General features: G+C 61.6%; 101 protein-coding genes, 1 tRNA gene and 1 pseudogene (2 of these 103 only partly in view). 48 read left to right on the top strand and 55 right to left on the bottom strand.

Going from position 1 to position 113,975, the window contains the following annotated elements:
• Window positions 1–381 carry the 5' end (the start) of an L-dopachrome tautomerase-related protein gene (locus tag CLAM6_RS10050; protein ID WP_153635962.1) on the bottom strand. It extends 738 nt beyond the left edge of the window, so the window shows 381 of its 1,119 coding nt (coding positions 1–381); its start codon is at window positions 379–381; its stop codon lies off the left edge, out of view.
• Window positions 382–581: 200 nt separating this feature from the next.
• On the bottom strand, window positions 582–905 hold the full coding sequence (trxA, locus tag CLAM6_RS10045; RefSeq protein WP_054557199.1) for a thioredoxin: 324 nt from the start codon (window positions 903–905) through the stop codon (window positions 582–584).
• A gap of 474 nt (window positions 906–1,379) precedes the next feature.
• Between trxA and CLAM6_RS10040 the strand changes: the two genes are divergently transcribed.
• The 4 genes from CLAM6_RS10040 (at window position 1,380) to chrA (ending at window position 5,795) form a co-directional block, all read left to right on the top strand.
• Complete coding sequence (locus tag CLAM6_RS10040; RefSeq protein WP_242007640.1) at window positions 1,380–1,784, top strand: metalloregulator ArsR/SmtB family transcription factor; 405 nt, start codon at window positions 1,380–1,382, stop codon at window positions 1,782–1,784.
• A 114-nt stretch (window positions 1,785–1,898) separates the two neighbouring features.
• Window positions 1,899–2,948 (top strand): ArsJ-associated glyceraldehyde-3-phosphate dehydrogenase, encoded by a 1,050-nt coding sequence (locus tag CLAM6_RS10035; RefSeq protein ID WP_153636890.1) that lies wholly within the window; start codon window positions 1,899–1,901, stop codon window positions 2,946–2,948.
• 1 nt (window position 2,949) lies between these two features.
• Complete coding sequence (gene arsJ / locus CLAM6_RS10030) at window positions 2,950–4,269, top strand: organoarsenical effux MFS transporter ArsJ (protein ID WP_153635961.1); 1,320 nt, start codon at window positions 2,950–2,952, stop codon at window positions 4,267–4,269.
• Between the two features lie 263 nt (window positions 4,270–4,532).
• Window positions 4,533–5,795: a chromate efflux transporter gene (gene chrA, locus CLAM6_RS10025; RefSeq protein ID WP_153635960.1), complete on the top strand. Its 1,263-nt coding sequence runs from the start codon at window positions 4,533–4,535 to the stop codon at window positions 5,793–5,795.
• A 118-nt stretch (window positions 5,796–5,913) separates the two neighbouring features.
• Here the strand turns inward: chrA and CLAM6_RS10020 are convergent, their stop codons facing one another.
• The 7 genes from CLAM6_RS10020 to CLAM6_RS09990 all read right to left on the bottom strand — a co-directional run bounded on the left by CLAM6_RS10020 (window position 5,914) and on the right by CLAM6_RS09990 (window position 12,962).
• A complete protein-coding gene (locus CLAM6_RS10020) occupies window positions 5,914–7,119 on the bottom strand; it encodes a GAK system CofD-like protein (RefSeq protein WP_153635959.1) in 1,206 nt (401 codons plus the stop codon).
• 162 nt (window positions 7,120–7,281) lie between these two features.
• Window positions 7,282–7,956, bottom strand: a complete 675-nt coding sequence (locus CLAM6_RS10015; protein ID WP_165873958.1) for an HAD family hydrolase — start codon at window positions 7,954–7,956, stop codon at window positions 7,282–7,284.
• Window positions 7,949–9,136: an ABC transporter ATP-binding protein gene (locus tag CLAM6_RS10010; protein WP_131432210.1), complete on the bottom strand. Its 1,188-nt coding sequence runs from the start codon at window positions 9,134–9,136 to the stop codon at window positions 7,949–7,951. Before CLAM6_RS10010 ends, CLAM6_RS10015 begins: the two co-directional genes overlap by 8 nt.
• Entirely contained in the window at window positions 9,136–10,116 is a 981-nt protein-coding gene (locus tag CLAM6_RS10005; RefSeq protein ID WP_242007639.1) for an ABC transporter permease, read from the bottom strand. The genes CLAM6_RS10010 and CLAM6_RS10005 overlap by 1 nt, the downstream gene beginning before the upstream one ends.
• Window positions 10,100–10,948 (bottom strand): ABC transporter permease, encoded by an 849-nt coding sequence (locus CLAM6_RS10000; RefSeq protein WP_153635958.1) that lies wholly within the window; start codon window positions 10,946–10,948, stop codon window positions 10,100–10,102. The genes CLAM6_RS10005 and CLAM6_RS10000 overlap by 17 nt, the downstream gene beginning before the upstream one ends.
• On the bottom strand, window positions 10,948–11,781 hold the full coding sequence (locus CLAM6_RS09995; RefSeq protein WP_153635957.1) for an alkaline phosphatase family protein: 834 nt from the start codon (window positions 11,779–11,781) through the stop codon (window positions 10,948–10,950). Before CLAM6_RS09995 ends, CLAM6_RS10000 begins: the two co-directional genes overlap by 1 nt.
• 92 nt (window positions 11,782–11,873) lie before the next feature.
• Window positions 11,874–12,962: an ABC transporter substrate-binding protein gene (locus tag CLAM6_RS09990; protein WP_225996643.1), complete on the bottom strand. Its 1,089-nt coding sequence runs from the start codon at window positions 12,960–12,962 to the stop codon at window positions 11,874–11,876.
• Window positions 12,963–13,594: 632 nt separating this feature from the next.
• Between CLAM6_RS09990 and CLAM6_RS09985 the strand changes: the two genes are divergently transcribed.
• Window positions 13,595–14,365: a UTRA domain-containing protein gene (locus CLAM6_RS09985; RefSeq protein WP_153635956.1), complete on the top strand. Its 771-nt coding sequence runs from the start codon at window positions 13,595–13,597 to the stop codon at window positions 14,363–14,365.
• A 164-nt stretch (window positions 14,366–14,529) separates the two neighbouring features.
• Here CLAM6_RS09985 and CLAM6_RS09980 read toward each other — a convergent pair whose 3' ends face one another.
• The 3 genes from CLAM6_RS09980 to CLAM6_RS09970 all read right to left on the bottom strand — a co-directional run bounded on the left by CLAM6_RS09980 (window position 14,530) and on the right by CLAM6_RS09970 (window position 17,106).
• Complete coding sequence (locus tag CLAM6_RS09980; protein ID WP_153635955.1) at window positions 14,530–15,882, bottom strand: MFS transporter; 1,353 nt, start codon at window positions 15,880–15,882, stop codon at window positions 14,530–14,532.
• A gap of 272 nt (window positions 15,883–16,154) precedes the next feature.
• Window positions 16,155–16,712, bottom strand: coding sequence for a LabA-like NYN domain-containing protein (locus CLAM6_RS09975; protein ID WP_153635954.1), 558 nt, complete (start codon window positions 16,710–16,712; stop codon window positions 16,155–16,157).
• A 205-nt stretch (window positions 16,713–16,917) separates the two neighbouring features.
• Window positions 16,918–17,106 (bottom strand): hypothetical protein, encoded by a 189-nt coding sequence (locus CLAM6_RS09970; protein ID WP_084589604.1) that lies wholly within the window; start codon window positions 17,104–17,106, stop codon window positions 16,918–16,920.
• A gap of 330 nt (window positions 17,107–17,436) precedes the next feature.
• On the opposite strand from CLAM6_RS09970, the gene CLAM6_RS09965 reads away from it, so the two are divergent.
• The 3 genes from CLAM6_RS09965 (at window position 17,437) to CLAM6_RS09955 (ending at window position 20,276) form a co-directional block, all read left to right on the top strand.
• Complete coding sequence (locus CLAM6_RS09965) at window positions 17,437–18,522, top strand: NAD(P)-dependent alcohol dehydrogenase (RefSeq protein ID WP_153635953.1); 1,086 nt, start codon at window positions 17,437–17,439, stop codon at window positions 18,520–18,522.
• Between the two features lie 148 nt (window positions 18,523–18,670).
• On the top strand, window positions 18,671–19,534 hold the full coding sequence (locus CLAM6_RS09960) for a PA4780 family RIO1-like protein kinase (RefSeq protein ID WP_153635952.1): 864 nt from the start codon (window positions 18,671–18,673) through the stop codon (window positions 19,532–19,534).
• Window positions 19,535–19,940: 406 nt separating this feature from the next.
• Entirely contained in the window at window positions 19,941–20,276 is a 336-nt protein-coding gene (locus tag CLAM6_RS09955) for a metalloregulator ArsR/SmtB family transcription factor (RefSeq protein ID WP_277876256.1), read from the top strand.
• 89 nt (window positions 20,277–20,365) lie between these two features.
• Here CLAM6_RS09955 and CLAM6_RS09950 read toward each other — a convergent pair whose 3' ends face one another.
• The 4 genes from CLAM6_RS09950 to CLAM6_RS09935 form a co-directional block, all read right to left on the bottom strand.
• Window positions 20,366–20,866 (bottom strand): DUF1456 family protein, encoded by a 501-nt coding sequence (locus CLAM6_RS09950; protein ID WP_153635950.1) that lies wholly within the window; start codon window positions 20,864–20,866, stop codon window positions 20,366–20,368.
• 107 nt (window positions 20,867–20,973) lie between these two features.
• Window positions 20,974–21,738: a YiiX/YebB-like N1pC/P60 family cysteine hydrolase gene (locus CLAM6_RS09945; protein WP_153635949.1), complete on the bottom strand. Its 765-nt coding sequence runs from the start codon at window positions 21,736–21,738 to the stop codon at window positions 20,974–20,976.
• An 87-nt stretch (window positions 21,739–21,825) separates the two neighbouring features.
• Window positions 21,826–22,932, bottom strand: coding sequence for an endonuclease/exonuclease/phosphatase family protein (locus CLAM6_RS09940; RefSeq protein WP_153635948.1), 1,107 nt, complete (start codon window positions 22,930–22,932; stop codon window positions 21,826–21,828).
• Window positions 22,933–23,027: 95 nt separating this feature from the next.
• Window positions 23,028–23,957 (bottom strand): DMT family transporter, encoded by a 930-nt coding sequence (locus tag CLAM6_RS09935; RefSeq protein ID WP_153635947.1) that lies wholly within the window; start codon window positions 23,955–23,957, stop codon window positions 23,028–23,030.
• A 372-nt stretch (window positions 23,958–24,329) separates the two neighbouring features.
• Here CLAM6_RS09935 and CLAM6_RS09930 point away from each other — a divergent pair, with 372 nt between their 5' ends.
• Complete coding sequence (locus CLAM6_RS09930; protein ID WP_225346721.1) at window positions 24,330–25,196, top strand: cation diffusion facilitator family transporter; 867 nt, start codon at window positions 24,330–24,332, stop codon at window positions 25,194–25,196.
• A 230-nt stretch (window positions 25,197–25,426) separates the two neighbouring features.
• Here the strand turns inward: CLAM6_RS09930 and CLAM6_RS09925 are convergent, their stop codons facing one another.
• On the bottom strand, window positions 25,427–26,809 hold the full coding sequence (locus tag CLAM6_RS09925; protein WP_153635945.1) for an NAD-dependent succinate-semialdehyde dehydrogenase: 1,383 nt from the start codon (window positions 26,807–26,809) through the stop codon (window positions 25,427–25,429).
• Between the two features lie 345 nt (window positions 26,810–27,154).
• Here CLAM6_RS09925 and CLAM6_RS09920 point away from each other — a divergent pair, with 345 nt between their 5' ends.
• Genes CLAM6_RS09920 through CLAM6_RS09910 form a run of 3 tightly spaced genes read left to right on the top strand, consistent with a single transcriptional unit; the run spans window position 27,155 to window position 28,283 of the window.
• Window positions 27,155–27,595: an arsenate reductase/protein-tyrosine-phosphatase family protein gene (locus CLAM6_RS09920; protein WP_153635944.1), complete on the top strand. Its 441-nt coding sequence runs from the start codon at window positions 27,155–27,157 to the stop codon at window positions 27,593–27,595.
• A gap of 52 nt (window positions 27,596–27,647) precedes the next feature.
• Complete coding sequence (locus tag CLAM6_RS09915; protein ID WP_153635943.1) at window positions 27,648–27,926, top strand: hypothetical protein; 279 nt, start codon at window positions 27,648–27,650, stop codon at window positions 27,924–27,926.
• Window positions 27,927–28,283, top strand: coding sequence for a hypothetical protein (locus CLAM6_RS09910; protein ID WP_153635942.1), 357 nt, complete (start codon window positions 27,927–27,929; stop codon window positions 28,281–28,283).
• A gap of 231 nt (window positions 28,284–28,514) precedes the next feature.
• Here CLAM6_RS09910 and CLAM6_RS09905 read toward each other — a convergent pair whose 3' ends face one another.
• Window positions 28,515–31,796 (bottom strand): bifunctional diguanylate cyclase/phosphodiesterase, encoded by a 3,282-nt coding sequence (locus tag CLAM6_RS09905; RefSeq protein ID WP_172978681.1) that lies wholly within the window; start codon window positions 31,794–31,796, stop codon window positions 28,515–28,517.
• A gap of 213 nt (window positions 31,797–32,009) precedes the next feature.
• Between CLAM6_RS09905 and CLAM6_RS09900 the strand changes: the two genes are divergently transcribed.
• The 6 genes from CLAM6_RS09900 (at window position 32,010) to CLAM6_RS09875 (ending at window position 37,657) form a co-directional block, all read left to right on the top strand.
• Window positions 32,010–32,531 carry a CidA/LrgA family protein gene (locus tag CLAM6_RS09900; protein WP_153635940.1) on the top strand — a complete coding sequence of 174 codons (522 nt, stop codon included), beginning with the start codon at window positions 32,010–32,012 and terminating at the stop codon, window positions 32,529–32,531.
• The gene (locus CLAM6_RS09895; RefSeq protein ID WP_153635939.1) at window positions 32,528–33,256 is read left to right on the top strand and encodes an LrgB family protein; all 729 of its coding nucleotides are present in this window, start codon (window positions 32,528–32,530) and stop codon (window positions 33,254–33,256) included. Before CLAM6_RS09900 ends, CLAM6_RS09895 begins: the two co-directional genes overlap by 4 nt.
• 312 nt (window positions 33,257–33,568) lie before the next feature.
• The gene (locus CLAM6_RS09890) at window positions 33,569–34,444 is read left to right on the top strand and encodes a hypothetical protein (protein ID WP_153635938.1); all 876 of its coding nucleotides are present in this window, start codon (window positions 33,569–33,571) and stop codon (window positions 34,442–34,444) included.
• A 137-nt stretch (window positions 34,445–34,581) separates the two neighbouring features.
• Window positions 34,582–35,244, top strand: coding sequence for a response regulator (locus CLAM6_RS09885; protein WP_107334631.1), 663 nt, complete (start codon window positions 34,582–34,584; stop codon window positions 35,242–35,244).
• Window positions 35,241–36,659, top strand: a complete 1,419-nt coding sequence (locus CLAM6_RS09880) for a sensor histidine kinase (RefSeq protein WP_153635937.1) — start codon at window positions 35,241–35,243, stop codon at window positions 36,657–36,659. The genes CLAM6_RS09885 and CLAM6_RS09880 overlap by 4 nt, the downstream gene beginning before the upstream one ends.
• Before the next feature lie 224 nt (window positions 36,660–36,883).
• Window positions 36,884–37,657 carry a 3-hydroxybutyrate dehydrogenase gene (locus CLAM6_RS09875; RefSeq protein ID WP_153635936.1) on the top strand — a complete coding sequence of 258 codons (774 nt, stop codon included), beginning with the start codon at window positions 36,884–36,886 and terminating at the stop codon, window positions 37,655–37,657.
• 151 nt (window positions 37,658–37,808) lie between these two features.
• On the opposite strand, the gene CLAM6_RS09870 is transcribed toward CLAM6_RS09875, so the two are convergent.
• The 5 genes from CLAM6_RS09870 to CLAM6_RS09850 all read right to left on the bottom strand — a co-directional run bounded on the left by CLAM6_RS09870 (window position 37,809) and on the right by CLAM6_RS09850 (window position 42,139).
• Window positions 37,809–38,345: a response regulator transcription factor gene (locus CLAM6_RS09870; RefSeq protein WP_043336058.1), complete on the bottom strand. Its 537-nt coding sequence runs from the start codon at window positions 38,343–38,345 to the stop codon at window positions 37,809–37,811.
• Window positions 38,346–38,377: 32 nt separating this feature from the next.
• On the bottom strand, window positions 38,378–39,649 hold the full coding sequence (locus CLAM6_RS09865) for an ATP-binding protein (protein ID WP_153635935.1): 1,272 nt from the start codon (window positions 39,647–39,649) through the stop codon (window positions 38,378–38,380).
• Window positions 39,650–39,804: 155 nt separating this feature from the next.
• The gene (locus CLAM6_RS09860) at window positions 39,805–41,352 is read right to left on the bottom strand and encodes a DASH family cryptochrome (RefSeq protein WP_172978680.1); all 1,548 of its coding nucleotides are present in this window, start codon (window positions 41,350–41,352) and stop codon (window positions 39,805–39,807) included.
• Window positions 41,339–41,506, bottom strand: a complete 168-nt coding sequence (locus CLAM6_RS09855; RefSeq protein ID WP_153635933.1) for a DUF2256 domain-containing protein — start codon at window positions 41,504–41,506, stop codon at window positions 41,339–41,341. The genes CLAM6_RS09860 and CLAM6_RS09855 overlap by 14 nt, the downstream gene beginning before the upstream one ends.
• 114 nt (window positions 41,507–41,620) lie before the next feature.
• Window positions 41,621–42,139, bottom strand: coding sequence for a MarR family winged helix-turn-helix transcriptional regulator (locus tag CLAM6_RS09850; protein ID WP_153635932.1), 519 nt, complete (start codon window positions 42,137–42,139; stop codon window positions 41,621–41,623).
• A 247-nt stretch (window positions 42,140–42,386) separates the two neighbouring features.
• On the opposite strand from CLAM6_RS09850, the gene hmgA reads away from it, so the two are divergent.
• The 3 genes from hmgA to maiA all read left to right on the top strand — a co-directional run bounded on the left by hmgA (window position 42,387) and on the right by maiA (window position 45,640).
• Window positions 42,387–43,715, top strand: coding sequence for a homogentisate 1,2-dioxygenase (gene hmgA / locus CLAM6_RS09845; RefSeq protein ID WP_153635931.1), 1,329 nt, complete (start codon window positions 42,387–42,389; stop codon window positions 43,713–43,715).
• Window positions 43,716–43,824: 109 nt separating this feature from the next.
• Entirely contained in the window at window positions 43,825–44,844 is a 1,020-nt protein-coding gene (locus CLAM6_RS09840; RefSeq protein ID WP_153635930.1) for a fumarylacetoacetate hydrolase family protein, read from the top strand.
• Window positions 44,845–44,989: 145 nt separating this feature from the next.
• Complete coding sequence (gene maiA, locus CLAM6_RS09835) at window positions 44,990–45,640, top strand: maleylacetoacetate isomerase (RefSeq protein WP_153636888.1); 651 nt, start codon at window positions 44,990–44,992, stop codon at window positions 45,638–45,640.
• Between the two features lie 90 nt (window positions 45,641–45,730).
• On the opposite strand, the gene CLAM6_RS09830 is transcribed toward maiA, so the two are convergent.
• On the bottom strand, window positions 45,731–46,480 hold the full coding sequence (locus tag CLAM6_RS09830) for a cation transporter (protein ID WP_153635929.1): 750 nt from the start codon (window positions 46,478–46,480) through the stop codon (window positions 45,731–45,733).
• A 121-nt stretch (window positions 46,481–46,601) separates the two neighbouring features.
• On the opposite strand from CLAM6_RS09830, the gene CLAM6_RS09825 reads away from it, so the two are divergent.
• From CLAM6_RS09825 to CLAM6_RS09805, 5 genes are all read left to right on the top strand, one after another.
• On the top strand, window positions 46,602–47,060 hold the full coding sequence (locus CLAM6_RS09825) for a MerR family transcriptional regulator (RefSeq protein ID WP_225346720.1): 459 nt from the start codon (window positions 46,602–46,604) through the stop codon (window positions 47,058–47,060).
• Between the two features lie 168 nt (window positions 47,061–47,228).
• Complete coding sequence (locus CLAM6_RS09820; protein WP_153635928.1) at window positions 47,229–48,818, top strand: peptide chain release factor 3; 1,590 nt, start codon at window positions 47,229–47,231, stop codon at window positions 48,816–48,818.
• 318 nt (window positions 48,819–49,136) lie between these two features.
• Entirely contained in the window at window positions 49,137–49,619 is a 483-nt protein-coding gene (gene mscL / locus CLAM6_RS09815; protein WP_153635927.1) for a large conductance mechanosensitive channel protein MscL, read from the top strand.
• 139 nt (window positions 49,620–49,758) lie between these two features.
• Entirely contained in the window at window positions 49,759–50,526 is a 768-nt protein-coding gene (locus tag CLAM6_RS09810) for a TatD family hydrolase (protein ID WP_153635926.1), read from the top strand.
• A 152-nt stretch (window positions 50,527–50,678) separates the two neighbouring features.
• Window positions 50,679–53,444 carry an EAL domain-containing protein gene (locus tag CLAM6_RS09805; protein ID WP_172978679.1) on the top strand — a complete coding sequence of 922 codons (2,766 nt, stop codon included), beginning with the start codon at window positions 50,679–50,681 and terminating at the stop codon, window positions 53,442–53,444.
• Between the two features lie 147 nt (window positions 53,445–53,591).
• Here the strand turns inward: CLAM6_RS09805 and ygfZ are convergent, their stop codons facing one another.
• Complete coding sequence (gene ygfZ, locus CLAM6_RS09800) at window positions 53,592–54,713, bottom strand: CAF17-like 4Fe-4S cluster assembly/insertion protein YgfZ (RefSeq protein ID WP_225346719.1); 1,122 nt, start codon at window positions 54,711–54,713, stop codon at window positions 53,592–53,594.
• Window positions 54,714–54,997: 284 nt separating this feature from the next.
• Here ygfZ and CLAM6_RS09795 point away from each other — a divergent pair, with 284 nt between their 5' ends.
• The 8 genes from CLAM6_RS09795 to CLAM6_RS09760 all read left to right on the top strand — a co-directional run bounded on the left by CLAM6_RS09795 (window position 54,998) and on the right by CLAM6_RS09760 (window position 63,779).
• Window positions 54,998–55,189 carry a hypothetical protein gene (locus CLAM6_RS09795; RefSeq protein ID WP_153635924.1) on the top strand — a complete coding sequence of 64 codons (192 nt, stop codon included), beginning with the start codon at window positions 54,998–55,000 and terminating at the stop codon, window positions 55,187–55,189.
• Between the two features lie 87 nt (window positions 55,190–55,276).
• Entirely contained in the window at window positions 55,277–55,711 is a 435-nt protein-coding gene (locus CLAM6_RS09790; protein WP_153635923.1) for an OsmC family protein, read from the top strand.
• 66 nt (window positions 55,712–55,777) lie between these two features.
• On the top strand, window positions 55,778–57,805 hold the full coding sequence (uvrB, locus tag CLAM6_RS09785) for an excinuclease ABC subunit UvrB (protein ID WP_153635922.1): 2,028 nt from the start codon (window positions 55,778–55,780) through the stop codon (window positions 57,803–57,805).
• A gap of 690 nt (window positions 57,806–58,495) precedes the next feature.
• Window positions 58,496–59,596, top strand: coding sequence for a branched-chain amino acid ABC transporter substrate-binding protein (locus CLAM6_RS09780; RefSeq protein ID WP_404813686.1), 1,101 nt, complete (start codon window positions 58,496–58,498; stop codon window positions 59,594–59,596).
• 293 nt (window positions 59,597–59,889) lie between these two features.
• Window positions 59,890–60,810: a high-affinity branched-chain amino acid ABC transporter permease LivH gene (gene livH, locus CLAM6_RS09775; RefSeq protein WP_043336883.1), complete on the top strand. Its 921-nt coding sequence runs from the start codon at window positions 59,890–59,892 to the stop codon at window positions 60,808–60,810.
• Window positions 60,810–62,135, top strand: coding sequence for a high-affinity branched-chain amino acid ABC transporter permease LivM (gene livM, locus CLAM6_RS09770; RefSeq protein WP_153635920.1), 1,326 nt, complete (start codon window positions 60,810–60,812; stop codon window positions 62,133–62,135). The genes livH and livM overlap by 1 nt, the downstream gene beginning before the upstream one ends.
• 112 nt (window positions 62,136–62,247) lie before the next feature.
• Window positions 62,248–63,003 (top strand): high-affinity branched-chain amino acid ABC transporter ATP-binding protein LivG, encoded by a 756-nt coding sequence (livG, locus tag CLAM6_RS09765; protein WP_263643040.1) that lies wholly within the window; start codon window positions 62,248–62,250, stop codon window positions 63,001–63,003.
• 74 nt (window positions 63,004–63,077) lie between these two features.
• Window positions 63,078–63,779: an ABC transporter ATP-binding protein gene (locus tag CLAM6_RS09760; protein WP_043336899.1), complete on the top strand. Its 702-nt coding sequence runs from the start codon at window positions 63,078–63,080 to the stop codon at window positions 63,777–63,779.
• Between the two features lie 156 nt (window positions 63,780–63,935).
• Here CLAM6_RS09760 and CLAM6_RS09755 read toward each other — a convergent pair whose 3' ends face one another.
• Both CLAM6_RS09755 and CLAM6_RS09750 read right to left on the bottom strand, forming a co-directional pair.
• Entirely contained in the window at window positions 63,936–64,175 is a 240-nt protein-coding gene (locus CLAM6_RS09755; protein ID WP_153635919.1) for a hypothetical protein, read from the bottom strand.
• 339 nt (window positions 64,176–64,514) lie between these two features.
• The gene (locus tag CLAM6_RS09750; RefSeq protein ID WP_225346717.1) at window positions 64,515–65,483 is read right to left on the bottom strand and encodes an N-acetylmuramoyl-L-alanine amidase; all 969 of its coding nucleotides are present in this window, start codon (window positions 65,481–65,483) and stop codon (window positions 64,515–64,517) included.
• A gap of 348 nt (window positions 65,484–65,831) precedes the next feature.
• On the opposite strand from CLAM6_RS09750, the gene CLAM6_RS09745 reads away from it, so the two are divergent.
• The 4 genes from CLAM6_RS09745 (at window position 65,832) to CLAM6_RS09730 (ending at window position 71,121) form a co-directional block, all read left to right on the top strand.
• Window positions 65,832–67,337, top strand: a complete 1,506-nt coding sequence (locus CLAM6_RS09745) for a fumarate hydratase (RefSeq protein WP_153635918.1) — start codon at window positions 65,832–65,834, stop codon at window positions 67,335–67,337.
• Window positions 67,338–67,505: 168 nt separating this feature from the next.
• Window positions 67,506–68,933, top strand: a complete 1,428-nt coding sequence (cls, locus tag CLAM6_RS09740) for a cardiolipin synthase (protein ID WP_153635917.1) — start codon at window positions 67,506–67,508, stop codon at window positions 68,931–68,933.
• Between the two features lie 215 nt (window positions 68,934–69,148).
• The gene (mtnK, locus tag CLAM6_RS09735; protein ID WP_153635916.1) at window positions 69,149–70,399 is read left to right on the top strand and encodes an S-methyl-5-thioribose kinase; all 1,251 of its coding nucleotides are present in this window, start codon (window positions 69,149–69,151) and stop codon (window positions 70,397–70,399) included.
• Window positions 70,400–70,581: 182 nt separating this feature from the next.
• Complete coding sequence (locus CLAM6_RS09730; protein ID WP_153635915.1) at window positions 70,582–71,121, top strand: YaeQ family protein; 540 nt, start codon at window positions 70,582–70,584, stop codon at window positions 71,119–71,121.
• Between the two features lie 105 nt (window positions 71,122–71,226).
• Here CLAM6_RS09730 and CLAM6_RS09725 read toward each other — a convergent pair whose 3' ends face one another.
• Both CLAM6_RS09725 and CLAM6_RS09720 read right to left on the bottom strand, forming a co-directional pair.
• Entirely contained in the window at window positions 71,227–72,318 is a 1,092-nt protein-coding gene (locus CLAM6_RS09725) for a GGDEF domain-containing protein (RefSeq protein ID WP_172978678.1), read from the bottom strand.
• 280 nt (window positions 72,319–72,598) lie between these two features.
• Complete coding sequence (locus tag CLAM6_RS09720) at window positions 72,599–72,868, bottom strand: hypothetical protein (RefSeq protein WP_153635913.1); 270 nt, start codon at window positions 72,866–72,868, stop codon at window positions 72,599–72,601.
• A 243-nt stretch (window positions 72,869–73,111) separates the two neighbouring features.
• Here CLAM6_RS09720 and CLAM6_RS09715 point away from each other — a divergent pair.
• Window positions 73,112–73,188 (top strand) — tRNA-Pro (locus CLAM6_RS09715).
• A gap of 419 nt (window positions 73,189–73,607) precedes the next feature.
• Entirely contained in the window at window positions 73,608–74,003 is a 396-nt protein-coding gene (locus CLAM6_RS09710) for a hypothetical protein (protein ID WP_153635912.1), read from the top strand.
• A 292-nt stretch (window positions 74,004–74,295) separates the two neighbouring features.
• Here CLAM6_RS09710 and CLAM6_RS09705 read toward each other — a convergent pair whose 3' ends face one another.
• From CLAM6_RS09705 to arfB, 4 genes are all read right to left on the bottom strand, one after another.
• Entirely contained in the window at window positions 74,296–74,598 is a 303-nt protein-coding gene (locus CLAM6_RS09705; protein ID WP_153635911.1) for a hypothetical protein, read from the bottom strand.
• A 105-nt stretch (window positions 74,599–74,703) separates the two neighbouring features.
• Window positions 74,704–75,006 carry a winged helix-turn-helix domain-containing protein gene (locus tag CLAM6_RS09700; RefSeq protein ID WP_153635910.1) on the bottom strand — a complete coding sequence of 101 codons (303 nt, stop codon included), beginning with the start codon at window positions 75,004–75,006 and terminating at the stop codon, window positions 74,704–74,706.
• 41 nt (window positions 75,007–75,047) lie between these two features.
• The gene (locus CLAM6_RS09695; RefSeq protein WP_153635909.1) at window positions 75,048–75,755 is read right to left on the bottom strand and encodes an SIMPL domain-containing protein; all 708 of its coding nucleotides are present in this window, start codon (window positions 75,753–75,755) and stop codon (window positions 75,048–75,050) included.
• 58 nt (window positions 75,756–75,813) lie between these two features.
• Window positions 75,814–76,227: an alternative ribosome rescue aminoacyl-tRNA hydrolase ArfB gene (gene arfB / locus CLAM6_RS09690; RefSeq protein WP_153635908.1), complete on the bottom strand. Its 414-nt coding sequence runs from the start codon at window positions 76,225–76,227 to the stop codon at window positions 75,814–75,816.
• 401 nt (window positions 76,228–76,628) lie between these two features.
• On the opposite strand from arfB, the gene CLAM6_RS09685 reads away from it, so the two are divergent.
• Window positions 76,629–77,555 carry a LysR family transcriptional regulator gene (locus CLAM6_RS09685; RefSeq protein WP_153635907.1) on the top strand — a complete coding sequence of 309 codons (927 nt, stop codon included), beginning with the start codon at window positions 76,629–76,631 and terminating at the stop codon, window positions 77,553–77,555.
• Window positions 77,556–77,564: 9 nt separating this feature from the next.
• Here the strand turns inward: CLAM6_RS09685 and CLAM6_RS09680 are convergent, their stop codons facing one another.
• The 12 genes and pseudogenes from CLAM6_RS09680 to CLAM6_RS09625 all read right to left on the bottom strand — a co-directional run.
• On the bottom strand, window positions 77,565–78,050 hold the full coding sequence (locus tag CLAM6_RS09680; protein ID WP_153635906.1) for an NAD-binding protein: 486 nt from the start codon (window positions 78,048–78,050) through the stop codon (window positions 77,565–77,567).
• 84 nt (window positions 78,051–78,134) lie between these two features.
• Window positions 78,135–78,452, bottom strand: coding sequence for an NAD(P)-binding domain-containing protein (locus tag CLAM6_RS09675; RefSeq protein ID WP_153635905.1), 318 nt, complete (start codon window positions 78,450–78,452; stop codon window positions 78,135–78,137).
• An 83-nt stretch (window positions 78,453–78,535) separates the two neighbouring features.
• Complete coding sequence (locus tag CLAM6_RS09670) at window positions 78,536–79,699, bottom strand: M20 aminoacylase family protein (protein ID WP_153635904.1); 1,164 nt, start codon at window positions 79,697–79,699, stop codon at window positions 78,536–78,538.
• A gap of 96 nt (window positions 79,700–79,795) precedes the next feature.
• On the bottom strand, window positions 79,796–81,091 hold the full coding sequence (locus CLAM6_RS09665; RefSeq protein WP_153635903.1) for a DUF3100 domain-containing protein: 1,296 nt from the start codon (window positions 81,089–81,091) through the stop codon (window positions 79,796–79,798).
• 270 nt (window positions 81,092–81,361) lie between these two features.
• Window positions 81,362–82,636, bottom strand: a complete 1,275-nt coding sequence (locus CLAM6_RS09660; protein WP_347237556.1) for an AGE family epimerase/isomerase — start codon at window positions 82,634–82,636, stop codon at window positions 81,362–81,364.
• Entirely contained in the window at window positions 82,636–83,979 is a 1,344-nt protein-coding gene (locus tag CLAM6_RS09655) for an MGH1-like glycoside hydrolase domain-containing protein (protein ID WP_172978677.1), read from the bottom strand. Before CLAM6_RS09655 ends, CLAM6_RS09660 begins: the two co-directional genes overlap by 1 nt.
• A 205-nt stretch (window positions 83,980–84,184) precedes the next feature.
• Complete coding sequence (locus CLAM6_RS09650; RefSeq protein ID WP_153635901.1) at window positions 84,185–85,219, bottom strand: ABC transporter ATP-binding protein; 1,035 nt, start codon at window positions 85,217–85,219, stop codon at window positions 84,185–84,187.
• A gap of 101 nt (window positions 85,220–85,320) precedes the next feature.
• A complete protein-coding gene (locus CLAM6_RS09645) occupies window positions 85,321–86,238 on the bottom strand; it encodes a carbohydrate ABC transporter permease (protein ID WP_197738653.1) in 918 nt (305 codons plus the stop codon).
• Window positions 86,238–87,086: a carbohydrate ABC transporter permease gene (locus CLAM6_RS09640; RefSeq protein WP_153635900.1), complete on the bottom strand. Its 849-nt coding sequence runs from the start codon at window positions 87,084–87,086 to the stop codon at window positions 86,238–86,240. The genes CLAM6_RS09645 and CLAM6_RS09640 overlap by 1 nt, the downstream gene beginning before the upstream one ends.
• A gap of 176 nt (window positions 87,087–87,262) precedes the next feature.
• A complete protein-coding gene (locus CLAM6_RS09635) occupies window positions 87,263–88,531 on the bottom strand; it encodes an ABC transporter substrate-binding protein (protein ID WP_153635899.1) in 1,269 nt (422 codons plus the stop codon).
• A 122-nt stretch (window positions 88,532–88,653) separates the two neighbouring features.
• Window positions 88,654–89,655 (bottom strand): substrate-binding domain-containing protein, encoded by a 1,002-nt coding sequence (locus CLAM6_RS09630; RefSeq protein ID WP_153635898.1) that lies wholly within the window; start codon window positions 89,653–89,655, stop codon window positions 88,654–88,656.
• A 415-nt stretch (window positions 89,656–90,070) separates the two neighbouring features.
• A pseudogene (locus CLAM6_RS09625) lies at window positions 90,071–91,480 on the bottom strand (sugar porter family MFS transporter); the annotation flags it as partial.
• Between the two features lie 61 nt (window positions 91,481–91,541).
• Here CLAM6_RS09625 and CLAM6_RS09620 point away from each other — a divergent pair.
• The 4 genes from CLAM6_RS09620 to CLAM6_RS09605 all read left to right on the top strand — a co-directional run bounded on the left by CLAM6_RS09620 (window position 91,542) and on the right by CLAM6_RS09605 (window position 95,940).
• Entirely contained in the window at window positions 91,542–91,745 is a 204-nt protein-coding gene (locus CLAM6_RS09620; RefSeq protein WP_153635896.1) for a hypothetical protein, read from the top strand.
• Window positions 91,746–91,786: 41 nt separating this feature from the next.
• The gene (locus tag CLAM6_RS09615; protein WP_153635895.1) at window positions 91,787–92,677 is read left to right on the top strand and encodes an MBL fold metallo-hydrolase; all 891 of its coding nucleotides are present in this window, start codon (window positions 91,787–91,789) and stop codon (window positions 92,675–92,677) included.
• A gap of 100 nt (window positions 92,678–92,777) precedes the next feature.
• On the top strand, window positions 92,778–94,133 hold the full coding sequence (locus tag CLAM6_RS09610) for an NAD(P)/FAD-dependent oxidoreductase (RefSeq protein ID WP_153635894.1): 1,356 nt from the start codon (window positions 92,778–92,780) through the stop codon (window positions 94,131–94,133).
• Window positions 94,126–95,940 carry a SulP family inorganic anion transporter gene (locus CLAM6_RS09605; RefSeq protein ID WP_153635893.1) on the top strand — a complete coding sequence of 605 codons (1,815 nt, stop codon included), beginning with the start codon at window positions 94,126–94,128 and terminating at the stop codon, window positions 95,938–95,940. The genes CLAM6_RS09610 and CLAM6_RS09605 overlap by 8 nt, the downstream gene beginning before the upstream one ends.
• Before the next feature lie 154 nt (window positions 95,941–96,094).
• Here the strand turns inward: CLAM6_RS09605 and CLAM6_RS09600 are convergent, their stop codons facing one another.
• The 4 genes from CLAM6_RS09600 to speB all read right to left on the bottom strand — a co-directional run bounded on the left by CLAM6_RS09600 (window position 96,095) and on the right by speB (window position 101,994).
• Window positions 96,095–97,552, bottom strand: coding sequence for an aldehyde dehydrogenase family protein (locus CLAM6_RS09600; RefSeq protein ID WP_441303525.1), 1,458 nt, complete (start codon window positions 97,550–97,552; stop codon window positions 96,095–96,097).
• 88 nt (window positions 97,553–97,640) lie between these two features.
• Window positions 97,641–99,293 carry a 5-guanidino-2-oxopentanoate decarboxylase gene (locus tag CLAM6_RS09595; RefSeq protein WP_153635892.1) on the bottom strand — a complete coding sequence of 551 codons (1,653 nt, stop codon included), beginning with the start codon at window positions 99,291–99,293 and terminating at the stop codon, window positions 97,641–97,643.
• Between the two features lie 123 nt (window positions 99,294–99,416).
• Entirely contained in the window at window positions 99,417–100,733 is a 1,317-nt protein-coding gene (locus tag CLAM6_RS09590) for a YjiH family protein (RefSeq protein WP_153635891.1), read from the bottom strand.
• A 310-nt stretch (window positions 100,734–101,043) separates the two neighbouring features.
• Complete coding sequence (gene speB, locus CLAM6_RS09585) at window positions 101,044–101,994, bottom strand: agmatinase (RefSeq protein ID WP_153635890.1); 951 nt, start codon at window positions 101,992–101,994, stop codon at window positions 101,044–101,046.
• Window positions 101,995–102,405: 411 nt separating this feature from the next.
• Here speB and CLAM6_RS09580 point away from each other — a divergent pair, with 411 nt between their 5' ends.
• Together CLAM6_RS09580 and CLAM6_RS09575 are read left to right on the top strand one after the other, a co-directional pair.
• On the top strand, window positions 102,406–104,058 hold the full coding sequence (locus CLAM6_RS09580; RefSeq protein WP_242007812.1) for a sigma-54 interaction domain-containing protein: 1,653 nt from the start codon (window positions 102,406–102,408) through the stop codon (window positions 104,056–104,058).
• A 137-nt stretch (window positions 104,059–104,195) separates the two neighbouring features.
• Window positions 104,196–106,532 carry a sigma factor-like helix-turn-helix DNA-binding protein gene (locus CLAM6_RS09575; protein WP_153635889.1) on the top strand — a complete coding sequence of 779 codons (2,337 nt, stop codon included), beginning with the start codon at window positions 104,196–104,198 and terminating at the stop codon, window positions 106,530–106,532.
• A 151-nt stretch (window positions 106,533–106,683) separates the two neighbouring features.
• On the opposite strand, the gene CLAM6_RS09570 is transcribed toward CLAM6_RS09575, so the two are convergent.
• The gene (locus tag CLAM6_RS09570; protein ID WP_153635888.1) at window positions 106,684–107,775 is read right to left on the bottom strand and encodes a hypothetical protein; all 1,092 of its coding nucleotides are present in this window, start codon (window positions 107,773–107,775) and stop codon (window positions 106,684–106,686) included.
• A gap of 157 nt (window positions 107,776–107,932) precedes the next feature.
• Between CLAM6_RS09570 and CLAM6_RS09565 the strand changes: the two genes are divergently transcribed.
• Entirely contained in the window at window positions 107,933–108,436 is a 504-nt protein-coding gene (locus CLAM6_RS09565; protein ID WP_153635887.1) for an OsmC family protein, read from the top strand.
• 159 nt (window positions 108,437–108,595) lie between these two features.
• Here the strand turns inward: CLAM6_RS09565 and CLAM6_RS09560 are convergent, their stop codons facing one another.
• From CLAM6_RS09560 to CLAM6_RS09540, 5 genes are all read right to left on the bottom strand, one after another.
• Window positions 108,596–109,264 (bottom strand): RraA family protein, encoded by a 669-nt coding sequence (locus CLAM6_RS09560; RefSeq protein ID WP_153635886.1) that lies wholly within the window; start codon window positions 109,262–109,264, stop codon window positions 108,596–108,598.
• A gap of 22 nt (window positions 109,265–109,286) precedes the next feature.
• Complete coding sequence (locus CLAM6_RS09555) at window positions 109,287–110,591, bottom strand: TRAP transporter large permease (protein ID WP_153635885.1); 1,305 nt, start codon at window positions 110,589–110,591, stop codon at window positions 109,287–109,289.
• A 3-nt stretch (window positions 110,592–110,594) separates the two neighbouring features.
• Window positions 110,595–111,119, bottom strand: a complete 525-nt coding sequence (locus tag CLAM6_RS09550) for a TRAP transporter small permease (RefSeq protein WP_153635884.1) — start codon at window positions 111,117–111,119, stop codon at window positions 110,595–110,597.
• Between the two features lie 10 nt (window positions 111,120–111,129).
• A complete protein-coding gene (gene dctP, locus CLAM6_RS09545; RefSeq protein ID WP_172978676.1) occupies window positions 111,130–112,119 on the bottom strand; it encodes a TRAP transporter substrate-binding protein DctP in 990 nt (329 codons plus the stop codon).
• A 562-nt stretch (window positions 112,120–112,681) separates the two neighbouring features.
• A protein-coding gene (locus CLAM6_RS09540) for a sodium:solute symporter family protein (RefSeq protein WP_153635882.1) crosses the window boundary here: on the bottom strand, window positions 112,682–113,975 show its 3' portion. Its footprint extends 134 nt past the window's final position; the window shows 1,294 of its 1,428 coding nt (coding positions 135–1,428); its start codon lies off the right edge, out of view; its stop codon occupies window positions 112,682–112,684.

The following is a 113,975-nucleotide window of genomic DNA, read 5'->3' as shown; positions in this document are numbered from 1 at the left end:
CCAAAGACCGCCCTGGCCATCCTGATAGATGCCCAGCGGGGAATCGATGGTGGCATCGCTGTAGCGGCCGGCATGCGTCTGCAAGGCGGGGGAGGGCCAGGCGCGATAGCTGTTCTGGCCGGTGATCTCGACCAGCTGCACGTCGTGATCCCCATCCATCGGGTGGATGGTGGCGAAGACCTGTCCATTGGGCGTCACCGCCACATTACCGGGGCGAATCTGCATGACGGCGACAGAGCGCATTTCACCGTAGGCAGGCCCGGCCTTGAGCGCTGAGGTGGTGGCCGGCAGGGTCGTATGGCCGTTGGCGCAGCCCGTCAGCAGGCCGGTAAGCAGGGCGACCATGCCCAGATTTCGGGTCGAACGGACGGGGTCAGGCATCAATGTTTCCTTGTCGTGGTAATGCTGGTGTTACTGTCGCGGTCAGCGATATCTTGAAGGCAGGAATTTCTCTATGACGATAATTGCCTGAAAAATCATGGGCATAGAGTAACCTAAAGCACCGTGCAGACCAAAAAAACGCCCTCATGGAGGGCGTTTTTATTGCAGCGTCAGGGCCTTGCGGCCAGCGGCCGATTCGATCAGGCGTGACGCGAGATCATGGCGTCGAAGTTTTCCTTCGGCTGGACGCCGGTCAGGGCTTCGAGCTTCTCGCCGGACTTGAACAGCGCGATGGTCGGCAGGCCACGGACGCCATTCTGGGCGGCGAGGTCCGGTGCATCATCGACATTGATGGCAACAACCTTGAGGGCATCGCCCTGTTCTTCGGCGATGGATTCGACGATCGGGTCGAGCATCTTGCACGGGCCGCACCACGGTGCCCAGAACTTGACCAGCACCGGCTGCTCGCTCTCGATGACTTCCTGGGTGTAGTTGCTATCGACGACTTGTGCGAAATCCGCCATTTGTCTCTCCTGTGCATCACGAGGGATGCGTGATTCAAAAGGGCACTTGGTGTGCTTGATGGGCACACACTAACGCCGCTCGACTTTTGTTCGCAAGCGCATTCGCTTTTGAGGCCAGGCAACATATGCGTGCCGTTTGCGCAACAGTGGCGATGGTGTGACCGGCTACCCGCTGGTACATCGAGCCAAGCGACACTCTGATCGCGCTTTATTTGTCCTCCATTCCCCCCTCCACTCGATCTCCATCGCTGCCATCGATTCAGGCGCCGGCTGTCATCCAACTGTCATGCATGTGTCACTTGATATATGGAAAAACACATATATGATATTTCGTATGTCTCCGCGCTTCAGCCGGCTGGCAGGCAACCTGCCTCGCCATGCGTCAGGTGCCGGTGAGAGGGGGGCGGGAGAGGGAATCGGGTGGGGGAATCGAGAGGGGAGCAAGGTGGCTCAGGCATACGCGAGGACATCGCCATGAAACAGTCAACCAATGACGTTATTGATGGAGTGGGAGACATGGCGGCCTGCCTGACACCGTTGCAGGTCTTCAAGTGCCTTGCCGAGGACACTCGCCTGACCGTCGTGCAGCTGTTGGCCCAGATGGAAGAGTTGTGTGTCTGTGAGCTTATCTGGCTGCTGGAGCAGCGTGCCATGCCCATCTCCCAACCCAAGGTCTCGCGGCATCTCGCCCAGCTGAGAGATGCTGGCCTGCTGACCAGCCAGCGGCGTGGCCAGTGGGTGCACTACCGCCTGGCACCTGATCTGCCGGCCTGGTGCCATCAGATTCTCGAGACTCTCTGTCAGGCCAACGCCCGCGAGGTGTCGCGCTGGGTGGCGTGGCTGGAGACGATGCCCAACCGCCCTGTGCGCTGCTGCTGAGCGCACAGGCCGTAGAACGTTAGCCGAATCTTTTCGAACACTCTCAAGGAAATGCCCATGTGTCCTGCTCATAGCGCTCCGTCCTATTCCTCGTCCATCAGCGTGCCGGAGGGCATGCCGGCCCTGCGCGTCGGTATCAACGGCTTCGGGCGCATCGGTCGTCTCGCCTTGCGCGCGCTGTGGAAGCTGCGCGAGGATATCGCGCTGGACGTGGTGCGCATCAATGACCCGGGTGGCGATGCCGCGACCTTCGCCCATCTACTGGAATTCGATTCCGTGCATGGCCAGTGGTCGCCGGGCGCCGGTATCACCAGCGACGCGGATTCCATCACCCTCGATGGTCAGCGCACGGCATTCTCAAGCCAGCGTGAGATCGGTGACACCGACTGGTCGGGCTGCGATGTGGTGATCGAGGCCTCCGGCAAGAAGAAGAGCACCGAGGTGCTGAACGCCTATCTCGAGCAGGGCGTCGCGCGGGTCGTGGTCTCCGCGCCGGTCAAGGAAGAGGGCGTGCTCAACATCGTCATGGGCGTCAACGACCACCTCTACAACGCCGAACAGCATCGCATCGTGACGGCGGCCAGCTGCACCACCAACTGCCTGGCACCGGTGATCAAGGTGATTCAGGAGCAGTTCGGCATTCGTCATGGCTCCATGACCACCGTGCACGACATCACCAATACCCAGACGATTCTGGATGCGCCGCACAAGGACCTGCGCCGCGCGCGCGCCTGCGGCATGAGCCTGATTCCGACGACCACCGGCTCCGCCAAGGCGATCAGCGCCATCTTCCCGGAGCTGGAAGGCCGCTTGAACGGCCACGCCATTCGTGTGCCGCTGGCCAATGCCTCCCTGACCGACATGGTGTTCGAGCTCAACCGCGAAGTGACGATGGAAGAGGTCAATCAGGCGCTGCAGAGCGCGGCGGAAGGTGAACTGGCCGGCGTGCTGGGCTACGAGACACGCCCGCTGGTGTCGATCGATTTCCGTACCGATTCCCGCTCCAGCATCATCGATGCGCCCTCGACCATGGTCGTCGCGGGTACCCAGCTTAAGCTGTACGCCTGGTATGACAACGAGTGGGGCTATGCCAACCGCACCGCAGAGCTGGCGCTGAAAGTGGGCCTGGGTGATCTGGCCGACGCCAGCACACGGGAGCGCTGAAATGCTTGCCCGCCTGCGAGAGCTGCCCCATGAGGTGCGCCAGTACCTGCTGGTGACGGGGAATTACTGGGCCTTCACGCTGACGGATGGCGCACTGCGCATGCTGGTGGTGCTGCATTTCCATTCGCTGGGCTATTCGGCGCTGGATATCGCGCTGCTGTTCCTGTTCTACGAAGCCTTCGGTGTCGTCACCAACCTCGTCGGCGGCTGGCTGGGGGCGCGGCTCGGCCTCAATCGCACCATGAATGCCGGGCTTGCGATGCAGCTGGTGGCGCTCGGCATGCTGTTGGTGCCGGAGTCCATGCTGACGGTGGTCTGGGTGATGATCGCCCAGGCGCTGTCGGGCATCGCCAAGGACCTCAACAAGATGAGCGCCAAGAGCGCCATCAAGGTGCTGGTGCCGAAGGGGCAGCAGGCGGCGCAGTCGCAGAGCGCACTGTATCGCTGGGTCGCGCTGCTGACCGGCTCCAAGAATGCCCTCAAGGGTCTGGGCTTCTTCCTCGGTGGCGCGGCGCTCAGTCTCATCGGCTTCCAGGGCACGGTATTGGCCATGTGGCTCATGCTGGCCGTGGTGCTGGTGCTGTCACTGCGCAAGCTCTCGGCATCGCTGGGGCAGAGCAAGGCCAGCCGCAAGCCGGCGTTTCGTGAGATGTTCTCGACCTCGCGGGCGGTCAATGTGCTGTCGGCGGCGCGCATGTGCCTGTTCGCGGCACGTGATGTCTGGTTCGTGGTCGCCTTACCGGTCTATCTGGCCGAGGTACATGGCTGGAACTTCTGGACGGTCGGTATCCTGATGGCCGCGTGGGTGATCGGTTATGGCGGGGTGCAGACCCAGGCCCCGCACATTACCGGGCCGATCGCGCGTCGCTTGAGCGGTGATGCGGGCGTGCGCTGGATGACCGTGCTGCTGGCCGGCGTGCTGGCGTTGTTGCCCGCGCTGATGGCGAGCATGTTGCTGGACGCGCAGCAGGGTGGCGACAGCAGTGCGGCCATCCTGTTGGGGCTGGCACCCCTTGAGTGGTTGATCATCGGTCTGCTGGTGTTCGGCGTCATCTTCGCCGTCAATTCCAGCTGGCACAGCTACCTGATCGTGCGCTTCGCGCGCAGTGAAGGCGTGTCGATGGATGTCGGCTTCTATTACATGGCCAACGCCATGGGGCGCCTGCTGGGCACGTTGCTGTCCGGTTGGCTCTATCAGGCCTATGGTCTGGAAGCCTGCCTGTGGTGGTCGGCGGCACTGGTGGCGGCGAGCGCGGTGATGGCCATCGCGTTGCCCTCGGACACGCAGCATGCTTCCACTCAGGAGACGTCGGCCAACTAAAGCCTTCACCGGGCACCTGACGCCTAAGCCCTTATGCAGGAAGCCCTCATGCAGGAAGCCCGTCCCAACCATGGGGCGGGCTTCCTGTCATCTGGCGGCGATAGTCTGGTGGGTGATGCAAGGGGTGCGGGGATCAGCTCATTGCGCATTCACCTGATGTCACCGTAGCGTCAGCAAGTGAAAATTCTTTCGTATAGCTCTTGCTAAGCCCCTCGCTGGATTTCTGATCGTTATCCTTTCCTTTCCGCTCCAAGAGAAACGTCATGTCACATCCGGATGAAACTGCAAGTCGTGAGCGCGACCACGTGACGCCTGATGCTCCGCTTGCGAGCGACAAGGCGCGGCGCAGTGAAGTGCTGCGCACCTTCCTCACGCTGGGGCTGACCAGCTTCGGCGGCCCGATTGCCCACCTGGGATACTTCCACGATGAGCTGGTACGCAGGCGAGGCTGGTTGAGTGACAAGCCCTACGCCGAGCTGGTCGCGCTCTGTCAGTTTCTGCCGGGGCCGGCCAGCAGCCAGGTCGGTTTCGCGCTGGGCATGGTGCGTGGCGGTGGCGTGATGGGCGGGATACTGGCGTGGATCGGCTTCACCTTGCCGTCTGCGCTGGCGTTGCTGGTATTGGCACTGGTGGCGGGCAGCCTCGAAGGGCCGCTAGCCTCCGGGGTGATCCACGGCTTGAAGCTGGTGGCGGTGGCCGTCGTCGCCCAGGCGATCTGGGGCATGGCGCGCAAGCTGTGCCCGGACTTGCGGCGTACCTGTCTGGCGCTGTTGGCGATGCTGGGCCTGGCGCTGGCACAGAGCGCCTGGGCGCAGGTCGGGGTGATCGCGATGGGCGCAGTGCTCGGCAGCCTGCTGTGTCGTGATGACAAGGCGGCATCCGGGCGCCAGCAAGCCCAGGCCGCGGGGCTGTCATTGCCGGTCTCGACGCGCCTAGCGCGCTACTGCCTGATCGCGTTCTTCGTGTTGTTGATCGGCCTGCCGTTGGTGGCCTCCGGCAGTCTGGTCGATATCTTCTATCGTACCGGGGCGCTGGTATTCGGGGGCGGGCACGTGGTGCTGCCGCTGCTGGAGGCCTCCACCGTGGAGATGGGCCAGATCGCGGCCGATACCTTCCTCACCGGCTATGGCGCCGCTCAGGCGGTGCCGGGGCCGCTGTTCACCTTTGCCGCCTGGCTGGGGGCCGGCATGGCGCAGGTGGGCGGAGGCTCGGCACTGCTCGGTGCCGTCATTGCGCTGTTGAGCATCTTCCTGCCGGGGATTCTGCTGCTGATCGGTGTGGCGCCTTTGTGGGGGCGTCTGCGCGCCCGCGCCGGGGCGCGCGCTGCGCTCGCCGGTGCCAATGCGGCCGTGGTGGGCGTGCTGGGCATGGCGCTCTATGACCCGATATGGACCACCAGCGTGCTGAGCCGAACGGACCTGGTGATCGCGCTGGCCGCCTTCATCGCTCTGACGCGTTTCTCGCTGGCCCCCTGGAAGCTGGTGCTGGGGATGGTGATCCTCGGCGCGGTGCGTGGCGTGATCTAAGCCCCGACGTCGTATCTGAAAAAGAACGCCCCCGTCTGCTGTTGGCAGGCGGGGGCGTGCTTTTTCTGCCGAGCAACTCATGCAGTGCAACTTCAGGCCGAGTAGCTCGCGGTTGGTGTCACACCAGTGACAGCAGCGCGGTGACCAGCAGCTCGTTGTCGTAGTAGGGCGCGCTCTGCTCGCTGATCAGACGGGTGTCGATCACGGTGATGCCCATGCGCTCGAGCGCCTCGATGCATGGGCCGCCGGGATAGTCACCGCGCTGGCTGTCGAGGAGCACGATGTTGAGCAGGTTCTCGGTGGGGCAGTCTTCCATGCGGCCGGTGAGGTCGGCACACAGGGTGTCGAGCAACACGCTGACCAGCTCATCCATGCGCTTGCCGGTCTGCTCCGGGTCCGGGCAGCAGTTGGGGATGTAGACCTTGGGGCAGGGGTTGGCCAGCACCGCGCGCCCGACGCCCTTGGGCAGCAGATTGGCGAGCACGCTGGAGTAGAAGCTGCCGGGAGGGAAGCAGATCAGCTCGGCCGACTCGATCAACTGGCGATTGTTGGCGTGCAGCTCCGGCACCACGGGCACATGGTGGTCGCCCTCCGTCGCGGCCAGACGCATGCGCGCGATGGGCGAATCGAGGGGGGCGACTTCCTTGCCGGTGATGCGGTGCTGGCCGATGATCTCGCGACCATCTTGCAGCGTCACCGCTAGATGGCAATCGGCATTGACCACGGCGCGCACCGTGCCGCGTACATGTACCAGCTTGGAGAACAGGAAGATGATCTGATCCAGCTGCTGGTGATGGTTCAGATAGCCACCGGCAATGATCAGATTGCCGATGCTGGCGCCGCGCAGATCGAAGCCTTCCGGCATGGCGTCGATGAGAAAGCCCAGCTGATGGCAGATCAGGGTGCGCATCGGTTCCGCGACCGCCATGGTCAACGGATGACGTCCGGCCGCCAGCTCGCGCAGCGTGGCATGTAACATCTCCGGGCGCGCTTCACGTGGCAGGCGGTGGGTAAACAGGCGATAGATGTCGGGATGGCCCAGGACGCTGTCATCGGCCAGCGCCATCAGGCGTGAACGCAGATCGCCGATGGCGGGCATCGAGAAGGCGTCGCGCAGTTTGGCCGAGCTGCCACCGGAGTCGAACGGCGTCACCAGATGGATGCTGTGGTGGGTATAGCGGGTCAGGGTGCGTGAGGCCCCGGTCAGCGCGGTACCGCCACTGAAGAACAGCACGCGTGGGCCGACTTCGGGGGCTTTCAGATAGCGCCTGACGCGCATGGGATCGGGTACACGTGCGGTCCGACTGACCCTGACCTTGGCCATTGCATGGCTTCCTTTATGCTTGCATTTTTGGCATAGAGTGCCTTTTTTTACGCCCAGCGTCGCCTATTATGCACTTTCTCTCAATTCCAGCGCAGGGACTCTCGACTCTAGTCCAGTCTCTCGATCCCAGCCCAGCGTTTCTTGTTGCCAACCTGGTTTCCTTCATTGCCAACGTAGTGTCTGCCAGGCGCGCTGTTGCGCCAGGCTGGCGAGGGTCGGGTCCGGGTGGACGGCGAAGGGGTGATCGACGAACTCCAGCAAGGCCAGATCATTGCGTGAATCCGAATAGCCCCAGCTGGGCACCCCGGCGCTGTGGCCTGCATGTTGCTGTTGCCATGCCTTGAGTGCCGCGAGCTTGCCCTCGCGGAAGGTGCGAATGCCACGGGCCCGCCCGTTGTAGCAGCCTTGCTCGGTCTCAAGGGCCGTGGCCAGGGCCGCGTCCAGCGCCAGACGTTCGGCGAGGGGGGCGACCAGGTGCGCCGTCGAGGCCGAGATGATCACGACCTGATGATTCTGCGCGCGGTGCCAGTGAATTCGCTCCAGCCCCTCACGATACAGGCGCGGCATCAGCTCGGCATCGAGAAAGCGTGCCACCTCGGCATCGACCTCACTGACGGCGCGCCCTGCCAGCGGGGCCAGCAGGTGGGTCAGGTGGGTCTCCATGTCGAGCTCACCGGCCGCGTAGTCCAGCATCTGTTGTGCCCAGATCGCGCGATATTCCTCGCCATCGGCGATCCAGCCCTTTGCGATCAACCAGTCGGTCCAAAGCCCCGTGGCATCGCCCTCGAGCAAGGTGTCGTCGAGATCGAAGATGGCAAGTCCTGTGATGTCATCCATGGGGCACCTGCGACATGGCGGCGGTCTCGTTACCGCCCAGCGCCTGAACCTCATCCAGATCGGCGTGCAGCATCACGCGCAGATGGCGCGGCAATAACTGCCGAGCGCTGCGATTGAGGACATCGACATTCAGGCGCAGTCCCTGACAGTCCACCTCGTAACGCACGATATTGCCGAGCAGCTGGTGGCGACGAATCACGCCCGGGCAGCCGGGGCCGGCATTGTCCGGCAAGGGCTGGGTCGGGAAGTTGGCATATTCATCCTGCTGTCCCTGGGGGCTGGTGTCCGGTTGCAGATACAGCGCTTCCGGACGCAGTGCCACGCGCGGGCTGTCGCTTTCATAGCCGAGCAGCGGGCGCGCCAGCTCGCGACCGATCAGATTGTAATGCCCCATGAAGCCTGCCGCCGTGGCATCCACCGGCCGCGTATACAGCGACTCGGCATTGCCCTGTTGCAGGATGCGCCCCTGATGCATCAGGAAGATGCGGTCCGACAGCAGCAGTGCCTCTTCCTGATCGTGGGTTACGAACAGGGTGGTCAGGCCGAGGCTCTTCTGGATGTCACGGATCTGATCACGCAGATGGCGGCGGATACGTGCATCGAGTGCCGACAGCGGCTCATCCAGCAGCAGGATCTGCGGCTCGACCACCAGCGCGCGTGCCAGCGCCACACGCTGACGCTGACCGCCAGACAACTGGTGCGGGAAACGCTGCGCCTGATCGGTCAGCTCCACCAGTCTGAGCACCTCGCTGACACGCCGCTCGCGCTCTTCCGGGCGCACCTTCTTCATGCGCAGCCCGAAGGCCACGTTCTCCGCCACGCGCATGTTGGGGAACAGCGCATAGTGCTGGAAGACCATGCCGATGCCGCGACGCTGCGGCGGCAGCGACGTGATGTCGTGACCATCGACGATGATCTGGCCGGCATCGACATCATTGAGGCCGGCGATGGCGCGCAGCAGGGTCGACTTGCCGCAGCCGGAGGGGCCGAGCAAGGTGATGAATTCCCCGCGCGCGATCTCGGCCTCTATCTCGGCGAACACCTGGGTCTTGCCGAAGCTCTTGGCCAGGCCATTGAGCTTAAGGTAGTGCTGGTCGGCGGCGCGTTCGCGCAGGGCGCTGGTCAGAAGGCCGCCGGCGCTCTGGCTATCGAAAGTGGTGGCGGTGTCGATGGCAAGCATCAGCGGTCCCCTCGGGGTGCGGAGTCTGACGACTGGTGGTGAGTGTGGCGCGGCTCAGGGTCGGCGCTCGGCAGTGGGCCGGGCAAGCCGTCGGTCATGGTGGTGGCCAGCGCCTCGTCGGGGTCATCCGCGGGCATCTCCTGCTCGGCGGGCTGACGATTGCCGAGCCAGGTCAGGATCAGGGTGAACACGAACAGGGTGATGACCAGGGCGCTGGTGAAGTGGCCGCTGGCGCCGCGGATATTGTTCAGATAGACCTGCAGGGTCTCGAAGCGCGTGCCGACCAGCATGTTGGCAAACACGAATTCGCCGGCCAGGAACGAGAAGGCCAGGAAGACGGCAATCTGGATGCCGACGCGGATATTGGGCAGTACGACCAGGAAGAACGCCTTGAGCGGACTTGCCCCCAGCAGTTGAGCGGCCTCCATCAGGGACGCCACGTCCAGCGCACGCAGGCTGTTGGCCAGAGCGCGGTACATGAAGGGCAGCACGATGGTGAAGTAGGTGGGGATCAGGATCCACGGCGTGCCGACGATGGCCAGCGGGCCGCCCGCGTAGAGCTGCAGCAGGCCGACCGATGACACGATGGGTGGCACGGCGAAGGGCAGCAGGATCAGCCCATTCATCACGCTGTCCAGGCGCGGATAGCGTGTGTGGGCGAGAAATACCACCGGTACGATCAGCAGCAACGACAGTGCCAGCGCGCCGACGGCGACCAGCAGCGAGCGCCCGAACGCCGCCAGAAAACGCGGCGTGGTCCAGAGTTCCAGAAACCATTTCACGGTCAGGGCGTCGGGAGTCAGGCTGGCGCCCCAGCGTGTCGCCAGGGCGTAGAACAGCGTCGCGATCAGTGGCAGTGCCAGCAGTGCGAAGACACTGGTGACGATGAAGGTATAGACATTCACGCGGCGCAGGCGCGCCATCAGGCTGGGCAGCAAGGGCTTGCCGTGGCGATAGGGCAGTTCAGCGGGAAGTGACATGGTAGCTCCTGCGCATGAGCCATTGCTGAATCAGCGTGACGATGACGAGAATGACGACCAGCACCAGGGCCAGTGCACTGGCCAGTTCTGGCTGCAGGAACAGGTCTCCGGAGACCAGATTGGCGATGCGGATGGTCATCAGGTTGTAGCTGGTATTCACCAGCGCATAGACGGTGGCGTAGGCGCCCATGGCATTGGCGAACAGCACGGTGAGCGTACCTGCCAGTGACGGCCACAGCACCGGCAGACCGATGTGCTGCCAGTAGGCGAGGCGATTGGCGCCCAGCAGGCTGGCGGCTTCTCGCCATTCCGTCTTCAGGGTGCTGAAGGCGGGGTACAGCAACAGGATGCCCAGCGGAATCTGGAACCAGGTGTAGATGACGATCAGGCCGGTGCGCGAGTAGAGATTGAAGTCCTCGAGCAGGCCGAAGCGCTCCAGCATCAGGGTCAGCATGCCGTTGGCGCCCATCAGGATGATGAAGGCGAAGGCCAGCGGGACACCGGCGAAGTTGCTGGTCATGTTGGTGAAGGCGATCATCATGCGCGTCAGGCGCGGGCCGCAGCGGTGCATGCTGTGACAGGTCACGGCGGCGATCGCCAGTCCCAGCACGCTGGACATGAAGGAGATCTCGAGGCTGCGCCAGATGGCCTGGCGGAAGAAGGCCGAGGAGGCGATCTCGTGAAAGTTGGCCAGCCCCCAGCCAGTAGTGGTCTTGAAGGCGCTGATCATCACCCACACCAGCGGCGCGATCTGGAAGGCGCCGAAGATCAGCGCAAACGGCAGCAGCCACATGACGGGGCTGGTCAGGCGACGCTTCAATGCGGCAGACATCACTTGAGGCCTCGCGTGGCAGCATGGCTCGCCAGCAGCGACGGATTGCTCGCCTTGCTGTGCTCAAGCCCCAGCAGTGTGGCCAGGGTGCCGCAGAGTTCGCGTTGCTTGAGGTCCGTCGCGGCGCCGTTGGCGAAGGCGTTGCCGAAGGTCCACAGCGGCACGCGACGCTCCTCTTCCAGCAGGCCGGAGTGTGAGCGGTCGGCATTCATGCCGTGATCGGCGGTGACCATCACCTGATAGCCGGCTTCCAGCCATGCCGGCAGGTAGTCGGCCAGGGCGACGTCGGCATGCCGTGCGGCATTGCGATACTGCGGTGTATCGCCGCCATGACGATGGCCGGCATCGTCGATGTTCATGCTATGCACCAGCAGGAAATCCGGGTCGTGACGCAGGCGCAGCATTTCGGCGTCACTGAACAGATGGTCATCCGGATAAAGATCCTGCCAGTAGAAGATGCCCGCCTGGATGGCGGATTCCGGATTGTCGAGCCAGCGATGGCGGGCCGGCACGAAGGGGGCCGCGACATAGAGTTCGCTGACCCAATGATAGGCGGCGGCAGCCGTGCGCTTGCCCTGCTGGCTGGCAAGGTCGAACAGGCTGATGCCGCGTGAGCGGCGCACGATGCCGTTGTTGACGATACCTGAGTCGACAGGCAGGTCGCCGGTCAGCAGGCATTCATAGAGCGGGCGCGACATGGCCGGCAGCTCGCAGTCCAGTGATTGATACTGGCCACGGCCGGCCTCGACCAGGGCACTCAGATAGCCCATGGCATGATGACCCACGGCGTGGTTGAGGCCGTCGAGCACGACAAGAATGACACGCTGAGACATGGTGACTCCGTGAAGCTCAAGACGGCACCGCAAAGGCGATGCCGTCTGTCAGGATGGTGCGCGCTCTGCTCGCGTGAAGCAGAGGTCGGGGATCACTGCTGGTGGATCAGTACCTGGGACTGCCACTGACGTGGCAACTGCTTGGCACTGGCTTCCCAGCCTGCGAAGTCCTGGACCGGACGTGCATTGGCGTACTGCTCGTTGGGCAGCAGCTTGGCGGCGATATCCTCAGGCAGGGTGAGGTGCTCGGCGCGGATAGGACGGGCATAGCCCTTGGCCAGGTTCAGCTGACCGGCGTCGGAGAGGATGTACTCACGGGCCAGCTTGGCGGCATTCGGGTGCGCGGCATGCTTGTTGATGATGGTGGCGTAGCCGGAGGTGACAGAGGCATCAGACGGGATGACGACCTCGAAGGTGTCGCGGTTGATCTGATCGCGATAGTTCAGGGCATTGAAGTCCCACAGCAGGGCGACTTCGACTTCGCCTTTCTCCAGGTTGGCGATGCTCGGCTCTGCCAGTGACAGACGGCCCTGGCGCGCCAGTTCCGCGAAGACTTCCAGGCCCGGTGTCAGGTCGGATTCCTTGCCGCCATTGGCGAAGGCGGCGGCGAGAATGGCGTTGTTGGCCTGGGAGGCCTTGCCCACGGCGCCGACGGACACCTTGTAATCACCCTCGGCGAGATCGGCGAAGGAGGTCGGGCGCTCATCTTCGCTGACCAGTGTCTTGTTGATCATGAAGGAAATGGTGCCGGTGTAGCCCAGTACCCAGTGGCCATCCTTGTCTTTGGCCCACTCCGGGATCTGCTCCCAGGTCGTGGTCTTGTAGGCCTGGGTCACGCCTTGCTGCACCGCGATCGGACCGAAGGCGAAGCCCACGTCACCGATATCGGCGGTGGCGTTCTCACCCTCGGCCTTGAACTTGGCGACTTCCTCGGCGGAGCTCATGTCGGTATCGCTATGCGCGATGGAATACTTCGACTCGAGGTCTGCCCAGGTGTCCTTCCAGTTGGCCCAGCTGTCCGGCATGCCGACGCTATCGACACGGCCTTCGGACTGAGCGGCCTCGAGAAGGTCAGCCGGCATGTCGGCGGCACTGACGGAGGCACTGCCCAACAGGGCGGCCATGCAGGTGGAAACCAGCAGACCGGTGGAACGGGATGAGGTAGTGGCAATCGACTTCAAGGAGATTTCCCCAGTAGGTGATGAACAATCGCTGCGCTGAAGGTAAGGCGTGACGGGCATCAGGCACCCTGTCGACACGCTGAGAGCACGTCCGGGTGCTCAGGCCAGTTCTCGGATCATTGATCAGACCAGTGCTCTGCCAAGTGCTCAGGCAAGTGCTGAGACAGCCGAGACTGTGTGGTCTAGTTCAGTTCGAAAGTCGCGATCGACTCTAGCGCTCGCCTGTGACAGTTGCGTGTCGTCAACATGTCGTTGTCATGGCATGGGATGGCGGCTCTGTCTCTGTCTCCTTCATACCTTCTTCGTGCCTTGCCGCGGGCCCCGGTCCTCGCTATCTTCCAGAGCCATAAGTGTGCAAAGCATGGGCGTGCAAGGCATGAGCCAGCGTGTGATGACTGGCCTGTCGTGGCAGCCAGACCTGCGCTGTCACCGAGTTGTCACGCTAATGCCACTATTCTCCTCATGCATGTCTCGACAAGCGTGTCTTGAAAAGTCGCGCTGAGCTTTGCGGGGCATCTGAACTAGGCCACAGAAATCGCTTCTCTCTGACCCTTTCCATCCTGGACGCCCTGGATGTCATGCAAGTGACTCGCCAGAATTTGCTGTCTTTCGTTATCTTTCAGGAACTTCGCATGCTTTCATCTTCTCTCGAGCCCCAGAGTGACGCCGCTTCATCGGCAACTTCTGACACGGATGTCCCCGTGGCAGGGCTCAAGGGCAAGCTGCTGAACCATCTTGAGGCAGCGCCGCTACGCGCTTCACAGCGCCTGCCCTCCGAGCGCGAGATGATCGAACGTTTTGCCACGACGCGGGTCACCCTGCGCGACACCTTGCTGCAGCTGGAGGCGGAGGGGCGTATCTATCGCGAGAATCGGCGGGGCTGGTTCGTCTCGCCGCCACGACTGCGCTATGACTTGCTGGCGTGCCTGCCATTTCGCGACATGGTCGAGTCACAGCAGCGGGTGGCCAGCACCGAGGTACTGGCGGCAGGGGAAGTCGCCGCCAACGCGGTGATCGCGCGGCGGCTGGGGATTGCGGAGGGCTCAGTGGTCTATCGCATCACTCGCGTGCGACGTATCGATGGGCGGCGCGTGCTGCATGTCTGCCATCACCTGCGACGTGACTGCTTCCCGGGCATCCTCGATTTCGACCTCGGAGCCCACTCCCTGACCGACCTCTACCGGCACGAATACGCCATTCGTGTCAGTCGCGTCAGCTTCGAGCTGGCCTCCACGGTGTTTGACGCTGAGGCCGCCGCCGCGCTTAACGCCGCGCAGGGCAGTCCTGCGCAGCGCATCACTCGCATCAACTTCGATCAGAATGGCCGCGCGGTGGACTGCGATGATGAACACTGGCGCCACGACGCCATCGAATTGACGCTGAGTGCCGCACCACAGAGTTAGTTGGCAAGTTCGCGGTAAAGCCTGAATGCCTGGCAAGCTGTTGGTGGCCCAGACGAAAACACCCGCACACCTCTCTGTCAGTGGAGGCCGTGCGGGTGTTTTTTGTCATTGCTGAGGAGGCATGTCTGTCAGGCCGATTTCATCATTGGTCACGAGACCTCAGTTCATGCGGCCGGTATGACGCTTGACGCTCTCCTGCGCGGAGTCTCCGGGATATCGGTGAGCGAGATGCCACGGGTTTCCGGCAGTCGCAGGCCACCGAGCAGGGCCACGACGGCGATCGCGATCAGGTACCAGGCCGGTGCCAGGTTGTTGCCGCTCAAGTCGATTAACCAGGTGGCGACCAGCGGGGCGGTGCCGCCGAAGATGGTGTAGGCGACATTGTAGCTGAGTGCCGAGGCGGTATAGCGCACGCGGGTCGGGAACTGCTCCGAGAGCAGTGCGGCCGTGACGACACCGCAGAGCACGGCACCGACCGCCATCAATGAAGCGCCCAGCATGGACGCCCACAAGGTGCCACTTGCGGCAAGCGAATAGGCGGGAAATACCGCGATGGCCAGACTGCCACACGCCGTGATGATGGTATTGCGTCGCCCGACAAGGTCCGAATACCGTCCGGCCAATGGGCACAGCAATGCGGCGACGATGAGGCCGCCCAGGCTTGCCAGCAATGCCGTCTGGCGCGTGGCGCCGCCCGCCACCTGCATATAGGTCGCGAAATAGGTGCTGAACATGTAGAACGACAGCGCCGTGGCAGAGATGAAGGCCATCAGACTTACGATGGTGCTGCCGTGGGTGGTCAGTGTTTCCTTGAGCGGGGCGCTGGTGGCGTTGTGTTCCTGCTGAATCAGGCGGAACGCCGGTGAGTCATCCAGCTTGAGGCGCATGTAAAGCCCGATCAGCCCCAGTGGTGCAGCGATCAGGAAGGGGACACGCCAGCCCCATGCCTGCATGGTGGCTTCCGATACCAGGCTGTTGAGGCCTAGACCGAGTGCTGCTGCTGTGGCGAAGGCGCTGAAGGTCGAGACGGGAATGAAGCTTCCGTACCAGCCCCGCTTGTCGTCAGGGGCGTGTTCCATCACGAAGGCGCAGGCACCGGCGTATTCGCCGCCTGCCGAGAAACCCTGAGCGCAGCGAGCCAGCGTCAACAGTAGCGGAGCCAGCATGCCGATGCTCTGATAGGTCGGCAACAGACCGATCAAGGCGGTGGCGCTGGCCATCATGATGATGGTGATGGCCAGGACATTCTTGCGCCCGATGCGATCCCCCAGGGTGCCGAAGAAGATGCCGCCGAGGGGGCGCAAGGCAAAGGACACCGCAAAGACGGCAAAGGTCTGGATCAGTGCCAGAGTCGGGTCGCCCTGCGGGAAGAAGTGCTGCGAGATGATCACGGCCATGAAGCCGTAGATGGCGAAGTCGAACCATTCGATGAAATTGCCGATGGCAGAGGCTGCCAGCACGCGTCTCAGCGTGGCTGGCGAGATGCTGTCGGTCCCGCCTGTCTTGTTGTTGTTCATGTCTTGCTCCGCATGAGAGGAATCGGGAAGAGGTGTGGCTTTAGCAGCGCACAGCTCCCTGCGTCATCCTGCGGCACGCGGTACAGGGCGATCACGCTCAATGCGACATCAGTAATGTCCGATGCGACATGACCGATGGGATATGGCCGACGCCGTCAATATGTTGTGGCACCTTGGCATTCAGCATGTCTGGTGCAGGAATCCCGTCTCAGGCCGTTGCTGACATGACAGAGAACAAGCTGATCAAAAGGGAGATGAACGCCTGGCAAACTTCAGCGCATCAGCAGGCTTTCATCGACTTCGCGGAAGTGATGGGCGCTTTTCATCAGGGCGAGGGCGGTGAGGGCTTCGACGCCATAGACGCGGGTGGTGATGGCGTGGCGGGTGGCGACATGGTCCAGCAGCAGGGCGAAGTCGCCATCGCCGGAGGCGAGGATGATCTCATCGACCTCGGGGGCGGCTTCCATCACGTCGATGGTGATGCCGACATCCCAGTCGCCCTTGGCCGAGCCGTCGCCGCGCTGGATGAAGGGCTTGAGTTTGACCTCAAAGCCTATCTCGCGCAGGCGCTGCTGGAATTGCTGCTGCTTGGGGTCGCCACGGTCGATCGCGTAGGCGTAGGCATGCTGAATCGAGCCGAGGCGCTCGAGCTCTGCCCACAGGCGACGATAATCGAACTGCCGACCGAAGGTGTCGTGGGTGGTGTAGTAGATGTTCTGCACATCAATGAAGACGGCCAGGCGTGTGCGTGCCCCATCCGCGTCGCGAGAGCCATGCACGCTGTGCTGGCGGGAGTCGAGAGAGCTGTCGCGTGAAGAGGATGCTGGCATGGGCGTCGCCGTGGCGGGAGGAGCAAGGGCAGGCAAGAGGTGATTTTCCTCTTCCCAGAAAGAAGCCGGCCGCTACCTGATGATGCAGGGCAGCGGCTGGAGGTCTAGCGATGAACAACGCTCTCACCGGTCAGTGACTCGATGGCAGACGCCAATTGAGTGAGGCGAGCAGCGCGTTCGGGCACCAAGGCTTGATGGGCAAGCCTCAGCTCTTGGCAGCAGGGTTTGACGGCTTGGTCGGCTTGACGCCAATGACCTGGCCGCTGACACCGGATTCAATCACATCCACCTTGCCACCACGGTCCAGGAAGGCCTGCATCTGAGCTTCAAGCGAGGCTGAGGTTTCGACAGCAGCCGGTGCTTTTTTCTTTGCAGCAGTACGAGTATTTGCCATGCGGGACTCCGTTCCAAGACGTGAGGGGTGAAGATGCATGATAACACAGTGGCAACTTTGCTGCTTGATGGCGTCAATTTGGAATCAGAAGCAAGATGTTTTGCGTCGCTTTCCCTTGTGTCTGCAAGCCTCGCGCAGCTTGGTGAGGCGCTGTTGCGATCTGACCAACACAGTGATGCAGAGCAGCCAAGCCATTGAAAAGTCGGGCTGTCGACAAGAAGTCAGTGGGCATGATCGCGATTGCCGCATGGCATGCGAATCCTTCTACGGGCGCTGAATCATCTTTGATGGTCAGGCTGCCCGTCGCTCAGCCAATCAAGGAGAGACTCCATGACAAGCCCTTCCAATGGTGATTTTAACGGCCAGACACGCGCTTATGCCGTGGCGTCAGAAACGGCAGACCTGGCGCCTTGGAACTTCGAGCGTCGCCAGCCGCGCCCGGATGACGTAGCCATCGAGATTCTCTACTGCGGAGTCTGTCACTCGGATCTGCACGTCGGGCGAAATGACTGGGGCTTTTCTCAGTATCCGCTGGTGCCCGGGCACGAGATCGTGGGCCGGGTGACCCAAGTGGGCGATGACGTTAGTCAGTACAAAGTGGGCGACATGGTCGGCGTCGGTTGCATGGTGGATTCCTGTCGTGAGTGCAGTGCCTGTCAGAAGGGGCTTGAGCAGTACTGCCTCGACGGTATGACCATGACCTATGGCAGTCCGGACCGTCACGATGGCAGTCTCACCCAAGGCGGCTATTCTGATAAGATCGTTGTCAGCGAGCGCTTCGTGGTCTCCATCCCGGACAAACTCGACCCGGCTGTGGCCGCGCCGCTGCTGTGCGCGGGTGTCACGACCTATTCGCCGCTGCGTCACTATGGCGTGAAGTCCGGCGACAAGGTCGGGGTGATCGGCATGGGCGGCCTGGGCCACATGGGCATCAAGTTCGCCAAGGCGATGGGTTGTGAAGTGACGCTCTTCACCCGCAGCGAGAGCAAGGTCGAGGAAGCGCGCGAGAATGGTGTCGATCATGTGATCGTCTCGACGGATGACGAGCAGATGGCAGCTGCCACCGAAACCTTCGACTTCCTGCTCGACACGGTGCCGGTGCCGCATGATCTCAACCCTTACCTTAATACCCTGAAGTACGACGGCACGCATATCCTCGTCGGCCTGGTGCAGGAAGTGGATCCCGCGCTGCAGGGCGGCAACCTGGTCATGAAGCGCCGTGTACTGGCGGGCTCGTTGATCGGTGGCATGCCGGAGACCCAGGAAGTGCTCGACTACTGCGCCGAGCACGACATTGGCTGCGATATCGAGATGATCGACATCGACACCATCAATGATGCCTGGAAGCGCATGCAGGAAGGCAAGGTCAAGTATCGTTTCGTGATTGACATGCAGAGCCTCAAGAACGCCCAATAAGCGCTGGCGCTGCTGCCGCCGAGGCAGTCTGTCAGTGAATGCTGAAACCCCCGCCAATGACGCATTGGCGGGGGTTTTGTCGTAAGGTATGTCACAAAATTGCTGCAGGGTGATTCCCGATGTATCGCAAAACGCGTATAAGAACGCGATGAAAACGCCAAAGAGAATCCAGTCGCTCATAGATGACGGTCTGGTCGATGAAGTACTCCGCCCCTTGATGAGTGGCAAGGAAGCCTCGGTTTATGTCGTGCGCTGCGGAGAAGAGATTCGCTGTGCCAAGGTCTACAAGGATGCTGCCCAGCGCAGCTTCAAGCAGGCTGTGCTGTATCAGGAAGGCCGCAAGGTGCGTAACAGTCGCCGTCAAAGGGCGATGGAGAAGGGCTCCGGCTTCGGACGCAACCAGCAGGAGGCTGCCTGGCAGAATGCCGAGGTTGATGCGCTGTATCGTCTGGCCGATGCCGGTGTGCGCGTGCCGCAGCCGTTCGGCTGCTTCGATGGCGTGCTGCTGATGGAGCTGGTCACCGATGACGACGGCAATGTGGCACCGCGCCTGAATGATGTCTCAATGTCCGCCGAGCAAGCGCGGGAAGACCATGCGCTGATGATGCAGTACATCGTGCGCATGCTGCATGCCGGCTTGGTGCATGGTGATCTGTCCGAGTTCAATGTGCTGGTCGATGACTATGGCCCGGTGATCATTGATCTGCCCCAGGCGGTCGATGCTGCGGCCAATAATAATGCCAGGAGTATGTTGGCGCGTGATGTCGCCAATATCACCGCCTACTACGCGATGTTCGCGCCTGAACTGGCACAGACACGCTACGCCGACGAGATCTGGGCATTGTTCGAGGCCGGCGACATGGACCCGGATGTCGAGCTGACAGGCCTTCATGAGGACGACGCCGAAGCGCCGGACGTGGATGCGCTGCTCGAGAACATCATGGCGGCCATGGAAGAAGAGCAGGAGCGCAAGGCGCGCCAGAAGAGCGCCGAAGAGGGCGATGATGACTAGCGAGAGTTGCTAGCCGCTAGCTGCTGACCGGATCTCGGGTTGTTGCAGGCAGCTCTTGGAAAGAGCTCTCGAGTGGCGAGCAAATGGTGCCTCGCAACAGCATGTGCTGCTGGACCCTCTTGCACGCGCGGGAGGGGGGCGATGATTCAGGCTTGGCAAGCGATTCGATCGCTACCGGTCGCAACCCTTCGATACCGCCATCGCGAGGTGTCAAAAGGCGACGCAGCAATGCCGCCAGTGGGATGACCAGACCGATGAGCTGGCTTGCAGGGATATCGAAGGCCCGTGCAATGAGGCTACTGCCGTGTCCTGTGGGCGCGCCTTGAACGAAATTCGCACTCGCTTGCAGCTGTGGTTGGCGGCACGCTCACATCATTTAATCAGGTGGAATTCTGCATTGTCTCTTCTGACCCCCACACGTCTTTTCAAATGCCTCAGCGACGATACACGCCTTGTGCTGATGTTGCTTGTCCATGCAGAAGGCGAGCTTTGCGTATGCGAGATGACCTACGTGTTGCAGGAGTCGCAGCCCAAGGTGTCACGCCATCTGGCCCAGTTGCGCAATTGCGGTCTGCTGCTGGATCGCCGTCAGGGGCAATGGGTCTATTATCGTCTGATGCCTGACCTTCCGTCTTGGGTATTGCCGGTGCTGGTCGCGGCTGCGGAAGGGAGCAAGCACCGCATGGCGCCGTTGCTGGCGCGCCTGGCCACCATGGATGGGCGTCCCAACCGCGAATGCTGAGCTGCCGCTGGTGCCTCCATTGCCGTCATACAACAACGCCGCCCCGGAATCCGGGGCGGCGTTGTTGTTGAGAGCATATCAATGCCTGATCAGGCCGGATCGACGGCGTGCTGCTCGGTCTCGGGGTCATGGCGACGATGGTGCAGTTCGATGCCCTTGAGCAGATTGCGCAGGATCTGGTCCTTGCACTCGCGGTAGTGGCGATGGTCGGGCTTGCGGAAGAAGGCAGACAGCTCGGACTTGGTGATCAGCTCGAAACCGGCCAGTGCCAGCAGCTCTAGCATGTCGTCATCCTTGAGCTCGAAGGCAATCTTGAGCTTGCGCAGAATCACGTTGTTGTCGAGACGCTTTTCAGGCGCCGGCTGGGCGCCTTCGCGCTTGCCACGACGCACGTTGATCAGGCCATTGAGGAACCTGGCCAGGTCGATGTCCTTGATGCGCTGCTGAGCCTCATCATCATCGCGCTTGAGCCAATCGCTGATCTGGGCGCGTGAGACCTCGTGGTCCGCGGCAGCGAAGGTGTTGATCATGTCGGTGTCGGAGAGATTCAGCGCGTAGCGCAGGCGACGGATGATGTCGTTATTGGTCACGGGCGTGGTTCCGGTCGTGAAGAGTGTCAGAGGGCAGCAGGCGGCACAGGAGAGCTGATGCACAGGTGCCGGCCAGCAAGGCCGCGGATGGCGCGCAGCATACCAGATCAGGCGGGCGGTTCGCTCCACTGCAGGCGATGGGGATCGAATCCGGCGCATAGGGTCGGCTTGATGATGTCGAAGTAGGGCGAGATATCGAAGTCGCAGGGCGCAAACAGGCTGTGATGGCGGATATGCAGTAACTCCTCATAGCAGTGCAGGCATGCCGGGTCGCTGGAGGGCAGGACGTCACTGTCTGGCAGGATGGGGTAGCGCACGGCCTGGAAGGCCTCGGCGATCAGCGATGAGCAGATCGCGCGGGTCGGGTCGCCGCTGCCCAGTGCCAGCATGCGGCGCCGATAGCGGCTTGGCACCGGCGGCGTACGAATCAGATAGCGAGCCAGATCGACGATGTTGCGCAGGTCATATTGATGGCCCAGGCGCGCCTCGGCGTGGGCGATCAATGCGCTGATCTCCTCCTCCGTGAGTCCGACTGGGCGGCAGATACGCGTGTGCTGATGCCAGTAATGGTTGAGGGGTACGCGGCGCACCCCAGCGGTAACGTCCGCTTCCAGCAGGCAGTCGCCCCTGACCGGGTGACCTCTGCTGTCCAGTGGCGTGCGCACGCAGAGCGCAGCGTGAGACCAGGTCGACTGGGTGAGGTAGCGAATGGCGGTGCTGATACGCGAGGAGCCCTCGACCAGCAGGACATCGCCGCGCCGCAGGGTGGCAGCCAGCTTTTCCGGTGATGACGTGGAGCGATGCGCCGGCAGCTTGCCCGGCGCCGTAAGATGACGCGCCAGCCGCGTGCCCAGCCAGTCCAGTCCTCGCATGCCTGCCTCCCGTATGGCTCAACCCTCATCAGCCAGTCTGAGACCTTTTGGAGAATTCAGCCAAATGCCACCTCAGGCATGTCGTGCTCAGTGCCCCGGCTTCGGCACGTCCTGCTGGCTGACATTCTCATCGTTGGCGGTCTCGCTGGCCTCGGCCTGGTCGTCGGCGTCCGGCTCCGGGGCATCGAGCGTCTCGCCGGTGTCCTGGGCAGGTGTCAGTGCCAGTTCGGTGAGCAGCGGGAAGTGATCGGAGCCGAAGGCTTCCATGCGCGCCACGCGCACCACACTGAAGTGCTCGCTATGGAAGAGGTGATCCAGCGGCCAGCGCAGCAGGGGAATGTTGGCGTGGAAGGTATTGAACATGCCACGGCCGACGCGGGGGTCCAGTAGGCCGGACAGCTTGCGGAACAGGCGCGTGGTGCGAGACCAGGCCACGTCGTTGAGGTCACCGGTCACGATCACCGGCTGCTGGCTGTCGGCGACGCTGCGCGCCACGATGATCAGTTCGGCATCCCGCTCGGATGACTCGTCATTCTCGGTCGGGCTGGGCGGCGCCGGATGCAGGAAGTGCACTCGCACGCGGTCACCGCTGGCCAGTTCCAGTTGCGCATGCATCGACGGCACATCCTCTTCGACCAGGAAGTCGATGCTGGCGTCATGCAGTGGCAGGCGCGAATAGACATGCATGCCGTAGAGGTTGTCCAGCGGGCATTTGAGGGTATGCGTATAGCCGTATTGCTCGCTATCCGCCTCGAGCACGTCGAGTCGCTGCTGCCACCAGTCATCGGATTCCAGCGTCACCAGCACGTCGGGCTGTTCGCGTTCGATGATGGCCAGCAGCTTGTCACTGTCGTGGTTGCTGGTCAGGACGTTGGCGGTGAGCAGACGGACCTGGCGCTGCCGGTCATGCTGTCTGGTGCGCGCGGACTCGCAGGGAAAGAGGCGGGTATAGGGCACGATCCAGTGTGCCTGATAGACAAGACCGGCCACGGCGATCACGGCCAGTGACACCCTGAGCCCGAAGGCAAGCTCGGACACCGCGAGGTCGGCGATCAACAACATCGCCCACAATGCGGCCAGCTGCAGACGGGGGAAATCCATGATGCGTACCGACCAATGGCGAATACGCGTCAGTGGCAGCAGGGTGAAGGCTGCCATCAGCAGCGTCAGTACGCCGAGTAGCGTGGGGATCATGGTGGCTCCGGTGGCAGAGAATGGGGCGGGAAGTCGAACGCTCAAGCGTCAGACATGGTGGCGACATGCTTGACACTCAAGTCAGGACGCTTTTCTCACGAGGCAGCCCGCCGCTGACGGCACAGGCGTGAGATCCATTGCCAGCGATTGATCAACAGGGCGGTGAAGATGAGGCCGCAGCCGGTCATCTGGATCAGGGTCATGCGCTCACCGAACCAGGCGGCCGACATCAGGGCGGCCCAGACCGCTTCCAGCATCAGGATGACCGAGGCGTGGCTGGGCGTGGTCAGGCCCTGTGCGTAGATCTGCAGGAAGAAACGCAGCGTGCTGGCGATCAGGGTACTGGCCAGGAACCAGCTCAGGATGTCGAGACTGATGCCGGCGGGCCAGCTCTCGCTGAGCGCCGAGAGTATCAGGCAGGTGACGCCGGTGGTCATCAGCTGGATGGCCGTCAGCGGCAGAGCCGGGATATTGCGCACCAGGCGTGAATTGAAGTTGAACACCAGTGCGAACAGGCAGGCGGCGCCGAAGATGAGCCACTGGGCGGGCTCGATGGTGAAGCCATCGGTCGCGCCGGGCTGGCCCATGCCGAGCAGGGCGAAACCGAGCAGGGCGGTGGGCAGTGCGATCCAGGTGCTCATCGGCGGCCTGTCCTTGAACAACAGTCGCGCGAGTACCGGCACCATCAGGATGCCGAAGCTGTTGATGAAGGCGATCACGCCCAGTTGATCAGATAGTGCGACCCCTAGCGACCAGCAGGCCATGGCACCCCCGAACAGGACACCGACGCCGCTTGCGCGCAGCTTGCGCGCGGTGGACAGTTGGCCCAGTGAGCGCGCATCGAAGATGGCCAGAATGAGCCCCGCAAGCAGGAAGCGACTGCCGATGAACAGCAGAGGGGGCATGCCGGCCATCGCCTCCTTGGAGAAGATCCAGCCTGCGGCGGCGATGATGGTGACCAGCAGGAGCAGCAGATCGGCCTTGAAAGGCGAGCGGGAGGGGGTCGTCTCGGAGGAGAGGCTCATGGGGAGGGCGGGAATCCTTTATTCGTTGCTTCGCAAGTGATAACTATCCTATCAAGCTGGTGAAGTGGCTGCTGGCCTTTATCGGAACGCGAAAATCCGCCAATGCGTCTTGAAAGCCGCGCGACTTTCGACGTTACGCTGCGCATCATGCAGACACGTTTCTTTTTTCATTAGATGGCCGGAGGTTGAATGGCATCGACACCACAAGATGAGGTTCGCGATCCCTCGCATGAGTCTTCCGGGCAGCACGCACACGATCATTCTCATGGCTCCGACCCTTCAGGCAGGCACTCACATGAGCATTCACACGGGCATTCGCACAGCCACTCACATGATCATTCACACGGGCACCAGCATGATCATGCGCCTGAGGTGACCGCCGACAGCGAGCGACGCGTCAAGCTGGCCATGTATCTGACGGGCGGCTTCATGCTGGCGGAGGTGGTCGGCGGGCTGGTCGCGGGCTCACTGGCCCTCTTGGCGGATGCCGGGCACATGCTCAGTGATACCGTGTCGCTGGCATTGGCCTGGGGCGCGTTTCGCCTCGGGCATCGGGCGGCGACCCGCAAGCTGACCTTCGGCTATGCACGCTTTCAGGTGCTGGCCGCGTTCGTCAATGGCCTGACCCTGCTGGTGATCGGGGCGGCGATCGTGGTGGCCGCCATCAAGCGGCTCTGGCTGCCCTCCGAAGTACTGGCGGGGCCGATGCTGGCGATCGCCGTGCTCGGACTTGTCGTCAATATCGCGGCATTTCGTATCCTGCATCAAGGCGATCAGGACAACCTCAATCTACGCGGCGCGGTACTGCACGTGATGGGGGACCTGCTCGGCTCGGTGGCGGCCATCGTCGCCTCGCTGATCATCATGACCACCGGCTGGAATCAGGCTGACCCGCTGTTGTCAGTGCTCGCGGCGGTGCTGATATTGCGCGGTGCCTGGTCGTTGGTGAAGCGTTCGGCGCACACCTTGCTGGAAGGCACGCCGGAGCAGCTCGATCACGCCGATATCCAGGCAGGCGTTCTGGCGCTTGAGGGCGTGGAGAGCGTACATGACCTGCATCTCTGGGGGCTGACGCCTCAGTCGCCGATTGCCAGCCTGCATGTCGTCGTGGCCGCCACCAGCGTACCCGGCGATGTGCTGGAGCGCGTCCAGGCCTATCTGCGCGACGGCCATGACATCTCGCATGTCACAGTTCAGCTGGAAGGCGAGGCATGCCTGCAGGGCTGCGTGACGCGCTGATGTGATGTGTGCGATCAGCGCGCTGGTTGAGGGAGGGGGATCTCGCAAGGCAAAGCATGCGAATCCCTGACGCAAAACGCCCCGCTGAGAAGCGGGGCGTTGTTCGTTGCCGCGAATGGTCTGGAGTGAATCATCCGCTGCAGTCTCTTCAGTTGTTCAGTCTCTTCATCTGTTCAGCGTCGCTGGCGTCACGTTACGCCTTGACGTGCAACGTCCCAGTGCTCAACGGCTCAGTGCTCAGCGACATAGACGGTGCGGATATTCATGAAGGCACCGAAGCCATATTCGCTCTGCTCACGACCATAGCCACTGCCTTTGACGCCACCGAAGGGCAGCTGGGCGAAGGGCGTGGTCGGGCGATTGACGAAGCTCATGCCGGCCTGCAGCTGACGAGAGACGCGTTCACCCCGTTCGTCGTCTTTGGCCACCACGGTGCTGCCCAGGCCATAGGGGCAGTCGTTGGCAAGCTCGATGGCATGCGCTTCGTTGTCCGCAACCACCACTGAAGCGACCGGACCGAACAGTTCTTCATTGAAGGCCGGATTGCCTTGGGTGACATTGGTCAGCACGGTCGGCGGATACCAAGCACCGTCGCGATCCGGAATCTCACCACCGCACTCAAGCTTGGCGCCTGCCTTGATGGCGCGCTGGACCTGGTCATGCAGGTCATCGCGCAGGTCCTTGCGAGACATCGGGCCGATATCGACCCCTTCGCTCATCGGGTCGTCCATGCGCATGTCCTTGACCTTCTCGATTAGACGCTTGGAGAAGTCCTCGGCGAGGGACTTGTCGACGATCAGGCGCTTGGACGCGGCGCAGCTCTGGCCTGTGTTGTCGAAACGCCCGGCGATGGCGAGATCCACCGCACGCTCGATGTCGGCATCATCCAGCACGATCAGCGGATCGATACCGCCCAGCTCCAGCACGCTTGGCTTGAGCGCCGCGCCTGTCTGCTCGGCGACCTTGCGACCTGCCTCTTCACTGCCGGTCAGGGTGACGCCCTGCACGACAGGGTCATTGATGATGTCTTCGATCATCTCCGAACCCACCGGCAACCAGGTGAAGATACCCTCTTCAAAGTCGGCCTTGTGGAACAGCTGGGTGATCAGATCGGCGCAGCCCGGGACATTGGAGGCGTGCTTCATCAGGCAGACATTGCCGCCCGCCAGGGCCGGAGCCGCGAAACGGATTACCTGATAGAGCGGATAGTTCCACGGCATCACGCCGAGGACGGCGCCGATGGGGTCCTTGACGATCTTGGCACGCACGGCACCATCGACATCACGCTGCTCGGTTTCCATCAGCTTGGGCAGATTGTCGGCATAGAAGCGCGCGATGCTGGAGGAAATCTGCGTCTCGCTGATGCCCTGATCATAGGGCTTGCCCATCTCATGGGCGATCTGCGTGGCGATTTCCTTCTGATGCTCATCGATCAGGTCCGCCAGAACGGTGAGGCGCTGCGCACGATCCTGCACGGTGGTCTGGCTGAAGCTCGAGTACGCCTTACGCGTCTGCTCCAGTTTCTGCTGAACCTCTTCCTTGCTCAGCGTGGCGTATTCCTTGAGAACCTTGTCATTGGCCGGGTTGGATGCGGTCAGTGTCTTGTTGCTCATCTTGCCTCCCTAGTGGGTGCTGGTTCAGCAAGTGACTGAATGGGGATCGCGAGGGATCGAGATCGGCCCTTGAGGCAGTCACTCCATTGGCTACACATCAGGACTTGGCGATATTGCCTGAGGTCTTCAAGGGGCAGGGGCTATTGCGTCGGGTCACCTCAGTGTTGCCATATGAGCACGCTGCTGGCCCTTGAAACGCCACAGGTTGCGTCAATCGCGCCTCGCAAGCCTGCCGCGCTGGCTGCCAGCATGCGACAATGAACATTTGGTGCCGGGCGCGGGAAAGCGTCTCCAGTGCCGGGCCATCGACATGAGTGCAAGCGTCACAAGGAAGAGGAAGTCAGCGTGTTCAACAATATTCTGGTGGTGTGTACCGGCAATATCTGTCGCAGTCCGGTCGGCGAGTCACTGTTGAAACAGGCGTTGCCTGGCAAGATAGTGCACTCGGCGGGCGTGGGCGCATTGGTCGATCACCCGGTCGAGCCCACGGCAGCACGCTTCGCCGTCGAGTCGGGGCTCAAGGTAGGTGAGCATCGTGCGCGCCAGGTGTCGGTCGAGATGCTGACGGCTGCAGACCTGATTCTGGTCATGAGCGATGGCCATCGTCGCGCCATCAACCAGATGGCGCCGCAGGTCAGTGGCAAGACGATGCTGTTCGGTCGCTGGCTGGCTGGCGGCCAGGGAGAAGAGATCCCTGATCCCTATCGTAAGAGCGAAGAGGCCTTCCGCCATGCGCACCAGAAGCTGGTGGAAGCGGCTGCGCTATGGGTCAAGAAACTGATGTAATCAATATTCTGTTTTTAAAAATATTTTATGGATTTTCCCCGCCGAGCATCGCGTGGAGCAGCTGGGCTGGTGTCGCTCCGCCAGTGGTCTGGATCGCAGGCTGCTGCAGGATAGCCCAGTGGTGCAGGCCGATCTTGACGTGCAGCGCCAACGGGTCAGCGCGCTGCAAGCCGAGCAGGCGACCGGTCAGCCGGAGGCGGCATTCGCCGGCAAGGTGAACTCACTCAATCCTGCCTTGAGAGAAGGGGGCTGGGTCGGTGAGGGGGAGTGGGTGATGACGTTGTGCAATCCCTGGCAGCTAACCCTGACGACCTGGGTGGAAGAGGAATAGGTGCTGCGTGTCGATGAAGGTGCCACTGCCTGGTTCTATCCGCTGGCGCCGGTAGGCAAGCCGCTGGAAATGCGCGTGGTCAGCGTCGAACCTCAGGCAGTGGCAGTGCTTGAGCAGCCGGAAATGGCCGCGCCCTACGGAGGGGAGTTGAAGGTTCGCGAGGGCGAGGAAGGGCAGCTGGAACTGATGCGCAGCCTCTATCGGGTCACGCTTGAGCCAGTGGACTTCTCACAGGCGCTGACACTCTCGATGCCTGACCGGCGCGGCATGGTCAACGTCGAGACTGAGCCGCGCAGCCTGTTGAGCCGAACCTGGCGTGAAGTGGTGGGGGTCTGGCGTCGCGAAATCGGTTTCTGATACCGCTATCTTTTCTACATACTGCATTATGGAATTGAGCGCAGAAGCCCAGCCTTCGAGTGGCGTTTGCCGCTCAGAAGCTGGGCTTCTCTGGTCTGGCTCTGGAGAGCGGACTTGTGGAGGCAGGGCTTTTGAGGACAGGGCTTATGGAGAGCGCTGTTAGAAAGAGGGCTTTGTGTGGTATTGAGGAGATACCGCGCTCTACTCTATGGCGCGCTCCACCTTGAATCGTCAAGACCCTGATTTAGCCGCTTTAGGAGCAATAGGCTGCGCCACTCGAGCGTCATTGACCCGTGAGATCGGGCTGGAGTCCGTGCCGCCGGTATGTCCTTTGCCGTGGCCGTCATCGGTATTGGAGTAGATGGCGATTGTCTCGAGTGGCTCTGGCATGCCCAGCGCATAGCCCTGCACATAGTCGGCACCGATGGTGGCGACGGAGGCGAGCACTTGCGCACTCCCCACGAATTCCGCCACGGTCTTCATGCCCATCTCACGCGCGACCTCGGCAATGGCGCGGGCGATGGAGTAGGAGACGCGGTTGGTGTCCATGTCGCGAATGAAGGCGCCATCGATCTTCAGGAAGTCGACGGGCAGGTTTTTCAGGTAGCCGAAGGACGACACGCCACTCCCGAAGTCATCCAGCGCGAAGGAGCAGCCGAGTGCGCCGAGTGCCTCGAAGAAGGCGCGAGCGTCGCCCAGCCGCGTGATGGCGACGGACTCGGTGATCTCGAAACACAGCTTGTCACCCGGGATGCCGCTGTCGCGGACCATGGTGACCAGCAGGTCACGGAAGCTCGGGCTGCTGATGGAGTGCCCAGAGAGATTGAGAGACACCATGGTCAGTCGCTGGGCATGCGCAGGGTGCGCTGCCAGCCAGCTCAGATATTGGCGAATGACATGTTCATCGATGGCGGCTGACAGGCCATAACGCTCCGCCGCAGGCAGGAAGGCGCCCGGCGCAATGATGGTGCCGTCCCGGCCTTTCAAGCGCACCAGCACTTCGTAGTGTAGTTCGCAGTTCAGCTCGCAGTGCGGGTCGTTGCCAAGCTCTGAGTTGTCAGCTTGTGCAGTGGCGAGAGTGCTGACAATCGGCTGTTGGTAAAGCACCAGGCGCTGTTCTTCGATGGCCGCGGTGATTTCTGTCAGCCAGTGCATTTCCTGCATGCGCCGAGCTACCTCGTCACCAGATTCACTGTGGCGATGAATGCGGTTACGCCCGGCATCTTTGGCTTCATAACAGGCAGCATCGGCGGCACTCAGCAGTTGGTGCGGGTCGTTGTGATTGCTGTCGATGCTCACCAGGCCAATGCTGGTACTGATGGTGAACAGCTTGTCTTCCCACATGAATCGGAAGTTGGTGACGGACTGACGCATCTCTTCGAGCAGTGCCTCGGCGGTGTCCAGCGACATGTTGGGCATCAGCAAACCGAATTCATCCCCTCCCAAGCGCGCGAGACGGTCCGGCTTGCGCAAGCCGGCGGCAATCACGTCGACCAGCTGGATCAATAGCGCATCGCCGGCCGAGTGGCCACAGGTGTCATTGACCACCTTGAACTGGTCCAGATCGATGTAGGCGAGACAATGCAGTGCGCGAGTGGCGCGTGCATCATCGCAGAGTGTCGTCAGTTCACGTTTGAAGGCGCCGCGATTGAGCAATCCCGTCAGGCTGTCGTGGTTGGCCTCGTGGGCCATGCGCTGCGACATGGTGTGATTGAGCGTATTGTCGATCAGCGCCAGCAGCGTATAGCCCTCCTGGTCTGGCGTCGCCTCAACCGCAGAAACACTGATCTCGGCATGCACCGAGTTGCCGGAGGCGTGGATGAAGCGGCATTGCTGGGTAAAGAAGTCCTTGCGCTGCTCGATCAGAGCCTGATGTTGCTGCAGGAAGCTTTCCAGGTCCTCCGGCTCGATCAGTTCGCGAATGACACTCTGGGACAAGGTGGCGGCGGTGTAGCCCAGGATGCTCTCGAGTCGTTGGTTGACGCGCAACAGCTGGCCACTGGTGCTCAGGTGCGCCATGCCGACAGCAGAGTGCTCGAAGGTGGCGCGGTAGCGTCGTTCGTTGGCCCGCAGGCGCTTCTGAGAGGCTTGTTGCTCGAATTCGGTCATGAGCTGTGAGACGTGATCCGCCACGGAGGCAAGAAACGCCCGCTCATCATCTGCCCATTCGCGCGGGGCATTGCTTTCTGTACAGCAGATGACGGCCACCACCTGACCTGCCACACGGATCGGGCTGTCGATGATGGCCTTAACGCTGCAGCGGAAGGTCCCATCAAACAGCAACTCCTGATTGGCCTTGGTCACATCGGACAACGCGAGAGCACGCCCGGCATCCAGGGCTTCGAAATAGACCCGGTTCTGGGTGCGGGTAAGGCGAGTGGGGACTGTGCTATGCGTCGCATCGTGCGGCGGGGGGATCCACGCATCATGGACATGGGCAAGCGACAGGCAGTCGCGGTCTTCATTCATGTACCAGAAGCTGACCTTGCGTATCTGCAGGCCCTTGGCGATTTGCTCACATAGCCACGGCAGCAGGCCATCCAGTTGCGTGCTGTCATCGTGGCGGGTGTTGCCGAGCTCGATCAAGGCCGCCTGTTGGCGTTCATAGCGGCGCAGCTTGTCAGCCTGGGCCTCCTTGGCCAGATGCTGCTGATGGATGTCCAGTAATGAGCCAATGAAGCGGTAGGGCTCGCCGTCTCTGACCTCGAATTGAGCGCGTAGCTCAAACCAGCGATGGTCTCCCTGCTGAGTGCGAATCAGCAGCTCGCAATTGAAAGGCGTTCCGCTCAGTCGCTTGGCGTTGACCAAGGCCTTGAAGTCGTCACGCATGTCGGGTGCGACTCTCTCATGCAATGCTTCGAGCCCGGTGTCGAGTGTTCCGGCTTCATACCCCAATTGGTTTTCCAGGCGGGTAGAGATGGTCAGTCTCTCGTTGCCTGTTTTCCATTCGATGATGCCATCGGAGATGCTGCGCAATATCCAGCTGGCGCGCGACTGACTGTCTGCGAACTCTGCATTGAGGTAGCTTTGATTGACTTGGCGTTTCAGCGCCTCGGTCGCCAGGGTCGCGAGCTTGTCCAACCGGATGAGGACTTCCGGGCTGGGCAACTGTTGACGCGGTGCAGTGTCCGCCAGGCTCATGCAGCCGATTATCTCGCCATTGTCTGCCTTGAGGGGCAAGCCGATGTAATAACGAATGCCGTCGGCAAGGACCGAACTGCAACCGGCGAATTCGGGTTGTCGACGGGCGTCACACGTGATGAGAGGACTGGCTTGCAGTACCGCCACGCCACACAGCGCATTGCTAATAAGGACGGACTCATGCGCGTTGTCATTCAGACTCAACCAGCGCTTGAGCTGCTCGCCGTCACGCAGGTTGATCATCCCCATAGGAGCGCCAGCAAGGTCCGCAGCCAGCTCAAGAATCATCAGGGCCTGATGATCCTCTTCATGCCGCAATGTCTTGATCCAATTGGGAATAACGGAAGTATCAAGCCCGAGAGAGTCTGGCATCGTGTCGCAGCCTTCCCTGTCTGTAACGGTGTAGGAGGGGTCGAAATCGCAGACTACCACAGTAGAGCGTTGCCAAACCGTTGTTGGCGTCTTGAACATTGAGGGCAGTAAGGACGCCAGGGCAGAGAGGGGAGGTCGTCAAGGATGGCTGTGACATAATTGTCAGTATGGCAGCCTGACGGGCTGACACGGTCAAGAGGAGTATGAAAGGAAATGGCGTTGATCAAGGGGTTCTGCATCCTTCTGCTTTGCCAGTTTCTCGGCGAGGTGACGGGGCGTGCGTTGTTGTTGCCGGTGCCAGGGCCAGTACTGGGAATGCTTTTCCTGCTGCTGGGGTTGATGTTGCGAGGGCGGCTGCGCAAACGGTTGTTGCCTGCCCCGGACAGAGAAGGGGAAGGAGTGCTGCGCGTTGACGAGAGTGCGGATCGAGACTTCGGTCAACGTCAGCTGGCCCGTGCGCTACTGCGGGAACGCGTGCCGGCCAGTCTCAGGCTTGCCAGCAATGGCCTGCTCTCGCATCTGTCGCTGCTGTTCGTGCCTGCGGGCGTTGGCGTCATGGTCCATTTCGAGCTCATCGCACGCGATCTCACCGCCATCGCCATCACGCTGGTCGCGTCGATCGCGGTCACCCAGTTCGTCACGGCCTGGCTGTTGCAGCGTCTGATCGATCGAGGCTCTGCTACGCCGAGCGGCCCAGGGGGCAAGTCACCCAACGGTGATGAGGTGTCCTCATGAATCTGGCCCCGCTTGACGCCCTGTGGGTGTACCTGAGCGCTTCTCCGTTATTGCATCTGCTGCTGACGCTGGTGGCCTTTCTGCTGGCGACGGCGATCAATCGTCTGGCACGGGGCGCATCGCTGGCGCACCCGGTACTGGTCTCCATCGCGCTGATCATCGGGTTTCTGTGGCTGACAGACACCGACTATCCCACCTACTTTGAAGGGGCCCAGTTCATCCACTTCCTGCTCGGGCCGGCCACCGTCGCGTTGGCGGTACCGTTGTTTGACCATCTCGATCGGGTCAAGCAGATGCTGTGGCCACTGCTGACGGCCTGTTGCGTCGGCATCGTCACTGCCGTGACCACTACTCTGGGGCTGTCACTGTCGCTGGGAGCACACACCCAGGTGGCCTTGAGCCTGGCGCCCAAATCCGTCACATCACCGATCGCGATGGGGATCGCCGAAAAATTGGGCGGTATCCCCTCGCTGACGGCAGGGCTGGTGCTGCTGACCGGCACCCTCGGCTGTGTGGTAGGCCCCGTTGTCATGCGACTGGCAGGGGCGCGAGACGATACCGTCAAGGGCTTCACCATGGGCTTGTCGGCGCATGGCATCGGTACTGCGTTCTGCTTCTCGTCGGTGAGCACTCTGGCGGGTGCCTTCGCTGGCATGTCGATGGGGCTGACCGGTCTGCTGACCGCCTTCATCGTGCCGCCTATCGTCAGGCTGTTCGGCTTCTGAGCATCAGGGGTATTGGTGGAGAGTCGAGCTGGAGGCGAGCAAGAAGCAGGAAGGCCAGCGTTATCGTGGCATCGTCTTGTGAGAGCTTAAGTTTGCGTTAAGCGCAGCCATTCATGCTGGTGATCACTCCATGGTTAAGCTCAGCGCTTGCGTGTTGGCCATGGGAATCGTCAGCACGTCTTGTGGAAATGTCACCTCGTTGCCACATGTCTGTCAGTGAGCTGATCGATCATGCTCCTATGCAGGTCCACAAGGCGTGTCATCCACTCGCGCCTCTGTGTCTGGCAATGCCTCGACCCAAGGAAAGCCCTCATGTTCATTTCTCTTGCACGCACAGTTCTTGAACGCACTGGTCTTGCCCACACCGCTGCAAAGCTCAAGCCCGCTAGCCTAGCCGGGCATCGTGTCCTGGTCGAGGCGCCGATGGCCTCCAGTTGTCGAGAACTCTGTTGGCAGCTGGCGGCGGCAGGGGCTGCATTGATTCTGGTCGAGCGAGAGGGGGATGACCTTGCCTTGCTGTGCAGGTTGTTGCCCACCCCGAGTGGCCAGCAACACCGCCGCCTGTCACTGACGCACGCAGATGTGAGGGGTGACGCGCTATGCACGCAACTGCACAACATCCCGGCTTCGGAGCGCCCCGATACCTTGCTAAGCCTGCCGGGCGATGGCCGCTGGCATCTGGAGAGTGGCCGCGCCTGGCATGTGCTCGAGCGTGGGGGGTGGCCGGCCGAGGTGCGCGCCAAGGTACTGGAGTGTCTTGAGCTTCATGGCTCGGCGGATAGCCGACGCCCGCTGCTGGAGTTGATCGTGCAGGCAGACGGCGACTTTTTCGTTCCGCTGCCGACAGCGAAGCACTCACGTATCCGCTTGCATACCCCGGCGCTGATCACTGGTGAAGAGGACCCTCTTTTGATGCGCCTGGCGCGTCATCAGGGCAATCATCCTGTCAGTGTGGCGCGTCAGGCGCGCGCGCTGATCTTCCGACTGCGTCTGGCGCGAGCCGGGCACCCGCTCGCGTATGGCTGGTTGATGGCGGGTGAGGCGTTGCGGCGTGTCATCGGAGGACCGCGCCGCATGCTGGAGCGTGGCGCGCTCGGGCTGCGTGAGCAGAGGATGCTGCTGACGGCGCGTCTGGCCAGGTGGCGCCATGCTCGACACCCGGGGCGTCGTGCACGCAGCGGTGTGTGATGGCTGGCTGATCCATCGACACAGGCGATGTGCTATCCCGAGGTTTGCTTCCAACGTCCGTCACCTTTCGGTGGCGGACGTCTTGTCTCATGTCCTGATATGACATGGCAGAATCAGAACGATTTCAAGGAGTCCAGATGCGAGTTCTGCTCGTCGAAGATGATCCGTTGTTGGGGGAGGGGGTCAACCATACCCTGCGCCGCGAAGGCATGAGCACTGAATGGTTGAAGGAGGGCGCCAACGTTGCCGCCACGCTCAAGCATTCGCCCTTTGATGTGCTGGTGCTGGACCTTGGCCTGCCGGATCTCGACGGTCTGCAGGTCTTGAGTCACCTGCGCCGTCAGGGCCAGACGTTACCGGTATTGATCCTGACGGCACGTGATGACATCAGCGACCGGGTACGTGGTCTGGACGGCGGCGCGGACGACTATCTGGTCAAGCCGTTCGACATTGCCGAGCTGGTGGCGCGTCTGCGTGCGTTGGTCAGGCGCCATGCCGGGCAGGCCAGCGGTTGCCTGCAGCTGGGGCCGTTGCGCATTGATCAAGCTGGCCGCACTGTCACGCTCTCCGGTAGTGAGGTCGCGCTGGGACGGCGCGAGTTTGATCTGCTGGAGTTCCTGCTGCTGCACCCCAGCCGTGTCTTCAGCCGAGATCAGCTCGTCGAGCAGCTCTATGGCTGGGATGGCGATGTCGAGAGCAATGTCATCGAGGTACATGTGCACCATCTGCGCCGCAAGTTCGGCACCGGGGTGGTCAAGACCGTGCGCGGCGTGGGCTATCGGCTGGGGGAACTCACGTGAAATCCATCCGCAGTTTCCTGCGGCGCAACCTGATTGGTGGCGTCGTGATCGTGCTGGGGACGGCCGCTGCCTGGAGCTACTTCGACTCCCGCGAGCAGATTGATGAGCTGTTCGACGCTGAGCTGGCCCAGAATGCACGCATGCTGGGGCGGCTCTATCAGTCTCAATTGGCGTCGTTGACACCGGCCGCGCGTCAGGAAAAGTTGCAGCAGATGACATCGGGCCAGTTCAGCCTGCGTCCACCCTCCTTGAGCTTTGCCGATGGTCACGAGAAATCCCCGCTGGGGCATGTCTATGAAGACAAACTGATCTTCCAGATGTGGGATGCGCTGGGCCAGCCGTTGCTTGGCCTCTCTTCACCCTCTGTGGCGCTGGATTACCTGCCGGTGCCTGGCTATGGCATGCAGCATGACAATCATCATGACTGGTTCACCTTCACGCTGTATTTCCCCGAGAGTGGCATCTGGGTCACGGCGGCCCAGCGTGAAGATGTGCGCGATGAACTGACCGGCCAGATTGCGTTGCACAACGTGCTGGCGCTGGTGGTCGGGTTGCTCGTGATCGCCTTGCTGATCGGTGTGGCGGTCTCGCGGGGTTTTCGTCCCGTATTGCGCATCAGTCATCAGATCACGGCCCGTCAACCCGGGTACCTCGAGCCGCTGGATGCCAGCGAGGCACCTGACGAGATACGCGGCATGGTGGATGCCCTCAATGGGCTGCTGGTGCGCCTGGCGGACACCCTTGACAAGGAGCGGCGCTTCACGGCCAATGCGGCCCATGAATTGCGGACTCCCCTAGCGGGCATCAAGGTGCATGCCCAGAATCTGGAGGCCGATGCCAGGGATGAGGCCTCGCGGCGCTCGGCACGCATGATCGTGGATGGCGTCAATCGCATGACACGGGTAGTGGAGCAGCTGTTGACCCTGTCACGACTGGAAAGCGGGGCAGAGGCACCGCGTCGCTCCGTCGATCTCGCCCAGCTGACCAATGAGCTGGCGCGGGATCTGGGCCCCATGGCACGCCAGCGAGGCATCAAGCTGCATATCGAGGTTGAACCTGGCGCGCAGCTGGTCAGTCATGAGAACGGCCTCTACGTGCTGCTGCGCAATCTGCTCGATAATGCGCTGCGCTATACGCCAGAAGGCGGAGAGGTGCGCCTGGATATCCGCCGCGACGATGCTGGATGGCGCATGGAAGTGGCCGATACGGGCCCCGGAATCCCGCTGCGTGAACGCGAGCGCGTCTTTGAACGCTTCGTGCGTCTGGCCGGCCAGAAGACTCAAGGTTCCGGGCTGGGCCTATCCATCGTGCGCGAGCTCGCCGAACGTCTAGGCGCAGCGCTGGCGCTGAAGGAGAGCCCCTTGGGAACGCCCCAGGCCCCGGGGCTGCTGGTGCAGGTTCGCTTCCTGTCATAGCAGGTTCGCTTCTCGTCGTGAATAGCGCCTGTCGGCCGGGTTGCGTCAGCGGAGGTCAATGATTGCGTCGAATGCATCATGCGGCTGTGATGCTGGCTGGCGCTCGATAATGCCAGCGCGGAGTGCAACTCGGCGATGGTCGGGTGGTAAAGACGGCTAGATTAGCGCTATCTTCATTATATGTTGCAGAGCAGCATGACATTACCCTCTGTCAGGAGATTCGCATGAGTGAACAACAATCTTCCCCTGCCCGTGTTGCACTGGTGACCGGTACCGCCAGCGGTATCGGCGCCGCCATCATGCAAGCGATGTGCGATGCCGGGCATCAGGTGCTGGCGGTCGATTTCAGTGATGAGGGGGCAGAGGTCGCCGACAAGGCAGGGGCTGCCTTCTTCAAGGCCGACCTGACGGATGCTGAGCAGTGTCGCGCGGCGGTAGAAGAAGCCGTGTCCCGTTTCGGGCGCCTCGATATCCTGGTTAACAATGCCGGCATCCAGCATGTCGAGCGTATCAAGGACTTCCCCGAAGCCAAGTGGAATCAGATCATCGCCTTGATGCTGAGTGCGCCATTCACGCTGATCCAGGCGGCCTGGCCGTACATGGAGAAGAATGGGTACGGGCGCATCGTCAATATGGCGTCCATTCACGCCCATGTCGCGTCCCCGGGCAAGGCGGCCTACGTCAGTGCCAAGCATGGTTTGATGGGGCTGACCAGAACTGCTGCGCTAGAGGGTGGGGAAAGTGGCATCACCGCCAATGCCATCTGCCCGGCCTATGTACGCACGCCGCTGGTCGACAAGCAGATCGCCGAACAGGCCAAGCTCAATGACATGCCAGAAGATGAAGTGATCGAGAAGGTCATGCTCAAGGGAGCGGCGATCAAGCAAATGATTGACCCCTCCGAAGTGGCGGATATGGCGGTATGGCTGGCCTCCGACAAGGCAGGTTCAGTGACCGGCTCCAGCTTCAACATGGACTTGGGGTGGACGGCGCAATAACGGCTTATCATTGAGATCCGACGCATTACAGTCACTGCAGTGACTCGAAGCCCTCACCATCGAATCGCGTTTGCGAGCGAGGATGGTGAGGGCTCTTGCTTGGTCGTCTGCAAATTGTCGCCTGGGTGCAGGCCAGGGCAGCGGCGCTATCTCAGCGCTTGACCGGGCGCTTCTGCAGCTTGCGTTGCAGGGTGCGACGGTGCATTCCCAGGGCGCGGGCTGTGGAGGAAATGTTGCCATCGTGCTCGTTGAGCACCTTCTGGATGTGCTCCCAGGTCAGGCGGTTGACCGACGGCGGGTTGTCGGAAATCTCGGCGGCCGGGTCACCGCCTTCGCGGTTGAATGCGTTGAGAATCTCGTCGGCATCGGCGGGCTTGCACAGGTAGTTGACCGCGCCGAGCTTGATGGCTTCCACCGCGGTGGCGATGCTGGAATAACCGGTCAGCACCACGATACGCGTGTCAGGCAGCAGAGCGATCAGCTCGGGCAGCAGCTTGAGGCCAGAGCTCTGCTCCAGCTTCAGGTCGAGCGTGATCAGCTCCGGGCGGTGGCTGCGCGCCACGCTGAGTGCCTGGGCCTCATCGCGGGCCACTTCCACTTCATAGCCGCGACGCGTCATGGCGCGCGCGGTGACCTGGCAGAAGAATTCATCATCGTCGATGATCAGCAGTCGGGTTGCATCGCTCATCAGGGTTCTCGCTTGGGCGGTCTTTGCCGCCATCATGTCAGATGAAGGGGGAGGCGCACTTCCGTCAAGGTGCCGCCATCTTCGTGGTTGTACAGACTGACGCCGCCACCGAACCGATTGATGGTGGCATGCGTGAGGAACAGGCCGATGCCCATGCCCTTGGATTTGGTGGAGATGAAGGTCTCACCCAGTTGATCCGCCACCGCCATGGGCACACCTTCGCCATGATCGCGGATGTCGATCAGCACTTCCTGATCGCGTTGCTCCAGGGTGATCTCGATATCATCCGGGCAGGCGTCGGCGGCATTGTTGAGCAGGTTCATCAGCGCCTGCTCAAGCGTGGTGTCCACCAGCATGGAGGCCTGTTCAGCGCCGGGCGTCACCTCGACGCTATGCTGCACGTCCGGGCGCACTACCAGCCAGCGCTGCACGATTTCTTCCAGCCACTGGGCAGCATTGATGGGTTGAGGCTGCTCCATGCGGCGGCGGTCGGCCGCGGCCACCATCGCCTGCAGGCGTTGCTTGCAGGTGTCGACCTGGCTGCGCAGCAGGGCAAGATCATCCTCTAGCTGAGGGTTGTTCCTGTCCTTGGCATCCTCGCGCATCTCGCTCAACAGCACCGCCATGGTGGAGAGCGGGGTGCCCAGCTCATGCGCGGTGCCGGCGGCCTGGCTGGCCACTGCCAATACCTGCTCGCTACGCAGGGCGGCCTCACGCGTGGTGGACAGCGCCTGCTCCCGGGTGCGCAGCGCATGGGCCATCTTGTAGATGAAGTAGGTCACCAGAGACGCCGACAGGCCGAAGTTCAGCCACATGCCGATGACATGTAGGCTGATGCGTCCGCCCAGCTCATAGGTCGCCAGCTGCGGCACCGGCTCGTAGAACACCATCAGGAAGCTGTAACAGCCCATGCCGACTGCAGCAATCACCCAAGCATAGCGCCACGGGAGCGTTGCGGCCGCCATGGTCACCGGCACCAGATAATAGGGCACGAAGGGGTTGGTGGAGCCACCGGTATGGAAGAACAGCATCGTCAGGCCGGCGATATCCACCAGCAGGTGAATCAGGTTCTCGGTGTCGGTGACAGGGTGAGATTGCCCGAGGCGCCACCAGGTCGCGACATTGACCAGCCCCATCGCGATGATGATCGAGATGACGGGCAGCACGTTGAGCTGAAAGCCGATGATCTCGATCCCGAAGATGATCAGGATGAGAAAGCCGGTCCAGGTGATGCCGCGCGCGATGGTCAGACGAATGAGATTGCGGTGCGGCGTGGACAGTGGTGGCGGTAGCGGCTGATTCATGACAACTCCTGCGAGGAATGCGGCCATGATAGTGAATAAGGCGCATAAAGTGCAGCCCTGACGGACAGTTAGCGTCAAGGCGCCAAGGGATCCCCTGGGTCGCCTCCTCTGCGTCGTGACCGCTTGGTGGCGCTCTCTTCGGGATTCAATGGTTGTCAGCCTCGCTCGAAGGAGCCACTCGGCCAGGGCGTCACGCGTGTCGGTGTGATGTCGGTCAGGTGGGCCTTCCAACCCTCGACATGCGTGATTGGCTGGCGCGGATAGTGAGCCGTTGTTCTGTCGCGTCCGGCGCTGCTTGACCAGGCGAGCCAGGGCGCATGGCACTGCATGCCGGCGGGCAGTGCCGCAAGTTCAGGTATCCAGCGGCTGACGTAATGGCCGAGAGGGTCATGCTGGCGTGCCTGCTTCATCATGTTGAAGTGGCGATCCCCGCGTGGGTCACGTCCGATACCCGCCAGATAGCGCCAATTGCCCCAGTTGGAGGCGACGTCGTGATCCAGTAGCTGATGTTCGAACCAGGCCGCTCCCTGGCGCCAGTCCACGCCAAGGTCCTTGACCAGAAAGCTCGCCACGTTCTGGCGCATGCGGTTGCTCAGCCAGCCGGTAGCCGCCAGTTCGCGCATGCCGGCATCGACCCATGGCACCCCGGTCATTCCGGCCTGCCAGCGTTCAAGCGCTTGTGACCCCGGCTCATGGCCGCGCGGTTGAGCCCCGTCGTGGCTTGGGGACTCGCTCGTGAAGGTATGTCTGCCTAGCCGCCGTGCATCCCAGTGGAAATATTCGCGCCATAGCAGCTCGATGCGGATCCAGTCGCTGTCCTTGAAGGCAGCCTGCGGATGCGCGCAGTGCTCGGGGAGTGTGGTCTGAAAGCGGTGCAGTGCATCCAGTATCCGCCGCGGCGACAGACAGCCCAGTGCCAGCCACACGGAGAAGCGGGTCGAGAAATCCGCGCCGCTGAGGCGATTGCGGGTGGTCTTGTAGTGGCCGGCGGAGGCCGGGCTCAGATAATCCTGCAGGCGTTGCAAGCCGGCGGGCTCTCCGGGAGTAAAGGTGTATTCGCCGCGGGTATCGGCCTGCCAGTGGCGAGCCTCCAACAGATACCTGGCCGCGCCCTGAAAGCCACGAGGGGCGGCCTCCGGCCAGCCGGGGAGCCGGGAGGGGGCTTTTAACGGGGCAGGCATGTCGGGAAGGCTCGGGCGGGCCTTCTCCAGCTTGCGCCGAAAGGCACTGAAGCTCTCGGGGAGCGCGGTAAGCGGTTCCGGCAGCTCGTCTTCGTCCAGCAGCAAACCACTGTTCAATCGCCGCAGGCGACACTGGCTTGCCACCGCGCGTTGCTGTCGGTGTTCCACCACGCCCGTAGCGCGGCATGTGATGACGCCTCGGCAGTCATATTGCCTTGCTAGCTGCCCAATCAGTTGTGCCGCATCGCCGTGGAGGATCAGCAGGTCACTGCCCAGCGCCTGAAGTCGTGTGCGCAGCGATTCCAGACTCCCGAGCAGGGCATGTTGCCGTCCCGTGCTAAGCGGCTGCAGGCGTGGTTCCCCAGGGCTGACGCTGCCGAAGGGCTGAAAGGTCGTTTCCGCCAGAACATGCACGACCAGCAGGTGCGAGGCTCGCTCCTCGAGTGCGGCTTGCCATACCGGGTTGTCATCGAGGCGCAGATCCTCGTTCAACCATACCAGCCAGGGGTCAGTGGACGTCATCGCGCGTCTCCCGTGCCAGCTGGCGTGCGTTGCGACGACAGCGCTGACTGCAATGGCGTACGTCATCCCAACAATCCTGCCACTTCTTGCGCCATGTGAAGGGGCGCTGGCAGGTCTGACACAGCTTGCTGGGCAGGTGCGGTTTGCGATGCATGCTGGCAAGGCTCCTTAAAAACAGTACACAACCTATACCATAATTATACATCACGCGAAATGGCGGCCAGGAAACCCCCTGTCGTTCTGTGAATGAGCGTCTTGCATGCCTGGCTCAATCGCTGCCCGGCAGTTGATCCAGTTGTCGCTCCAGGGTCTGCATGGTGAGTAGCAGATCACGGTATTGGCGTGCATTGACCGCACCGAGCAGCTCATCCTCGAAACGCCGCGCTTCGGGAATCAGCTCGGCTAGCATGGCCTCACCCTCGGCGGTGAGAACCAGCAGCTGCGCACGCTGGTCCTGCTCGCTCGGACGACGCAGGATAAGTTCACGGTTCTCCAGTGATTTGACGGCGCGCGAGACGCGTACCTTGTCCATGTGGGTGCGCAGACTGATTTCCCGAGCGGTCATCGGTACGCCACGGCTCAACCAGGCCAGCAGACGCCACTCGGCGACATTGATGGCGAAGCGCTCGCCATAGCGGGCGAACATCGCCTCACTGGTACGCTCGGCCAGTCGGTTGAGGCGATAGGGCAAAAACTGGTCAAGATCCAGCTCGCAGCGGGGCGTGTCCTGGGAGGCATCCCCATCAAGGGCATCGCGCGCTTCGGGAGTGTCATCAGTGCGTTGCATCGAGAGTTACCTGTCTCGGTGAGAGGGCTGACTTGCGTTGTCGCATCAGAGCATTGCGGCCAGATCAGGTTGCCAATGTTACCACTTTCGATGTTGGGCAAGACAAAAGTCGGCCACTTTGGCGATTGCCAAGGTATGGATCTGGCTATATGGTTTCATATGTTACTATTTGGGGCGGTGGCGGCATGTCGTGCCATAGATGCCCCGGGTCATCAGGAGCCGCGAGCCCACAAGGAGATGAATCGTCATGCGCGAGCGCAATGCTGAGTGTCGTTATCACGCCGGTTTTCGCAATCATGTCTCCAGCGAGGCGTTGCCTGGTGCCTTGCCGCAGGGCCAGAACTCCCCCCAGCGTTGCCCCTACGGCCTTTACGCGGAGCAGTTGAGCGGCTCGGCCTTCACCGCGCCGCGTAGCCACAACCTGCGCAGCTGGCTTTACCGCATTCGGCCCTCGGTGGTGCAGGGCACCTATCAGCCCATGGAGATGCCGCAGGTCGCCACCGCACCGCTGGCCGAGGGAATGCCGGATCCCAACCCGATGCGCTGGGACCCCATCGCGTTCTGCGCTGGCGATTTTCTGGAAGGTCTGATCACGTTGGCGGTCAATGGGGATGCCCAGGCGCAGCAGGGTTGTGCCACGCATCTCTACGCCTTCACTCGCGGCATGCAGCAGCGCTTTTTCTACAATGCTGACGGCGAATTGCTGATCGTGCCGCAGCAGGGTGCCATCGAGGTTCGCAGCGAGCTGGGCCTGCTGGAAGTCGCCAGCGGCGAGATCGTCGTGATCCCGCGTGGTATCAAGTTCCAGCTCAATCCGCTGGCGGGGCACGCGGAAGGCTGTCGTGGTTATGTGGCCGAGAACTACGGCGCGCCTCTCGAGCTGCCCTCGCTGGGGCCCATCGGTAGCAATGGACTGGCCAATCCACGTGACTTCCTCGCGCCATCGGCACGTTTCGAGGACGAAGCCGGTGACTTCACGCTGGTGGCAAAGTTCGGCGGGCGTTTCTGGCGCGCGAGTCTGGATCATTCACCGCTGGATGTCGTGGCCTGGCACGGCAATTACGCGCCCTACAAATATGATCTGGCGACCTTCAATACGATCAATACGGTCAGCTTCGATCATCCTGATCCCTCTATCTTCACCGTGCTGACCTCACCGTCGGACACTGCCGGGGTCGCCAATCTCGACTTCGTGATCTTTCCGCCACGCTGGATGGTCGCCGAGAACACCTTCCGGCCGCCGTACTTCCATCGCAACCTGATGAGCGAGTTGATGGGGCTTATCCATGGTGAGTACGACGCCAAACGCGAAGGCTTCCGTCCTGGAGGCGCGAGTCTGCACAACGCCATGACCCCGCATGGCCCTGACGCTGCCACCTTCGAGGCCGCCAGTCGGGCGGAACTTGCCCCCCGCTATCAGGGAAATACGCTCGCCTTCATGTTCGAGAGTCGCTATCTGTTCCAGCCCACCCCGCAGGCCCTGTCGTCGAGCGCTCGTCAGCGCGACTATGGCTCGGTCTGGCAGGGACTCGCGTCTCACTTCACGTCCCACACCACTCCTCAATCCACCTCTTGATTCACTCCTCAATCCACCCTGCATCAGCGATGACCTTTGACTTTTCATCGTCATCCGACCCCAGGCAATTCCTGCATTCTTGCTCACGTTGCTCTTCAAGGAGGCACCCATGAAATTCGCTACCTGCCAGGATGGTTCCCGCGATGGAACACTGCTGCTGGTCTCCCGTGACCTGACCCGCGCCGTCAAGGTCGCGGATGTCGCCACGACGCTGCAGGCGCTGCTGGAAGACTGGACGTCGCTGGCGCCCAGGCTCGAGCAACGCTACGTGGCGCTAAATGATGGCACGCTGGCGGACGCTTTTGCGCTGGAAAGTCAGGCGCTGCATTCCCCGCTGCCGCGCAGTTACCAGTGGGCAGACGGCTCGGCGTATCTGAATCATGTGCAGCTGGTGCGTCAGGCGCGTGGCGCCGAGATGCCCGAGACCTTCTGGCACGACCCACTGATGTATCAGGGCGGCAGCGACAGCTTCCTGGCCCCCAGCGCCGATATCGTATGTGTCAGTGAGGAGCATGGCATCGATTTCGAAGGCGAGATCGCCGTCATCACCGATGATGTGCCGATGCATGTCAGTCCGGAGCAGGCCGAGGACCATATTCGCCTGTTGATGCTGGTCAATGACGTCAGTCTGCGTGGACTGATCCCCGGCGAGCTGGCCAAGGGCTTCGGCTTCTTCCAGTCCAAGCCGTCGTCAAGCTTCTCGCCCATCGCCGTGACGCCGGACGAGCTGGGGGAGGCCTGGCAGCAGGGGCGCGTGCATCTGCCGCTGAGCGTGCATCTCAATGGTGAGAAGTTCGGTGAGCCAGAGTCCGGGCCAGACATGATCTTCAGCTTCCCGCAGCTGGTGGCGCATGCCGCGAAGACCCGCCCACTGGGCGCCGGCGCGATCATCGGTTCAGGCACCGTGTCCAATCCCGGCAAGGATGGCGGCCCCGGCAAGCCGATCAGTGAAGGGGGTGTGGGCTACAGCTGTCTGGCAGAAGTGCGCATGGTCGAGAAGATCCTGTTCGATGAGATTCGCACTCCCTTCATGCGTTTCGGTGATCGCATCCGCATCGAGATGTTCGATCGCGATGGCCAGAGCATCTTCGGCGCCATTGATCAGCAGGTGACGCAGTTGGACGCCTGAGGGCGGCCTCGTCAGGCAGAGCTTCTCAGAGACACGTCTCGGGAAGACGTCGTGCGCCGGTAAGCCTCAAGCCAACTGGGCGCGAGACAGTGCGAAGGGGCGGCCGGCATCCAACTGCGTCACAGGGGAATGCAGCATGAGTTCAATGAGTCTGTATGGCTATTACCGTTCATCTACCAGCTATCGGGTAAGAATCGCGCTGGCGCTCAAGGGGATTGAGGTCGCTCAGGTGCCGGTCAATCTGCTCAAGGGCGAACAGCGCAGCGAGGACTATCTGGCCATCAATCCCCAGGGACTGGTGCCGACCCTGATAGTGGGAGATACCCCAACATCTGTGGCCCTGAGCCAGTCGATCGCGATCCTAGAATATCTGGAGGAGCGCTGGCCCACCCCGGCGCTGTTGCCCTCCGCGCCTGAAGCGCGTGCGAAGGTGCGCTCACTGTGTCAGTTCATGGCTTGTGAGATGCATCCGCTCAACAATCCGCGCGTGCTCAATTATCTGACCGATCGGCTTGAGGTCACCCAGCAGCAGCGCCTTGAGTGGTATCGACATTGGGTCGCCGAGGGCTTCGCGCGTCTGGAAGTGATGCTGGCGGAAAGTGCAGGGCGTTTCTGCCATGGCGATAGCCCGGGCATGGCGGATGCCTGCCTGATGCCTCAGCTCTACAATGCGCGGCGCTTCGAGTGTGAACTTATGGACTACCCAAGGATTCTGGCCATCGAGGCGGCCTGTCAGTCACTGGAAGCCTTCCGGCAGGCTCACCCCGAGCGTCAGCCAGATTGTCCGGCCCCTTGAGCCTGGTGTTATCCAGACACGAAAGCGCCCCGTCGGTACCGACGGGGCGCTTTCGTGTTGCTGGCAGTCATGGGTCAGCGACGTCGTGCTTCAACCACAGCGCTTGCTGGAGCAGCAACTGCTGGCGTGAGATTGCTCAAGCACTACCGCAGCCGTCGGCGGGGTGCAACAGCTGCTGGTGTTGGAAGCGTCCTGGTCGTCAGGTATCTGATCGTTCTCGGCCTCTCTGGCCTCGCGCAGTTCTTCACGCGCATCGCGAATCACCTGCCAGGCGGACTGCAGGAAGAGTGCGGCAATCGCCGCCCCCAGCAGCACGTCCGGCCAGCGGGAGCCTGTCCAGCCCACCAGTATCGCGGCCCCGAAGACCGAGGCATTGGCGATGATGTCATTGCGTGAGCACAGCCAGGTGGAGCGCATGTTGAGATCATCCGACTTGAAGCGCCACAGCAGGCCGAAGCAGATGAGGTTTACGACCAGTGCCAGCAGGGCGAAGACGCCCATGCCGTGGGCGGCCGGTGCCACTCCATTGAGGGCTTGGTAGCCTGCTTCGCCAAAAACGATCAGGCCTAGCGACAGCATCACGATGCCCTTGATCAGCGCACTCATTGCGCGTTCACGCACACTGCGGTGCAGGACATAGAGAGTCAGGGCGTAAACGCTGGCATCGCCGAACATGTCGAGGGAATCCCCCAGCAGCGCGGTGGAACCCAGCCACCAGGCCGCGGTGAATTCGACGAAGAACATGCTGGCATTCAGCGCCAACAGAATCTTCAGGACCTTGCCCTGTGAGGCTCTGAGCTCTGCCAGCTCGCCGGATTTACTTTCGCAACAGCTTTTCATGGGTCTTGGCCTCCTGTCGTGTTGATGACAGCATGGAGGTTATAGTCACTATAAGGTCAAGTAGGCTGATGAAACGGTTGATGCATCGACATGCAACACATGGCGAGAGGAGAAGTCATCGATGACCGCAAGAGATTTCGCACGGAGAGGGGAATCGTTCACGTCATCGCACGGCGAGGTGACGATGGGCATCGGCCAACTGGCCAAGGCGTCTGATGTCCAGGCGGTGACGATCCGCTACTACGAGAAGCAGGGGCTGTTGGCCCCGATGCGACGCGCGTCCAATGGCTATCGTGAGTATGGCAATGCACAGCTTAGGCGTCTGACCTTCATCCGCCGTTGTCGGAGGCTGGGGTTTTCGCTGGATGACATCCGCGCCTTGCTGGGCCTGGCGGACCAGCAGTCCTTGCCGTGCGATCAGATAGACGCGCGCATCGAGGCGCAGCTGATCGAGGTGCGCAAGCGTCAGCGCGACCTCGCCGTCATGGAGGAAGAGTTGCAGCGCCTGACGCACTGCTGTGCCGGCGGGGTGATGGCACAGTGCCATATCATTGAGACACTGTCTGAGGTCGAGGAGTAAGGCCTTGGCATTTTCGCGCGCGTAGGGATGATCGAAGGCGTGTAGATCACGCTCGCCTCTGTTGCCGCGCCGCGCCAGCCGCTACAATGCGCGCCATTCGTCTTGTTCTGCTATTCACCCAACAGTGCGCGCGGCGTGCCTCACGTCGGGCCGGATGCCTTTCAGCTCATGTCAGATTCCCAGATTGCCAAGGCGGCGGATGTGCGCCGTACATTCGCCATCATCTCTCACCCGGATGCCGGTAAGACCACCATCACCGAGAAGCTGCTGCTGTTCGGGAATGCCATCCAGATGGCCGGCTCGGTCAAGAGCAAGCGGGCCGATCGCCACGCGACCTCCGACTGGATGAAGATGGAGCAGGAGCGTGGTATCTCCGTGACCACCTCCGTGATGCAGTTCCCCTACAAGGACCGCATGGTCAATCTGCTGGATACCCCCGGGCACGAGGACTTCTCCGAAGATACCTACCGGACGCTGACTGCCGTCGACTCGGCGCTGATGGTCATCGATGGCGCCAAGGGTGTCGAGGACCGCACCATCAAGCTGATGGAAGTCTGCCGCCTGCGCACCACGCCGATTCTGACCTTCGTCAACAAGATGGACCGCGAGACGCGTGATCCCATCGAGGTGATGGATGAAGTCGAGACGGTACTCAACATCCAGTGCGCGCCGATGACCTGGCCGATCGGCGTCGGCAAGGGCTTCAAGGGCGTCTATCATCTGCTCAATGACGAGATCCATCTCTACAAGCAGGGCCAGGGCAACCGCATTCCCGACGACGTGCGCATCAAGGGCCTCGACAGCCCCGAAGCCATCGAAGTGCTGGGCGAGGACCTGATCGAAGAGCTGAGCATGGAGGTCGAGCTGGTGCGCGGCGCCTCTCACGAGTTCGATCTCGAGGCCTATCGTCGCGGTGAGCTGACGCCGGTCTACTTCGGTACTGCCATGGGCAACTTCGGCGTGCGCGAGATGCTCGACGGCTTCGTCGAATATGCCCCGCCCCCCCAGCCGCGCGATACCGATACCCGCGAAGTCACGGCCCACGATGAGCGCTTCACCGGTTTCGTTTTCAAGATCCAGGCCAATATGGACCCGAAGCACCGTGACCGTGTCGCCTTCCTGCGTGTCTGCTCCGGCAAGTACGAGAAGAACATGAAGATGCGCCATGTGCGCATCAACAAGGACGTCAAGATTCCCGACGCCTTGACCTTCATGGCGGCGGACCGCTCCCACGTGGAAGAAGCCTGGCCGGGCGATATCATCGGCCTGCACAACCACGGCACCATCCAGATCGGTGATACCTTCACCATCGGCGAGGACATGCGCTTCACTGGCATTCCGCACTTCGCGCCGGAACTTTTCAAGCGCGTGCGCCTTAAGGACCCGCTGAAGATGAAGGCGCTGCAGAAGGGCCTGCAGCAGCTCTCCGAAGAGGGCGCGACCCAGGTCTTCCAGCCGTTCGACAACAACGACCTGATCGTCGGTGCCGTCGGTACGCTGCAGTTTGACGTGGTCGCTCACCGCCTGAAGGAAGAGTACAAGGTCGAGTGCATCTATGAGGCGATCAACGTGCAGACCGCACGCTGGATCTACTGCGATGACACCAAGATGCTGGAAGACTTCAAACGCAAGGCCAGTGCCAACCTGGCTTACGACGGCGGCGGCTGGCTGACCTACATCGCGCCGACCCGCGTCAACCTGCAGCTGACCCAGGAACGCTGGCCGGACATCACCTTCCGTGCGACCCGTGAGCACTGAGACAGTTGCCACAGCGACGCTGCGATAGCGAGACTGTCGATCACGTCATGAAGAACGCCACCCCGAGGGGTGGCGTTTTTTGTGTCCAGATATGCGTGTAACCCTACGTTTACACAGCCAACCCATGGCGCGGCATCAGCACGGCATAATGTTTGGGTCATGTTGTCTTGCTGGCATCCGTGTGATGAAGCTTGCTGGGGCGAAGGTCGGTAGGGCGCAGACAATGACAACAACAATGGCGTGGAATGTGTCTCAGTGCGGGCCATGCATGATGCGTGGCAATTCACCGGATGGTTAGCGAGTGACAGGAGATGACAGATGTCCGGATTCATGCAGGAATTTCGTGATTTTGCCGTCAAGGGTAACGTCGTCGACATGGCCGTCGGCATCATCATCGGCGGGGCATTCACACTGATCGTCAAGAGTCTGGTGGGGGACATGCTCAACCCGCTGATGGGGCTGCTGATCGGGGGGGTAGATTTCTCGAATTTCTTCATCGTGCTCAAGGAAGGCGCTCAGGCTGCCCCCTATGCCAGCCTGGATGCCGCGAAGGAAGCGGGAGCCGTGACGCTGAATTATGGCTTGTTCATCAATGCCATCATCAGTTTTGCGCTGGTGGCGCTGGCGGTCTTCGTGTTGATCCGCCAGATCAACAAGCTCAAGAAGGAAGCCGAGGAAGCGCCCGAAGAGGTCACCGACAAGGATTGCCCGTATTGCCTTTCCAGGGTGCCGCTGGCGGCGACCCGTTGTGGTCATTGCACCTCCGAACTGGCGCCGGCAGCGCCGGTGGAGGCGGCCTAGGCCATCTGCGCCAGTCACGACCACTAACAAGCAATATCGACACTTGTCCACAAGGGACCGGTCACCAGGCCGGTCCCTTCGTTTGTCTGACACACGCTGATATAGCACGATGGCTGTACGACCATCCCTGGGAGATTCCATGCTGATCGACAGCCATTGCCATCTGGATTTCGCTGACTTCACGCCGGATCGTGAGGCGGTCATCGCGCGTGCCGAGCAGGAAGACGTCTCGGCCTTCGTGGTGCCCGCCACCACGGTGGCAAGCTTCCCGGCAGTGCTGGCGCTGGCGGGTTCATCGGCGCGTATGTTCGGTGCCCTGGGGTTGCATCCCTATTTTCTGTCCGAGCATGGCGATGACGCGCTGGCGTCGCTTCATCAGGCTCTCGACCAGCATGCTGGTAAGATCGTCGCGTTGGGAGAATGTGGCTTCGATACGCGATTGGCCGATCATGACGCCCAATGGCAGCTGTTCGAGTCCCAGCTGAGCATGGCACGCGAATTCTCCTTGCCTGTCATCGTGCACTGCGTGCGCGCCAACGACGAAGTGGCCAAGCGCCTCAAGCAGGCACGACTCACCCGTGGCGGCATCATCCATGCCTTCGCGGGCAGTCAGGTGCAGGCACAGCGCTTTCTCGAGCTTGGCTTTGTGCTGGGGCTGGGCGGCAGCGTGACCTACCCGCGTGCCAACAAGCTGCGCGGAGTGGTGGCGTCACTGCCCGACGATGGCTTCGTGCTGGAAACCGATAGCCCCGACATGCCGCTGTGCGGGTTTCAGGGCCAGCGCAATGAGCCATCGCGAGTGGCGAAGGTCGCGGACGTGGTGGCGGAGCTCCGCTCGAGCAGTCGCCACGATATCGCGTTATCCACCACGACGAATGTGCAGCGTATTCTTCAACTGAACGTCTGATCTAGACTGACCTCAAAGGCCAGGCGACAGCCTGCCGACCCGGTTCAGGAGGTCGCCTCATCATCGGTAAATCAATGTCAGATTCTTCAGCACCGCGTTCCTCCTCTCGTGTGTCGTCACATGAGTCTTCTGCTGTCTTCGCGCATGCCTTCATGCCTGCTGGCCCCCGCTATCGGATGTACCTGCTGCCGCTGCTGTTGCTGGCGGCACTGCTGGCCACCGCCTGGTTGACGGCCAGCCAGATCACCCAATCCCGTGAGGCGGATCGTGAATCCGACAGGCAGCGGCTGGCCTTGTGGATCAAGAGTGAACAGCGCCTGCTCGCAGGACAGTTGCAGGAGAACGGCTACTGGGAAGAAGCCGTGACCAGGTTTCTGCGCAAGCCCGAGCTCGACACGACCTGGCTCGAGTACATGTATGGCCCCGAGTTCGCCATCAATACCGGCATACATCTGATCTCTGCGGTGCGGGGCGATGGGCAGGTGGCAGCCTGGGTGCAGCACAACGCCGGGTCGCCGGGGGCCGACTGGCTGGGCAAGCAGCCGGTGAGCTGGCGACGTGCGCTCGCCCCCGTCATGCAGGCTGCCCGCCAGTCATCGACACAATCCCAGCTGGCCTGGTTGATCGTCGATAACCAGCCATGGCTGATCGGCATGCAGGGGCTCTACGAGGATGAGGAGGCCTTGCCACCGCGAGACGAGCAGGGGCTGTTGATTTTGGGCATGCCGCTCACGACAGACCTGCTGGACGAGCAGGCGGCCGTACTGGGCTTGAAGGGTCTGAAGGTCGTCAGCAACGCCATGCCACAGCCCATCGCGACGCAGCAGATCTGCGTGGCTTTGCCGGCATCCGGCCGTGCCGATCGCTACCACCATGCCAAGGCCTGCTGGCAGGATGAGAATCGCGTCGCTCAGCTTGTGTATGAGATGGGCGCTCCGCTGGCGGTGCTGCTGTTGATCATTGTGCTGGCGGGCATGGGCACCATTGGCATGTTGGTGCGCGACAGTCGGCGCCGCAGGGCGTGTCGGGCCTATGGCGCCTATCTCGAGCATCAAAACCAGCGCCACAACACTCTCAACCAGCAATTTCTGAGCGTCCCCTACGAAACCCACGCGCCGCAGAATGCGCGTGCGTCTCTCACCCGATACCTGCAGCGCGTGCGCGAGATGCTGGGGGCGGAGATCATCATCTATCGGCGTGAGGTGGGAAATCCCAATGCCGGCTACCTGATTCTGCAGAGTCACGATGAGCGTGAGTGGTTGAGTGAAGCATCGTTGCGGCGTGATCCTCTATTGCGCCTGCCGGTAGGGCGCGTGTGCGTGTCACCCGGTGATGGCTCGCGGCGCGATGGCGATGGGAGCGTCGAGAAGAATGCCGATGAGCCGAATGACCGCGCGCTGCTGCTGTGTCAGCGACTGGGCGCCAGTCAGCTGATGGGCTATTCGGTCTCGCCGCATCCCGGGCGCAGCGAGTTGCTGCTGGTGGCCAGTCGTGGCCATCGACTCAACGCCACCGAGATGATGCCGTTGCTGGACATGACTCTCGATACGCTGGTGGTACGAGGATTGGAGCAGGAACGCGTGCTGCTCCAGCACCAGTTGCTCGAGGAGCGCGAGACGGATCTCGATACCGGCCTGCTCAGCCGTGAAGGCATGCTGCGCCTGATCAAGGTGCGGATTGATCAGCTGGGTGAGGTCGCGCCGATGGAAGGCTTCGTGCTGATGGCGCTGCGGATTGGCGGTTTGCAGGTGCTCTATGATCATGCCGGCGCCGAGCCGGGCAATCACCAGCTGGAGCAGGTCAAGAAGCGTATCGCTCCCTTGCTGGGGAATTCGGGCGATGTGGCGCGCCTCGAGACCGACAGGCTGCTGATCATGGTCCAGCGCCGGCTGCTGGAAGCGACGCGTGGCGGTATCAGTGGCTGGCTGGACAACCTGCTGAATGCCGTGCGCGACAAGGTCACGCTCAATGATGAGGTGATCTATCTGCAGCCGAGTCTGGGCATCACGCGCTACCCCGAGGATGGCCACCAGGTGGATGCGCTGGTCTATCGCGCCGAGCGTGCCTTGCACGATACCCAGCAGTGCCAACGTGAGTGGCACTTCTTCGATGAGGAGGCGGAGCGTGAGTTGCGTCGCCTCAAGCAGCTGGAGGCCGAGTTCACCGTCGCGCTGCGTGAGAATCAGCTCAGGCTCTTCGTGCAGCCGATCGTCGATGGGCGTAGCGGCCGCTTGCAGCTGTCGGAGGCGTTGATTCGCTGGCAGCACCCCGAACATGGCTTGATGGGCTCGGCGGATTTCATGGCGATCGTCGAGTCCGCACGCCTGGATGTCGCGCTGGGGCGCTGGGTGCTCAAGGAAAGCATCGCGACCTTGATGCGCGTCCACGAAAGCGGCCATGAGTTGCATCTGAGCGTCAACGTGACCGTGCGCCACATGATGGACAAGCGCTTCCTGTCAGACCTGGAAATGTTGTTCCGGCATCCGGAGCTGTGTGAGCGCCTGACGCTTGAGCTGGTCGAGAGCCAGCTGCCGGATGACATCCAGGCACTCGCCGTGCTGTTCCAGACCATCCGGGCTCACGGCGTGGCATTGGCATTGGATGACTTCGGCACCGGCTACTCCTCGTTGTCACAGCTTCAGCGGTTGCCGTTCGACAAGCTCAAGATCGATCGACAGTTCGTGACGGCGCTGGGCTCCAGCAAGGGGCAGGCCATGATCGAAGCGATGCTGGGGCTGGCGGAGGCCTTCCATCTTGCGGTGGTGGCCGAGGGCATCGAGACGCCAGAGCAGCGAGCCGAATTGCTCGCGCATGGTTGCTCGCTGCATCAGGGCTATCTCTATGCACGACCGATGCCGGTGCAGGAGCTGATCGAGCACCTGATCGCAGGGGATGGCTGGCTGCCGGAAGGGCTGTGAGCCCCGGTAGGTGCATCAGGTCTGCAATCCGTGAAAGACGAAAGCCCCGCACGTTGGCACGTGTGGGGCTTTCTTGTGGCGGCTTTCAAGCGTTAAGTCCTTCAAGGCTAAGCCCTTCAAGACAGCCAGTCCTTCAAGCCGTACCCTTCAGCCCTTGAGCTGCTCCGGGTCGCGACGCTCGACGGCATAGGGCAGTGCGCTGCGCTCAAGCTCGGTGCCATCTTCCAATGCCAACGCTATCTCTTCATCACGCAGGCTGATCACGGCCAGCAGCTCCAGGCGTCCCTGCTCATCATGGGCTGCCTGCAACACTTCGCCAAGGGACTTGCCATCGGGAGATGTGACCTTGCTGCCCACCGCCGGCAAGTCGGCCGGCTGCATTGTCGTCAGGCGTTGCAGGCGCTTCTTGACCTGACCGCGAAAGTGGGCACGTGCCACGACTTCCTGACCGGTATAGCAGCCTTTCTTGAAGCTGATCGCGGCGAGGGCTTCCAGATTGAGCATCTGCGGCAGCCAGCTGTCAGTCTGCGCGGAAGTGACCCACTGTAGACCGGCGCGGATATCTTCCAGGCGCCAGCGGGTTTCGTCGCTGGCGGCCACATCGCGTCCGAAAAGCGCCGTCGCGAGGTCTGCCAGGGCGGCATGCGGGCCGACCAGTATCGCGCGCGGGGTATTGCCTGACGGCTGGCGAGCCAGCGCGCAGGTCTGCGGTTCTTCTTCCTCGCTCGACTGCAGGGGCGACGGGAGAACCGAGCGCATGGCCAGGTCGTGCGCGGGCAGAGCCGGTGCCGCCAGGGCGTCGGCACAGGCCGCCAGAGTCTGTTCGCCGAGAAGGCCGAGCACACTCAGCTCGCACGACACCTCCAGCGTCACCTTGTAGAAGGGCGCGAACTTGGCCAGATGGGCGCGCAGCGGTTCGGCGGTGCCAGCCGGCATCACCAGCCACAGGCGCCCTTCGCTGACGCGCAGCAGCTGAGCCATGGCCAGAATGCGCCCCTTCGGTGTGCAGAAGGTCGTCAGCGGCGCCAGCTCGCCATCGACCAGACTCAGCTGCTGTGAGGTCTGCCCCTGCAGAAAGCGTTCGCCATCCTTGCCGCAGACCTCGAGGACTTCGAAATTGCCCAGCGGGGTCAACCCATTTTCGGCCAGGGTGCGGTCAGCTACGCCAGCGAGTGGCATGGAGGCATCGTCTGGCTCACCCAGCGTCAGGCGGCCGTCCTCGCCGAGCTGGTAGCCGTGGTCTTGCATCAGGGTCTTGAAGGGATTCATTTACCACCATCCTGTTGCGAAGGAGTGAACTGCCGGTGGCGCTCTGGCAACCATGCGGCATGTCGGATGCCCGCATTGTCACGCGCCAGCTGGCGGCTGTCAGCCCCTAGTGCCTCAAGTGACAGTAAAAGAACGGGCAAATCAGGGCTCCCGTCCTGCCAGGCGTTTCTGCGGCCTGGCTTGCGAAGCGTCTGGTCCGCGCTGACTGCCAGACAACCGTGCTATTCTTGACGGCTGCAATGCGCCGCGGCGCCCCTTTTTTACTGCATGACAGGAATGACACGATGGCCAGCTTTTCTCTTACTTTGATCGGTGTCGAGAGCGTCAAGGACGTCAACAAGGTCACCACGGCGCTGATGATGATGGATGGCGTCAAGGAAGCCGAGGTCGGGCGTGGCTTTGCCGAAGTCGACGGTCAGGTGCGTTATGACGCCCTGGTCAAGGCGGTCGAGAAGGCCGGTTACAAGGTCAAGTGACCGCAGTGCACAGACGCTGGACAGGCGGCGAGCAGGCAACGTCTCATGAGCGGGATCACGGACAGATCAGCGACAGGGAGGTGACGAATGAGCATCGAGGTAATCAGCCGTCGGTCAGGCAGTTTCGTGCAGCGGGTACAGGTCGCAAGCTTTGATGAGTTGCTGGTCGATGTGCCGGCGGTGGTCGGTGGCGCCGAGAGCGCTCCGGACCCGCATGACTACTTCGACCTGTCGCTGGGGGCCTGCAAGTCGATCACCGTGCAGATGTACGCAAGGCGCAAAGGCTTGCCGCTGGCGGGGATCACCACCACGGTGGACCGGGACGACAGCGACGAGCGCCGTGGCAGCGACAGCGAATACCGCCTCACGGTCAGCATGCAGTTTCTGGCCGAGGAGGGCCATGAGCTGGACGCCGAGACGCGCGCGCGTCTGATCGAGATCTCCGAGCGTTGCCCCATCCATCGCCTGATGACCAGCACCCGGGTCTTGGTGACCAGTCGAGAAGCGCCCGCGAGCGAATGATGCCGCTGGGCAATCATCTGCCTGTCGTCAGTTGAAGACCCGACTGACTGCCACCATTGAGAGCGCATGAGCAAACCATTTCGCATCGATTCCAAGTTTCAGCCGGCCGGTGACCAACCGGCGGCCATCGAGAAGCTGATAACCGGCCTGGACGCGGGTCTGGCGCATCAGACCCTCCTGGGCGTGACCGGCTCCGGCAAGACCTTCACGGTGGCCAACATCGTGGAGCGTCTGCAGCGCCCGGCCATCGTCATGGCCCCCAACAAGACGCTGGCGGCACAGCTGTACGGCGAGTTCAAGTCGTTCTTCCCCGACAACGCCGTCGAATATTTCGTCTCCTATTACGATTACTATCAGCCCGAAGCCTACGTCGCCTCCTCGGACACCTTCATCGAGAAGGATGCCTCGATCAACGACCATATCGAGCAGATGCGCCTGTCGGCGACCAAGGCGCTGCTGGAACGCCGCGATGCGATCATCGTGGTCTCCGTCTCGGCCATCTACGGCCTGGGGGATCCGGATCAATACCTGAAGATGCGCCTGCACTTCAATCGTGGTGAGCAGATTGACCAGCGTGGCTTCCTAAGGCGTCTGGCGGAGCTGCAGTACACTCGCAACGATATGGATTTCCGGCGCGGTACGTATCGGGTGCGTGGCGACGTGATCGACATCTTCCCGGCCGACTCCGAAGAGCAGGCGGTGCGTGTCGAGCTTTTCGATGACGAGATCGATTCCATCCGGCTGTTCGATCCGCTGACCGGTGAAGTGGCCGAGTCGGTGCCGCGCATGACCATCTATCCCAAGAGTCACTACGTGACGCCGCGCGAGACCATCGTCGCTGCGGTCGATCGCATCAAGGAAGAACTCGTCGAGCGCCTCGATTACTTGCGCAAGCACGATAAGCTGGTCGAGGCCCAGCGCCTGGAGCAGCGTACCCTCTATGACATCGAGATGATGATGGAGCTGGGCTACTGCAATGGCATCGAGAACTACTCGCGCTATCTGTCGGGGCGTGATCCCGGCAATGCGCCGCCGACCTTCTTCGACTACCTGCCCAAGGATGCACTGGTCTTCATCGACGAGTCCCACGTCAGCGTGCCGCAGGTCGGCGGGATGTACCGCGGTGACCGATCGCGCAAGGAGACGTTGGTGGAGTACGGCTTCCGTCTGCCGTCGGCCCTCGACAACCGCCCGATGAAATTCGAGGAGTGGGAGAGCATCCTGCCCCAGACGGTATTCGTCTCGGCGACGCCTGGCCCCTATGAGGAAGAACATGCCGGCCAGGTGGTGGAGCAGGTGGTACGTCCCACCGGGCTGCTCGATCCGATCATCGAGGTGCGTTCGGCCTCGACCCAGGTCGATGATGTGCTCTCCGAGATCAAGGCGCGCACCCAGGTGGGCGAGCGCGTGCTGATCACCACGCTGACCAAGCGCATGTCGGAAGACCTGACCGAGTATCTGGGAGAGCATGATGTGCGGGTGCGCTATCTGCACTCCGATATCGACACCGTCGAGCGTGTCGAGATCATTCGTGACCTGCGTCTGGGCAAGTTCGATGTGCTGGTCGGCATCAACCTGCTGCGTGAGGGTCTCGATATACCGGAGGTCTCGCTGGTGGCGATTCTGGATGCCGACAAGGAAGGCTTCCTGCGCTCGGAACGCTCGCTGATCCAGACCATCGGCCGCGCGGCGCGTAATGCCAACGGCAAGGCCATTCTGTACGGGGATCGCATCACCGATTCCATGCAGCGGGCCATCGCCGAGACCGAACGCCGTCGCGAGAAGCAGATGGCCTTCAATGACGAGCACGGCATCACGCCGCGCACCATCACCAAGTCGGTGGCGGATATCATGGAAGGTGCCCAGGCACCGGGCCGCAAGAGCAGCCGTCGCAAGGGCAGCGAGCGTCAGGTGGCGGAAGAGACGCCGGACTACGCCGCGCTGGCGGCCGAAGGTCCTCAGGCGCTTGAAAAGGAGATCAGCCGTCTCGAAGATGCCATGTTTGCCGCGGCCAAGAACCTCGAGTTCGAGGAAGCCGGTCGACTGCGCGACCAGATCAACGACGTCCGCAATCGCCTGATCGCGCTGGGCTGACGCTACTCTCCATCTCCCAGCTTTCGCGTTGCCAAAGGCATTACCCTGCGCGCCCGACGATGTCACCCATCGTCGGGCGCGTGGCGTTCAGGGCTGGCGTGTGCCTGTCTGCAGGTACCCTGGTACCAGCGCGCGGCGGATATGTGTTGCGCAAGTGTCATCAGCGAGTTATCCCGTTATCTTGCCTATGCTTCGCAAATCATCACATGGCAGCTCAGTGCATGGCTCAGGGGCAACCGGTTGCTCGGGGAGGGCGGCAGCATTGCTTCTCTTACAACCTTGGGCGTAGCCGGGCAGGGGGCTGCAGTGCCTCCTGATGGTGCGAGAGGAGAGGGAAATCCTGTTATCCGCGTGTTGGCATGTGCCAATGACTGGCTTTGATCGGGTTTTCCGAGGATTGTCTGGCCACATTGGGAAGCGTGGTGCTTTTCGCTATTGGTAGGCTGCCGAGCCGCATTCATGAGCGCCCAAACGGTCACTTTACATGCGTATTCGCTGCTGCCAATAATGCTTTCAAGGCATTCCTGACGTGTCGACCCCCTGCCTGCAGGCTGGCAGCGGCGCACAAGGTCAGCGAATGACAGACACTGTCGCCAGCCTTTTTCGGTCAGCCCAGCGTTGGCACCAGGCGTCAGTCAGGTCTGCCCGGCCGTAGTACAACAATAATCGGGAACAGGAATTCTCATCATGATGCGCAGGTCTCTTCTCGCTCTCGGTATCGCCGCGGCGATGTCCACCCAGGCTCAGGCCGATATCACCATCGCCATGGCAGGCCCTGTCACGGGGCCGGTTGCCCAGTACGGTGACATGCAGTTCATCGGTGCCGAGATGGCCATCGAGCGGATCAATGCCGCCGGTGGCGTCGACGGCGAGATGCTAAAGGGCGTCAAATACGATGACGCCTGTGATCCCAAGCAGGCGGTGGCGGTGGCCAACCAGATCGTCAATGACGGTGTCCAGTACGTGATCGGCCACCTGTGCTCCAGTGCGACCCAGCCGGCCTCGGACATCTACGCCGAGGAAGGCGTGATGATGATCACGGCGGCGTCCACCAGCCCGACCATCACCGAGCAGGGCTATGAGCTGGTCTTCCGCACCATCGGCCTGGATTCCCTGCAGGGGCCGGTCGCCGGGCGCTATATCGCCGAGACGGTCAAGCCCAAGCACATGGCCGTGATCCACGACAAGCAGCAGTACGGGGAAGGCATCGCCACCGGCGTGCGCGATACCGTCGAGGAAGCCGGCATCGATGTGGTGCTGTTCGAGGGCATCACGGCAGGCGACAAGGATTTTTCGGCGCTGATCTCCAAGCTCAAGAAGGAGAATGTCGACTTCGTCTACTACGGCGGCTATCACCCGGAGCTGGGCCTCTTGCTGCGTCAGTCGCGTGAGCTGGGCTTCGATGCACCCTTCATGGGCCCGGAAGGGGTCGGCAATCCGGACATTTCCAAGATCGCCGGTCAGGCCTCCGAAGGGCTTTACGTGACGCTGCCGCCGGCCTTCGAGACAGACCCGAAGAACGCCGATCTGGTCGCGGCCTTCAAGGACAAGGATCAGGACCCCTCCGGGCCATTCGTCATGCCGGCCTACACCGCGGTGGAGCTGATCGCCGATGGCATCAAGGGGGCTGACTCCACCGACCCCTATGACGTCGCCGAATATCTCAAGGCCAACAGCTTTGACACGCCCATCGGCAAGGTCGAATACGACGAGAAGGGCGATCTGAAGGACTTCAACTTCGTCGTCTACAACTGGCACGCCGACGGAACCAAGAGCGAAGCGGCACATTGATCATCGGCTGGCCTCTGCTCGTCTGAGCTCAGCCTTCGCCACGGCCATGTGACATCACATCTGGCACCTCATTTGAGCGATCATTTGAGAGAGTATTTGAGACCTCATGTGGCCGTGGTGGATCACCCCCGAAACGCTTCCCGTCATGCCACCTGGCATGGCGGGCTTCTCCGTTCGGTCGAGTCCACGGTGATGCAACATCGCCGTGCCTTCCCGTTGTCGCCGCACATGCGGCATTTCCCTGACGGTCACCGGCCACAAGCCGACGACAGTCGCGGCCAAGGGTCGTTCCAATGGAAGACATCCTCTACTTCCTGCAACAGGTCATCAATGGCCTGACCATCGGCAGTACCTATGCCTTGATCGCCATCGGCTACACGATGGTCTATGGCATCATCGGCATGATCAATTTCGCTCACGGCGAGATCTACATGATCGGCACCTACGTGACCTTCATCGTCATCGCGGCGCTGGGCATGCTGGGTATCGCCAACCCCTTCTTTCTGATGGCGGCCGCCTTGCTGGTGGCGGTGCTGGTGTCCTGTGCCTACGGCTTTGCCGTGGAGAGGGTGGCCTATCGCCCGGTACGTGGCTCAAAGCGTCTGATCGCGCTGATCTCGGCGATCGGCATGTCGATCTTCCTGCAGAACTACATGCGTCTGGCCCAGGGTTCGCGGGACATGGCGATCTCCAGCCTGATCCCGGGCGGCTGGGAGTTCGGGCTGGAAAGCTTCGCAGTCAATCTCTCCTACATGCAGGTGATCATCTTCAGCGTCACCCTGGTGTGCATGCTGCTGCTGTCGTCCTTCATCTCGCGCTCGCGTCTGGGTCGTGCCTGCCGTGCCTGCTCGCAGGATGCCGGCATGGCGCGTCTGCTGGGCATCAATACCGACATGATCATCTCGATGACCTTCGTGATCGGGGCGGCACTTGCCGCCGTGGCAGGCCTGCTGCTCGGCATGTACTACGGCGTGGTCAATCCCTACATCGGCTTCCTGGCTGGCCTCAAGGCGTTCACGGCGGCGGTGCTGGGCGGTATCGGCAGTATCCCCGGCGCCATGCTGGGTGGCCTGCTGCTGGGCGTCGCGGAGGCGCTGACCGGCGGTTACCTGTCGACTGAATACAAGGACGTGGTGGCCTTCGGACTGCTGATCCTGATTCTGCTGTTCCGTCCCTCCGGGATTCTCGGCAAGCCCGAAGTGGAGAAGATCTGATGCCCAAGCTTGCGAAACAGACTTTGAATACAGCGGGTACCTCACCCGCCGAGACGATTCCGCCACAGCCTTCCTATCGGCGTCCCTGGTGGTCGGCACTTGCGGCCGCCGTGCTGACCCTCGTGCTGGGGGGCTCGGTACTGGGTGTGCAGCTCGAGTCCACCGGCATCACCACCACGGTACGCTTGATGGGCATGGACACCTGGGGATGGTTGCTGGCCGCGGCGCTGGCCGTCTTCCTGCATCAGCTGGTACGTCCGCAGATCGAGGAGTGGCGCGCACGCACGCGCAAACCTTCACGTTTCAGCGTCCCTGATGTCATGAGCGGTCAGAAGCGTCAGCTGTGGATCATGCTGGCCATCGGTGCGTTGCTGATCTTCCCGTTCCTCTCCAACCGCTCGGCGGTGGACCTCGCCACCCTGACGCTGATCTACATCATGCTGGGCCTGGGGCTCAACGTGGTGGTAGGGCTCGCCGGGCTGCTGGATCTCGGCTACGTGGGCTTCTACGCCGTTGGGGCCTATACCTATGCGCTGCTCAACAGCTATCTGGGCTTCAGCTTCTGGGAGGCATTGCCCATCGCCGGATTGATGACGGCGCTGTTCGGCTATCTGCTTGGCTTCCCCGTGCTACGGCTGCGTGGTGACTATCTGGCCATCGTGACGCTGGGCTTCGGCGAGATCATCCGCATCCTGCTCAACAACTGGACCGAGTTGACTGGCGGCCCGAATGGCATCGCGCGCATTCCCAAGCCGACCTTGTTCAATCTCGAGTTCTCGCGGCGGGCCGACGAGGGCAACATCGCCTTCCATGAGTTCTTCGGCATCGACTATGACCCGGCCCTCAAGGTGATCTACCTGTATCTGCTGGCCTTGATTCTGGTGCTGATCACGCTGTTCGTGATCTACCGCTTGCTGCGCATGCCCATCGGGCGGGCGTGGGAGGCGCTGCGCGAGGATGACATCGCCTGTCGCTCGCTGGGGATGAACCCCACCGGTATCAAGCTCTCGGCCTTCACGATCGGTGCGAGCTTCGCCGGTTTCGCCGGTGCCTTCTTCGCTGCGCGTCAGGGTTTCATCAGCCCAGAATCCTTCACCTTCATCGAGTCGGCGATCATTCTGGCCATCGTGGTGCTGGGGGGAATGGGCTCGCAATTGGGTGTGATTCTGGCCGCGATCGCCATGACGCTGTTGCCGGAGCTGGCACGCGAATTCAATGAATATCGCATGCTGCTGTTCGGACTGATGATGGTGCTGATGATGGTATGGCGTCCTCAGGGCCTGGTGCCGCTCAAACGACCGCAGATGGAGCTCGACCGTGGCTGACACACATGATAATCAGGTCTGTGACAAGCAGGTCCACGACAGGCAAGGCCTCGACAAGGCAGCACCAGCCACCTCCTCACATCGTCAGGCGCGCGCCGAGGGTAGGGCACCGTTGCTGGATGTGTGTGACCTCACCATGCAGTTCGGTGGCCTCAAGGCCGTGGATGGGGTGACGCTTCAGGTACATCCGGGGGAGGTGGTGTCGGTCATCGGACCGAATGGTGCAGGCAAGACCACCGTCTTCAACTGCATTTCCGGCTTCTATCAGCCGACTGGCGGCGAGGTGTATTTCCAGAACCGCGCCATGCATCGTCTACCGGGCTACCGAATTGCTCAGGCTGGCATGGTGCGCACCTTCCAGAACGTGCGGTTGTTCAAGGAGATGACCGTCATCGAGAACCTGCTGGTGGCGCAGCACATGCACGCCGAACGCAACCTTCTCAAGGGACTGTTCAAGACGCCGGGCTATCGACGCAGTGAAAAGGCGCTGATGCAGCATGCCGGCGACTGGCTGGAGCGAGTCGGTCTGCTCGAATTCGCCAACCGCGAGGCGGGCAATCTGGCCTATGGCCAGCAGCGTCGGCTCGAGATCGCGCGCTGCATGGTCGCCAGGCCGCGGCTGCTGATGCTGGATGAGCCGGCGGCGGGCCTCAATCCCAATGAAACGCGCGATCTGGATGATCTGATCGTCAGCCTGACCCGCGATGAGGGCATCTCGGTGCTGTTGATCGAGCATGATATGAGTCTGGTAATGGGCATCTCGGACCACATCTACGTGGTCAATCAGGGCCAGCCGCTGGCGGATGGCAGTCCGGAAGACATACGGCGCAATGATGCCGTGATCAAGGCCTATCTGGGGGAAGAGTGATCATGAGTGAGCATGTCGAAGACGTGACACCCGAGGCCACGCTTGCCGGTGAGGAGCTCGCGCCCCGGGAGGCCATGCTGGCCCTCGAGCATCTGACCACCCACTACGGGCCGGTGCAGGCGCTCAATGATGTCTCGCTGGCCGTCGGACAGGGCGAGATCGTGACGCTGATCGGTGCCAACGGTGCCGGCAAGACGACGCTTCTAATGTCGATCTGTGGCGATCCGCGTCCGACCAGCGGGCGGGTGTGGTTCGAGGGCGAGGAGATCACCGGTACACCCACGGCGCGTGTGATGCGTGGAGGGCTGTCGGTGGTGCCGGAAGGTCGCCGCATCTTCACCGGCATGACGGTGGAGGAGAATCTTGCCATGGGCGGCTATTACCAGAGCAAGGAGGAAAACGAGCGCAGTATCGAGCACGTGCTGGGGCTCTTCCCGCGCCTCAAGGAACGCTTTCAGCAGCGCGGCGGCACCATGTCCGGCGGAGAGCAGCAGATGTTGGCCATCGGGCGCGCCCTGATGAGTCGGCCGCGGCTGTTGTTGCTCGATGAGCCATCGCTGGGGCTGGCGCCCATCGTGATCGGGCAGATCTTCGAGATCGTAGAGCAGCTGCGCGAGCAGGGCACCACCATCTTCCTGGTGGAGCAGAATGCCCATCGCGCCCTGTCGATCGCCGATCGCGGTTATGTGCTGGAGCATGGTCGCGTGGTGCTGGCGGACAGCGGTAAGGCGCTGCTGGCCAATGATGACGTGCGTCGTGCCTATCTTGGCGGCTGAGAGGCCTGGCACGTGATTCGCTGTCGCGCCTCACCAGAGGAAGGCAATGCAAAAGAACGCGCCCCTGTCACTGAAACCTCGGTGGCAGGGGCGCTTTCTTGAGGATGCGATGCAGGGTGCGAGCCAGGGGGGGGCGGGTAAAGTGGCGTGAATGGCTTACGCCGAGAGAGGTGTCACGAATTCTTCCGGAGCATAGGCGACGCCGTCATGGATACGGTAATGATCGGTAGGGCCGGAGACCTGGCAATTGCTGACGCAGGCCTGGCTGGCGGGAAGCTGGCGCAAGGGATAGCGCACGCCGGATTGACATAGCTCCAGCATCTTCTTGAGCGCGCTGCGCTCACAGAAACCGCACAGGCACTCCAGGGCGTTGTCGAGGCAGTCTTCTTCGCTCATGCCCGCCCCATAGATGCGATTGTCATCACAGACGACGAATCCAAGAGCCCCGGGGGATGTGGCGGGTGTTGTCATGTCTGCTGCCGTTTCAGGTACTGCACTGAGAATGTTGTCAGCCATGATGAACCTCATTGTGATGGGGTATTCCGGCTTCTTCGAGCCAGTCGCTAGCTTGTCTGCCCATGACCCTCTCTGGTCATGCCTCATCCCAGAGTAGACGGCGGTCGTCAAACTGCCATGCAAATCTGTTTGGTGCGTCAAGGACAAATCGATGCTGCGTCAGAAATGTGACAGGGAAGTGACATTCAGGTGACTGTCCGGGGCTCATGCCTGACGTTTTCAGGGCGGCTGGCAGCCAGGCGACTGGCGGTAACGTGCGTTGAGCGCCAGCAATATCGCGATACTCTCGACATCGAAGGCCCCACTGATCGACCCGGGACGAAAGTGTGCCTGGAACGCGGCAATCGCCAGTTCGGGCCGTGCGACGTCCACTGGGTAGCCGTAATGCGTCAGCGCCGTGAGCAGAACCTCTCGTGATGGCAGCCCTTCGCTTGCCAGTTGGCGCTGGAAGCACAGCACGTCAGAGGTGCGTGGCCAGGCACCGATGCCGGCGTCATGCAGGCGTTGCCAGGGGAATCGCGGGCCGGGGTCGGTCTTGCGCTCAGGGGCGATGTCCGAGTGCCCGACGATATCCACCGCCTTGATGCCATGGCGCGCGATGATGGGCTTGAGCAGCGTGATTAATGCAGTGATCTGCGCCTCGCTCCACGGTGCGAAGCCACGTGAGGGGGCCCAGCGCCTGGCGACCGCCTCCCTGGCATCTTCCTGCTCGCCTCCCTGCAATGGCTCCAGTGCCAGGGGCCCGGCATTGACGATCTCGATACCGATGGAGGTGTCATTGAGATTGCTGCGCTCACCCCACTGGCTGACGCCGGCATGCCAGGCGCGGCGCGCTTCCGGCACCAGCGGATAGACGCGCGGCAGGCCGGTCGCGGGCATCGGCGCCGACAGCAGATAATGAGCGCTGACCTGAGAGCCCGTCAGGCTGAGCAGGGAGCCGTGCAGATCATCATCGGTGTAGTGAAGTACCAGATGGCGAACCCGTGAATTGCTCTTGCCGTGGGGGGAGGGCGTCACCCAGTCGAAGGTATCGCTCCCGACACCTGCGCCAGAACCCGACTGGGTGCCACAGCCTGCCAGCAACATCGTGAGCGCGGCAGCGGCCAGCGACAGCAGACGCCGCGAGAAGAAGCGTCGCGGGAAGAGGCGTGGCGAGAAGGAGGGGGGTGAACAGTCGCGTGGCGTCATTGAGCAATCATCGTGGCTGAAGAAGGGGAGTCTGCATGACAGGACGGTACCGCAACGGGACGGCGGCAGTCGCTTCGCGATACACGCGACTGCCGGCAGCGAAGCAGGCGGCTCAGGGCGGGAGAGCCTTGCGCAGACTGGGCCATAACCTGCTGAATTCTCATGTCTTGCGGGTTGCAGGATTCGCTCTGCCGCCGCGTGCTCGCATGAGGTATAATCCCGCGCACCTGATCTGACGCTCGCCCCGTGGCGGCGCGATTGCCGTGCCTGACAACAGTAATCGCCCCTGTGCCCTGTGCGCCAGTGTGTCTGTCTTTTCCATCGCTTGCCCTTGAGGAGCCGATCCTGATGACCGTGATCCGCCAGGATGACCTGATCCAGAGCGTCGCCGACGCGCTGCAGTACATCTCCTACTACCATCCGAAGGATTTCATCGACGCCATGAACGCGGCGTACGAGCGTGAAGAGAATCCTGCCGCCAAGGATGCCATCGCGCAGATCCTGATCAACTCCCGGATGTGTGCCCTGGGTCATCGTCCCATCTGTCAGGACACCGGTATCGTCACCGTCTTCGTTCACGTCGGCATGAACGTGCGCTTCGAGGCCGACATGAGCCTGGATGACATGGTCAACGAAGGCGTGCGTCGCGCCTATCTGCTGCCGGACAACGTGCTGCGCGCCTCTGTGCTGGCAGACCCGGACGGCAAGCGTGCCAACACCAAGGACAACACGCCCGCCATCATCCACCACAAGCTGGTGCCGGGTGACAGCGTCGAGATCCACGTCGCGGCCAAAGGTGGCGGCAGCGAAGCCAAGTCCAAGTTCGCGATGCTCAACCCGTCCGACTCCGTAGTCGACTGGGTGCTGGAGCAGATTCCGAAGATGGGCGCTGGCTGGTGTCCGCCCGGCATGCTGGGTATCGGCATCGGCGGTACCGCCGAGAAGGCGATGCAGCTGGCCAAGGAGTCCCTGCTCGAGCCGATCGATATCCAGGAACTGAAGGCGCGTGGTGCCTCCAACCGTGCCGAAGAGATCCGTCTCGAGCTGTTCGAGAAGGTCAACGCCACTGGCGTCGGCGCCCAGGGCCTCGGTGGTCTGACCACCGTGCTCGACATCAAGGTCATGGATTATCCGACCCACGCGGCCAACAAGCCGGTGGCGATCATCCCGAACTGTGCGGCGACCCGTCACGTGCACTTCACCCTGGATGGCAGCGGTGTGGCAGAACTGCCGGCACCCAAGCTCGAGGACTGGCCGGAAATCACCCGTGAAGCAGGCGACAGTGTCAAGCGTGTCAACCTCGACACCGTGACGCCCGAGGAAGTGCAGAGCTGGCAGCCGGGCGACACCCTGCTGCTCAATGGCAAGCTGCTGACCGGCCGTGACGCCGCTCACAAGCGCATGACCGAGATGCTGGCACGCGGCGAGCAGCTGCCGGTCGATCTCAAGGGTCGCTTCATCTATTACGTCGGCCCGGTCGACCCGATCCGTGACGAAGTCGTCGGTCCGGCTGGCCCGACCACCGCGACCCGCATGGACAAGTTCACGCGCACCTTGCTGGAAGAGACCGGCCTCTTGGGCATGGTCGGCAAGGCAGAGCGTGGCCCGACCGCGATCGACGCCATCCGTGACAACAAGTCCAGCTACCTGATGGCCGTCGGCGGCGCTGCCTACCTGGTCGCCCAGGCGATCAAGAAATCCCGTGTGCTGGCATTTGAAGACCTGGGCATGGAAGCGATCTACGAATTCGAGGTCGAAGACATGCCGGTGACCGTAGCCGTCGACAGCGCGGGTGTCTCCGTGCACCAGACGGGCCCGGCCAAGTGGAAGGAAATCATCGCTGAGCGTGCATGATGGCCCTGTCGTGATACGCCGTCGTATCGTGTGGATATGACCTGAAGACCCCCGCCGGTGATGGCATGCCGGCGGGGGTCTTCGTCTGTGTGCCGTCGATGTCATGGCATCGTTGCGCGCACTGCTGTGGCATACTCTGGCAACCCTGACGCCTGCAATGGAGCTGCAATGACCGCCTGGTTACTTGGCTTTCTGCTGTTGAGCAGTCACATTCTGGGTGCGATGACCGCCGTCATGGCCCTGATGTCCAGTCGTACCTCCCAGGGTGCGATCGCCTGGATTCTGTGTCTGCTGACCTTTCCCTACGTCGCCCTGCCACTGTACTGGGTATTCGGGCGTCCACGTTTCTATGGTTATGTCAGCGCTCGCGAGGAGCGCGACTCGACCATGCGCCGCGTCTTGATGCGTTTCCGTCCCAAACTGTCGCCGTGGCTGTCACGCCCGCTGGGCGGCAATCCCACCCATCTGGATGCCATAGAGCGCCTGGCGATGATGCCTGTCACCACCGGCAACCGCGCCAAGTTGTTGATCAATGGCGAGCACACCTTCGATTCGCTGTTTCATGCCATCGATACCGCCGAGGATTACATCCTGATCCAGTTCTTCATCGTGCGAAACGATGAACTGGGGGTGCGTCTCAAGCAGAAGTTGATGCGCCGCGCCGAACGCGGCGTGCGGGTCTGTTTCCTGTATGACGAGATCGGCTCGCGCAAGCTGCCCGACGGCTATCTGAATGATCTGATGGAATCGGGGTGTGAGGTCAGTGCCTTCAATTCCTCGCGGGGCTGGCGTCATCGTTTCCAGATCAACTTCCGTAATCATCGCAAGATCACCGTCATCGACGGCCGTGTCGGCTTCGTGGGCGGGCTGAATGTCGGCAATGAATATCTGGGCCATTCCGAGCGTTACGGGGCCTGGCGTGATACCCATCTCAAGCTTGAGGGCCCCAGCGTGATGGGCCTGCAGGAAGCCTTCTGGGAAGACTGGCACTGGGCGACCGGTGAGGTGCTGTCGCTTGAATGGCAGCCGCAGATCAGCTGTGACGAATGTCAGCATGTAGTGATCGTGCCTTCCGGCCCGGCGGACCGCCGCGAGACGGCCAGCCTGCTGGTGCAGCAGGCGATTCACTCCTCGGTCAGCCGCATCTGGATCACCAGCCCTTATTTCGTGCCGGACCAGGGCGTGCAGGATGCGCTCAAGATCGCTGCGCTGCGCGGGGTGGATGTGCGGGTGATGATTCCTGAGCGACCCGATCACCTGCTGGTGTTCCTGTCGGCGTTCTCGTTCCTGTCCGAGATGATTCGCTCCGGCGTACGCGTCTTCCGCTATCAGCCAGGCTTCCTGCATCAGAAGGTGATGTTGATGGATAGTCATACGGCAACCATCGGCACCGTCAATCTTGACAACCGCTCCTTCCGCCTCAACTTCGAGATCACGGCGTTCGTGCCCGATCACCAGTTTGCCTCGGAAGTGGAGGCGATGCTCGAAGAGGACTTCCGCCACTGTCGTGAAATCAGCTGCGAAGAGCTGGATGCGCGGCCGATGTGGCGCAAGCTGATCTCGCGCGCGGCCTATCTGCTGGCTCCCATCCAGTAATCCAGCATCCTGCATGCGACAAGCGCCTGCCGAGCTGAGCAAAACTCGCTCGGCAGGTCTTGCCAATCGCCGCGCCAGCAGGCATCTTCTCGCTATAACTGATCGCCTTCTTATTTCTTAAATGAATAAAGTGAGAGCCTTGAGGTGCTTCGCATGCCATGCACGCGAAGCGTCGCCGAGGCCGGCGACTTCATGATTCAGCGCTGAGACCTGCCATGACTGCTCAAGACCCCACCGCTAGCCACGCGCCTTCCATCGACTATCAGTTTCGCGATGATGCGGATGTGATCGCCTTCGCGCGCCAGCACGTCGGTGCTCGATATCCGGGCTTCGCGACCGCTGAAGCACTTCAGGTCGAAGAGATCGGCGATGGCAACATCAACTATGTCTATCGCGTCTGCACGCCGGACCGCTCCGCCTCGGTAATCGTCAAGCAGGGCCTGCCCTGGGTGCGCATCATCGGCGAAAGCTGGCCGCTGTCGCTGGTGCGTGTGCGCATCGAGGCGGAAACTCTGCAGTTCGAGGCAGACTGCGCGCCGGACCTGGTGCCGGCGCTTTATCACTTCGATGAAGCTCGTTCAGCGATCGTGATGGAAGATATCGGCGATCACCGCAATCTGCGCCATGCCTTCCTGGAGCGCGCGTCATTGCCCCGGCTGGGCGAGCAGATGGGGCATTTTCTGGCCACTACGCTTTATCGCAGCAGCGATCTGGCACTCGATGCCCACGACAAGAAGGCGCGCGTCGCCCGCTTCATCAATCCCGATCAGTGCAAGATCACCGAAGACCTGTTCTTCATCGATCCGTTCTGTGATCACGAGCGCAACAGCATCAATCCGGCGCTGCGCGCGGATGCCGAAGCCCTGTGGCAGGATGCTGCCCTGAAGGTCGAAGTGGCGGAGCTCAAGCAGCGTTTCCTCTCCGCGCCCGAGGCACTGCTGCATGGTGATCTGCATGCGGGCTCTATCTTCGTGCGTGAAGACAGTACGAAGGTCATCGATCCGGAATTCGGCTTCTTCGGGCCGGCGGGCTTTGATATTGGCAGCTGGCTGGCAGCACTGTGGCTGGCGGCCTGTGCGCATACCGAGCTTGAGGGAGAACAGGGCAACAAGCGTGACTACGTAGCGCAGCTGCGCGCCCAGGCGGTCGCCAGTTGGGAGAGCTTCGCTTGTGAGTATCGTGAGCAGGCCACCCATACATCGGATGCCAGCTTCGCTGCGTCGGGCGTGGCAGAGCATCTGTTGTCTCGCATGTTGCGTGATGCACTGGGCTATGCCGGCTGTGAGCTGATCCGCCGCACTGTGGGGCTTGCGCATATTCTGGAGCTCGAATCCATCAGCGATGAGGCCACCCGCGCACGCGCCGAGCGGCGGGCGCTGGCGCTCGGGCGCGAGTTGATCATGACGCGCGAACGCCTGAGCGATATCGATGCCATCGATGCCTTGGTGGCGCGTCACCTCGCCTGAGGGCTGGCATGCCAGGCAGGAGTCGGGCGTTCAGGGCCCGGCTAGGGTAGACTCTGCGCTCCGCACCCACGCGCTTGCATTTTCACGCGCGTGGTTCAGTCGAGGAGCATGGTGCTTTATCGGGATAGTGTCTTCCTGCCATTGCCTTTCCAAGACGTCTGCCTTTTCAAGAAGAGATTTTCATGGCCCTGTCTTCCACGCCTTACAAGGTGGATCTGTCGCTGACCGACCTGGATCGCGGCGTCTACGAGACCCTGCGCTTCACGGTGGCTCGTCACCCCTCCGAAACCGAACTGCGTCTTTGCGTGCGTCTGCTGGGCCACGCCCTGTGGTACAGCGAGAACATCGCGTTCGGTCGCGGCCTGTCCGATGTCGATGAGCCGGCGTTGTGGGAAAAGAGCCTCGATGGCCGTATCCTGCACTGGATCGAAGTCGGTCAGCCGGATGCCGAGCGCCTGACCTGGTGCTCGCGACGCACCGAGCGTACCTCGCTGCTGGCCTATGGCAGCCTGCGTGTGTGGGAAACCAAGGTCGTGCCGGCGGTGGCTGGGCTCTCCAACCTGAGCATCGCGGCCGTGCCGGAAGGGTCGCTGGACGCCATCACCGAGTCGCTGCCGCGCAACATCAAGTGGACCGTGATGATCTCCGAAGGCACCATCTTCATCACCGATGACAATGGCCAGCACGAGATCAATCTCGAGTGGCTGAAGGGCGAGCGCTGAGCGACATCAGCCTCGCACCGGCCCAGACACAACGCCCCCGCAAGCCATGCTTGCGGGGGCGTTGTGTCTGGGGGCTCAGTCGGTCCAGGTCGGGCGGGTGAAGGCTCAGATGACGCTCAGGTCCTTGTCGACCATCAGACGGCCTCGGCCATTTTCCTTGGCGTGGTAGAGGGCGTCATCGCTGCGCTTGACCCAGCTCGACAGGGTGTCATCGGCGTGCAATTCGCTGGCGCCGGTGCTGAAGAGAATCACGCCATGCAACAGGGGCGAGGCTTCGCAGCGCTCCCGCAGGCATCCATCGAACTGGCGAGCCGTCGCCAGGGTGCCGGGAATCAGGATCATGAACTCCTCGCCGCCATAGCGTCCGGCTTCTCCCGAGAACTCTCGGGTCAACTGGCTGACATGGCGTGAGAACTCTTCCAGTACCGTGTCGCCGTACGGGTGGCCGTGGTTGTCATTGATCATCTTGAAGTGATCCAGGTCGCAGATCAGCAGGCAGGCACTTTGCGAACGCCTGATCCAGGCTTCGGCCTGTTCGTGGATGGCGCGGTGATTGTAGAGGCCGGTCAGACTGTCCAGCAGGCTGAGGCGCTCGAGTCGCGCCGCATAGGCATTGGCGATATCACGCTCTTCATGGATACGTCGGGCATAGCCTGCGATCACCACGCTGAGAAGCCCGAAGGCCAGCGTGTAGCTGAAGCCCATATCGAGAAAACGCATGCCTTCGCTGGCATAGCTGCTGACCAGGCCCGGCCTTGCATGCTCAAACGCCAGCAGTGCCCATGGCATGAACATCAGGCCGATGACGATGATGCCTCGGCGCTTGGGGTCGGCGGGCAGTACCGCCAATACATAGGCCGACGCCATCAGGTAGAAGAGCAGGGTCGGGCCGGTCGCGCCATGATTGAACAGCCAGTTGCCGGGCAGCATCACGAAAGTGACCAGCGCACAGAACAGCCAGGCCATGCGCTGGAACTCGCCATGAAACCGCGAGCGATACCACATCAGGGCGATGAACGCGCTGGTGATGACCAGCACGATGTTGTACGCCGGCAGGGTGAGGCCCAGCAGGGAATTGAAGAGGGCCGAAATCAACCCGATGAAGAATGCGGAAACGAGAAAGCCATGATGGAGTGTCTCTCGGGCGGAGCCGGTCTTGCCGACCAGCCAGCGCCAGGAGGTAACTATCAATTTCAATGGGCTGACCATGTGACCTCGGGCATCGAGATGTCAGTGCACATCAGGCACCAACCGGGAAAGGCTGGATGATACACCACCTCATCATCAGCCACAGCTCGCCAGAGCCAACGAAGGCTCCGCAAACCCTATGCTAACGCAGCGTGGGTCATAACTTGTCTGACAAGAAGCTGCGCGAAATGAAGGCGTCCAACTTTCCGCATGAAGCGCAATATATTGCCTTCTCGACGCTGGCGCGATAACCCCTCATACCTTCCCGATGCTACCCGGCGTCGCTCCGTTACTTCCAGGGCGTGTAGCGGTAGCTGTCGGGGTCGTTGGCATCCGGGCTGTCGGCTTCCTTGAGGCGCACGAGGGTATTGCCATCCTCGTCCTCTTCGACTCCCGTCACTGTCACCGGAAAGTTGGGTGACAAGGCGTCGAGTGCGGGCCATTGCCCCTTGGTGATCTGGCTGCCGGCGGCAGGGGCGCTCTCGGCGCTGACCTTGATGGGGTCGCCGCTGACGCTGGTGCCGCCCTTGAGCGTGGTGGTAAGCGTGAATTGGATCATCGGTCGCGAACTCCTCTGGACGATTGTCGTTCATGGGCGTTGCATTCGAAGGTGCGCAATGAATGCCTGCTTCATGAACATGCGTCGCACCCGGTCATTTTGCAATGCCGACAGCGGATTCAGGCGTCAGTGCGACACCAGATCACGACGCAGGTAAAGAAATGTGAGATTCCTGCTTTTCTTTTTGAGATCAATGCGGTACATTACGTCTCGTCTTGAGGGGGAAGCTCTTCCAGACACTGTCGGGACGTGGCGCAGCTTGGTAGCGCGCTGCAATGGGGTTGCAGAGGTCGCAGGTTCGAATCCTGTCGTCCCGACCAGATTCAAGTGAAAAGGCCATCCGGTAACGGATGGCCTTTTTGCGTTTTCGCATGTCCTGAAGATGCCCATCTCGTCACTATTTACTCACTGCTCACTCACTGCTCTCCATCTTTCAGCTCCCGATTTCCATTCTTCATCACCATTCTCGCGATGACCCGCCTGCCTCACGTATCTCGCCTTTGGTTCGTATTGCTCACTTTCCCGGCCTCTCAGCTCAATCAGCACTGTGCTCGCGCAAGCGCTTTTCTATTGATCCAGGCAGATGCCACTGACATCTGGCCCAGAAAGCGCTGCCGCTTGAGTTGATCTGGATCAATTGACTGTCGGCTCGAAGTGCGGGGTAGGCGGGATGAGTTCTCTAAGCATGTAAGTATTAGATTTTCCGTATATACTGCGCCAGTCGATATTGGGGGTGATAATGAAAATCATAGACGTTTACACGGCATCTCGATTCAATCCCGAACGATCCATCCTCAGAGAACAGCTGGGGGGAGGCTATGTGGTGCAGACCTGCGCCGTGGCCGCCGAAAACTATTGCTTCGAGGTCTCTCAGTCGCGCCACTTCATCTTGGGATTTGAGGTCGCGGGCGCACGCAGTGCTGAATTTCTGTCGATCATCACCGAGGATTACGTCTTTCAGCATCCCGGCATCCGCCCGGAAACGCTCTCGGCCTACCTGCAGGATCGCGCCCGACATCCGCTGCGTCGTCGCGCTGCCTCTGCGCCTTCCGCCTCTGCGCCTTCCGCCACTGCGCTTTCCGCCACTGGGTCGGGCGCCGTACGGCGCAGTGTCACCAGCATTGCCGTTGGCTGATGATGCTTGAGGCAACGCTTTCCAGCGAATCTGGTTGCACCGTGCTGAGGTGAAAAGGCAGGCCAGATGTAGGCAAGAGACAGCCAGCAAAGGGCTAGCGAGGCAGCAAGGAAGACAGCCAGGAAGAGAAGGCTATAAGGACAGTCAAAACGCGCAGGGCAAGGAAGGGTAGAACGCAGCGCTGGGGGAGGGGAGCCGTTCAGAGAAGACTGCACGGGTTTTTCACTTTTTACGACGTTCACTTTTCGCCGTGCGCTTGCGCGACCCATCTAGTCGCGAGGCGGGCCGCGGATCACGCCCGGGCCAGGTAGCGCCTTAACGCCCAGACCGTACTGGCCAGGCTCACACAGCAGAGCAGTGGCAGGGCAACATCGAGACAGGAATCCAGATTCCAGTGCTGCAGCAGGCCGTAGTCCCAGTTCTCTGCCTTGGGTCCATCGCCCTTGTATTCATGCTGAGCGATCTCACGGCCCAGAAACAGGGCGACGGCGATGGCACCTGCCGACCACACGCCAAACAGCGGCCACAGCGCCAGCTGGATCAGCACGGCGATCAAGCCGTGCTGAACGGCACTGTCCAGAATCTCGGCCGTCATGGGTCAGCCATCATGCTTGAGGCCTCATGCTTGAGAGCTCATTCTCGAAAGCCATCTCTCGCTCCCCATTTCTCGGCCCTCGTTGTTCGATAAAGTTCATGCCCCTCACGCGTAGCCCAGCGCTTTCTGCAGACGTTCGGCGTTGTCGGCTACCCACTGGGCATTGATCGGCCCCCAGTCACGAATCACGTAGTGGCCGATATTGTTGCGCTGGCCCTCCTCGCGCTGGAATTCACAGACGATCTCGAGCTCACCCAGGGCGGTGATGGTGTCCTGGGCGGTACGCCGCGGCATGCCGGTGGCCGCGATGATGGCTGGCACGCTGGCGATGTCATGCGCGATGAGGTGGGCCACGAACAGGCGTCGATAGAAGCTTGTCTGGGTCTTGCTCAGCGGGGTGTCGGGCATTGGGGCTCCATACGGCGAAGAAGGGGGCTGTCGAGAGGTGATCAGTGGCTCAGGGTGTAGTCGATGGTGGTCACGACTCTGACCTTCTTGATGTCAGGGGTATAGCTGTCGAGGTCCGAGATCGAGAAATAGCCCTGGCTGGCATGCTTGATGTGGCCGACCGTGCTACCGGAATCCTCCGCGAACTGCTGGGCGGCGCGTCGGGCATCCGCGGTCGCGGCCGCGATCATGTCCGGCTTGATGGCTTCAAGCCCCGTGAACAGGAATTCGGTGCGGTAGGCATAGTCAGCCGAGAGCAGGATACCCTCGCGCACCAGTTCACCGGTCAGTGAGGCGCTTTGCTTGACGAGGTCGACCTTGGGCGAGCGCACCAGCACCGTAGCTTCGGCGCGATAGCGCTCATCCGGGCGCTGGGCGTTGTAGCTGTTGGCGTAGAGGTCAGTCACCTGGGGAGAGGTCACGCTGACCTGGTCGGCGGGAAAGCCCTGTGCGGTGAGAAAGGCGCGAATCTTGCGCTCATCATTGGCCAGCGCCTCATGAAGCCCGGTCAGCTGATTGGCATTGACGCTGAAGTGCAGCGGCCAGAGGGCCAGGTCGGCCTTGACCTCGCGCTCCGCGAGCCCCTTGACCGTCACTACACGGCTGGAAGATTCCCATACCTGGGCAGCCTGCTTGAGATAGCTGCCACTCCAGACCATTCCCGCGGCCAGCAGGCCGCCCAGCACGGCCGAGCTGATGATATTGCGCATGTATTGTTATCCCTGACGTGAGTTATGAGTCGTGAACTGGCCGCCGCTTGCGGCGATGTCAGTCCTGTACCTTGCCGCGCATGGCCTTGATCTTGCCCTTGCGCGTCTTGCTGTCGACGCGGCGACGCTTGGCGCCCTTGCTGGGCGCTGTCGCACGGCGCGCTTTCTGTACCTTCACGGCTTCCAGAATCATCGCCTTGAGACGGGCCAGCGCATCTTCCTTGTTCAACTCGAGGGTGCGATGGCTCTGCGCCTTGATGATGATGACGCCTTCCTTGCTGATGCGCTGATCCGACAGCTGCATCAGGCGCTCCTTGTAGAAGCCGGGCAGCGTCGAGCGCTGTACATCGAAGCGCAGATGGACGGCGGAGGCGACCTTGTTGACGTTCTGGCCGCCATTGCCTTGGGCGCGAATCTGGGTGAGGTCGATTTCCCAGTCGGCCAGCGTTACCGAATTGGAGATGGTCAGCATATTGAATCTCCTTGTCATGGGGACTGTGTGGTGTGTCACGCAGACACAGTCAATGGAGCGATGGGCCATCTTAGCCTATTCGCGTACTGGCTTCAGAATGGCGGTGCGTCGCTTCTCCATTCGGCCGGCTCGCGACGCTGATCGCCTGTTCTCGCGTCACGGCGCAGAGGGCCGTGAGAACTGTCATGAATAGGAGGAGAGGCGAGGAGGCGAGGCGATGATCCATTCTGATATGGCGTTGAGGGTGGGGGAGTTCAACCGCGTGCTGCCCGAGACGGCAGAATATCGGGTACTCTGCTGGCTGCGTCCTGTGTGAAGACTGTCCAGTTTTCCAGACATTCCTGGCAGCACTTTTCCTGGCACTTATGTAATTCTCTCTCCCATCCTCTGCAGAGCGCCTCATGGATATCCCGCATCAGCGTCTTGTCTATTTTCAGGTCACCGTCGAAGCCGGCTCCATCCGGCGTGCCGCAGCGCGTCTGAACATCGCCCCCTCGGCAGTCAGTCGTCAGATAGGTCTGCTCGAAGAGGCCATGGCCGCCTCGCTCATCGAGCGCACCCGTGACGGGGTGCAGCCGACGCGGGTCGGCGAGATGCTGCTGGATTACATCCTGCAGCGAGAGAAGCTCGATCAGCACCTCGGCGAACGCCTCGATGCCTATCAGCGGCTGGAAACCGGGGAGATTCGCCTGATCATCGGCGAAGGCTTCGTCGGCGATATCATCAACAGTCCGCTGCGCGCCTTTCGCAAGCAGTACCCCGGCATCACGCTCAAGGTCGATACCGGCAGCATGCAGAGCATCATCGACAGCGTGATCGAGGATGAGGCGGATATCGGCCTGATGTATCACGAGCGGGTCCATCCCCAGTTGCGCTTCTGGCATTCGAGTCCGCAGCCGCTGGTGGCCATCATGTCACCGGAGCATCCGCTGGCGAGTGAGGCCCATGCGCTGACACTCGAGGAAGTGGCGCAGCACCCCATGGCGCTGTGGGGGCCGAGTCACGGCGTGCGTCAGCTGATGGACGATGGATTTCGTGAGGCAGGGGTGCGCCCGCATATGGTGGTGCAGACCAATTCCATGGAAGTGCTCAAGCAGGCGGCGCGGTCCGAACTGTGCATCACGCTGTTGCCGGCCTTCGCCGCGGCCCGAGAGCTCCAGGAGGGGGTGTTGATCGCTCGCGATGTGGAATGTGCCAGCTTCCGCCAGGCCCGCGCGCATATCATCACGCGGGTCGGGCGGCGCATGCCGCGTGCCAGCCTGCAGTTGCTGCGTCATCTCGAACGCTGGATCACGGCATTCAGCGGTCCGCGTCAGGAAGCGCGCTGACCTCGGGCCTCATGATCCAGGGGCTCTGGTTTCGGTCAGTCGAGGCGGGCGCAGCTGGGCGGGCACCCTGCTCAGCCAGCGATCACATAGATGATGGAGATCATCCTCGTCCGCCGGACACAGCTCCGGCGGCTGACAGCGTTCGAAGACCGCTTTCATCAAGCCTTCCGGCAGGTTGAGCGTGGTGACGAAACTGCGCGCCAGGCGCAGGTCGCGGCGCAGCTGACCGGTCGAGATCCCCGAGTCATAGCGGCCCGGCAGCACCCAACGCGGAAAATTCACCTCGCTCACGGCACTGCGCCCGGCACCCAGGTTGATGGCATCGATGCACGCCTGGGGTGTCACGCCTGCGCGATAGGCCATGGCGACCGCCTCGGCGGTGGTGATCAGGTGCGCGGCATGCAGATAGTCGCTGGCCAGGGCGGCGGCATGGCCACAGCCAGCGTCCCCGACATGCAGATGCTGCGTGCAGATGGCGTCAAGCAGCGCTGTCATGCGCGTCACTGTCGCCTCATCACTGCCGATCAACAGCGTCAGGCTGTCATTCGCCTCATCGGCAGGATTGCGGTTGGTGGCCGCTTACAGCCAGTGATGGCCGGCGAGGCGTGTCTGCACGGCCAGCTCGCGGCTGAGCGTGACATCACCACTGCAGAGATCGATCACGGTACTGCCGGGCGGCGCCATGCGCAGCAGGCCTTGATTGCCTGTCAGTACCTTCTGTACCTGTTGTGATGTCGCCAGCGCCATCAGATAGACATCGGCGCTGAAGGGTGGGTGGCTCCGGGCGTCCTGCACCTCCGAGGCCGCCATTGCCATGACGCCCTCGACTCCGGCATGCGCAAGCGCCTGTATGGCCCGAGTGCCAATGGGCGCATCGCCAATCACGCAGATCTTCATGCTCAGCACTCCTCGCCGGGCCCGTGTCGCTGGTGGTCTTGATCAGTGGTGATGGTTCGTCAGAGCTTCATCGCAGCCATGCGCTATCCGCCAACGGCCAGCAGCTGACGCACCAGCGATGTCCAGTAGCTGACGCCGATGGGCGTGGCAGCATCATTGAAGTCGTAGTGCGGGTTGTGCAACGAGGCGCTGTCTTCACCGTTGCCCAGCCAGATATAGGCGCCCGGGCATTCCTGCAGCAGATAGGCGAAGTCTTCCGAGGCCATCGAGGGCGGCAGATCACGATGGACCCGCTGGATGCTCGGCAGCTGCTCGAGAACGCTGGCACAGCGTTCGGCATGGCCGGGCGCATTCAGGGTCGCGGGATAGCGCGGCTGATAGTCGAAGTTGACCTTGAGACAGTGGAAGGTCGCCATGGCATCGACGGCGTCATGGAAGCGCTGCTGCAGATGCGCGCGCAGTGCCGGGTCGAAGCAGCGCAGGGTACCGCGCAGCTCGACCTCTTCCGGCATCACGTTGAAGGCATCGCCGGCATGGAACTGGGTAATGCTGAGAATCGCGGTCTGGTGTGCCGGCGTCTCGCGGCTGATCAGCCCCTGCAGCTGAGTCACCAGCTGACAGGCCGCCAGGATGGTGTCCTTGCCCAGATGCGGCATGGCGGCGTGGCAGCCGTGACCGCTCAGGGTCAGGGTGAAGACATCGAAGGCCGCCATCACCGCCTCTTCATGCACCGCCGCCTCGCCGAGTGCCAGCCCCGGCCAGTTGTGCAGGCCATAGATGGCGTCCATCGGGAACTGCTCGAACAGGCCATCCTCGACCATGCGGCGGCCGCCGCCTTCGTTCTCCTCGGCCGGCTGGAACACGAACACCACGCGGCCGGCAAAGTCAGGGTCGCGCGCCAGTTCACAGGCCGCGCCCAGCAGCATGGTGGTATGGCCATCATGACCGCAGGCATGCATCTTGCCCGGTGTGTGCGAGCAATGTGAGACGGCGTTGGCCTCGGTGACATCCAGCGCATCCATGTCGGCGCGCAGGCCGATGGTCTGGCCCTTGCCCAGCTTGCCATCGAGTACCGCGATCACGCCGGTCTCGGCGAGTCCCGTGGTGACTTCCAGGCCTGCCGCACGCAGGATCTCGGCGACGCGCGCCGAGGTGCGGTGCTCCTCGAAGGCTGTCTCGGGATGCTGATGAAACTCATGACGCCAGCTGCGCAGCAGTGCCTCGTCGATCTTGTCGGGTAGTTGCATGCTGAATTCCTGTGGAAACCGGCACCCTGGAGTGCCGGCGTGAAAGTGATGAGAAGGGGAAAGCAAGGTGAGATGCAAAGGGCGAAGCTAGCGTGATCAGAGCAGTGCCTGTGCCACGACCGCCGAGCCGATATAGGTGCCAGTGAAGACCAGCAGCGAGATGATCACCAGTTTCCAGCCCGCCTGGCGGAACATGCTGAACTCGCGCTTGCTGAGCGCCAGACCCGCATAGCCGAGTACCGGCGTGACGATGGCGAGGAAGTTGACGAAGCCCAGCTGCTCAGTGATCCAGCCGCTGCCCGGGAACCACGGCAGTGTCATCAGGATGCTGACCAGCGACACCCAGGCGATGGCCGGCAGATAGAAGGGCATGATGCGGGCGACCAGCAGACCGAGCATGGTCATCACGTACAGGATCAGCATGCCGGGGGCGGCGTCGATCAGGCTGGCACCATTGATGGTGTTGACCACCCAGCCGACCACGCAGACAGCCGCGACGACCATGGCCGTCTTGCCCAGCTGGTTTTCCGGGCGGTCTTCAGCCAGTGCCTCGGAGGCGAGCTTGGCTTCCTCGTCATTCATGGCGTCTTCGCTGCGGGATCGCTTGCGGCTGAAGAAGCGGAACAGGCGCTCCGCGACCGGCAGGGCGATGAACAGCGAGACGTAGAGGCCGGTGGCATAGGTCAGCAGGTTGCTGGCGCCGGCGAAGGCCAGCAGCTCTTCGCCCATCTCCGGCAGGGCACCGGCGATGGCGCCGGAACACGCCGCCACCATGCTGCCGCTGCCGACACCGCAGGCCATGGCCAGCGCACGAGGATCGAAGATGTCCAGTGAGGTCAGATAGCCCGCCATCAGCGCAAACCACAGGGTGCCGAACATGGTGCCCACGACATAGACGCCCATCACGCCGACGCCTTCCGGGCCCTTGAGGCCGTATTTGTCGGAGATGATCGCGATATTGGGTTCACGCGCGATGGAGTAGGTCGCACCGATCGCCTCGCGGCCCATCTTGAGCACCACCACCGCGATCGGCATCGCGATCAGCATGGTGCCCAGATTGCCCAGCTCCTGCAGGATCAGCGCCGGACCCGCCGAGATCAGCTGCTCGATGGCCGGGCCGATGGTGGAACCGAAACGGGCGATGAACGGCATGATCGACAGCAGGATGACCGGCCCTGCCGCCGCGCTGACCACCGGCGGGATGAAGCGCCTGGTACCACTGAACAGGTGCGGATTGCACAGTACGGCGGCAATGAAGGCATAGAACAGCGGCAACAGCAGCAAGGTGCCGGGGCCGAGCGGGAACTTGAGAATACCGATCAGTTCGGCGCCGAGAGACAGCACCACGACCAGCAGGTGCAACCGCCAGTCCAGGAGTTGAGAAAGGGGCATGTGGGACTCCGCTTGTTATTGTAGTTTCTGAAGCTTTTGAAACGGCTGGATGCAGCGCCTCGGGGCATGCCCGCGGCTGTCGGCTGCCGCCCTCTGCCGGGGCGGTCAGCGCAATCCAGTATTGTCAGGAGCGGTGCTCTAAAGAAACATGATAGGTGTACGAATAAATAGAGCGGGCTGGCAGGCGATGACAGGCAGTGAAGGTCTCCAGACGCCGACACCCCGCACAAGGCGGGGTGTCGGGTGGTGCGGTCGGCAGTGCGACAGGGCTCAGTCGCCGGTGATCACGCGCAACAGCTCATGGCAGGCGCCCAGGCTGTGATAGTCACACTTGGCCCCGGGCGAGCTCTTCAGGTCATCGAAGCGCTGGTTGTCGGCATTCAGCAGGCGATACCAGGCGCCGTGCTGGTGGTCGATGAAGTGCTGCCAGGCATAGCCCCACAGGCGCTCGTACCACTCGGCGTAGTGTGAATCACCAGTGGCCTCGTGCAGCAGCGCCGCGGCCACCAGGCTCTCGGCCTGCACCCAGAAGTACTTGTCGTCATCGCAGATGGTGCCGTCCGGCGCGAAGCCGTAGTAGATGCCACCGCGTTCGCTGTCCCAAGCCAGATCCAAGGCGGTATCGAACAGACGCTGCGTGGTCGGCAGCAGCCAGTCGTCATCGCGATGACGCTTGAGCATCAGCAACAGCTTGGCCCATTCCGTCAGGTGACCCGGCTGGAAGCCCCACGGGCGGTAGAGGTTCTTGGGGTCGTCGCGGTTGTAGTCCCAGTCGACGTTCCAGTCGCGATCGTAATGCTCCCAGATCAGGCCATCGGCCTTGGCGGCCTGACGCTGGCAGATGTTGCTGGCCAGGGTCATGGCCCGTTCCAGATAGTGCGCCTCGTCGGTGGCCTCGAAGGCGGCCAGCATGGCTTCACAGGCATGCATGTTGGCGTTCTGGCCACGATAGTCCGACAGTGTCTGCCAATCGGCGCTGGCCTCGTCGGCATAGAGTCCTGCCTCCGGTGACCAGAACCTGTCTTCCATCAGCGCGCGGGTCTCCTCGAGCCAGCCGCGAGCCTCCTCGATGCCGGCACGCCAGGCCGTCGCATAGGCCAGCATCACGAACGCTAGGCCGTAGCACTGGTTGGTGTGGTCTGCCTCGCCTTGCTCGCTCAGCGACCACAGATAGCCACCGGTCTGCGGATCGAGATGGACATCGCGCAGGTAGTCGATGCCGTGACGGGTCGCGGCGAGACATTGCTCATCACCGCTGCGCAGATATTCCATCGCGAAGTTGAAGACCATCCGCGTGCTGCTGACCAGATGACGCGCCGTGGGCGCATACACCGTACCGTCGTCGCGCCAAGCCTGGAAGTAGCCACCGCGCTCATGGTCTATAGCCTTGGGCAGATAGAAGTCCATGATCGAGCGGATATGCTCACCCAGAAAGTCGCGGCTGGCGAACGTTGCCGGCATGGGCGGTACTGCCTGGCATGACAGCGGTGCCTTTTGCGGTGCCTGCGCCAGTGGTGAGGCTTGCTGAGAGGCGTGCTGAGTCATCAGGAAGTCTCCACGACGCCGGCTGCGGCCTTGCTGGCGGTGAAGCTTTCCAGCGGGTTGAGCCAGTAGAGGTCCATCGCCGCGGTCCAGGAGAAGTCGCGGCCGCCACAGCCTTCGCCGGTCACCGAGTTGAAGTATTCGTAGTAGCCGGCGGCCTCGACGCACTTCTGGCTTGCTTGCTTGATCTGGTCGGCCTCGCGGGACATGCCATATTCCTCGCAGCCGGTGCCCAGCATCCAGTTGATGTGCAACCAGCTCGGTCCGCGCCAGTAACGCTTGGGCTCGAAGCGGGTGCTGGCCGGATGGGTAGAGGCGACACCGAAGGGCGCCTGTTCCAGCCATTCCTCGAGCAGACCGCCCATGCGCTGTGCCTGGGCGCCGCTTGCGACCCCGGCGAACAGCGGCAGGATACCGGCGGTGGTGATGTGCTCCAGCAGCACGTTGGCACGCGCATCACGGCTCAGGAAGCAGCCCAGCTCATCGCTCCACAGCGCCTGCACGCCTTCCTCGGTGCGCGCCAACGACTGCTTGAGGCTGAAGAGCGCCTCGCCGTGGGTGTTGACCAGACCCAGACCGGCGGCATCCTCTTCGCACAGCGCGATCAGGTCGCGCGTGCCACGGTGCAGGATGGAGATCAGGCTGATGTCCTCGACGCGGTACGGGCAGTCGCGATACAGCACCTCGGCGTCGTGCTCGTTCTGCTGGAAGAACTTCACCAGATAGATGTAGCGATCGTATTCGTACTTGTGCGGGCGCTCGGACGGATCGACCAGCCCGGTATCGCGACGCACGTATTCGGCATCGACCGGCGGCACGCCAGCCAGCGGGCCATCCCACTGGGGGCTGTTGTCCATGCCCGATTCCCACGGATGATAGCTGCACACGCGGCCGGTATGTTCCGGATCACGATCGCGGTAGAACCACAGGTGGTAGCGGATGACGCCGGGCAGGGTGGCGACCAGCTTTTCCTCGGCAAGCCGGCGATCACGGCCTTCCTCGAACAGCAGCTTCATGACGCTGGCCAGCACCGGCGGCTGGGAGATGGCGCTGGTCGACGGGCTATGCCTGACGCCCCAGACTTCCGGCCCCGGGAAGTAGGTTTCCGCGTCACCGTGGAAGACGATGTGCGGCACCATGCCGTTGTCCCACTGACCTTCCAGCAGGCGCTCAACCTCACGCCAGGCACGCGCTTCGTCACCGGCGGCCAGCCATCCCAGCGCGGTGATGGCGGCGTCCCAGTTCCACTGGAAGGGATAGAGGCCACGCGTGGGCACGGTGTAGCCGCCCAGGTCGTTGAGCTTGAGAACGTCGTGAGCGCTGAGCGCGTCGAGCTTGGCATTCATGTGAGTCGGCTCCGTCGTGGGTCGCGGTGTAGTTACAAAAGGACTGTCACAAAAGGGCTGTGAGAGAATGGTCATCAGTGACTGGCTGTCAGCGACTGATCGCAAGTGAGCAGTCGTCAATCAGTGTCGTGTCCGGCAAGCAGCACGGGCGGCTTGCCGGGTGTTGCAGATTGCCCGGCAACTGTCTGTCAGGTGCGCGGCGCTCTTACGCCGACATCAGGTGGCCGCTGTGGTCGTAGAAGCGCACCTTCTCGGCCAGCGGGCGGATGTGGATATCGCTGCCATTGCCGACTTCGAGATCGCTCGGCACGTTGACGCGAATCATCTCGTCACCGAAACGCGCGGTCAGCTGCTTGTGCGATCCCAGCAATTCCGAGACCAGTACGCGCACCGGGGCGAAGTTCTCGGTGGGCTCGAAGCGCACCTCGAAGTCCTCGGGGCGGATACCGCACTTGTGCACCTGCTGGCTCGATTGCTCGGAGCGGGTCGGGTGATTCCAGCGTGCATCCGGCGGAATGAAGTTCATCGGCGGGTTGCCGATGAAGCTGCCGACGAATTCGGTCGCCGGGTAGTGGTAGATCTCGGAGGGCGGCGCGTACTGCTCGATCTGGCCACCCTTCATGACCGCGATACGGTCCGCCAAGCTCATGGCCTCGACCTGGTCGTGGGTCACGTAGATGGTGGTGGTGTCGGAGGCGGCGAGGATGGTCTTGAGCTCGGCGCGCATCTCCAGACGCAGCAGGGCATCCAGATTCGAGAGCGGCTCATCCATCAGCAGCACTTCCGGCTCCGTCGCCAGGGCGCGCGCTACCGCGACACGCTGACGCTGACCGCCGGAGAGCTGACCGGAGTAGTGATCGAGGCGGTCCTCGATATGCATCAGTGCGGCAGTTTCCTTCACCTTGCGCTGGATATGCGCCTCGCTGTCCTTACGCACGCGCAGACCGAAGGCGATGTTCTCCGCCACGGTCATGTGCGGGAAGACGGCGTAGTTCTGGAACACCATCGCGATGCGACGATCGCGCGGTGCCAGCGAGGTGATCTCACGCTCGCCGATGCGGATCGAGCCGCTGCTCTCGTATTCCAGCCCCGCGATGATGCGCAGCAGAGTCGATTTGCCGCAGCCGGATGGACCGAGCAGCACGGTGAATTCCTTGTCGCGGATCTCGAGATCGATGGACTTGAGGATTTCCTGCTTGCCGAACTGCTTGCTTACGGCGCTGATTTGGATGGCTGACATGGTCTGACTCCTTTGATCGAGAGCGGCGGCGAGGAAGTGAACTCGCTTGCGAGAGACGATGAGGATCGCCGCCGGTCATTGGCCTGATGAGCGGGCGTACGTTAGCGGTTGGAAATGCCCCACATGCTGAACAGGTACTTCCTGATCGCGAACAGGAACAGCAGCGCCGGGACGACCAGAATCAGACCACCGGCATACTTGATCTCGGCAGGTGACTCGGAAAGGCTCTGCACCAGGAAGGCGGTCAGGGTGCGGTTCTCGACGGTGAGAATCGCCGAGGCGAACACCTCGTTCCACGAGATCACGAAGGCGAACACGGCCGAGGCGGTGATGCCCGGCGCGGCCAGCGGCAGTACCACGCGGCGGAAGGCCTGCCAGCGGTTGCAGCCCATCAACCAGGCGGCTTCCTCGAGTTCCACCGGAATGCCCATGAACAGGCTGGAGGTGATCAGCACCGCAAACGGCAGTGCCAGGGTGGCGTGCACCATCGCCAGACCCAGGATGGAGTCATCGATGCCGACCTGGATGAAGATGACGGCCAGCGGCAGCGCCAGCAGCGGCATCGGGAAGGCCCGCGACAGGATGATGATCATGCGGTAGGCATTCATGCCCGGGAACACGAAGCGGGCCAGCGCATAGCCTGCCGGCGCGCCGAGCACGATGGCGATCACCATGGTGAAGACGGCGGCCAGCAGCGAGTTGCCCAGTGCGCTGATCACGCCCTGGTAGTGCCAGAAGAAGTCGAGGGTCTCGAAGCTCAGCGCCGGGGTCAGGGTCTTGGGCCAGCCGGTGATCTGCTCCGGCGTGCTGACGCTGTTGAGCATCAGCAGGGCGATGGGCACCAGCACCCACAGCACCAGGATCGAGACACCGGCCCGGAACAGCCATCTCCAGGCCATGTCATTGCGACGTGGCTTGTGGGCGGTCTGCGCCAGCTGGCTTGAGGAATCGGCTAAGGAGGCGCTTGCGCGTGACGAAAGCGATGACGGCATGACGGCCTCGGAAGAAGAGGATTTCATCAGCGGGCCTCCTTCGGCACATTGAGGAACTTGATGTAGAAGCCGGTGATGACCACCGAGATCAGCATGATCAACACTGCGTAGGCTGCAGCGGCACCTGTCTGCTGGTAGAGGAACTGCCAGTCGAAGGTCTCGCTCATCAGTACCGGCATGTCACTGCCGCCCAGCATCATCACTACCGCGAAGACCTCGAGTGCCAGCAGGGTGCGCAGAATCAGCGCCGACTGGATGCTGGGGCGCAACATCGGCAGGGTGATCTTCCACAGGCGCTGCCAGTAGCTGGCGCCGAACACCTGACCGGCCTCGTCATATTCCTTGGGGATCAGCCCCATGCCCGATACCAGGATCACCAGCACGATGGCGGTACCGCGCCAGATCTCGGCGACCACCACGGCCAGGAACAGCGCGAAGGCATTCTGATAGTTGAGCCAGGACGCCGGCGCATCGATTACGCTGACCGCGCTCAAAAAGCTGTTGAGGAAGCCGAACTGCTCGAGGATCGCCAGCCAGATGATGCCGGCGGTCAGATCGGAGATGCCCAGCGGGATGGTCCAGATGTAGAGGATGCTGTCGCGGCCCTTGTTCATCCTGGTGACCATCAGCGCCATGCCGATGGCCAGCACCAGCTGCAGCGGTACCACGACCCCGGTCAGCAGCAGGGTGTTCTTGAGTGACGGCCAGAAGTTGAAGTCCTGATAGATGCGCGTGAAGTTGGCCAGGCCCACGTTGCCATCACTGCTGGTGAAGGCCTCGGCGAAGATCTGGATGAACGGATAGAGAAAGAAGGCACCCATGAACAGCAGGCTGGGGGCGATCAGGTAATAAGGTAGCCAGCGATCGTGCTTCATCTTTGCTCACCTTTGGCGTTGTTGTGATAGCTTGTCGGAATGGTTTGGTGGCACTGGGTCGGCATGACAGGGGTTGGCGTACCGTCGTGGCGACCCGTCGGGGGGGCGTTGTTGCTGCTGTGTTGCGAGTGTTGCGAGTGCTGCGTTCTTGAGTGTTGCGTTCTGGCGCCAGCGGCTTACTTGACCGGGCAGGGGCCGTCGCTGGGGGGATCCGGGAGCCAGCAGCCTGCGCCTGATGTGTTGATCAGCGTCTGCAGGCGCGGGGCGAGGATATCCAGCGTCTCCTCGATGTCGGCGTCGCGCAGTACGATCTGCACGAAGGCATCGCGGTAGATCTTGTTGAACAGGCCCGACTGCTGGCCCAGGCCGCTGGGCAGCAGCGAGAGCACGGCGTCGTCGGCGGAGGACTGGGCCGCGACCGCCTTGCCGGACATGCGAATGCTGGCGGGCAGGTCATCGGGAAGCTCGGCTTCCACCACCGGGAAGAAGTTGGTGGCCCGTAGGGTGCGAATCTGGGCTTCCGGCGTCATCAGATAGCGGATCAGCCTGCGCGAGGCATCGGGATTCGTGGCATTGGCGGGTACCGCCAGGCCAGCGACCACCGGCATGTAGCCGCGTCCGCTTGGGCCGGCAGGGGCCGGGAAGGCCACGTACTGATCCGGCTGCTTGTTGAAGGCATCCTTGAGGCGCGCGGTGTGATCGAAGGCGACCCACACCTCGCCATTGAGCAGCGGTTCCTGCATGAAGCCGTAGGCGGTGGAGCGCGGATTGGTCACCGCCCAGATCTCGCGAAACTTCTGCCACATGGCCACGGCGTCATCGCTGCGGAACTCACGCACCACCGAGTGAGTGAAGGACGGGTAGAGATAGCCTTCCAGGAAGCGGTGGATCAGCCCCTTGCGACCGGCCGGGAAGCCCAGCTTGGGGCTGCCGGTGGCCTCCTGCATGTTGCGGCCCCAGGCCAGCAGCTCGTCATAGCTCAGCGCGTTCAGGTCAGCGCCTTCGGGCAGGTAGGGCAGCGCCTTGCGGTTGGCGGCCATGATGTAGGTCGCCTGCATCCACGGAATGTAGCGCTGCTGGTCGCCGCCCAGCTTGCCCAGCGTCATGTACTGCTTGCTGATGCCAGTGTCCGCAAGCGAGCCTTGCAGGTCATTCAGCGGCGTCAGAATACTGGGCGTCAGCGACCCCAGTTCGCCGTGCAGCCCGCCGAGCAGATCCAGCGCGCCATCGGGGCTGGTCTTCTCCGCCTCGAGACGCGACAGGAAGGTGCCTGTCTCCTGCGGCATGTAATTGATAGCCTCGGCGTAGGGTGCCAGCGCGATCTCGCGCATCTGCTGAGCCTCTTCCAGCGGTCTGGCCTGGGTGCTGAAGAAGGTGATGTCAGCGAGGGCGGACGTACTGCCCAGCAGCGCCAGCAAAGCGAGGGCGGTTGGCATCTTGCGCATGGAGGTCTCCCCGATCGGGTATTGTTTTTCTGGCGTCACGCTGACCACGTTCTGGCGTTTGGCGGTCAGGCGTCTGGCGTCGTGAGGTCAGTCGATGGTCCTGTGTGCTCAGGCATGTGTGCTCAGGCAGTGGTATCGCGCAGCAGCAGGTCGTAATCGAAGCAGCGATGGCGTGGCGAGCCCTCCTGCGGTGCCAGCACCAGTTCGATCAGCGCCTGACTGACGATCTCGAACGAGATGTCCAGGGTGCTGAGGCTGGGCTGGCGGTACATCTGCGGCGGCAGGTTATCGGCGCCGATGATGGCGATGTCCTCGCCGGGTGTATGACCGCAAGCGCTGACCGCTTCCATCACGCCGTAGGCGAAGATGTCGCTGGCACACACGAAGGCGGTGGGGGCGTTGGCCCCGGACAGCGCTTCATGGGCGACCTGATAGGCGCTGGCATAGCCGTGCGGGCAATGGCGCGAGCTGGGCGCGAGGCCGGCGTCGTGCATCGCCTGCAGATAGCCGGTCTCACGTTCGACGGCGGTATAGAGGTCGCTGAAGAAGTTGAGGAACAGGATATTGCGATGGCCCAGGCCAATCAGATGGCGGGTGGCGCGCATGAAGCCGTCGGCGGCATTGATGTCGACCCAGTCGTGTTCGCTGGCGCGGCCGGTACGACCGTGAGTGACGAAGGGGATGCCGCTGTCGAGCAGGAAGTCGACGCGCGGGTCCTGAATGCGGGTACGGGCCACCACGAAGGAATCGACCTTGCCGCCATCGATGAAGCGCTTGTAGGTATCCAGCTCGTCGCGGTCCTCGGGTACCGTGGTAACGATGAGGTCGTGTTCCGGTGCGGCGTCGTGCAGCGCCTGACCCAGTGATACCAGCAGGCGGGTGTTGAATTGATCACGAAAGTCGCCCTGGGCGCCGTTCATGATGTAGCCCACCGAAGAGGTGCGGCCTGTCTTCAGGCGGCGTGCGCTCTGATTGGGCTTGTAGCCCACTTCACTGGCATAGGCCTGCACCCGCTCACGGGTCGTGGCGCTGACATCCTCGAATCCGCCCAATGCCCGTGAGACCGTCGTGACCGACAGGCCCAGCTGGCTGGCGAGATGCTTGAGTGTGATGTTCGGCGGCATGGCACTTTTCCCTTGGCGGTAACGGTAAGCAGAAATCGTTACCCGAAACGTTTCGGAAGCGATCTTTTCACTGTTTCAATTGGCTTGGCAAGAATGACGAGACCAAAGAATATATCCGTAATAATCCCGATATCTGGCGCTGAAAATCGCCGATGAGGCTGGCGATTGAGCCGGCGACGATACCACGCTATTTGCACGTAGCGATCTGGCGCGCGTCAGCGCAGGAGAAGGGCAGCAAGCCATATGGAGTGCTGGCATTGGTGTCGCTCCCACATGTCGTGAGGCGACGCTCGGCGGGGGCTCCTGACGGGCATGACTGCCAGAGCCACAAACGCCGACACCCCGCACAGGGCGGGGTGTCGGCGTCTGGAGAGCGTTATTCGAGTCAGGTTTCAAAGCCCGATCGTCAAGAGCCTCAGTTGCCCTGTGAAGCGAGTGCCGCGGCCTGTTCCAGCTCCTTCTCCTTGCGCGAAGGGCGGATCAGACGGCCCTGGAGTTCCTCAAGGGAGACACCCTTGGTCTCGGGCATGAAGAACAGCACGAAGACCAACTGCAGCAGCATCATCAGGGCGAAGAAGGCGAACACCGGTCCGCCACTGAAGTGGCTGAGAATGGTCGGCATCAGCAGCGCGATCAATGCCGCGAAGACCCAGTGCACGGAGCTGCCGAAGGACTGGCCCATGGCGCGTACCTTGTTGGGGAAGATCTCAGAGATGAACACCCAGATCACCGTACCCTGGCTCATGGCATGCGCCGCAATGAAGACAGCCATCAAAATCGGGACCCCATAACCGCCCAAGGCACTGAAGTCCTTGAGGTAGAAGGCCCAGGAAATCAGGCACAGCGACAGCAGATAACCGGCAGAGCCGATCAGGATCAATGTGCGTCGACCCAGCTTGTCGATCAAGGACATGCCCAGCATCGTGAAGGCGAGATTGATGACCCCGATGCCTGCCGTAGAGAGCAGGGCAGCACTGGATTCAAGCTGCGCCTCGGCCAGAATGCGCGGCGCATAGTAGATGATGAAGTTGATGCCGGACAGCTGATTGAAGGCCGCGATCAGGAAGGCGAACAGCACCGGCAGACGATAGCGCCAGGCGAACAGGCGAGTATGTTGCTTGACGCTCTCTTTGCTTTCCGTACCACGGATAATGGCAATTTCTTCCGCGATATCGGCCTTGGGGTTGATCTGTTTGATCACCTCCGCCGCTGCCGCTTCATCGTTGCGCTTGAGGATCAGCCAGCGCGGGCTGCGCGGCACCTTGCAGATCATCAGCAGATAGAGCGCGGCTGGCACGGCTTCCACGCCCAGCATCCAGCGCCAGTTCTCACCGTCGGTGAAGCCGATGAAGTAATTGGAGACGAAGGCGATCAGAATCCCGAAGACGATATTGAACTGATAGAGCCCGACCAGCGCACCACGCCGCTCGCGCGGTGCGATTTCCGAGATGTAGATGGGCGCCGCGACGGACGAGGCCCCCACGCCCAGCCCGCCCAGCAGACGGAAGAACGAGAACACATAAGGGTCAGTGGCCAGCGCCGACCCCAGCGCAGAGACGAGATAGAGTATACCGATGCCGATCAGCGTGGCACGGCGCCCGAAGCGATCGGTCGGCCAGTTGCCGAAGATGGCGCCGATCACCGTGCCCCACAGGGCCATCGACATGATGATGAGGCCGTGGTTGAGATCGCTGAGACCCCATTGGCTCTGCAGTGAGGTATCCGCCCCCGAGATGACGGCGGTATCGAAACCGAACAGGAAGCCGGCGAGGGCAACCGTGATCGACCATTGAAGAATGCGTGGCATGGCGTAGCTCATCCAATGAGGCGTGAAGGAAAGACAGCGATTCGCGGAGGTTAATCGTTAAAGAGTGCAAGGGTGAATCGTGTCACCTGGCGATATCAGCCTATCTGCCCTGCGGCGTGCCATCCGCTATACCTTTGGGGGAGAGCCGCCCCGGCAGCCGCACTTGCTCGGCCTCGACTCAGAAATTATCTCGCTAGAACAGCAGGTTATTGAAATCGCCTTATTGTTATTCTTTATGGTTTTAACGTTATTCTTTTTTGCGTTGTTGACGATGCAGGCGTAGGCTTGAGGCATCAATCCTTGAGCGAAGCAGGAGGTCGAAAGATGGCAACCTCAACACAGCGCCCCCAGGTCGAGAGCTTCTTCGACGAAGACAGCAATACCTTCACGCACCTGGTGCGTGACCCGCAGTCCCGTCAGTGCGCGATCATCGATCCCGTGCTCGACTTCGATTATCCCGCAGGCCACACCAGCACCCGCTCAGCGGATGCCTTGCTTGCGCATATCGACGCCGAGTCCCTCGAGGTGGCGTGGATTCTCGAGACCCACGTTCACGCCGACCACCTGTCGGCGGCCGCCTACCTGAAAGACAAGCTGGATTGTCAGCTGGCGATCGGGGCGCGCATACGCGAAGTGCAGGACATCTTTGCCGATATCTTCGCCGCCGAGGCGGGTTTCGCGCGTGATGGTCGCCAGTTCGATCGCCTGCTGGAAGAGGGCGACAGCCTGGCCATCGGCGGGCTTGAATGCCGCGTGCTGCATACGCCGGGTCATACGCCGGCCTGCGTCAGCTACGTGATCGGCGACGCCGTCTTCGTCGGCGATACCCTGTTCATGCCCGATTACGGCACCGCGCGCTGCGATTTCCCCGGCGGCGATGCGCGCGCGCTGTATCGCTCGATCCACAAGGTGCTCTCGCTACCTGACAGCACGCGCATCTTCCTTTGTCATGATTATTCGGCCGAAGGACGCGAAGGCTTCTGCTGCCAGACGTCGGTGGGTGAGCAGCGTGAGCACAATATCCATGTGCATGACGGCATCGATGAGCAGGCCTTCGTCGATATGCGTTCAAAGCGTGACGCCGGGCTTGGCATGCCGCGCCTGATGCTGCCGGCGGTGCAGGTGAACATGCGCGCCGGCCAGATGCCGCCGGCGGAAGACAACGGGCGCGCCTATCTCAAGATTCCGCTCAATCTGCCTTTTGATCAGCTGTGATGGCCGCCATGCCGGCTTTGCTGAAGTGCTTTGCCTATGTAGCTTGCTTACGTAATTCTGTGACTCAAATGGACGAATTTCCGCGATGGGAGCCTTATCGATGAGCCAGAGCACGCCACAAACCCCGCCAGTTTCGGGTTCTGCAACGACGCCTTGTGACAATCAGGGCGCTGATTCGGCCACGCAGGCGACTCGCACCGCCAATCACCGTCTGGCACCCAACGCCCACAAGGTGGTGATCATCGGTGGTGGGGCCGGCGGTATCGCGGTGGCGGCCAGTCTGCTCAAGCGCCAGCCGGGCATGGACATCGCCATCGTCGAACCCGCCGAGCAGCACAGCTATCAGCCGGGCTGGACGATGGTTGGTGGCGGCATCTTCACGCCGGAATTCACGCGCAAGCCGATGCACTCGGTGATGCCCAAGGGCGTGCACTGGTATCGCGATACCGCCACCGGCATCGATGCCGAGGCGCACGAAGTCACGCTTGGCAATTGCCATCGCCTGCGCTACGAGCGCCTGGTGATCGCCATCGGGCTGGAACTGGATTGGAGCGCCATCGAGGGGCTGGAAGAGACGCTGGGGATGAATGGCGTCACCTCCAACTATCGCTATGATCTCGCGCCCTATACCTGGCAGCTGGTGCAGTCTCTCAAGGGCGGCAAGGCGCTCTTCACCCAGCCGCCGATGCCCATCAAGTGCGCCGGTGCGCCGCAGAAGGCGATGTATCTGGCCTGCGATCACTGGCAGCGCGAGAACGTGCTGTCGCAGCTCGAGGTCAGCTTCCACAACGCCGGCGGCGTGATGTTCGGCGTGCCGGCCTACGTGCCAGCGCTGGAAGAGGCGGTCGCGGGCTATGGTATCGATGTCAGGTTCCATCAGCGCCTGGTCGGAGTGGATGGCGAGACGCAGACGGCACGCTTCGAGGTGCCGGCAGCCGAGGAGGGCGGCGAGCCGCAGATCGTCGAGCAGTCCTTCGACATGCTGCATGTGGTGCCGCCGCAGAAGGCACCGGCGTTGATCGCACAGTCCGGGCTGGCGAACGGCGCTGGCTGGCTGGATCTCGACCCCGAGACCCTGCAGCACATGAGCCATCCAGACATCTTCGGGCTGGGCGATGTCAGCGGCACCTCGAATGCCAAGACTGCCGCAGCGGTGCGCAAGCAGTCCCCTGTGGTGGTGGAGAATCTGCTCGCCACACTGACCGGTGGCGCGCTCACGGCGGGCTATCGGGGTTATGGCTCCTGCCCGCTGACGGTGGAGAACGGCCGCATCGTGCTGGCGGAATTCGGCTACGGCGGCGAACTGCAGCCGACCTTCCCCAAGTGGGTCAATGACGGCACGCGTCCGACTCGCCTGGCCTGGCAGCTCAAGGCGCGGGGGCTGCCGTTCATCTACTGGAACCTGATGCTCAAGGGCCATGAATGGCTGGCGCGTCCGGCGTCACGCGATGTCTGAGCCGGTTCGAGAGGCAAAGGGGACGCCGCTTGCCCGCTGGCTGCCGCTGGCGGGTTGGCTTGCCCATTATGACCGCCACAGTCTCGGGCGCGATCTGCTGGCGGCGGTGATCGTCAGCGTCATGCTGGTGCCTCAGGCGCTGGCCTATGCGCTACTGGCGGGGCTGCCGGCGCAGGTCGGTCTTTATGCCAGCATGTTGCCGCTGGTGCTGTATGCGCTGTTCGGCACCAGCAGCACCCTGGCGGTGGGGCCTGTGGCGATCATCTCGCTGATGACGGCCTCGGCGATCGCGGGCATGAGCGGCGCCGATGGCGCAGCGCTCTCCACGCCCGAGATGCTGTCCGCCGCGCTGCTGCTGGCCTTTCTCTCCGGTGCGATGTTGATCGCCATGGGGCTGTTGCGCCTGGGAGTGCTGGTGAATTTCATCAGCCACCCGGTGATCTCGGGCTTCATGACCGCCTCGGGCATTCTGATCATCGCCAGTCAGCTCGGGCCCCTCACCGGCCTGAGCCTCAGCGGCGGCAATCTGATCGCCATGGGCGAATCGCTGTCGGCAGGCGGGCAGGGGCTGCACTGGCCGACACTCGTCATCGGGGTGGGCTGCCTGGCGGGGTTGATTCTGGCACGCCGATATCTCAAGCAGGGCCTGATGGCCCTCGGGATGCGCGCGAGCGCGGCGGGCATGCTGTGCAAGACCACACCGATTCTCGCTGTCATCCTAACCAGCCTGCTGACGTGGGGGCTGCAATTTGGAGAACAGGGCATGGCGCTGGTCGGCAGCGTGCCCGGCGGCTTGCCCACCCTGAGCCTGCCGTCCTTCGTCAGCAATGACTGGTCGGGCCTTCTGCTCTCGGCACTCTTGATCAGCGTGGTCGGCTTCGTCGAATCGCTGGCGCTGGCCCAGACCCTCGCCGCGCGTCGCCGTCAGCGCATCGACCCCGACAAGGAACTGATCGCGCTGGGCGTCTCCAACATGGGGGCAGGCATCAGCGGCGGCATGCCGATCTCGGGCGGGCTGTCGCGCTCGGTGGTCAACTTCGATGCCGGGGCGGCCACGCCCTTGGCGGGGGCCTTCACCGCCATCGGCATTCTGCTCGCCAGCCTGTGGCTGACCGACTGGCTGGCGTGGCTGCCGCGCGCGACGCTGGCGGCGATCATCATCGTCGCCACTACCAGCCTGATCGATCTCGCGGCGATCAAACGCACCTTCCGCTACTCGAAGGGTGACGGTGCGGCGCTGTTGGTCACGCTGATCATCACCCTCGCGCATGGGGTGGAGAGCGGCATCATCGTCGGTATCGTCGTGTCGCTGGGGCTCTATCTCAAGCGCACCAGCCAGCCGCACAGTGCGCTGGTCGGGCGCGTGCCGGGCAGCGAGCACTTTCGCAATGTCGAGCGCCATGAGGTGGAGACCGATCCTGAACTTGCGATTCTGCGGATCGACGAGAGCCTGTATTTCGCCAATGCGCGCTATCTGGAAGACACGGTGCTGGCGCTGATGGCCGAACGCCCCTCGCTCAAGCACCTGGTGCTGGCCTGTCAGGCGGTCAACCTGATCGATGCCTCGGCGCTGGAAAGCCTGGAAGTCATCAATGAGCGCTTGAGCGCCGCTGGCGTGCAACTGCATCTGAGTGAAGTGAAGGGCCCGGTGATGGACCGCCTCAAGTGCTCGGAGCTGCCGGCCAATCTGGGTGGCGACATCTATCTCAGCACCTTCGATGCCTGGCAGGCGCTGAGCATTCACGGCAGCCATTGCGACCAGTCCTGCGCGCGCGACGGTATCAGCCAGACGACGGCGGTTGGCTGACAGGAGAAGACCCTGGTTTCAACGGAGAGCCGTGAAGAAGAGGAGCTCTGAGCAAGAGCCTTGAAGCAAGAGCCTTGAAGAAAAACGCCCCGTCTCGGTGATTGCCGAGGCGGGGCGTCTTGTCATCTGAACACAAGGCACTCAGCCAATACGTTCAGTCAAGCACTGGTCCGATGATGTGCTTGACCTCCAGGTAGCCCGCCATGCCCCAGGGCCCCAGCTCACGGCCGATGCCGCTGCGCTTGAAGCCACCCCAGCTGGCCTGTACCAGCGGCAACTGCTCGCTGTTGTACCACACCACCCCGGCGCGCAGACGACGGCCGAGCTGCTGGGCGCGTCTGGCATCACCGCTGACCACCGTGGCCACCAGGCCGAAATCACAGTCATTGGCGAGGCGAATCGCCTCGGCCTCATCGACGACGCGGCGCGAGCACAGCACCGGCCCGAAGATCTCCTCGCGCCACAGACGGCTAGTCACCGGCACATCGATGAAAAGCGTCGGCGCCACGAAGTAGCCCTTGTTCGGCAGGCTGCGGTGGGTGCCATCGCGCAGCGCCGTCAGGCCTTCCTCGCGCGCCACGTTCAGATAGCTCAGCACGGTATCGCGCTGGCGGGCGCTGGTCATCGGGCCCATCTGGGTCGCGGCGTCCAGCGGGTCACCCAGCACCAGCGCATGGATGCGGCTGGCCAGTGCGGCGTGCAGCTCATCGGCGATGGCCTCATGCACCAGCAGGCGCGAGGTGGCGGAGCAGATCTGGCCGGCGTTGAAGTAGATACCCGCCATCACCCAGTCGGCGGCTTCCTCTATGTCGGCATCGTCGAGCACGATGATCGGCGACTTACCGCCAAGCTCAAGGGAGACGCCGCGCGTGCCGCAGGCCGCGGCCTGCATGACCTTCTCACCGACCACATTGCTGCCGGTGAAGGAAATCTTGTCGATGCGCGGATGACGGGTCAGCGGCGCCCCGATGCCCTCGCCATCGCCGTGCAGCAGGTTGAACACGCCCGCCGGCAGTCCGGCTTCCAGCGCGATCTCGGCCATCACCTGTTCCGGCAGTGGTGTCACTTCAGATGGCTTGATCACCAGGGTGCAACCCGCGGCCAGCGCCGGCGCGACCTTCCAGGCGCTGGTGACCAGCGGGAAGTTCCACGGCGTGATCAGTCCCACCACGCCTGCCGGCTCGTGATAGGTGTGCGCGGCATAGCCCTCGACATCATGCGTGACCTCCGCGCCCTGACGCGCATCCAGCGCGCGTGCCTGGGCGGCGTAGTAGCGGTAGCAGCCGATGGCGTCATCGAGATCGATCTCGGCCTCGGCGCGAATCTTGCCGTTGTTGCGACACGACATCTCCACCAGCGCTTCCCGACGTGACGTCAGCCCCTCGGCGAAGGCCTCCAGATAGACCGCACGCTCGGCGCCGCTCAGTGCCTGCCAGCCCTCGAAGGCATCGGCGGCAACCGCGACCGCAGCCTCCACATCGCGTGCATCGCCGGCCGTCACCTCGGCGATGACGGTTTCCTCGAAGGGGTTGGTGACCGCCAGGCGACGCTCGCCGTGGGACTTGACCCACGCATTGTTGATGAACTGATGATCGAGCTTGTGCATGGACATTCCTGACATGTGAGTTTCCTGCCGCCTGCCACCTCAGGGTCACAGGCGGGCATTGTGCAAGGTAGTGGAGCGATGTGGCGAGCCGGACTCACTCTGCGATTGAGCGCTGCCATCCCGCCGCATCAATTTCCACCAGCAGCGGGGCGCTTGTGTCGCGCTCGCTGATCGCAGTCGCCAGCTCACGGGAGGAATCGATCGCGACGGCGGCGCAGCCAAAGCCCTGGGCGAGCAGCTGGAAGTCGGGGGCCTTGATGTCGACGCCCAGGCACGTGACGCCGGCGTTGTCCATGAAGCGGCGAATCTCTTCATAGCCCTGGTTGTGCCACAGCACGATCACCACCGGCAGCTGTTCTTCCACCGCGCAGGCGAGTTCGGACAGCGTGAACATGATGCCGCCATCGCCGACCAGCGCGATCACCGGCAGGTCCGGGCGGCCCAAGGTGGCGCCCATCGCGGCAGGCAGGCCGTAGCCGAGCGTGCCGTAGCCGGTGGAGGCATTGAAGTAGCGGCGCGGCGCCGGCTGACTGAGCAGGTGATTGGCAGCGTAGACCGTCGCACAGGAATCGCCGACCCAGATCGCCTCCGGCAGCACTTGCTGGAGGGTATCGAACAGCGGCACGTAGGGCGCGAAGGCCGGGTCAGTCGGCAGCGCGAGGGCGTCAAGCGTGGCGGCGGTGATCTGCGCGCCGGGTGTCTTGCCTTTCGGGTTGCTCTCGAGGCCGGTCAGCCGGTCGGCGAGGGTCTCCAGCGCCAAGCCGGCGTCGGCGACGATGGCGAGTGTCGCCTGCTGGTTGCGCGCCAGTTGTTCGGGGTCGATATCGATGCGGATCAGCTGGCCACCGATGACGAAGCCATCATCGAACACCACGTCGTAGTCGGTCTCGCCAAGTTCGGTGCCGATCGCCAGCACCACATCGGCGTCGCACGCCAGTTTGCGTACCGCAGGCAGCGCGGCATTGGCGCCGAGATCCAGTGGGTGAGCGCTGCCCAGCAGGCCCTTGGCATTGATGGTGGTGACGGTGGGGGCATCGAGTGCCTCCACCAACTGGCGGGCCGCTGCGGGTGCGGCGACACAGCCACCGCCCAGCAGCACCAGCGGGCGCTCGGCGCCCTGCAGCAGGCTCACGGCTTCCTCGAGCAGGGCCGGGTCCGGCGCCAGACGGCCGATGCGCGGGCGCGTGACGTCATGGGTGGTGCGACCGGCAGGCAGTGCCACCTCGGCATTGAACAGATCGATGGGAATCTCGATATGCACCGGTCCCGGGCGGGCGCCCTCGAACAGCGCGAAGGCGCGGGCCAGCACTTCCGGCAGTGCGGACGTGTCGAGCAGCGTGTGGCTGAAGCGCGCTACGCCCGACACCAGCTGCTGCTGGCTGGGCAGCTCATGCAGACGCCCCTGGCCACGGCCGAGGGTGTCGGTGCGATTGACGCTGGAGATCACCAGCATCGGAATGGAGTCGGCCAGCGCCTGCCCCATCGCGGTGGTGATGTTGGTCATCCCCGGGCCGGTGATGATGAAGCACACCCCGGGCTTGCCGGTACTGCGGGCATAGCCATCGGCCATGAAGCCAGCGCCTTGTTCATGGCGCGGGGTGACGTGGCGAATGCTGCTCGCGGCGGGATCGGCATCCGGTTCCAGGCCACGGTAGAGCTCGACGGTATGTACGCCGGGAATACCGAAGACGGTGTCGACGCCGTAGGTGTCACGCAGCAATCGGATCAGGAGTTCAGCACAGGTCATGGCAGTCTATCCGGCAGACGGGAGCGCCGTGGCGCTCCCTGAAGTCATGAGGAAAAGGAGTCGGTCGCGAAGCGGTGTCAGTCGAGTGCGAGTCGTCGCTCAACTAGCAGTTCAATCGATGGCTCAGAACACGAACAGATGGGCGATACCAGCGATGATCGGCAGGGTGATCAGTGTACGCAGCACGAAGATGGCCACCAGTTCCCACAGCTTGAGCGGAATCTTCGACTTGAGCAGCAGGGCACCGATCTCGGACATGTAGATCAACTGGGTCAGTGACAGGCAGGCGATCACGAAGCGGGTCAGTTCGCTGTCGATGTCCTTGGCCAGTACCGCCGGCAGGAACATGTCGGCAAATCCGACCAGCGTCGCCGGGGCTGCCTCTGCTGCGTGGGGAATCTGCAGCAGTTCCAGCAGCGGAATCATCGGGTAGGACAGCCAGGTGAACACCGGCGTGAACTCGGCCAGCATCAGCGCCACGGTACCGATGGCGATCACCACCGGCAGCAGACCGAGGAAGATGTCCGCCACGTTGAAGCAGGCCGATTTCACCAGCTTGAGCGGGCCCGGCGCATGCTCGGCGCGCGCGACGGCCATGCCGAGTGAGTAGCGCAGCACGCCACAGCCGCTCTGATTCTCTTCACTGATCTGGCAGCCGACCGGCTCGTGGTAGTCATCGCGCTTGCGTGACAGCGGCGGCAGACGCGGCACGATGACGGCGGCGATCAGGCCCGCGATGACCACGGTCAGGTAGAAGGGCACGAACAGGTGGTTGATGTTCATGAAGCTGGTGACCAGCAATGCGAAGGCGATCGAGACCACCGAGAAGTTGGTGGCGATCACCGCCGCTTCACGCTTGCTGTAGAAGCCCTGCTCGTACTGCTGGGTGGTGATCAGCACGCCGACGGTGCCGGAGCCCATCCATGAGGCGGTGGCATCGATGGCGCTGCGCCCGGGCAGATTGAAGATGGCACGGAACGGACGGCGTACCAGGCTGCCGATGAATTCCATGAAGCCGAAGTCGACCAGCAGCGGCAGCAGAATGGCCGCGAAGAAGAAGAAGGTCAGCAGTACCGGCGCGAGATCATTGAGCATCACGCCGCCGGTGAAGGCCGCCGTCACTTGAGTGGGGCCCCACTGGAAGTAGGTCATCAGCGCGAAGATGGCGCCGAGGGCACGCATGCCAAACCATACCGGCGAGACATCGAACAGCTCGTGTGCCGCGCCCTGACGTGCCCAGGCCGGTTTGGCGAGCTTGACGAAGCCGGTCAGCAGTACGGAAAGGCACAGCACCGCGACGGCGATGGCGGGTAGTGCGCCGCCCAGCGTCGCCTTGAGCCAATCGGCCATCAGGCCCATGCCGATATTGATGGTGTCACCCGTGCTGAAGGGCACCAGGAAGAAGCTGACGCCGAGCAATGACGGCAGCAGGAATTTCATGACTCCATGAGTCGTGAGCGGAACGGGACGGGTGGCGATGAGCTCTTTCTGAGCCTTCTCACCCTTGTGCACCTTGTCTGAAGGTGAATCGGCGCTTGGGCTGGAGCGGGACGGCGTGTGATCCGCCGTCGGGTCGATGCTGGTTGTCATTCGGGTCACCTAGATCTTGTTGTAATGGTCAGGCTCTAGCCGTGCATCGTGTGATGCATCATGCCGTATCGTGTCGGGTGATTCTGTGTGCGCCGAGGGCGGGACGGGCCCCCGGCGCGGGTGCAGCAGGACAGCAGGTCATTCGTGGGTCGTTCGTGGATCAGTCGCGCTGTTGCACGCCCGGCAGTACACAGAGCATCTCGTAGAGCAGGGTCGCGCCCATCAGCGCGGTGTTGCCGCTGGTGTCGTAGGGCGGGGAGACTTCCATCAGGTCACCGCCGACGATGTTGAGGCCACGCGCGCCGCGTACGATTTCCATGCCCTGGGGCATGGTCAGGCCGCCGGCTTCCACGGTGCCGGTACCGGGGGCGACGGAGGGGTCCAGTCCGTCGATGTCGAAGGTGATGTACACCGGGCGATCGCCCATCATGTCGCGCACTTCGGCCATCAACGGCGCGAGTGACTTGAACCAGCACATCTCGGCGGTCTCGACACGGAAGCCCTGCTGACGGCACCAGTCGAAGTCATCGGCGGAGTAGCCGGTGCCACGCAGGCCGATCTGCACCACGCGCTGGCTGTCGAGCAGGCCTTCTTCCTGGGCGCGACGAATCGGCGTGCCGTGGGCGATGGGCTCGCCGAACATGTGGTCGTTGACGTCGGCGTGGGCATCGATGTGGATCAGGCCGACCGGGCCATGCTTCTTGGCGATGGCGCGCAGCACCGGCAGGGTGACGGTGTGATCGCCGCCCAGTGTCAGCGGCACGCAGTCGTGACTGAGCACTTCATCGTAGAACTGCTCGATGATGTCCATGCTCTTGGGCAGGTGGAAGGTGTTGATCGGCACATCGCCGATGTCCGCCACCTGCAGGCTGTCGAAGGGCGCGGCGCGGGTGGCCATGTTGTAGGGGCGCAGCATGCGCGATTCATCACGGATCTGACGCGGGCCGAGACGCGCGCCCGGACGGTTGGAGGTACCGATGTCCAGCGGAATGCCGATGAAGGCGGCATCCAGGCCTTCCGCGGTTTCCTGAGCCGGCAGGCGCATCATGGTGGCCGGGCCGCCGAAACGTGGCATGTCGTTGCCGCCCAGCGGCTGATTGAACTCGCTCATCTGTCTCTCCAGGTCTTGAGTTGCTCGCGATACGCTGACGGCGAGCGGGGTATTGTGTTTGTTCGCTTTATCGCCCGACCGGACGGTGTGATGAAAGCCGGCGATCCTCCTTGGCGCATACTCCAGCATTGCAGTAACCATGCCAATTTTTAGTCAATTGATTTTATTGAGTTTTATTTGGCGGAGGTTGCTGGGTGATTCATTTGTGGATCACCAGTGCGGCATTGATGATTCAAAAATGGATCACTGATTCATTTGTGGATCACATTCAGGCATCATCGAGACTGTCTTCAGCGCAGTGCGAGAAAGACCTGCTGGAAAGAGCTGTTAGAAAGAGCTGCGAGAAAGACCTGCGAAAAGAAGCACAGAAAGCCCCGCCCGATTCACAGGCTCGACCATGAGGTACCCGCCATGTCAGAGCTCGACCGTCAGATTCTCAAGACCATCATCGACACCGCTCACGATCACTACTTCGTGGTCAATGCCGATGGCCAGGTGCTGGATGTCAGCCCCGGCGCCGCGGCGGTCTATGGCATGACCCGCGAGGAGCTGTGTGCCGCCAACGTGCATGACCTGGAAGCCAGTGGCGTGCTCAAGCCATCGATCAGCCTGGAGGTGCTGCGTACGGGGCGCGCGCTGCAGATGATGCAGCTCACCGCCACCGGGCGGCGAGTGGTGGCGCAGGCGCATCCGGTATTCGTCGCGGGCAAGCTTGAGTGCGTGGTCAGCCGCTCGATGGACCTCACCGATATCCAGCTGTTGCAGCAGGAATATGCTGTGCTCCAGCAGCGTTTCACGGATCACCTGCGCCGCAACTCGCGGAGCAGTGAGCTGGGCGGGGCGAGTGCGGACGAGAGTGACTGGGGGACGGTGGGGAGTGCGCGCTCAGTTGCTGAGCAGACCACCCATGACGCGCAGCAGGGGCGTGCTCTGTGCGAGCAGGCCGCGCGCGAGCAGGCGGAATGCGAAGACGCCGCGCTGGAATTGGGCGAGCTGCAGGTCAGAAGCCCCGTGATGCGGGAGATAGCGCTGCTGCTCAAGCGGGTCGCGCCCACCAACGCCACGGTATTGATGCTGGGCGAATCCGGGGTCGGCAAGACGGCCTTCGCCCATCAACTGCATCGCTGGAGCCAACGCGCCGACGGCCCCTTCATCGAGGTGAACTGCGGCGCCATTCCCGAAAGCCTGTTCGAGTCCGAGATGTTCGGTTATCAGGCCGGTGCCTTCACCGGCGCGGGTAACCGTGGCAAGGCGGGCCTGATGGAGCAGGCCGAAGGCGGCACCCTGTTCCTCGATGAAATCGGTGAGCTGCCGCTGGCCACCCAGACCAAGCTGCTCAAGGTGATTCAGGACGGAATAATCACCCGCCTGGGCGACACCACCACCCGCCGCGCCGACTTTCGGCTGGTCGTCGCCACCAATCAAGACCTCGCCGCCCGCGTGGAGCAGGGACAGTTCCGCCTCGACCTCTACTACCGCATCAATGTGCTCCCCGTCAGCCTGCCACCGCTACGCGAACGCCGCGAAGACATTCCCGCCCTGATCGAGCAACACCTCTCTCGCCTCAATCAACGTCATGGTCGCCGCAAACTCCTCGACGCCTCGTTATGGCCCATCCTCATGCGCCAGGACTGGCTCGGCAATATCCGCGAACTGGAAAACTGGCTGGAACGCGCCTGGCTCAGCGCCCCCAGTGATGTCATCGACAGCGACTCAGTAAAAACACTGCTCAACACTTGTTCCACGAATAACGCTAATGGACTAGGCAATTCATTTGGCTTCAGTAATGAAAAATCCAATGAAATAGGCGTTAATGATAGTTTTCCCACTGCCGATACCTTACATAGTGACAAATCCCTCTCAGCGCCTGCCGCTGAGGGGGCGGTAGCTATGCCAGTCCCCAAACTTGGCCCTAACGAAACCCTCAAGGAAGGCCTGGCACGTATCGAAGCACAATGGTTACACGAGATGGCGGCGGAGCTGCCCAGTACCTATGCGATAGCCAAGAGGGCAGGGATCAGTCAGCCGTCGGTGGTGAGAAAAATCAAGAAGATGAACAGATAAGGCTGGTAAAAATAATGTATATTAAACTTGCTGGCTATGTATAGCTTGTTGGATAAGTATTGCAATTGCGAAATATATATTTGATGTTATTGTTCTGCTATAGTTTATAGTGGCTATTTGTGTTAAGGGGGTGGGGCATGGAAGCTTTAATAAATGAATTGGAATTAAATCGTGATAAGGCATATTTGGTTGAGCCTCGTGTAATTGGACTACCTAAGCGTGCATTAAACTTGGTCTTGTCTAAAAATATTGAAAATTCTTATGATGCAATTCGTTTTATTCTGTATGAATTGGCAAGTGAGTCAGGAGTAGGCCCTAAGACAGTCAATGAATCAGCTCTTGCTTCTAAAGAATTTGTAGAGAAGATTAATAGTCTTTCGCTAGAGCTAGTTAAAAGTTTGAATGATCCTAGAGAGACATTTTTTGCTGCCAGTGATGGTAATATAGTTGAATGCTTTCCTGCTCTTGTTACTCTTTATTCAGAAAAAGGAATAAAAAATAGTGACAATAGGATGCTTGACATCTTGGTTAAGAGATTTGGTTTGATGGATTCTAAACAATACACTTTAGAGGAGATTGGTACTTTTTACGATGTCACTAGGGAAAGAATTCGTCAAGTTGAGGCTAAAGGTATAAAAGAGCTAAAGGGAATTTTGAAAGGCGAGATCCAGCCCAAGAAATGGAAAATTTGCGAAAAGCTTGTTGATAACTTCAATGCGTTCGAGAGTGAGATTTCAGAGTACTCTCCAATAATATCTGAAGAGGTTGTGAAATCTACATTGAGTCGAAATTTTGGCTCAAGTTTGGATGTTTCATATCTGTCTTTGTTATTGGAGGTTTTAGGTTACCGTAAAGTACCTACAGCAGTGCCGGGGTTCAGAGGCACTATCAAAGACTCTTGGTGCTCACAAGATAATTATTCTAAGGAAGAGATTGAGTTGATGTTTATGGCACTCAATTCCGTGTTTGATTATACTGAGGGGTTATCTACGTTTGATGTAATAATATTAGCGAAAAAGTTTTCTAAGAAAAGAGTCAACAAATCTATCGAGAATGATAGCTTAGAAGTTGCATTGCAATCGGTGCTAGAATTTGAAAAAGTAAGCGATATTGTAAGAGTTAAAATTTCTTATTTGAGAAGCGCTGCTGATAAGGCTTTTAGAGTGTTGGATTCAGTCAAGCAGCCTATGCATTATTCCAAGCTATGTAGAGAAATTAATTTACTTAGTAGCACAAATGATAAAGCGTACGCACCAGTATCCGAAACCAATGTGACTAATCAGCTAACAGCCGATGATAGATTCATACCTGTAGGTAAAAGTGGCTTTTGGGGTCTATCATCCAGTTCAGATATTGAAAATATAACAATAGTTCAGGCATTAGAAAGAATCCTCCATCGTACTGGCAAGCCAATGGAATATGCAGATATTCTTAGTGAGTTGAAAGAAATACGCCCTTATGCTTCTGAAAAATCCGTGGTTACTTATTTAAATGATGACTCTAAGTTTGCTAGGGTAGGTCGTAGGTTATTTGCTCTAAATTCTTGGCGCATTAAGCCATCACCAAAAGTTAAGCGGCTAAAATCAATTTCTAGTCATGATTTTGCACTAGCAGTAAAGGAGGGGCTGCAAATAGAAAATCCTCAGCCTTTTGCTACACTCATCTCTATTGTGGCTAAGTCTTTAGGTTGCTCCGAAGTGAGTGCACGCCAAAAGTTAAGATCGTTAGAAGCTATTGAGCTTAGAGATCGAGAGTCTGGCCGTGGTAAGGAGGTGTTTTGCCCAGACCTAAGTTTACTTGATGAGTTAATAAAAAATGTAGAAACTAAAAAGGTTTTGTTAAAAGATCTCGTTCAAAATGAAGTTAAATCTATTCTTTATGCAAGGCCTAATGAGCCAATACTAAAAGGTGATTTGTATCACATGGTTATATCGAATGTGAGTTGCCTTAGGCCAACATTTTATCAGTATTTAGAAAAGATGGATTCCATAGAGCAATACTCTGATAATGGGAAGCATTACGCCGTATATAAACACTACGAGCCTGATATAAGTATTAAAATAGACCCTTCGCAATATGGAGCAAATGATGAAGTTAAGAATAAGTTAGCTAGGCCACTCGGTCATTTAACAATCTCTAACGTTGACATTGCACTAGGCGAGCTAGGCTTGATATTTGAAAACTCTTTGAGGGATTATTTGAATATAAGAAGAGAAAAGGATCCCTCCCAAGTCAGTTCAAAGGAGCTTAATAATCTGGTTAGTATGATAACTTGCGCAGTAAAATTAAGGGTGGTGACCAAAGGTTATCACCTCAATACATTGCGCGAGGAGAGGAATAACCGAGCTCATGGTGAGGTTTTAGATATACATGAAAAGAAAAAGTTATTTGATAGGGCGCATTATCTGGCGGAACTTTTTGTAAAGTATATTTGTTTTTTTGAACTAAAAAAACAAAGTGAAAATGTGGTTTAAGTTTATTGTTTAATCTTTATTAAATTTTTGGGCGTGCATACTTGATTTGTAGGTTGGCTGTTGGTGGGAGTGCTGTTTAATGATAATCCATACGTCTCTGTATGATTGTTATAGTTGTTTATATTGTGCTTTTTTATAAAGGCTTATAAATTCAGCTTCCTTCCATCACCACCAAACTCCCCATTACCCCCTCACACAACGGCTTGATCTCGCTGAAGCCGTCATCGACGGCGAGGTCTGTCTTGGCTTTGGCGTAGGTGGTGCCGTCGGCGGTGGGGTGGTAGCTGGTGCAGTGCAGGCGGATCAGCTTGTCGTCGAGGAAGAGACCGTATTCGCGGGTCTGCGAGGTGATGGGCATGCCCTGGTGTCGCTGTGTCATGGCGATATCGAACCAGTAGACCTGACGGTGATCCACTCGGGTCAGGCCGGAGTCGAGCATCTGGCTGTTGATGGGCGCCCATTGCGCCAGTTGGTCCGTGGCGGCCATCACCTTGAGCTGCGCGTCGCTGACAGTCTCGCCATGCAGGTCATAGATTTCGAGGATGATCATGTCGGTGCCGGTACCCGCCTGACTCTGCCATTTCTGCACGATATGCGGCAGGCGTCCCTCGGCGGCAGACCACGAGGCGGGCAGGTGCAGCGCAAGACTGATGCCCAGTGACTTGGGATGGCCCTTGGTGTGGAACTGCTGGAAATAGCCGTCGTACAGCTCGTACACCGGCTCGATCTGATACTTGGTCGCCAGCAGAAATTCCTTGAACGGCGAGGGCAGGTATTCCCCCTGGGCGCGCAGATGAATGGCCTCGATGAAGCGGGCCGCGAAGTCGCTGGTCAGCTTGTCGGTGGTCAGTTGCGAATCCAGTTGCGTCTTTATCTGACGGCGGATGCCATCCAGCACTTCGCGTGCGTGCTCCCGCCCCATCAAGGTGGCGAGGTTGTCCGCCAGGCGATGGGTGATGTTCGGGAAGGCATTGTCGAAATAGGCGGAGGCAAGCTCTGCATCCGGCGCGAGGCCGGGATACTCCTCGGCGATGCGTGACAGGGTGATGTCCTGGGCGATGACGAAGCCGTAGGTACTGCTCAGCGTATTGATGACCTTGGGCGTGGGGCGAAACTGTGCGGCTTCGGCGCGTGCCGAGGCGCCGGGGGTGATGAGGCACAAGCTCAGGCCCAGTCCGAGCGTCAGGGCGGCGGCGGCCAGCCCGGGAATTGCCCCAAGGGAGCGTGTTACGGCAAACGCCATGCGTGACATCCTGTCAGAGTGCGATCGATTCAATCCTATCATCCGCCTACGATGACTTCTCGCGTGCTGATGATGTTCAGATGCCTAATCAGGCAGAAGTATCAGACTGCGCGTCATGCCGCGCACGCGGTTTCCCTTCAGAGAGCAGCAGACAACGATGTCCAGACGACACCAGTATTCGGTTGAACTTGAGTGGACCGGCAATCGCGGTGATGGCACCCGCCATTACACCGCCTATGAGCGTGATTTCGTGGCCCGTGTCAGTGGCAAGCCGAGCCTGGAAGGCTCCGCCGACCCCGCTTTTCGGGGCGACGCTTCCCGCTGGAACCCCGAAGACATGCTGGTGGCCTCCGTCTCGGCCTGCCACAAGCTCTGGTATCTGCACCTGTGTGCCGAGGCCGGCATTCGTGTCATGAGCTATCACGACCACGCCGAGGGCACGATGCAGGAAGGCACGCCCGCTGTTGGCAATAGTCAGGCAGAGAACGAGGGCGAGGCGGGACGTTTCACCTCCATCGTGCTGCGCCCCGAGATCACGCTGGCCGCCGGTGACGATATCGCGCTCGCCCATGAGCTGCACCACCGGGCGCATGCGCTGTGCTTCATCGCCAATTCACTGAATTTTCCGGTCAGCTGCGAGGCGGTGATCACCCATCAGTGATGGGCAGCCCTCAGCCCGTGTCCTACAACCGTGTCGGACTGACCGTGTCTTACAGACCGTGTCAGAACCCAAAAGGCCACCAGAGCGATCTGGTGGCCTTTTTTGCTTTCAGCATCTCTCTAAAGAAACAGCGTCTCGCAAGGGCATCAAGCGAGGGGATCAACACCGTGCGTTCACTTCCTCGATCAGTTTGCTGGAACCAGTGAGGTCTGGCAGGCAGGCGCCGTCGGCAATCTTCGCCAGCAGCACGTCTTCGGCTTCTTGCACCTCGATGGCGTGGCTGGCGATGGCCGAGACTTCCTCGGGCGCCATGACGATGACGCCACTTTCATCGGCAAGGATGGCATCGCCCGGATTGACGACCACGCCGCCGATGCTGACCGGCACGTTGAGTGCGCCGCCGATTCCGGCGAAGCGCGTGGTCAGTGACGCGACGCCGCGACTCCAGACCGGGAACTGCTTGTCGCGAATGGTCAGCGCATCGGTGGCCATGCCGTCGATCACCACACCGGCCACGCCGAGGCGCGAGGCGACCGTGGTCATCACGCCGCCCCAGCAGGCGCGGTGGCGATCGCCCTGTCGATGCACGATCAGCACATCGCCCGGGCGCACCAGACGCATCAGATGGTTGAGCAGGGTGCCATCTTCCGGCGGCAGCGAGACAGTGATGGCGGTACCGGCGATGCGCACCTCGGGCAGCATGCTGGCAATCGCCGGATCGACGAAGCCCCGGGTGTGGAAGTGGCCGATGGTGGCCGTCTCGCACTGCTTGAGCTGTTCCAGCCGTTCAGGCGCGACCTGCGCTGGCATGTCATTGAGTTGGTACATGAAAGTCTCTCGTCGTGGTCGGTCAGATCAGGCTGGGCAGGAAGGTCGTCAGCCACGGGGCCCAGTAGAGCATCAGCATCGCGAACAGGAAGCAGATGACGATCGGCCAGGCGGCGGCGTAGATGGTCTGCATTGGCGTCGCGGGGGCGGCGCCTTTCACCGCGAACAGGTTGTAGCCGAAGGGCGGGGTCAGACTGCCCACCGAGATGTTGATCAAAAACAGCGTCCAGAACCATACCGGATCAAAGCCATACAGCTTGACCAGCGGCGCGTAGATGGGAATCACCACCATCATGAAGGCGATCTGGTCGATGAACATGCAGGCGATCAGCGGAATCAGCATCAGGATAAGCAGCATCCACACCGGATCGAGATCCAGCCCGGTCACGCTGCTCACCAGACCGCTGGTGGCGCCGGTGAAGCTCAACAGCTGCGAGAACAGCTTCGAACACGCCAGGATCAGGATGATCATGGTGCTGACCTTGAGCGACGACATCACCGCCTCGCCGGCCATCTTGAACGAGAACTTGCGATAGTAAGCCGCGACCACCAGCGAGCCCAGCACGCCGGTGGCGGCGGATTCGGACGGCGTGGCGATGCCGAGCAGAATCAGGCCCAGCACGGCGAAGATGATGATGGTGAACGGCAGCATGTTGATCACGGCACGGCGCTTTTCCCGGGCCGTGCCTCCCCCGCTTTCATCGACGGGCGGCGCGCGGCGGGGGTCCATCGTGATGCGCACCTTCACATAGAGGATGAACAGCGCGGCCAGCAGAATGCCGGGCAGGATGCCCGCGATCAAAAGGCGTGCGATGGAGACATCGACCATCGAGCCGATGATGATCACCAAGAGGCTTGGCGGGATGATTGGTGCGAGACTCGCGCCACCCAGGATCAGGCCGATGGACAGCCTGTCGTCATAGCCGCGCTCCTGCATGGTCGGCAGCGCCGAGCGGCTGAGCATGGCGGTCACGGCCAGCGCCGAGCCGGACAGGGCACCGAACAGCGTCGAGAGGGCGACGACGAAGAAATAGAGGCGCCCCTTCATGCGGCCCATCAGGGCATCCAGCGAGTCGAAGATCACATCGATGGAGCCGGAGCGGAACAGCAGCTCCCCCATCAGCACGAACAGCGCGATGGTGGTCAGTGTCTCCGAGGTCATGCTGTCGTAGACACTGTTGGCGAACATGCCGAAACCGGCAGTGCCCATCAACCACAGCGTGCCGAGCACGTTGATGGTCAAGAAGGCGGCGAAGACGGGAATGCCGAGGGCGAACAGGCCCATCAGCAAGGCGATGGCCAGGCCCAGAGAGGTATACCATTCCATGACTCAGGGTCCTTTTCTGGTGTCGGCGGTCGCCGAAGGCGTCGCGCGGCTAGTCGAGCGGCTAAAGGCGTGGCGCAGGAAGTACAGGGCGGCGCTGATCATCGCGTAGGCGATGAAGCTGGAGACCCAGACCTTGGGAATATCGAGGCCCATGGCGGTGGTGGTGTGATACTGGAACTGACGCAGGCTTTCCTGCACGCAGATCCAACCGGCCACGGCGCAGACGGCGCCGGTCACCAGGGCGAGGAGACGATCATAGAAAGCGCGCGCGGTAGGGCCGAGGCGCTCCGGCAATACGGTGATGGCGATATGGCCATGGGTGCGTGCCAGTTCCGGCGTCGCCAGCGAAATCGAGAGGCATAGCAGATAAGCCACCATCGCGCCGGACCACAGGGTGGGCGAGTTGAAGAAGTAGCGCGCGATGACTTCCAGCCAGAAGCACAGGACGATGCCACACAAGGTGACACCGCCCAGAAGGAAGCCTGCTCGCGTCACGCCGTCATGCACACGTGCAAGCAGGGTTAGCATGGTGGATTCCTTACTCGCTGACGGTGGTCAGGTTCTTCTCGATCGCCAGTTCACGCATGGCGGTCACCGTGTCCGGGGTCTTGTCGATGCCCAGCTGCCAGATGCCGTCCGTAACGAGGGCATCCAGACGCTCGGCGTCTTCCGGCGCGAATTCGGTGGCCTGCATGCCGGCTTCGTCCAGCGCCTTCCACTCTTCGATGGCCAGTTCATCCAGGATCGGGATGATCTCGGTCTCCAGCTCGCGGCCTTCGTCGAGCAGCACTTGCTGCTGTTCCGGCGACAGGGAGTTGAAGGCGTTGAGATTCATCAGCACGAAGTTGTAGGTCTGACCGAAGGTCGGCTTGGAGTAGTAGCCGGCGACTTCCTGCCAGCCCATGTCCTTGACGCCATTCAGGCCCCAGGCCGCGCCGTCGATCACGCCACGGTCCATGGCGGAATAGACATCGCCACTGGACATCAGCACCGGCGTACCGCCCAGGCCCTTGGTGACGTTGGTGTAGGTGGGGCTGCCGCGCAGACGGCGGCCATCCAGGCCCGGCGTCCCGGTGATCGGCTCCTTCAGCACGTACTGGAAGCCGTGGCTGCCCAGCGGCGGAATCGCGATCAGCTTGAGGCCCAGGCCGTTGTAGTGCTCATCGACCATGTCCCACAGGCCGGATTCACGTGTCTGTTCCGGATTCACCGCCACGCCATCCATCGCGGCGCCGACGCCGGTGGTGTTGGTGTGGTAAGCAGCATGGGTATACAGCAGCTGGAAGACACCGGCCGCGACAGGCTGCAGCTGCTCGAAGGGCGGCACCACATCCGGGCCGGTCAGCTTGATGGTGAGGTCGGCGGCCTTGTTGGCTTCGACTTCCTTGATGAAGCGTTGGGCAATCTCGCGGGAGTAGGCAGTGGTCTGGTCGTAACTGGACAGCATGCGCAATTCGGTGGCCATGGACTGGGTGGCCGGGAGGAGTGCGAGCAGCGGGAGCAGAAGAGCGGGCTTGAGGGTTTTCATGACAGTATCCACGTTATCGTTATTGTGAGCGGGGCAGTGCATGCGGGACTTCTCGTGACCATGATGCTGCGTCCGGGAGATGCATGCGGTACCTGTCCCTGCTTCTTGTTGTGATGGTACGCCTTCAATCTATGAGGCCCTCCCTTCGCGGTCAACGAATCATCAGCCTTTTGGGCTTTCAAATTTCAATACGCAGTATTTGCCAGATTTATGTAAGAAAATATGTGTGTATTGTGCCATGACAACATGCGGGGATTGTGATGGGGAATAGGCCGATTGATGGCAGAAAAGGCAGGCAAGTCGTCGCAAGGATGGTGGGCAGTCGATCGCGAAAATCTTCCTGAAGCCATCTGCTCGCTCAGCAAGCTGGTCAAGAAGATAGTCAGTAGAATGGCGGGCATAAATCATCGAGTGAATGAAGCTGAACACAGGAAAGCCCCCGTTGCCGATGACCTCTTGTGAGTCTCGGCAACGGGGGCTCTCGGGTATTACATCACTGTCTGACACGCACTGAGTGCAACCGTTATCCTGGCCAGGCAGGTTAGTGAGTCAGCATGGCCAGTCAGCGCGCCGCGGACTCGGTCGAGAGAGTCAGGCTCGGCTTGCGCAGCGCCAGCGGCATCAGCGCCAGCGAGACCGGCAGGCCGATCATCACCGGGTGCAGGCCGAAGGGATGGCCCAGCACCTGCCAGAGCACGGCGGTGGCCAGCCCGCCCCACATCATGATCACCCCGCCACGCGGGTCTGGCGTGCGACGGCACAGTGCGACCACCGTCGGCACCAGCACACCGCAGACCAGCATTGCGCTGCCGAGAATCCAGATATCGAGCAGACGCGGTGCATAGAGTGCCAGGCCCAGTGAAATCAAGGACATGGAGACCACCGAGTGGCGGCTCATGCGCAGCATGAAGGCATCATCGCGGCCCTTCATGCGCGGCTTGATGATGTCGTTGGCAATCGAGGACGCGCCGGCGATGAAGAACGAATCGGCGCATGAGATGATGGTCGCCAGCAGCACCACGACCATGCTGACCATCAATGGCAGCGGGAGTGTCGCTTTGATGATGGCGTAGAAGGACAGGTCCGAATTGGCCACCGCGATATCCAGGCCCAGTTTCGCAAAGGCGCCGATCAGGACCACGGCAGCGCCGACCAGCAGCGTGAAGACGATGGCGACGGCGTAGCCGGTGCGTGCCGCCTTGAGGCTGCGTGCGGCCCAGAAGCGCTGCCACAGGTCCTGGCGCACGAACTGATAGGCGCCGATGGTCAGCATGTAGACTGCCAGTTCATGACCCGAAATGCCGGTCAGGCTCAGGAAGTCAGGGTTGCCTTCGGGCATGGGTGCCGCGCTGATGGACTCCCAGCTGCCGCTGGCGTAGTAGACGGTGACCAGCAGGAAGAAGATGCCCAGGGTCTGCAGGGTGCCCAGGATGGCATCTGACCAGATGACCGCCATCAGGCCGCCCAGCCATGTCTTGGCGGTCAGCAGTGCCCAGGTCAGCAGGATGCCCACCGGCAGTGCCAGGCCGAACACCAGCTTGAGCACCGTGGCCACGGCCACGAACTGCATGCCGGTGATGGCCGCGTAGGCACACAGGATACTGAGCAGGGTCGGCACCCTGACGCCTTCGCCAAAGCGACTGACCAGGAAGTCGGCCAGTGTCACCATGTTGAGGCGCTCGCCTTCGGCGTGGATCCTGCCGATGAAGAAGTACAGCGCGATGCCCGCGAAGGTCATGCCCACCGGCAGCCACAGCTGGCCCATGCCGAAGGTGTAACCCTTGGAGACGAAGCCCAGCAGGGTAGAACCGCCGACGGCGGTACCGATCAGTGTACAGATCAGCGGGAAGGTCGAG

The sequence above is a fragment of the Cobetia sp. AM6 genome (genome assembly GCF_009617955.1).
GTDB classification, from domain to species: domain Bacteria; phylum Pseudomonadota; class Gammaproteobacteria; order Pseudomonadales; family Halomonadaceae; genus Cobetia; species Cobetia amphilecti.
This window is presented reverse-complemented; position numbering and strand designations above follow the sequence as displayed.

Excerpts from the sequence above, each read along its gene's own strand:
- trxA (WP_054557199.1), bottom strand. The coding sequence starts at position 905 with ATGGCGGATTTCGCACAAGTCGTCGATAGCAACTACACCCAGGAAGTC.
- CLAM6_RS10040 (WP_242007640.1), top strand. The coding sequence starts at position 1,380 with ATGAAACAGTCAACCAATGACGTTATTGATGGAGTGGGAGACATGGCG.
- CLAM6_RS10035 (WP_153636890.1), top strand. The coding sequence starts at position 1,899 with ATGCCGGCCCTGCGCGTCGGTATCAACGGCTTCGGGCGCATCGGTCGT.
- arsJ (WP_153635961.1), top strand. The coding sequence starts at position 2,950 with ATGCTTGCCCGCCTGCGAGAGCTGCCCCATGAGGTGCGCCAGTACCTG.
- chrA (WP_153635960.1), top strand. The coding sequence starts at position 4,533 with ATGTCACATCCGGATGAAACTGCAAGTCGTGAGCGCGACCACGTGACG.
- CLAM6_RS10020 (WP_153635959.1), bottom strand. The coding sequence starts at position 7,119 with ATGGCCAAGGTCAGGGTCAGTCGGACCGCACGTGTACCCGATCCCATG.
- CLAM6_RS10015 (WP_165873958.1), bottom strand. The coding sequence starts at position 7,956 with ATGGATGACATCACAGGACTTGCCATCTTCGATCTCGACGACACCTTG.
- CLAM6_RS10010 (WP_131432210.1), bottom strand. The coding sequence starts at position 9,136 with ATGCTTGCCATCGACACCGCCACCACTTTCGATAGCCAGAGCGCCGGC.
- CLAM6_RS10005 (WP_242007639.1), bottom strand. The coding sequence starts at position 10,116 with ATGTCACTTCCCGCTGAACTGCCCTATCGCCACGGCAAGCCCTTGCTG.
- CLAM6_RS10000 (WP_153635958.1), bottom strand. The coding sequence starts at position 10,948 with ATGTCTGCCGCATTGAAGCGTCGCCTGACCAGCCCCGTCATGTGGCTG.
- CLAM6_RS09995 (WP_153635957.1), bottom strand. The coding sequence starts at position 11,781 with ATGTCTCAGCGTGTCATTCTTGTCGTGCTCGACGGCCTCAACCACGCC.
- CLAM6_RS09985 (WP_153635956.1), top strand. The coding sequence starts at position 13,595 with ATGCTTTCATCTTCTCTCGAGCCCCAGAGTGACGCCGCTTCATCGGCA.
- CLAM6_RS09980 (WP_153635955.1), bottom strand. The coding sequence starts at position 15,882 with ATGAACAACAACAAGACAGGCGGGACCGACAGCATCTCGCCAGCCACG.
- CLAM6_RS09975 (WP_153635954.1), bottom strand. The coding sequence starts at position 16,712 with ATGCCAGCATCCTCTTCACGCGACAGCTCTCTCGACTCCCGCCAGCAC.
- CLAM6_RS09970 (WP_084589604.1), bottom strand. The coding sequence starts at position 17,106 with ATGGCAAATACTCGTACTGCTGCAAAGAAAAAAGCACCGGCTGCTGTC.
- CLAM6_RS09965 (WP_153635953.1), top strand. The coding sequence starts at position 17,437 with ATGACAAGCCCTTCCAATGGTGATTTTAACGGCCAGACACGCGCTTAT.
- CLAM6_RS09960 (WP_153635952.1), top strand. The coding sequence starts at position 18,671 with ATGAAAACGCCAAAGAGAATCCAGTCGCTCATAGATGACGGTCTGGTC.
- CLAM6_RS09945 (WP_153635949.1), bottom strand. The coding sequence starts at position 21,738 with ATGCGAGGACTGGACTGGCTGGGCACGCGGCTGGCGCGTCATCTTACG.
- CLAM6_RS09940 (WP_153635948.1), bottom strand. The coding sequence starts at position 22,932 with ATGATCCCCACGCTACTCGGCGTACTGACGCTGCTGATGGCAGCCTTC.
- CLAM6_RS09935 (WP_153635947.1), bottom strand. The coding sequence starts at position 23,957 with ATGAGCCTCTCCTCCGAGACGACCCCCTCCCGCTCGCCTTTCAAGGCC.
- CLAM6_RS09925 (WP_153635945.1), bottom strand. The coding sequence starts at position 26,809 with ATGAGCAACAAGACACTGACCGCATCCAACCCGGCCAATGACAAGGTT.
- CLAM6_RS09905 (WP_172978681.1), bottom strand. The coding sequence starts at position 31,796 with ATGCCAGACTCTCTCGGGCTTGATACTTCCGTTATTCCCAATTGGATC.
- CLAM6_RS09900 (WP_153635940.1), top strand. The coding sequence starts at position 32,010 with ATGGCGTTGATCAAGGGGTTCTGCATCCTTCTGCTTTGCCAGTTTCTC.
- CLAM6_RS09895 (WP_153635939.1), top strand. The coding sequence starts at position 32,528 with ATGAATCTGGCCCCGCTTGACGCCCTGTGGGTGTACCTGAGCGCTTCT.
- CLAM6_RS09890 (WP_153635938.1), top strand. The coding sequence starts at position 33,569 with ATGTTCATTTCTCTTGCACGCACAGTTCTTGAACGCACTGGTCTTGCC.
- CLAM6_RS09885 (WP_107334631.1), top strand. The coding sequence starts at position 34,582 with ATGCGAGTTCTGCTCGTCGAAGATGATCCGTTGTTGGGGGAGGGGGTC.
- CLAM6_RS09875 (WP_153635936.1), top strand. The coding sequence starts at position 36,884 with ATGAGTGAACAACAATCTTCCCCTGCCCGTGTTGCACTGGTGACCGGT.
- CLAM6_RS09870 (WP_043336058.1), bottom strand. The coding sequence starts at position 38,345 with ATGAGCGATGCAACCCGACTGCTGATCATCGACGATGATGAATTCTTC.
- CLAM6_RS09865 (WP_153635935.1), bottom strand. The coding sequence starts at position 39,649 with ATGAATCAGCCGCTACCGCCACCACTGTCCACGCCGCACCGCAATCTC.
- CLAM6_RS09860 (WP_172978680.1), bottom strand. The coding sequence starts at position 41,352 with ATGACGTCCACTGACCCCTGGCTGGTATGGTTGAACGAGGATCTGCGC.
- CLAM6_RS09855 (WP_153635933.1), bottom strand. The coding sequence starts at position 41,506 with ATGCATCGCAAACCGCACCTGCCCAGCAAGCTGTGTCAGACCTGCCAG.
- CLAM6_RS09850 (WP_153635932.1), bottom strand. The coding sequence starts at position 42,139 with ATGCAACGCACTGATGACACTCCCGAAGCGCGCGATGCCCTTGATGGG.
- hmgA (WP_153635931.1), top strand. The coding sequence starts at position 42,387 with ATGCGCGAGCGCAATGCTGAGTGTCGTTATCACGCCGGTTTTCGCAAT.
- CLAM6_RS09840 (WP_153635930.1), top strand. The coding sequence starts at position 43,825 with ATGAAATTCGCTACCTGCCAGGATGGTTCCCGCGATGGAACACTGCTG.
- maiA (WP_153636888.1), top strand. The coding sequence starts at position 44,990 with ATGAGTCTGTATGGCTATTACCGTTCATCTACCAGCTATCGGGTAAGA.
- CLAM6_RS09830 (WP_153635929.1), bottom strand. The coding sequence starts at position 46,480 with ATGAAAAGCTGTTGCGAAAGTAAATCCGGCGAGCTGGCAGAGCTCAGA.
- CLAM6_RS09825 (WP_225346720.1), top strand. The coding sequence starts at position 46,602 with ATGACCGCAAGAGATTTCGCACGGAGAGGGGAATCGTTCACGTCATCG.
- CLAM6_RS09820 (WP_153635928.1), top strand. The coding sequence starts at position 47,229 with ATGTCAGATTCCCAGATTGCCAAGGCGGCGGATGTGCGCCGTACATTC.
- mscL (WP_153635927.1), top strand. The coding sequence starts at position 49,137 with ATGTCCGGATTCATGCAGGAATTTCGTGATTTTGCCGTCAAGGGTAAC.
- CLAM6_RS09810 (WP_153635926.1), top strand. The coding sequence starts at position 49,759 with ATGCTGATCGACAGCCATTGCCATCTGGATTTCGCTGACTTCACGCCG.
- CLAM6_RS09805 (WP_172978679.1), top strand. The coding sequence starts at position 50,679 with ATGCCTGCTGGCCCCCGCTATCGGATGTACCTGCTGCCGCTGCTGTTG.
- ygfZ (WP_225346719.1), bottom strand. The coding sequence starts at position 54,713 with ATGAATCCCTTCAAGACCCTGATGCAAGACCACGGCTACCAGCTCGGC.
- CLAM6_RS09795 (WP_153635924.1), top strand. The coding sequence starts at position 54,998 with ATGGCCAGCTTTTCTCTTACTTTGATCGGTGTCGAGAGCGTCAAGGAC.
- CLAM6_RS09790 (WP_153635923.1), top strand. The coding sequence starts at position 55,277 with ATGAGCATCGAGGTAATCAGCCGTCGGTCAGGCAGTTTCGTGCAGCGG.
- uvrB (WP_153635922.1), top strand. The coding sequence starts at position 55,778 with ATGAGCAAACCATTTCGCATCGATTCCAAGTTTCAGCCGGCCGGTGAC.
- CLAM6_RS09780 (WP_404813686.1), top strand. The coding sequence starts at position 58,496 with ATGCGCAGGTCTCTTCTCGCTCTCGGTATCGCCGCGGCGATGTCCACC.
- livH (WP_043336883.1), top strand. The coding sequence starts at position 59,890 with ATGGAAGACATCCTCTACTTCCTGCAACAGGTCATCAATGGCCTGACC.
- livM (WP_153635920.1), top strand. The coding sequence starts at position 60,810 with ATGCCCAAGCTTGCGAAACAGACTTTGAATACAGCGGGTACCTCACCC.
- CLAM6_RS09760 (WP_043336899.1), top strand. The coding sequence starts at position 63,078 with ATGCTGGCCCTCGAGCATCTGACCACCCACTACGGGCCGGTGCAGGCG.
- CLAM6_RS09755 (WP_153635919.1), bottom strand. The coding sequence starts at position 64,175 with ATGAGCGAAGAAGACTGCCTCGACAACGCCCTGGAGTGCCTGTGCGGT.
- CLAM6_RS09750 (WP_225346717.1), bottom strand. The coding sequence starts at position 65,483 with ATGACGCCACGCGACTGTTCACCCCCCTCCTTCTCGCCACGCCTCTTC.
- CLAM6_RS09745 (WP_153635918.1), top strand. The coding sequence starts at position 65,832 with ATGACCGTGATCCGCCAGGATGACCTGATCCAGAGCGTCGCCGACGCG.
- cls (WP_153635917.1), top strand. The coding sequence starts at position 67,506 with ATGACCGCCTGGTTACTTGGCTTTCTGCTGTTGAGCAGTCACATTCTG.
- mtnK (WP_153635916.1), top strand. The coding sequence starts at position 69,149 with ATGACTGCTCAAGACCCCACCGCTAGCCACGCGCCTTCCATCGACTAT.
- CLAM6_RS09730 (WP_153635915.1), top strand. The coding sequence starts at position 70,582 with ATGGCCCTGTCTTCCACGCCTTACAAGGTGGATCTGTCGCTGACCGAC.
- CLAM6_RS09720 (WP_153635913.1), bottom strand. The coding sequence starts at position 72,868 with ATGATCCAATTCACGCTTACCACCACGCTCAAGGGCGGCACCAGCGTC.
- CLAM6_RS09710 (WP_153635912.1), top strand. The coding sequence starts at position 73,608 with ATGAAAATCATAGACGTTTACACGGCATCTCGATTCAATCCCGAACGA.
- CLAM6_RS09705 (WP_153635911.1), bottom strand. The coding sequence starts at position 74,598 with ATGACGGCCGAGATTCTGGACAGTGCCGTTCAGCACGGCTTGATCGCC.
- CLAM6_RS09700 (WP_153635910.1), bottom strand. The coding sequence starts at position 75,006 with ATGCCCGACACCCCGCTGAGCAAGACCCAGACAAGCTTCTATCGACGC.
- CLAM6_RS09695 (WP_153635909.1), bottom strand. The coding sequence starts at position 75,755 with ATGCGCAATATCATCAGCTCGGCCGTGCTGGGCGGCCTGCTGGCCGCG.
- arfB (WP_153635908.1), bottom strand. The coding sequence starts at position 76,227 with ATGCTGACCATCTCCAATTCGGTAACGCTGGCCGACTGGGAAATCGAC.
- CLAM6_RS09685 (WP_153635907.1), top strand. The coding sequence starts at position 76,629 with ATGGATATCCCGCATCAGCGTCTTGTCTATTTTCAGGTCACCGTCGAA.
- CLAM6_RS09680 (WP_153635906.1), bottom strand. The coding sequence starts at position 78,050 with ATGACAGCGCTGCTTGACGCCATCTGCACGCAGCATCTGCATGTCGGG.
- CLAM6_RS09675 (WP_153635905.1), bottom strand. The coding sequence starts at position 78,452 with ATGAAGATCTGCGTGATTGGCGATGCGCCCATTGGCACTCGGGCCATA.
- CLAM6_RS09670 (WP_153635904.1), bottom strand. The coding sequence starts at position 79,699 with ATGCAACTACCCGACAAGATCGACGAGGCACTGCTGCGCAGCTGGCGT.
- CLAM6_RS09665 (WP_153635903.1), bottom strand. The coding sequence starts at position 81,091 with ATGCCCCTTTCTCAACTCCTGGACTGGCGGTTGCACCTGCTGGTCGTG.
- CLAM6_RS09660 (WP_347237556.1), bottom strand. The coding sequence starts at position 82,636 with ATGACTCAGCACGCCTCTCAGCAAGCCTCACCACTGGCGCAGGCACCG.
- CLAM6_RS09655 (WP_172978677.1), bottom strand. The coding sequence starts at position 83,979 with ATGAATGCCAAGCTCGACGCGCTCAGCGCTCACGACGTTCTCAAGCTC.
- CLAM6_RS09650 (WP_153635901.1), bottom strand. The coding sequence starts at position 85,219 with ATGTCAGCCATCCAAATCAGCGCCGTAAGCAAGCAGTTCGGCAAGCAG.
- CLAM6_RS09645 (WP_197738653.1), bottom strand. The coding sequence starts at position 86,238 with ATGAAATCCTCTTCTTCCGAGGCCGTCATGCCGTCATCGCTTTCGTCA.
- CLAM6_RS09640 (WP_153635900.1), bottom strand. The coding sequence starts at position 87,086 with ATGAAGCACGATCGCTGGCTACCTTATTACCTGATCGCCCCCAGCCTG.
- CLAM6_RS09635 (WP_153635899.1), bottom strand. The coding sequence starts at position 88,531 with ATGCGCAAGATGCCAACCGCCCTCGCTTTGCTGGCGCTGCTGGGCAGT.
- CLAM6_RS09630 (WP_153635898.1), bottom strand. The coding sequence starts at position 89,655 with ATGCCGCCGAACATCACACTCAAGCATCTCGCCAGCCAGCTGGGCCTG.
- CLAM6_RS09615 (WP_153635895.1), top strand. The coding sequence starts at position 91,787 with ATGGCAACCTCAACACAGCGCCCCCAGGTCGAGAGCTTCTTCGACGAA.
- CLAM6_RS09610 (WP_153635894.1), top strand. The coding sequence starts at position 92,778 with ATGAGCCAGAGCACGCCACAAACCCCGCCAGTTTCGGGTTCTGCAACG.
- CLAM6_RS09605 (WP_153635893.1), top strand. The coding sequence starts at position 94,126 with ATGTCTGAGCCGGTTCGAGAGGCAAAGGGGACGCCGCTTGCCCGCTGG.
- CLAM6_RS09600 (WP_441303525.1), bottom strand. The coding sequence starts at position 97,552 with ATGTCCATGCACAAGCTCGATCATCAGTTCATCAACAATGCGTGGGTC.
- CLAM6_RS09595 (WP_153635892.1), bottom strand. The coding sequence starts at position 99,293 with ATGACCTGTGCTGAACTCCTGATCCGATTGCTGCGTGACACCTACGGC.
- CLAM6_RS09590 (WP_153635891.1), bottom strand. The coding sequence starts at position 100,733 with ATGAAATTCCTGCTGCCGTCATTGCTCGGCGTCAGCTTCTTCCTGGTG.
- speB (WP_153635890.1), bottom strand. The coding sequence starts at position 101,994 with ATGAGCGAGTTCAATCAGCCGCTGGGCGGCAACGACATGCCACGTTTC.
- CLAM6_RS09580 (WP_242007812.1), top strand. The coding sequence starts at position 102,406 with ATGTCAGAGCTCGACCGTCAGATTCTCAAGACCATCATCGACACCGCT.
- CLAM6_RS09575 (WP_153635889.1), top strand. The coding sequence starts at position 104,196 with ATGGAAGCTTTAATAAATGAATTGGAATTAAATCGTGATAAGGCATAT.
- CLAM6_RS09570 (WP_153635888.1), bottom strand. The coding sequence starts at position 107,775 with ATGGCGTTTGCCGTAACACGCTCCCTTGGGGCAATTCCCGGGCTGGCC.
- CLAM6_RS09565 (WP_153635887.1), top strand. The coding sequence starts at position 107,933 with ATGTCCAGACGACACCAGTATTCGGTTGAACTTGAGTGGACCGGCAAT.
- CLAM6_RS09560 (WP_153635886.1), bottom strand. The coding sequence starts at position 109,264 with ATGTACCAACTCAATGACATGCCAGCGCAGGTCGCGCCTGAACGGCTG.
- CLAM6_RS09555 (WP_153635885.1), bottom strand. The coding sequence starts at position 110,591 with ATGGAATGGTATACCTCTCTGGGCCTGGCCATCGCCTTGCTGATGGGC.
- CLAM6_RS09550 (WP_153635884.1), bottom strand. The coding sequence starts at position 111,119 with ATGCTAACCCTGCTTGCACGTGTGCATGACGGCGTGACGCGAGCAGGC.
- dctP (WP_172978676.1), bottom strand. The coding sequence starts at position 112,119 with ATGAAAACCCTCAAGCCCGCTCTTCTGCTCCCGCTGCTCGCACTCCTC.